Annotated in this window: 101 protein-coding genes and 18 pseudogenes (2 of these 119 running past the window's edge); 75 read left to right on the forward strand and 44 right to left on the reverse strand. The window is 63.8% G+C overall.

All coding sequences use genetic code 11. The features are described from left to right. Positions 1–52, forward strand: partial view of an ABC-F family ATPase gene (locus ACFQDL_RS16810; RefSeq protein ID WP_379910046.1) — the final stretch only. 1,538 nt of this gene lie to the left of the window's left edge; the window shows 52 of its 1,590 coding nt (coding positions 1,539–1,590); the start codon falls outside the window, past its left edge; the stop codon is at positions 50–52. Between the two features lie 100 nt (positions 53–152). Here ACFQDL_RS16810 and ACFQDL_RS16815 read toward each other — a convergent pair whose 3' ends face one another. Further along, complete coding sequence (locus tag ACFQDL_RS16815; RefSeq protein WP_379910047.1) at positions 153–1,322, reverse strand: acetylornithine transaminase; 1,170 nt, start codon at positions 1,320–1,322, stop codon at positions 153–155. 387 nt (positions 1,323–1,709) lie between these two features. On the opposite strand from ACFQDL_RS16815, the gene ACFQDL_RS16820 reads away from it, so the two are divergent. From ACFQDL_RS16820 to ACFQDL_RS16850, 7 genes are all read left to right on the forward strand, one after another. After that, positions 1,710–2,720 carry a catalase family peroxidase gene (locus ACFQDL_RS16820; RefSeq protein WP_379910048.1) on the forward strand — a complete coding sequence of 337 codons (1,011 nt, stop codon included), beginning with the start codon at positions 1,710–1,712 and terminating at the stop codon, positions 2,718–2,720. 43 nt (positions 2,721–2,763) lie between these two features. Beyond that, positions 2,764–3,342, forward strand: a complete 579-nt coding sequence (locus ACFQDL_RS16825) for an HD domain-containing protein (protein WP_379910049.1) — start codon at positions 2,764–2,766, stop codon at positions 3,340–3,342. A gap of 82 nt (positions 3,343–3,424) precedes the next feature. Continuing rightward, positions 3,425–3,649, forward strand: coding sequence for a hypothetical protein (locus ACFQDL_RS16830; protein ID WP_379910050.1), 225 nt, complete (start codon positions 3,425–3,427; stop codon positions 3,647–3,649). Positions 3,650–3,689: 40 nt separating this feature from the next. Beyond that, on the forward strand, positions 3,690–4,238 hold the full coding sequence (locus ACFQDL_RS16835) for a transglutaminase-like domain-containing protein (protein ID WP_379910051.1): 549 nt from the start codon (positions 3,690–3,692) through the stop codon (positions 4,236–4,238). Positions 4,239–4,416: 178 nt separating this feature from the next. Further along, on the forward strand, positions 4,417–5,163 hold the full coding sequence (locus tag ACFQDL_RS16840; RefSeq protein ID WP_379910052.1) for an NYN domain-containing protein: 747 nt from the start codon (positions 4,417–4,419) through the stop codon (positions 5,161–5,163). A 24-nt stretch (positions 5,164–5,187) separates the two neighbouring features. Further along, entirely contained in the window at positions 5,188–5,355 is a 168-nt protein-coding gene (locus tag ACFQDL_RS16845) for an OST-HTH/LOTUS domain-containing protein (protein WP_379913134.1), read from the forward strand. A gap of 31 nt (positions 5,356–5,386) precedes the next feature. Beyond that, positions 5,387–6,265 (forward strand): alpha/beta fold hydrolase, encoded by an 879-nt coding sequence (locus ACFQDL_RS16850; protein ID WP_379910053.1) that lies wholly within the window; start codon positions 5,387–5,389, stop codon positions 6,263–6,265. 187 nt (positions 6,266–6,452) lie between these two features. On the opposite strand, the gene ACFQDL_RS16855 is transcribed toward ACFQDL_RS16850, so the two are convergent. From ACFQDL_RS16855 to ACFQDL_RS16880, 6 genes are all read right to left on the reverse strand, one after another. Beyond that, positions 6,453–7,610 carry a methyl-accepting chemotaxis protein gene (locus tag ACFQDL_RS16855; protein WP_379910054.1) on the reverse strand — a complete coding sequence of 386 codons (1,158 nt, stop codon included), beginning with the start codon at positions 7,608–7,610 and terminating at the stop codon, positions 6,453–6,455. 29 nt (positions 7,611–7,639) lie between these two features. Then, positions 7,640–8,419 (reverse strand): cache domain-containing protein, encoded by a 780-nt coding sequence (locus ACFQDL_RS16860; protein ID WP_379910055.1) that lies wholly within the window; start codon positions 8,417–8,419, stop codon positions 7,640–7,642. A gap of 342 nt (positions 8,420–8,761) precedes the next feature. After that, positions 8,762–8,968 carry a hypothetical protein gene (locus ACFQDL_RS16865; RefSeq protein ID WP_379910056.1) on the reverse strand — a complete coding sequence of 69 codons (207 nt, stop codon included), beginning with the start codon at positions 8,966–8,968 and terminating at the stop codon, positions 8,762–8,764. Then, positions 8,952–9,737, reverse strand: coding sequence for an EAL domain-containing protein (locus ACFQDL_RS16870; protein ID WP_379910057.1), 786 nt, complete (start codon positions 9,735–9,737; stop codon positions 8,952–8,954). The genes ACFQDL_RS16865 and ACFQDL_RS16870 overlap by 17 nt, the downstream gene beginning before the upstream one ends. A gap of 2 nt (positions 9,738–9,739) precedes the next feature. Continuing rightward, positions 9,740–10,222: a hemerythrin domain-containing protein gene (locus ACFQDL_RS16875; protein ID WP_379910058.1), complete on the reverse strand. Its 483-nt coding sequence runs from the start codon at positions 10,220–10,222 to the stop codon at positions 9,740–9,742. After that, on the reverse strand, positions 10,219–11,343 hold the full coding sequence (locus ACFQDL_RS16880; RefSeq protein WP_379910059.1) for a methyl-accepting chemotaxis protein: 1,125 nt from the start codon (positions 11,341–11,343) through the stop codon (positions 10,219–10,221). Before ACFQDL_RS16880 ends, ACFQDL_RS16875 begins: the two co-directional genes overlap by 4 nt. Before the next feature lie 573 nt (positions 11,344–11,916). Between ACFQDL_RS16880 and ACFQDL_RS16885 the strand changes: the two genes are divergently transcribed. The 3 genes and pseudogenes from ACFQDL_RS16885 (at position 11,917) to ACFQDL_RS16895 (ending at position 14,579) form a co-directional block, all read left to right on the forward strand. Next, positions 11,917–12,552, forward strand: coding sequence for a CHRD domain-containing protein (locus ACFQDL_RS16885; protein WP_379910060.1), 636 nt, complete (start codon positions 11,917–11,919; stop codon positions 12,550–12,552). Between the two features lie 145 nt (positions 12,553–12,697). Beyond that, positions 12,698–13,785: pseudogene (locus ACFQDL_RS16890) on the forward strand (AMP-binding protein). Next, entirely contained in the window at positions 13,782–14,579 is a 798-nt protein-coding gene (locus tag ACFQDL_RS16895; protein ID WP_379910061.1) for an AMP-binding enzyme, read from the forward strand. Before ACFQDL_RS16890 ends, ACFQDL_RS16895 begins: the two are co-directional and overlap by 4 nt. 87 nt (positions 14,580–14,666) lie before the next feature. Here the strand turns inward: ACFQDL_RS16895 and ligD (ACFQDL_RS16900) are convergent. From ligD (ACFQDL_RS16900) to ACFQDL_RS16910, 3 genes and pseudogenes are all read right to left on the reverse strand, one after another. Continuing rightward, positions 14,667–15,658, reverse strand: a pseudogene (gene ligD, locus ACFQDL_RS16900) (non-homologous end-joining DNA ligase). Then, the gene (gene ligD / locus ACFQDL_RS16905) at positions 15,565–16,566 is read right to left on the reverse strand and encodes a non-homologous end-joining DNA ligase (RefSeq protein WP_379910062.1); all 1,002 of its coding nucleotides are present in this window, start codon (positions 16,564–16,566) and stop codon (positions 15,565–15,567) included. Before ligD (ACFQDL_RS16905) ends, ligD (ACFQDL_RS16900) begins: the two are co-directional and overlap by 94 nt. After that, positions 16,563–17,149: pseudogene (locus tag ACFQDL_RS16910) on the reverse strand (DNA polymerase ligase N-terminal domain-containing protein). The gene ligD (ACFQDL_RS16905) and the pseudogene ACFQDL_RS16910 overlap by 4 nt, the downstream one beginning before the upstream one ends. Positions 17,150–17,357: 208 nt before the next feature. Between ACFQDL_RS16910 and nhaA the strand changes: the two are divergent. The 3 genes from nhaA to ACFQDL_RS16925 all read left to right on the forward strand — a co-directional run bounded on the left by nhaA (position 17,358) and on the right by ACFQDL_RS16925 (position 20,598). Then, positions 17,358–18,695: a Na+/H+ antiporter NhaA gene (gene nhaA, locus ACFQDL_RS16915; RefSeq protein WP_379910063.1), complete on the forward strand. Its 1,338-nt coding sequence runs from the start codon at positions 17,358–17,360 to the stop codon at positions 18,693–18,695. After that, positions 18,692–19,012, forward strand: coding sequence for a hypothetical protein (locus ACFQDL_RS16920; protein ID WP_379910064.1), 321 nt, complete (start codon positions 18,692–18,694; stop codon positions 19,010–19,012). Before nhaA ends, ACFQDL_RS16920 begins: the two co-directional genes overlap by 4 nt. Positions 19,013–19,116: 104 nt before the next feature. Continuing rightward, positions 19,117–20,598, forward strand: a complete 1,482-nt coding sequence (locus ACFQDL_RS16925; protein WP_379910065.1) for a C13 family peptidase — start codon at positions 19,117–19,119, stop codon at positions 20,596–20,598. A gap of 1 nt (position 20,599) precedes the next feature. Here ACFQDL_RS16925 and ACFQDL_RS16930 read toward each other — a convergent pair whose 3' ends face one another. Next, positions 20,600–21,502 (reverse strand): LysR family transcriptional regulator, encoded by a 903-nt coding sequence (locus ACFQDL_RS16930; RefSeq protein WP_379910066.1) that lies wholly within the window; start codon positions 21,500–21,502, stop codon positions 20,600–20,602. A gap of 155 nt (positions 21,503–21,657) precedes the next feature. On the opposite strand from ACFQDL_RS16930, the gene ACFQDL_RS16935 reads away from it, so the two are divergent. The 13 genes and pseudogenes from ACFQDL_RS16935 to ACFQDL_RS16995 all read left to right on the forward strand — a co-directional run bounded on the left by ACFQDL_RS16935 (position 21,658) and on the right by ACFQDL_RS16995 (position 36,150). Next, positions 21,658–23,415, forward strand: coding sequence for an acyl-CoA dehydrogenase family protein (locus ACFQDL_RS16935; RefSeq protein ID WP_379910067.1), 1,758 nt, complete (start codon positions 21,658–21,660; stop codon positions 23,413–23,415). Beyond that, positions 23,415–24,596: a CaiB/BaiF CoA transferase family protein gene (locus tag ACFQDL_RS16940; protein WP_379910068.1), complete on the forward strand. Its 1,182-nt coding sequence runs from the start codon at positions 23,415–23,417 to the stop codon at positions 24,594–24,596. Before ACFQDL_RS16935 ends, ACFQDL_RS16940 begins: the two co-directional genes overlap by 1 nt. A 133-nt stretch (positions 24,597–24,729) precedes the next feature. Continuing rightward, the gene (locus ACFQDL_RS16945; protein WP_379910069.1) at positions 24,730–25,767 is read left to right on the forward strand and encodes a TAXI family TRAP transporter solute-binding subunit; all 1,038 of its coding nucleotides are present in this window, start codon (positions 24,730–24,732) and stop codon (positions 25,765–25,767) included. An 88-nt stretch (positions 25,768–25,855) separates the two neighbouring features. Further along, positions 25,856–27,832 carry a TRAP transporter permease gene (locus ACFQDL_RS16950; RefSeq protein WP_379910070.1) on the forward strand — a complete coding sequence of 659 codons (1,977 nt, stop codon included), beginning with the start codon at positions 25,856–25,858 and terminating at the stop codon, positions 27,830–27,832. A gap of 369 nt (positions 27,833–28,201) precedes the next feature. Further along, the gene (locus ACFQDL_RS16955; RefSeq protein WP_379910071.1) at positions 28,202–28,831 is read left to right on the forward strand and encodes an enoyl-CoA hydratase-related protein; all 630 of its coding nucleotides are present in this window, start codon (positions 28,202–28,204) and stop codon (positions 28,829–28,831) included. Between the two features lies 1 nt (position 28,832). Beyond that, positions 28,833–30,371 (forward strand): 3-hydroxyacyl-CoA dehydrogenase, encoded by a 1,539-nt coding sequence (locus tag ACFQDL_RS16960; protein WP_379910072.1) that lies wholly within the window; start codon positions 28,833–28,835, stop codon positions 30,369–30,371. Beyond that, positions 30,364–31,564: pseudogene (locus tag ACFQDL_RS16965) on the forward strand (3-oxoadipyl-CoA thiolase). The gene ACFQDL_RS16960 and the pseudogene ACFQDL_RS16965 overlap by 8 nt, the downstream one beginning before the upstream one ends. Positions 31,565–31,626: 62 nt before the next feature. Further along, positions 31,627–32,589, forward strand: coding sequence for a hypothetical protein (locus ACFQDL_RS16970; protein ID WP_379910073.1), 963 nt, complete (start codon positions 31,627–31,629; stop codon positions 32,587–32,589). A gap of 18 nt (positions 32,590–32,607) precedes the next feature. Beyond that, positions 32,608–33,522, forward strand: a complete 915-nt coding sequence (locus tag ACFQDL_RS16975) for an EamA family transporter (RefSeq protein ID WP_379910074.1) — start codon at positions 32,608–32,610, stop codon at positions 33,520–33,522. Between the two features lie 242 nt (positions 33,523–33,764). Then, positions 33,765–34,463, forward strand: coding sequence for a helix-turn-helix transcriptional regulator (locus ACFQDL_RS16980; protein ID WP_379910075.1), 699 nt, complete (start codon positions 33,765–33,767; stop codon positions 34,461–34,463). A 36-nt stretch (positions 34,464–34,499) separates the two neighbouring features. Beyond that, complete coding sequence (locus tag ACFQDL_RS16985; RefSeq protein WP_379910076.1) at positions 34,500–35,135, forward strand: glutathione S-transferase family protein; 636 nt, start codon at positions 34,500–34,502, stop codon at positions 35,133–35,135. 232 nt (positions 35,136–35,367) lie between these two features. Continuing rightward, the gene (locus tag ACFQDL_RS16990) at positions 35,368–35,769 is read left to right on the forward strand and encodes a DCC1-like thiol-disulfide oxidoreductase family protein (RefSeq protein WP_379910077.1); all 402 of its coding nucleotides are present in this window, start codon (positions 35,368–35,370) and stop codon (positions 35,767–35,769) included. Positions 35,770–35,784: 15 nt separating this feature from the next. Beyond that, complete coding sequence (locus ACFQDL_RS16995; RefSeq protein WP_379910078.1) at positions 35,785–36,150, forward strand: DUF2784 domain-containing protein; 366 nt, start codon at positions 35,785–35,787, stop codon at positions 36,148–36,150. Between the two features lie 224 nt (positions 36,151–36,374). Here the strand turns inward: ACFQDL_RS16995 and ACFQDL_RS17000 are convergent, their stop codons facing one another. After that, positions 36,375–37,634, reverse strand: coding sequence for a uracil-xanthine permease family protein (locus ACFQDL_RS17000; RefSeq protein WP_379910079.1), 1,260 nt, complete (start codon positions 37,632–37,634; stop codon positions 36,375–36,377). A gap of 792 nt (positions 37,635–38,426) precedes the next feature. Between ACFQDL_RS17000 and rarD the strand changes: the two genes are divergently transcribed. Together rarD and trpB are read left to right on the forward strand one after the other, a co-directional pair. Further along, the gene (gene rarD / locus ACFQDL_RS17005; protein WP_379910080.1) at positions 38,427–39,317 is read left to right on the forward strand and encodes an EamA family transporter RarD; all 891 of its coding nucleotides are present in this window, start codon (positions 38,427–38,429) and stop codon (positions 39,315–39,317) included. Between the two features lie 111 nt (positions 39,318–39,428). Next, a complete protein-coding gene (gene trpB / locus ACFQDL_RS17010) occupies positions 39,429–40,625 on the forward strand; it encodes a tryptophan synthase subunit beta (protein WP_379910081.1) in 1,197 nt (398 codons plus the stop codon). 322 nt (positions 40,626–40,947) lie between these two features. On the opposite strand, the pseudogene ACFQDL_RS17015 reads toward trpB, so the two are convergent. Further along, positions 40,948–43,816, reverse strand: a pseudogene (locus tag ACFQDL_RS17015) (valine--tRNA ligase). Between the two features lie 206 nt (positions 43,817–44,022). Here ACFQDL_RS17015 and ACFQDL_RS17020 point away from each other — a divergent pair. After that, a complete protein-coding gene (locus ACFQDL_RS17020; protein WP_379910082.1) occupies positions 44,023–45,111 on the forward strand; it encodes a PrnB family protein in 1,089 nt (362 codons plus the stop codon). A 28-nt stretch (positions 45,112–45,139) separates the two neighbouring features. Here ACFQDL_RS17020 and ACFQDL_RS17025 read toward each other — a convergent pair whose 3' ends face one another. Then, positions 45,140–46,333 (reverse strand): ABC transporter permease, encoded by a 1,194-nt coding sequence (locus ACFQDL_RS17025; RefSeq protein WP_379910083.1) that lies wholly within the window; start codon positions 46,331–46,333, stop codon positions 45,140–45,142. Positions 46,334–46,467: 134 nt separating this feature from the next. Between ACFQDL_RS17025 and ACFQDL_RS17030 the strand changes: the two genes are divergently transcribed. From ACFQDL_RS17030 to ACFQDL_RS17055, 6 genes are read left to right on the forward strand one after another with little or no spacing between them, the layout of a single operon-like run. Further along, the gene (locus ACFQDL_RS17030) at positions 46,468–46,734 is read left to right on the forward strand and encodes a hypothetical protein (protein WP_379910084.1); all 267 of its coding nucleotides are present in this window, start codon (positions 46,468–46,470) and stop codon (positions 46,732–46,734) included. A 53-nt stretch (positions 46,735–46,787) separates the two neighbouring features. Then, complete coding sequence (locus tag ACFQDL_RS17035; protein ID WP_379910085.1) at positions 46,788–47,612, forward strand: MlaE family ABC transporter permease; 825 nt, start codon at positions 46,788–46,790, stop codon at positions 47,610–47,612. Beyond that, positions 47,612–48,415 (forward strand): ABC transporter ATP-binding protein, encoded by an 804-nt coding sequence (locus ACFQDL_RS17040; protein ID WP_379913136.1) that lies wholly within the window; start codon positions 47,612–47,614, stop codon positions 48,413–48,415. The genes ACFQDL_RS17035 and ACFQDL_RS17040 overlap by 1 nt, the downstream gene beginning before the upstream one ends. Continuing rightward, positions 48,415–48,810 carry an MlaD family protein gene (locus ACFQDL_RS17045; protein ID WP_379910086.1) on the forward strand — a complete coding sequence of 132 codons (396 nt, stop codon included), beginning with the start codon at positions 48,415–48,417 and terminating at the stop codon, positions 48,808–48,810. The genes ACFQDL_RS17040 and ACFQDL_RS17045 overlap by 1 nt, the downstream gene beginning before the upstream one ends. Beyond that, entirely contained in the window at positions 48,807–49,331 is a 525-nt protein-coding gene (locus ACFQDL_RS17050) for a GumC domain-containing protein (RefSeq protein WP_379910087.1), read from the forward strand. The genes ACFQDL_RS17045 and ACFQDL_RS17050 overlap by 4 nt, the downstream gene beginning before the upstream one ends. Beyond that, positions 49,328–49,945, forward strand: a complete 618-nt coding sequence (locus tag ACFQDL_RS17055) for an ABC-type transport auxiliary lipoprotein family protein (RefSeq protein WP_379910088.1) — start codon at positions 49,328–49,330, stop codon at positions 49,943–49,945. The genes ACFQDL_RS17050 and ACFQDL_RS17055 overlap by 4 nt, the downstream gene beginning before the upstream one ends. On the opposite strand, the gene ACFQDL_RS17060 is transcribed toward ACFQDL_RS17055, so the two are convergent. The 6 genes and pseudogenes from ACFQDL_RS17060 to ACFQDL_RS32880 form a co-directional block, all read right to left on the reverse strand. Then, positions 49,939–51,150 (reverse strand): ABC transporter permease, encoded by a 1,212-nt coding sequence (locus tag ACFQDL_RS17060; RefSeq protein ID WP_379910089.1) that lies wholly within the window; start codon positions 51,148–51,150, stop codon positions 49,939–49,941. The two genes, ACFQDL_RS17055 and ACFQDL_RS17060, sit on opposite strands and share 7 nt — an antisense overlap. Beyond that, positions 51,137–51,280, reverse strand: a complete 144-nt coding sequence (locus tag ACFQDL_RS17065; RefSeq protein WP_379910090.1) for a hypothetical protein — start codon at positions 51,278–51,280, stop codon at positions 51,137–51,139. Before ACFQDL_RS17065 ends, ACFQDL_RS17060 begins: the two co-directional genes overlap by 14 nt. After that, positions 51,267–51,965 carry an ABC transporter ATP-binding protein gene (locus ACFQDL_RS17070; protein WP_379910091.1) on the reverse strand — a complete coding sequence of 233 codons (699 nt, stop codon included), beginning with the start codon at positions 51,963–51,965 and terminating at the stop codon, positions 51,267–51,269. Before ACFQDL_RS17070 ends, ACFQDL_RS17065 begins: the two co-directional genes overlap by 14 nt. Continuing rightward, positions 51,962–52,885 carry an efflux RND transporter periplasmic adaptor subunit gene (locus ACFQDL_RS17075; protein WP_379913138.1) on the reverse strand — a complete coding sequence of 308 codons (924 nt, stop codon included), beginning with the start codon at positions 52,883–52,885 and terminating at the stop codon, positions 51,962–51,964. Before ACFQDL_RS17075 ends, ACFQDL_RS17070 begins: the two co-directional genes overlap by 4 nt. Before the next feature lie 306 nt (positions 52,886–53,191). Beyond that, entirely contained in the window at positions 53,192–53,641 is a 450-nt protein-coding gene (locus ACFQDL_RS17080) for a DNA polymerase III subunit chi (RefSeq protein ID WP_465263966.1), read from the reverse strand. Next, positions 53,638–55,144 (reverse strand): annotated as a pseudogene (locus ACFQDL_RS32880) (leucyl aminopeptidase). Before ACFQDL_RS32880 ends, ACFQDL_RS17080 begins: the two are co-directional and overlap by 4 nt. A 248-nt stretch (positions 55,145–55,392) precedes the next feature. Between ACFQDL_RS32880 and lptF the strand changes: the two are divergent. The 3 genes from lptF to lptG are packed head-to-tail and all read left to right on the forward strand — an operon-like array spanning position 55,393 to position 57,559. Then, a complete protein-coding gene (gene lptF / locus ACFQDL_RS17100) occupies positions 55,393–56,235 on the forward strand; it encodes an LPS export ABC transporter permease LptF (RefSeq protein WP_379910094.1) in 843 nt (280 codons plus the stop codon). Then, positions 56,214–56,501, forward strand: a complete 288-nt coding sequence (locus ACFQDL_RS17105) for an LptF/LptG family permease (RefSeq protein ID WP_379913140.1) — start codon at positions 56,214–56,216, stop codon at positions 56,499–56,501. The genes lptF and ACFQDL_RS17105 overlap by 22 nt, the downstream gene beginning before the upstream one ends. Next, entirely contained in the window at positions 56,498–57,559 is a 1,062-nt protein-coding gene (gene lptG, locus ACFQDL_RS17110; RefSeq protein ID WP_379910095.1) for an LPS export ABC transporter permease LptG, read from the forward strand. The genes ACFQDL_RS17105 and lptG overlap by 4 nt, the downstream gene beginning before the upstream one ends. 122 nt (positions 57,560–57,681) lie before the next feature. Here lptG and ACFQDL_RS17115 read toward each other — a convergent pair whose 3' ends face one another. The 5 genes and pseudogenes from ACFQDL_RS17115 to gloA form a co-directional block, all read right to left on the reverse strand. Further along, a complete protein-coding gene (locus ACFQDL_RS17115; RefSeq protein WP_379910096.1) occupies positions 57,682–58,128 on the reverse strand; it encodes an RDD family protein in 447 nt (148 codons plus the stop codon). 93 nt (positions 58,129–58,221) lie between these two features. Next, a complete protein-coding gene (locus ACFQDL_RS17120; protein WP_379913498.1) occupies positions 58,222–58,455 on the reverse strand; it encodes a hypothetical protein in 234 nt (77 codons plus the stop codon). A 48-nt stretch (positions 58,456–58,503) separates the two neighbouring features. Beyond that, positions 58,504–58,809: pseudogene (locus ACFQDL_RS17125) on the reverse strand (hypothetical protein); the annotation flags it as partial. Between the two features lies 1 nt (position 58,810). Next, a pseudogene (locus ACFQDL_RS17130) lies at positions 58,811–59,086 on the reverse strand (hypothetical protein); the annotation flags it as partial. Between the two features lie 141 nt (positions 59,087–59,227). Beyond that, a complete protein-coding gene (gloA, locus tag ACFQDL_RS17135) occupies positions 59,228–59,620 on the reverse strand; it encodes a lactoylglutathione lyase (protein WP_379910097.1) in 393 nt (130 codons plus the stop codon). Positions 59,621–59,754: 134 nt separating this feature from the next. On the opposite strand from gloA, the gene ACFQDL_RS17140 reads away from it, so the two are divergent. Beyond that, positions 59,755–60,081, forward strand: a complete 327-nt coding sequence (locus tag ACFQDL_RS17140) for a phasin family protein (protein ID WP_379910098.1) — start codon at positions 59,755–59,757, stop codon at positions 60,079–60,081. 85 nt (positions 60,082–60,166) lie between these two features. Beyond that, entirely contained in the window at positions 60,167–60,691 is a 525-nt protein-coding gene (fldB, locus tag ACFQDL_RS17145; protein ID WP_379910099.1) for a flavodoxin FldB, read from the forward strand. Here the strand turns inward: fldB and ACFQDL_RS17150 are convergent. Continuing rightward, positions 60,658–61,908, reverse strand: coding sequence for an MFS transporter (locus tag ACFQDL_RS17150; RefSeq protein WP_379910100.1), 1,251 nt, complete (start codon positions 61,906–61,908; stop codon positions 60,658–60,660). The two genes, fldB and ACFQDL_RS17150, sit on opposite strands and share 34 nt — an antisense overlap. A gap of 206 nt (positions 61,909–62,114) precedes the next feature. On the opposite strand from ACFQDL_RS17150, the gene prfB reads away from it, so the two are divergent. From prfB to ACFQDL_RS17210, 12 genes and pseudogenes are all read left to right on the forward strand, one after another. Beyond that, positions 62,115–63,209 (forward strand): peptide chain release factor 2, encoded by a 1,095-nt coding sequence (gene prfB / locus ACFQDL_RS17155; RefSeq protein WP_379910101.1) that lies wholly within the window; start codon positions 62,115–62,117, stop codon positions 63,207–63,209. Positions 63,210–63,260: 51 nt separating this feature from the next. Further along, positions 63,261–64,763, forward strand: a complete 1,503-nt coding sequence (lysS, locus tag ACFQDL_RS17160; RefSeq protein WP_379910102.1) for a lysine--tRNA ligase — start codon at positions 63,261–63,263, stop codon at positions 64,761–64,763. A gap of 89 nt (positions 64,764–64,852) precedes the next feature. Beyond that, complete coding sequence (locus ACFQDL_RS17165) at positions 64,853–65,233, forward strand: hypothetical protein (protein ID WP_379910103.1); 381 nt, start codon at positions 64,853–64,855, stop codon at positions 65,231–65,233. 94 nt (positions 65,234–65,327) lie between these two features. Beyond that, positions 65,328–66,013, forward strand: a pseudogene (ung, locus tag ACFQDL_RS17170) (uracil-DNA glycosylase). Positions 66,014–66,161: 148 nt separating this feature from the next. Then, on the forward strand, positions 66,162–66,875 hold the full coding sequence (locus ACFQDL_RS17175) for a GntR family transcriptional regulator (RefSeq protein WP_379910104.1): 714 nt from the start codon (positions 66,162–66,164) through the stop codon (positions 66,873–66,875). Between the two features lie 463 nt (positions 66,876–67,338). Beyond that, positions 67,339–68,790, forward strand: coding sequence for an NCS1 family nucleobase:cation symporter-1 (locus ACFQDL_RS17180; RefSeq protein WP_379910105.1), 1,452 nt, complete (start codon positions 67,339–67,341; stop codon positions 68,788–68,790). Between the two features lie 277 nt (positions 68,791–69,067). After that, a complete protein-coding gene (locus ACFQDL_RS17185) occupies positions 69,068–69,814 on the forward strand; it encodes an aspartate/glutamate racemase family protein (RefSeq protein WP_379910106.1) in 747 nt (248 codons plus the stop codon). Positions 69,815–70,038: 224 nt separating this feature from the next. Beyond that, positions 70,039–71,447 (forward strand): annotated as a pseudogene (locus tag ACFQDL_RS17190) (amidase). 63 nt (positions 71,448–71,510) lie between these two features. Further along, complete coding sequence (locus ACFQDL_RS17195) at positions 71,511–72,515, forward strand: TRAP transporter substrate-binding protein (protein WP_379910107.1); 1,005 nt, start codon at positions 71,511–71,513, stop codon at positions 72,513–72,515. An 81-nt stretch (positions 72,516–72,596) separates the two neighbouring features. Next, positions 72,597–73,097: a TRAP transporter small permease gene (locus ACFQDL_RS17200; RefSeq protein ID WP_379910108.1), complete on the forward strand. Its 501-nt coding sequence runs from the start codon at positions 72,597–72,599 to the stop codon at positions 73,095–73,097. A gap of 3 nt (positions 73,098–73,100) precedes the next feature. After that, complete coding sequence (locus ACFQDL_RS17205; RefSeq protein WP_379910109.1) at positions 73,101–74,399, forward strand: TRAP transporter large permease; 1,299 nt, start codon at positions 73,101–73,103, stop codon at positions 74,397–74,399. Positions 74,400–74,549: 150 nt separating this feature from the next. After that, entirely contained in the window at positions 74,550–75,983 is a 1,434-nt protein-coding gene (locus ACFQDL_RS17210; RefSeq protein WP_379910110.1) for an NCS1 family nucleobase:cation symporter-1, read from the forward strand. A gap of 62 nt (positions 75,984–76,045) precedes the next feature. Here ACFQDL_RS17210 and ACFQDL_RS17215 read toward each other — a convergent pair whose 3' ends face one another. The 5 genes and pseudogenes from ACFQDL_RS17215 to gcl form a co-directional block, all read right to left on the reverse strand. Continuing rightward, on the reverse strand, positions 76,046–77,299 hold the full coding sequence (locus tag ACFQDL_RS17215) for a malic enzyme-like NAD(P)-binding protein (protein ID WP_379910111.1): 1,254 nt from the start codon (positions 77,297–77,299) through the stop codon (positions 76,046–76,048). Between the two features lie 116 nt (positions 77,300–77,415). Then, entirely contained in the window at positions 77,416–78,108 is a 693-nt protein-coding gene (locus tag ACFQDL_RS17220; RefSeq protein WP_379910112.1) for a GntR family transcriptional regulator, read from the reverse strand. Between the two features lie 288 nt (positions 78,109–78,396). Further along, a pseudogene (glxR, locus tag ACFQDL_RS17225) lies at positions 78,397–79,279 on the reverse strand (2-hydroxy-3-oxopropionate reductase). A 113-nt stretch (positions 79,280–79,392) separates the two neighbouring features. Continuing rightward, positions 79,393–80,175, reverse strand: coding sequence for a hydroxypyruvate isomerase (gene hyi / locus ACFQDL_RS17230; protein ID WP_379910113.1), 783 nt, complete (start codon positions 80,173–80,175; stop codon positions 79,393–79,395). Between the two features lie 115 nt (positions 80,176–80,290). Beyond that, a pseudogene (gene gcl / locus ACFQDL_RS17235) lies at positions 80,291–82,064 on the reverse strand (glyoxylate carboligase). 588 nt (positions 82,065–82,652) lie between these two features. On the opposite strand from gcl, the gene ACFQDL_RS17240 reads away from it, so the two are divergent. The 15 genes and pseudogenes from ACFQDL_RS17240 to ACFQDL_RS17310 all read left to right on the forward strand — a co-directional run bounded on the left by ACFQDL_RS17240 (position 82,653) and on the right by ACFQDL_RS17310 (position 95,989). Then, entirely contained in the window at positions 82,653–83,660 is a 1,008-nt protein-coding gene (locus ACFQDL_RS17240) for a TRAP transporter substrate-binding protein (protein WP_379910114.1), read from the forward strand. Continuing rightward, complete coding sequence (locus ACFQDL_RS17245) at positions 83,660–84,208, forward strand: TRAP transporter small permease (RefSeq protein ID WP_379910115.1); 549 nt, start codon at positions 83,660–83,662, stop codon at positions 84,206–84,208. Before ACFQDL_RS17240 ends, ACFQDL_RS17245 begins: the two co-directional genes overlap by 1 nt. Then, positions 84,208–85,488 (forward strand): TRAP transporter large permease, encoded by a 1,281-nt coding sequence (locus tag ACFQDL_RS17250; RefSeq protein WP_379910116.1) that lies wholly within the window; start codon positions 84,208–84,210, stop codon positions 85,486–85,488. Before ACFQDL_RS17245 ends, ACFQDL_RS17250 begins: the two co-directional genes overlap by 1 nt. Positions 85,489–85,560: 72 nt before the next feature. Beyond that, positions 85,561–86,289: a maleate cis-trans isomerase family protein gene (locus ACFQDL_RS17255; RefSeq protein ID WP_379910117.1), complete on the forward strand. Its 729-nt coding sequence runs from the start codon at positions 85,561–85,563 to the stop codon at positions 86,287–86,289. Between the two features lie 144 nt (positions 86,290–86,433). Next, positions 86,434–87,419: pseudogene (locus ACFQDL_RS17260) on the forward strand (bile acid:sodium symporter). A 223-nt stretch (positions 87,420–87,642) separates the two neighbouring features. Continuing rightward, entirely contained in the window at positions 87,643–89,076 is a 1,434-nt protein-coding gene (hydA, locus tag ACFQDL_RS17265; RefSeq protein ID WP_379910118.1) for a dihydropyrimidinase, read from the forward strand. A gap of 135 nt (positions 89,077–89,211) precedes the next feature. Further along, positions 89,212–90,411: a pyridoxal-phosphate-dependent aminotransferase family protein gene (locus ACFQDL_RS17270; RefSeq protein ID WP_379910119.1), complete on the forward strand. Its 1,200-nt coding sequence runs from the start codon at positions 89,212–89,214 to the stop codon at positions 90,409–90,411. Between the two features lie 169 nt (positions 90,412–90,580). Next, a complete protein-coding gene (locus tag ACFQDL_RS17275) occupies positions 90,581–91,618 on the forward strand; it encodes a TRAP transporter substrate-binding protein (protein ID WP_379910120.1) in 1,038 nt (345 codons plus the stop codon). Between the two features lie 191 nt (positions 91,619–91,809). Then, on the forward strand, positions 91,810–92,181 hold the full coding sequence (locus tag ACFQDL_RS17280; RefSeq protein ID WP_379910121.1) for a TRAP transporter small permease: 372 nt from the start codon (positions 91,810–91,812) through the stop codon (positions 92,179–92,181). A 53-nt stretch (positions 92,182–92,234) separates the two neighbouring features. Continuing rightward, entirely contained in the window at positions 92,235–92,453 is a 219-nt protein-coding gene (locus ACFQDL_RS17285) for a hypothetical protein (protein WP_379910122.1), read from the forward strand. Then, positions 92,450–93,742, forward strand: coding sequence for a TRAP transporter large permease (locus ACFQDL_RS17290; protein WP_379910123.1), 1,293 nt, complete (start codon positions 92,450–92,452; stop codon positions 93,740–93,742). The genes ACFQDL_RS17285 and ACFQDL_RS17290 overlap by 4 nt, the downstream gene beginning before the upstream one ends. Before the next feature lie 22 nt (positions 93,743–93,764). Beyond that, complete coding sequence (locus ACFQDL_RS17295; RefSeq protein ID WP_379910124.1) at positions 93,765–94,127, forward strand: hypothetical protein; 363 nt, start codon at positions 93,765–93,767, stop codon at positions 94,125–94,127. Further along, positions 94,043–94,458: pseudogene (locus ACFQDL_RS17300) on the forward strand (amidase family protein); the annotation flags it as partial. The gene ACFQDL_RS17295 and the pseudogene ACFQDL_RS17300, both read left to right, overlap by 85 nt. A gap of 89 nt (positions 94,459–94,547) precedes the next feature. Beyond that, positions 94,548–95,177 (forward strand): annotated as a pseudogene (locus ACFQDL_RS17305) (amidase family protein); the annotation flags it as partial. A 38-nt stretch (positions 95,178–95,215) separates the two neighbouring features. Next, positions 95,216–95,989 (forward strand): 2-keto-4-pentenoate hydratase, encoded by a 774-nt coding sequence (locus ACFQDL_RS17310; protein ID WP_379910125.1) that lies wholly within the window; start codon positions 95,216–95,218, stop codon positions 95,987–95,989. Between the two features lie 299 nt (positions 95,990–96,288). Here ACFQDL_RS17310 and ACFQDL_RS17315 read toward each other — a convergent pair whose 3' ends face one another. The 5 genes and pseudogenes from ACFQDL_RS17315 to ACFQDL_RS17335 all read right to left on the reverse strand — a co-directional run bounded on the left by ACFQDL_RS17315 (position 96,289) and on the right by ACFQDL_RS17335 (position 99,703). Beyond that, complete coding sequence (locus tag ACFQDL_RS17315; protein WP_379910126.1) at positions 96,289–96,978, reverse strand: GntR family transcriptional regulator; 690 nt, start codon at positions 96,976–96,978, stop codon at positions 96,289–96,291. A 203-nt stretch (positions 96,979–97,181) separates the two neighbouring features. Continuing rightward, a complete protein-coding gene (locus ACFQDL_RS17320; protein WP_379910127.1) occupies positions 97,182–97,304 on the reverse strand; it encodes a hypothetical protein in 123 nt (40 codons plus the stop codon). Continuing rightward, positions 97,304–97,834 (reverse strand): cytochrome d ubiquinol oxidase subunit II, encoded by a 531-nt coding sequence (locus ACFQDL_RS17325; RefSeq protein ID WP_379910128.1) that lies wholly within the window; start codon positions 97,832–97,834, stop codon positions 97,304–97,306. The genes ACFQDL_RS17320 and ACFQDL_RS17325 overlap by 1 nt, the downstream gene beginning before the upstream one ends. Continuing rightward, entirely contained in the window at positions 97,828–98,298 is a 471-nt protein-coding gene (locus tag ACFQDL_RS17330; RefSeq protein ID WP_379910129.1) for a cytochrome d ubiquinol oxidase subunit II, read from the reverse strand. Before ACFQDL_RS17330 ends, ACFQDL_RS17325 begins: the two co-directional genes overlap by 7 nt. Next, positions 98,298–99,703, reverse strand: a pseudogene (locus ACFQDL_RS17335) (cytochrome ubiquinol oxidase subunit I). Before ACFQDL_RS17335 ends, ACFQDL_RS17330 begins: the two are co-directional and overlap by 1 nt. A gap of 230 nt (positions 99,704–99,933) precedes the next feature. Here ACFQDL_RS17335 and ACFQDL_RS17340 point away from each other — a divergent pair. The 5 genes from ACFQDL_RS17340 to ACFQDL_RS17360 all read left to right on the forward strand — a co-directional run bounded on the left by ACFQDL_RS17340 (position 99,934) and on the right by ACFQDL_RS17360 (position 104,831). Further along, positions 99,934–101,850: a sensor histidine kinase gene (locus tag ACFQDL_RS17340; RefSeq protein WP_379910130.1), complete on the forward strand. Its 1,917-nt coding sequence runs from the start codon at positions 99,934–99,936 to the stop codon at positions 101,848–101,850. A gap of 389 nt (positions 101,851–102,239) precedes the next feature. Continuing rightward, complete coding sequence (locus ACFQDL_RS17345; RefSeq protein ID WP_379910131.1) at positions 102,240–103,592, forward strand: sigma-54-dependent transcriptional regulator; 1,353 nt, start codon at positions 102,240–102,242, stop codon at positions 103,590–103,592. A 38-nt stretch (positions 103,593–103,630) separates the two neighbouring features. Continuing rightward, positions 103,631–104,017 (forward strand): NINE protein, encoded by a 387-nt coding sequence (locus tag ACFQDL_RS17350; protein WP_379910132.1) that lies wholly within the window; start codon positions 103,631–103,633, stop codon positions 104,015–104,017. Positions 104,018–104,142: 125 nt separating this feature from the next. Next, complete coding sequence (locus ACFQDL_RS17355) at positions 104,143–104,517, forward strand: PH domain-containing protein (protein WP_379910133.1); 375 nt, start codon at positions 104,143–104,145, stop codon at positions 104,515–104,517. Beyond that, positions 104,517–104,831, forward strand: a complete 315-nt coding sequence (locus tag ACFQDL_RS17360) for a hypothetical protein (protein ID WP_379910134.1) — start codon at positions 104,517–104,519, stop codon at positions 104,829–104,831. The genes ACFQDL_RS17355 and ACFQDL_RS17360 overlap by 1 nt, the downstream gene beginning before the upstream one ends. A 211-nt stretch (positions 104,832–105,042) precedes the next feature. On the opposite strand, the gene ygfZ is transcribed toward ACFQDL_RS17360, so the two are convergent. The 7 genes and pseudogenes from ygfZ to rsgA form a co-directional block, all read right to left on the reverse strand. Continuing rightward, positions 105,043–105,492: a CAF17-like 4Fe-4S cluster assembly/insertion protein YgfZ gene (gene ygfZ, locus ACFQDL_RS17365; protein WP_379913142.1), complete on the reverse strand. Its 450-nt coding sequence runs from the start codon at positions 105,490–105,492 to the stop codon at positions 105,043–105,045. Then, a complete protein-coding gene (locus ACFQDL_RS17370) occupies positions 105,399–106,073 on the reverse strand; it encodes a YgfZ/GcvT domain-containing protein (RefSeq protein ID WP_379910135.1) in 675 nt (224 codons plus the stop codon). The genes ygfZ and ACFQDL_RS17370 overlap by 94 nt, the downstream gene beginning before the upstream one ends. Beyond that, positions 106,066–106,959, reverse strand: a complete 894-nt coding sequence (gene asd, locus ACFQDL_RS17375; RefSeq protein ID WP_379910136.1) for an archaetidylserine decarboxylase — start codon at positions 106,957–106,959, stop codon at positions 106,066–106,068. The genes ACFQDL_RS17370 and asd overlap by 8 nt, the downstream gene beginning before the upstream one ends. Before the next feature lie 26 nt (positions 106,960–106,985). Continuing rightward, a complete protein-coding gene (locus ACFQDL_RS17380) occupies positions 106,986–107,801 on the reverse strand; it encodes a sulfurtransferase (protein WP_379910137.1) in 816 nt (271 codons plus the stop codon). A gap of 114 nt (positions 107,802–107,915) precedes the next feature. Beyond that, positions 107,916–108,698: a hypothetical protein gene (locus tag ACFQDL_RS17385; RefSeq protein ID WP_379910138.1), complete on the reverse strand. Its 783-nt coding sequence runs from the start codon at positions 108,696–108,698 to the stop codon at positions 107,916–107,918. A gap of 44 nt (positions 108,699–108,742) precedes the next feature. Beyond that, positions 108,743–109,561 carry an HDOD domain-containing protein gene (locus tag ACFQDL_RS17390; protein WP_379910139.1) on the reverse strand — a complete coding sequence of 273 codons (819 nt, stop codon included), beginning with the start codon at positions 109,559–109,561 and terminating at the stop codon, positions 108,743–108,745. A gap of 15 nt (positions 109,562–109,576) precedes the next feature. After that, a pseudogene (gene rsgA, locus ACFQDL_RS17395) lies at positions 109,577–110,610 on the reverse strand (small ribosomal subunit biogenesis GTPase RsgA). A gap of 86 nt (positions 110,611–110,696) precedes the next feature. Between rsgA and orn the strand changes: the two are divergent. Then, positions 110,697–111,270 (forward strand): annotated as a pseudogene (orn, locus tag ACFQDL_RS17400) (oligoribonuclease). 222 nt (positions 111,271–111,492) lie between these two features. On the opposite strand, the gene queG reads toward orn, so the two are convergent. Beyond that, positions 111,493–112,617, reverse strand: coding sequence for a tRNA epoxyqueuosine(34) reductase QueG (queG, locus tag ACFQDL_RS17405; RefSeq protein WP_379910140.1), 1,125 nt, complete (start codon positions 112,615–112,617; stop codon positions 111,493–111,495). 186 nt (positions 112,618–112,803) lie between these two features. Here queG and ACFQDL_RS17410 point away from each other — a divergent pair, with 186 nt between their 5' ends. Then, on the forward strand, positions 112,804–113,379 hold the 5' end (the start) of the coding sequence (locus ACFQDL_RS17410) for an NAD(P)H-hydrate dehydratase (protein WP_379910141.1). Its footprint extends 960 nt past the window's final position; only the first 576 of its 1,536 coding nucleotides appear in the window; it begins with the start codon at positions 112,804–112,806; the stop codon falls past the right edge of the window.

Genomic DNA, 113,379 nt, shown 5'->3' on the forward strand with positions numbered 1-113,379 from the left:
CGACTTCCACGGTACCTACGAGGATTACCTGCGTAGCCAGGAAGCCGCCTGATCCCGGGACGGGCGTGGGAGCGGCGCCCCGCCGCGAAGATTGCTATCGGGTATTTTTTGTAGGTTGGGTCAAGCCGCGTAGCGGCGGACCCAACACCGCTTCATACCTGTCGTTCGAGCAGCCCGCCCAGAAGGGTCAGCATCCTGTCCACCTCGGCTTCGCTGACGTTCAGTGCCGGCATGAGCCGCAGTGTATGGGGCCTGGGTGCGTTGATCAGCAGACCTGCATCGAACGCCGCCCGAGCCAGCGCGGCAGCATCGACGGCGCCGGTCTCAAGCGCGACCAGCAGCCCTTCGCCCCGTACCTTACCCAGACCGAACCGTAGCGACAGCGCTTCGAGACCGGCGACGAGCTGCTCGCTGCGCGCCTGTACCCGGTCCATAAATCCCGGAGCGGTTACAGCATCGAGCACCGCCAGCGCGGCCGCGCAGACCAGCGGGTTGCCGTTGAAGGTGCCGCCCTGGTCGCCATACTCGAAGCAGCAGGCGGACGTCTTCGCCATCAGGGCGGCGATCGGTATGCCGCCGCCGAGCCCCTTGCCGAGGGTAACGACGTCCGGTTCGATGCCCTGGTGCTGATAGCAGAACAGGCTGCCCGTGCGGCCGATGCCGGTCTGCACTTCGTCGAGCATCAGCAGCAGGCCCTGCCTGTCGGCCAGCTGCCGCAGGCCCTGCAGGAAGGCGCTGCCCGCCGGGATTACGCCGGCCTCGCCCTGGATTGGCTCGAGCAGGATCGCCACGGTTTCGTCGTCGATGGAATGCTCAACGGCTGCCAGGTCGCCGTAGGGCACTTTGGTGAAGCCCGGTACCTTGGGATTGAACAGCGGTTCAAACGCCGGCTTGCCGGTGGCCGACATCGTCGCCAGGGTGCGGCCGTGGAAGCCGTTGTGGAAGGTGACGATCTTCCAGGCGCCGTTGCGGTGCTTCTGACCCCACTTTCTCGCCAGCTTGATCGCGCCTTCGTTGGCTTCGGCGCCGCTGTTGGCGAAGAACGTCTGGTCCAGCCCGCTCAGCGCGGCCAGCCGGTTCGCCAGTTTCACTGCGGGCGCGTTGTAGAAGGCCGGACCGGGGTTTATCAGGCGTCGGCTCTGGGCGCAGATGGCGTCGCTGACGACACCGGGGCAGTGACCGAGGGTGTTGACCGCCCAGCCCTGGACGAAGTCCAGCCAGACGTTGTCCCGGTCGTCGTACAGGTAGCTGCCTTCGCCGCGTACGAAGGTGGTCTCGGGCCGTGCGGCGATCTGCATCAGGGCGCTGTATGGGTTTTGCATCTTGTCTCCGGATTGATCGGGTGGATTACTTGGGTGACGCCGGCCGGCGTCTCCCCTTTCTGAATCCCCGATGTGCCCCCGGAGTGCGCGCCTGCGTGCCCCTGTACAAACGAAAAGGCCACCGGGGATACCGATGGCCTTCTGTCGACTCGTGCGCCTGTATCTACGGATCAGGCGGCTTTCGCGGTGTCAGACGGGCAGGGGCGATCCCACAGCGTGCTGTGAAGTCGTCGTGCCTGTCGTCGGAGCGAAACTGAAGTCGTCATGCCACGCAGTATTGCAGAGATCGCGGCCGCTGAAAACAGTCTTGAGTACACTCCGTCGGAGCGCGCCCGGGTGCGAAACCTATACTGAGCTGAGTATCCCACCGCAACGGAGGTGTCGAACATGAGCAGGAGAGGACGGACGGCCCTGGTGCTGGCGTCGGCAATGACCCTTGGGACGATGCCGGCCGGCGTCGGTCTGGCGGCGGAGGGCGACGTCGACCCGGTCCGGATGATCGAAGCGATGGAGGCCGCGTTCGGCGTCACGCCCGGCCATCGCCGGAATCATATCAAGGGGACCTGCGCTGTCGGCGAATTCGTCGGCCAGGCGTCGGCGCGCCGGTACAGCCGTTCGCCGCTCTTCAGCGGCGAGGCGATACCGGTAATCGGACGTTTTTCGCTCGGCGGCGGCAACCCCGGCGCCAGCGACGCCGACAAGGGCGTCAGGGGCATGGCATTGCAGTTCCAGCTGCCGGGCGGCGGCCTGCAGCAGATGGCGATGATCAATGTGCCGGTTTTCGGCGCGGCCGAGCCGAAAACCTTCCACGACATGCTGGTGGCACTGCAGCCGGATCCGGCGACCGGAAAACGCGATCCCGAACGTTTCCGGGCGTTTGTCGACAGCCATCCCGATTTTCACGGGCTGGCCGAATACAACAGCCGCCACAATCCTCCGCCGAGTTACGCCGACAGCCGCTACTTCAGTCTGCATGCCTTCCGCTTCGTCAACGGCGATGGGGAGAAAACCCTGGTGCGCTGGTACTTCCAGCCACGGGACGGGGTCAAGGAACTCAGCGATGCCGAACGTGAAGCCGCACCCGATGATTTTCTCGAGTCGGAATTGATCGGCCGAACCGAAAAGGCCCCTGTCGAGTGGGATATGGTTATCCGGATCGGGCAACCGGGCGATCCGGACACCGACCCCAGCAAGCCCTGGCCCGAAGACCGGGAAGAGGTCAAGGTCGGGGTCCTGACGCTGACCGACGCCATGCCGCAGGAACAGGGCCAATGCGGCCCGATCAACTTCGATCCGCTGGTGATAGCGGATGGCATTGAGGCGACGGACGACCCGGTATTGAAAGCCCGTTCCGCAGCGTACGCGATCTCGTTCGGCAAGCGCATTTCGGAGCAATAACCGGCCATCAGCGGGTACAGTCCGGGTATTTTCGGGAGACCAAATGGACAAGATCGAACAGATACTGAGCTTTATCGTCGAGATCGAAAAGCTCAAGGACGTACACCGCAAGACGCGGCCGGTGGGGCTGGAGCGCTACGAGAACTCGGCCGAGCACAGTTGGCATGTCTGCCTCACGGCACTGATGCTGAAGGACCATGCCAACGAACCGGTGGATATCGACCGCGTCATCAAAATGCTGTTGATCCACGACCTCGGCGAAATCGATGCGGGCGATACCATCATCTATCAAAGCGAGACCGCCGGGAACAAGGCTGCGGAGGCGGCGGGCGTCGCACGTATACTGGGGCTGCTGCCGGATGGCAAGGGTAACGAGTACCTGACGCTCTGGCACGAGTTCGAGGCCGGCGAAACGGCCGATTCCCGCTATGCCCGCGCCATCGACCGCGTGCCGCCGCTGCTGCACAACCTCCACAGCGACGGCCACAGCTGGCGCGAGAACCGGGTGCCGAAGGAGAAGGTCTTCGCGCTCAATGCCCGCATCGGCCAGGGCAGCCAGGCGCTCTGGGAGACAATCCGGGCGCGGCTGGAGGAGGCCGTCGACAGGGGCGTGCTGAAGTAGGGACCGGCTAACGCCACAGCAGTGACTGGGACTGCTAGGCTGTCAGGTACAGCGGTACGACACTTTCCGACCAGGAGGCTGCATGTGGTTGCGCACGAGTTGTGATCTGACGTTCGATATCGAGGTTCCGACACCCTTTGTGCTGATGCTGCGGCCGCGCAGCGGCGCCCAGCAATGGATCGCGCGGGAGGAATACAAGCTGGTCCCGAGCATACCGGCGTTCGAGTTCACCGATGACTTCGGCAATCTCTGTCAGCGCCTGATTGCCCCCCGGGGACCTTCGGTGTTCATACGGCCGCCGAGGTGATGACGGCGGACAGCATCGACCGGGCTCCGGGAGCCCCTTTGTGGAGATCCAGAACCTGCCCGACGAGACGCTCAAGTACCTGTTGCCGAGCCGATTCTGCGAGTCGGACCGTTTTGGTCAGATGGCGACCTCGATCACCGCCAATCAGTGGCTGGGCTACGACCAGGTCGCGGCCATCGAGGACTGGCTCAGGAAGCACATCAGCTATATTCCCGGTAGCAGCGACATACCTGTGTCGGCGGTGGAGGTCAATCTGCGGCAGTCCGGTGTCTGCCGGGACCTGTCCCATCTGGGCATCGCCCTGTGCCGCAGCCTCAGTATCCCCGCGCGGATGGTGGTGGGGTACCTGCATGGCCTGAAACCGATGGATATGCATGCCTGGTTCGAAGCTTATGTCGGCGGTCGCTGGTATACGTTCGATGCGACCCAGTCCCAGCTGGGAGCCGGATACGTGGCGATCGGTTATGGCCGGGATGCGGCGGACGTGGCGGTCTACAATCAGTTCGGCCCACCGGTCTATCCCAGTGTGCAGCGGGTGCAGGTGCAGTGCATCGATCCGGACGGTGCCGGTTCCGCGGCATTGCCCTGAGTCGCCACTGCCGGGCGCCCGGCCAGCCACGGGCCTGAACCCGCGGCCAACGGTTTTTCCAGCTACCCTGATTACAGTAAAAAGCGCACTTCCGGAGGCTGGTTTGTACCGGCATCGTCCAGAAGCCTCGAAATCACGGAGACCCGATGAAAGACCTGGATACCGAAAAAAGATCGCAGTGCTGATCGATGCCGAAAACGCCCAGTATTCGGTGCTCGGCGCGGTGCTGTCGGAACTGTCCAAGCACGGCCATATCGTCATCAAGAAGGCCTATGGCGACTGGAGTTCGACGCACCTGAAGAACTGGAAGCAGCCGCTCAACGAGCTGGCGATCAATCCGGTGCAGCAGTTCTCCTACACCCAGGGCAAGAACTCCTCCGACGCCGCAATGATCATCGATGCGATGGATCTGCTCTACTCGAACCGCTTCGATGCCTTCGCGCTGATCTCCAGCGACAGCGACTTTACCAAGCTGGCCTCGCGGCTGCGCGAATCCCAGATCTATGTCTTCGGCGTCGGCGAGCAGAAGACGCCGGTGGCGTTTCGCAACGCCTGTGACGACTTTATCTACACCGAGGTGCTGCGCGGCCTGGACGGCGACGAGGAGGAGGTTCCCTCCGCCGCAGAATCGCCGGTGCAGCCGTCCACCAAGCGCAAAACCCGGCAGGAACTGTGCAGTGATTCCCGTCTGGTCAAGATCCTCAGAAACGCCATCAACGAATATGCCGACGACGACGGCTGGGCGCCGCTCGGCAGTTGCGGCCAGCTGATAAAACGGCAGTTTCCGGATTTCGACTCGCGTACCTACGGCTACCCGACCCTCACCAAGCTGATCGAGGCGATGGAGCTGTTCGAGATCGACAAGCGGCAACTGGGCAGCAACAAGAAGATCCACGATATTTATGTGCGGGATCCGCGCAGATAGCGGGGGCGAGTCGGGGGCCAGCTGATCAAGCGGCGCTCTCGACAACAGGACGCCGACTTCGACTCACGTACCTACGGCTACCCGACCCTCACCAAGCTGATCGAGGCGATGGAGCTGTTCGAGATCGACAAGCGGCAACTGGGCAGCAACAAGAAGATCCACGATATCTACGTGCGGGATCCGCGCCGATAAGGCTTGCCGGGTCCCGATCAGGAGCTTGCTGATGCTTTTCCCGACCGATTTCGAGACGCTCGATATCCAGACCTCCGGTGCCCGCATCCATCTCGTGCACGGGGGCAAGGGGCCACCGCTGTTGCTGCTGCATGGTTATCCACAGACCCATGTGATCTGGCATGCGGCGGCACCGCGACTGGCCGAGCACTTTCATCTGATCTGTCCCGATCTGCGCGGCTACGGCGACAGCGAAAAGCCGCCGAGTGCAGACGACCATGCCCCCTATTCGAAGCGGGCGATGGCCCGGGACATGGTGGAAGTGATGGAGCAACTCGGTTACCGGCATTTCGCCGTCGCCGGCCATGACCGGGGAGCCCGGGTGGTGCACCGGATGGCGCTCGATCATCCGGATCGCATCGAACGTGCCTGTATCATGGACATCGCGCCGACCTACCATATGTTCAGGACCACGGATCAGTCGTTCGCCACCGGTTACTACCACTGGTTCTTCCTGATCCAGCCCGACGGACTGCCGGAAAAAATGATCGGCTCCGACCCCGGCTATTACCTGATCGAGAAGCTGAGACGCTGGAGCGCACCCGATGCGGTCTTCGATCCCGAGGCGGTGGCCGAGTATATCCGCTGCTACAGCGATCCGGCGACAATCCACGCGAGCTGCGAAGACTACCGGGCCGCTGCCACTATTGATCTGGAGCACGACGAAGCGGACATCGGGCGGATGATCGAGTGTCCGCTGCTGGTGCTCTGGGGCCGTCGCGGTTTTGTCGACAGGGCCTACGATGTACTGAAGGTATGGCGCCAGTATGCCAGGAATGTCGAGGGCAGGGCGCTGGACTGCGGTCATTTCCTGCCCGAGGAGGCACCCATCGCCATTGCCGGGGAGTTACTCGGCTTTGTCGGAACCTGACTGTAGGCTGCCAGAGACATGAATGCGTATCCTGGGCCTGAAAATTCGGCGGGATATTGCGAACCATTCCATTCGTCAACAAGGTGCCTGGCAATTGGCGACCGGGGATGGTGCCTTTTGTACCGGATGATCAGCCCGGTATTTTCATACCGGGCTGATCACCACCGCTTGCTGATGTGGTTGTCCCTCAGGTCCTGAAGCGCGACACCAGCTGTGTCAGCTGGCCGCTGAGGCCGGTCTGTTCACCGGAGTGATGCTCCACTTCGGTGGATATTTCCTGCAGATCGTTGGCCGATTCGCTGATTGCCAGAATATTCTTGTTGATATCCTCGGTCACCAGTTGCTGTTCTTCGGCGGCGCTGGCGGTCTGCATCGTCATGTCCCGGATCTGCTGTACCGCGGCTTCGATACTCTCGAAGGCCTTCATCGCTTCGCCGGACAGGGTGATGGCTTCGCCGGATTCGCTGAGACTGCGCTCCATGGTGATCGAAACGTCGCGTGTGCGGCTGACCAGCAGGTTGAGGATATTGTTGATTTCCTCGGTCGACTGCTGGGTACGGTTGGCCAGGGTCCGGACTTCGTCGGCGACCACCGCGAAGCCGCGCCCCTGCTCGCCGGCGCGTGCAGCCTCGATGGCGGCGTTCAGGGCCAGCAGATTGGTCTGGCCGGCGATGTCCTGGATGGTGGTGAGAATGTTGTTGATGTTCTCGGTTTCCCGCTCCAGGTCAAGGATGACCTCGTTCGAGTGACGGATGCTGTCGCCCAGCTGGCGCACACCCGTGGAGCTCCTGTCGACGATCTTCTTGCCGTTGCGTGTCGCTTCCAGTCCCTGCTCCGATACATCGGCGGTGTCGATGCAGTTGCGCGCAACTTCGTTGGCGGTGGAGGCCATTTCGGTCACCGCAGCGGCGATCTGCTCGAGCGAACCGCGCTGATGTCCGGTCGCACCGGCCATATTGCTGGCGCTGCTGTTGGTGCGGGCGGAGACCTGGTCCATGCGGGTCGCGGTATCCTTGATGGCGATCACCATCCGTTGCGTCGATTCGATGAACTGATTGAACCAGCGCGCCAGCTCGCCGGTTTCGTCGCGACTGCTCACGTCCAGGCGGGTGGTCAGGTCGCCTTCACCTTCGGCGATGGTTCTAAGGCGATCCTTGACCGAGTTGATCGGGTTGACGATGCGGTTGGCGATCACCAGGCTCAGGGCACCGAAAAGCAGTACCAGCACAGCGCTTACGATCAGCGTGGTCCGGGTGAGCTGGCGGGCGCTGGCGAAAATTTCGTCGCTCTGCATGAAGCCGACGAATTTCCAGCCGAGATCCGGCGATTCATAGACATTGGCCATATAGTCGACGCCGTCGATCCGGACTTCGATCAGGCCGGATTTCTGTGCCTGTATTGACTTGAAATGGGGGCGTCGAGGTCGGACAGCGACTTGAAGTTGTTGTCCGGGTTGCTGCCGTCGACCAGCACCTTGCCGTCGCCCTCGATGGCCATGATGAAGCCGGTCTCGCCGAAGCGGATCTCCTGCACCATGTCGGTCAGGGATTTCAGCGAGACGTCGATTGCCACCACGCCCTCGAACTCGCCGCGCGCGTTCTTGAACGCCTTCAGCATCGAGACATAGACGCTGTTGTCGCCCTCCCAGTAGTAGCCGTCGCGCCGGACCACCTCGTAGTTGCCGTTGCGGCCCATGTCGAACCAGGGACGTTTGCGCGGATCCCATTCGCCGTAAGAATAGGTGCCGGGCCACTCAAGGTAACCGCCGTGCCTGTCACCCATGTAGACGTAGCCCAGCATCGGGTTGTTGTTGCCGATGGCGCTGAACAGTTCGAACAGTCGCTGCTCGCGTCCGCCGCTGGCCATCGCCACTTCCGAGGGCTTGCGGCCTTCGCCGAAGTAGGTGCTGATCGCGCCCTTGTCGGTTTCGGCGAGGATCGGGTAGTCCGCCATCATCGACACCTGATCGCCGATCAGGTCGAAGAAGATGCCGAAGGAGTGGTCGACGATGGAGATATCGAGGCTGCTCGCGTCGAGGAAGCGTTTCTCGGCATCCTCGTTGACGTTACGCAGCGTCAGCGACGCCACGATGATCACCGGCAGCAGGGTGGTGCAGAGAAAGGCTGCAAGCAGCTTCGTTTTTATACTTGTCACAGCAAAGAACTCCGGAAGCGGAATATCGGATTTGGCGGGGCGCCTTTATGCCCGAATGCATCGACGGTTGCAACGGCAACGGCAACGGCAACGGTAGCGGCAGACAAACCGGCCGTTGGCAGGAAGGCGGCCAGCGCAGGCCGGGCGAGTTCAGCCGGAGGTGCGTGGCGACGGGGTGTTCGCGCGGTCTTCCCTGAGCGGCGGCGGGCGGCACGCCAATACTAACCCTAGAGCCGTTGCACGGGTCGGTATTGTCTGTAAGCGACGGCCACATAGCCGATTCACGCCATCGGTGCTGTTCCTGGGCCCGGGTGAACGCGGCCGGGGATTGCCCGGCCCGGTTCAGCTTTCAGGGTCGCCTTTATCCAGTTCGCCGAGCAAGCGGCCGAGATCGATCTGGCGCATTTCCCCGACCGCCAGTTCCCAGCGCCCTTCGTGGCAGAGGCCGCTGATCCCGGCGTTCTCGTAGGCCTCGAGCGCCGCCTGAATACAGGCATCACGGACAGACGCGGCGAGCCGGTGGTCCCGATCGTCAGACGGGTCGTTCATCGAGGGTCTCCTTTGGTTTCAGGGGCTGCAGCACGAGGCCGCCATTGCGTAGCGGGCGCAGTGGCTGCGGCCGGGAGAAGAGAAATCCCTGGATCAGGTCGACGCCTGCCCAACGGACGAAATCGGCCTGGGTTCGTCGCTCGACGCCTTCGGCGACGACCTGACTGCCGGTCGAGGCGGCCAGCTCGACAACCTGTCGATAGAAGCTGGCAGCCCAGATCTTTTCCGGTACGGCACTCATTAGACCCAAATCCAGCTTCAGAATATCGAAACCGCCGGCCTGCAGCCTCCCCAGATTCGAATAGCCGGCCCCGAAATCGTCCATCGCCACCAGGAAGCCGGCCTGGCGCAGGGCCTCGACCCGCTCCGGCACCAGTCGCTGCTCCAACGCGTCCTCGCTGATCTCCAGTACCAGGCGGCGGCGCCATTCTGGTGGCAAGGACTGCAACGTCGACTCCATCAGTTCGTCGAACAGCGCATCGGCCGCGAGAAGCTCGCCGGCCAGGTTGAACCAGAGTGAACCGTCCAGGTGCCACTGCGCATCGAGAGCCTGTACCGCTGCGACCTGGGCGATCGTGAAGTCCAGTAGCCTTCGAGGCTCGGCCTTCAGCCAGGCGAACAGCCTCTGCGGTGGCACTGCCTCGTCGCTGCCGGCAAGGCGGGCCCGGGTCAGTATCTCGCGTCCGTACAGCCCGTCCAGCGCACTGGACACCAGTCCCTGCTGGAACCAACACAGTTGCAGCCTGTGGCCGGCCAGTTGCAGCTGCATGTTCAGTCCCTCGCCCCGCCATAGCGCCTGTAGTAGCCGTCCTCGACCTCGAGCCGCTCCTGAATCTCCGCCAGTAGTCCAAGGATCGCCGTCTGTTGCTCCCCGTTCAGCACCGGAGCGTGGTGACTCAGTTTTTCCCGCTGCAGAAAGTCGGCCGTGGACTCCAGTACCCGGCGCAATCCTTCATAACCTTGGCGCAGGCGCCGCAGGTCCTCGCTGCCGCGACCCGAATGCGTCTGCACTGCAGGATCGAGACAGCAGGACTCGAGTTCCAGGTGCATCAGCACTGCCCGTCCGAGTCGGCGCAACCGGGCCTCGATCCGGTGCAGATGGCAGTCGGGAGCGCTGACGGACGTCCTGATTTGATCGATTTCGAGCCTGATATCCCGATGGTGCTGCAACAGTACCGCCGACCATTCGGCGGCGCGATGATCGGTATCCGAGAACGCGGCGGTCAGATGTTCGCACACCAGCGGACGGTTCATTGCGGCGTTTCCGGAATCTGCCCGACCAGCTCGAGCAGGATCGCCTCGACGCTCCGGTACTGTTCTTCCATACGGCGGGCCTGTTCGCGGGCCCCGTCGGTATCGCCGGCATCGGCCAGCATGATCGCCCGCTCGGCATGCTGATGGACGAGGTCATGGGGCTTTTCCAGCGCCAGGAAGCGGTGCTGCCCGGCGAACCGCTGCCGCACCTCGGGCGCGCCGTACCACTTGCCGATACCGCAGTCGCGGGACGACGGTATCGCCGCCCGTGCCTGGCCGGCCGGGTTGTTGACGTAGGCGATGACGTCGGTGCGCAGGAAGGTCTCGTCGATCATCGCGAGTTCCAGCCGGGCACGCCAGTTGGCGCACTCCAGTCCGGCCTGGGTCGCGCTGATCCGTTCCAGCTCCATGCCGAGACCGTCCAGCGTGCTGACGGTGCCGCTGGCGATGCCGTCGATGTTGCTGGATAGTGTCTGGTTGAGATCGGCCAGTTCGGACGATGCCGCCGCGAGCCGCTGCAGCAAGCCGTCTGCAGCCTTCGCCGAGGACGCCGTGGTCGCCGACAGGGCGCGGACTTCGCCGGCGACGATGGCGAAACCGCGGCCATGCTCGCCGGCGCGTGCCGCTTCGATGGCCGCATTGACGGAGAGCAGATTGGTCTGGGATGCGATCTTGCCGATCTCGCCGACTATCCCGGAGATCTGCTGCAGTTCGCCCGAAAGCGCCTCGAAGGTCGTGAATTGCTGGCCCTGAAGTTGCGTCACGCCGGTAAGCTCCGTTGCCAATTGCTCGATGCGTTCACCGGCGGCACGGGACACCGACACTGCCGCACCGATCGCCGTACTGGACCCGAGCAGATTCTCGTCGAGCCAGGCGAAGGACTTGCGCATCCGCCGCATGCGCAGCGACAACGCCTGCAACTCCGATTCGTAATGGACCCGGCCATTCTCGGATTCGGCCAGCGCCTGCCGCCACTTCTCGGCCTGTTGCCGCGCTTCCTCGGCCTGGCGCTGCGCGACGGCGAGTTCCGCCTGCAACCGCTGCAGTTCGGCCTCCCGCATCGACGCGACAGAGGACTTGTCGTTGATCATCCACTCCAGCAGGCCGGTGACGAAACTCATGCGCGCTCCTTGTCGAAAAGCACTTGGCAACAGCCGCCATGCTATATCAAGATGTAAATTAAATACATATTAATATCCCATCGGTCCGTGCCGGCGGCCGGCACCGCAGGCACATGGCGTTGATCCCAATAAGCTGTCGTGGCAGGGCCGGGTCACGTAAGCCGGCGTTACGCAAATAACTGCTCCTGCATGTCCGGAGCGCCGGACCGCCGCCCATAGGCCGGCCAGGGTCTAGATCCCTGTTACGATGGCCTGTTGCCCACATCCCTGTGCCCGGCTTGGCCCATACTCTGCCCCCCGGGGAGTCCGGGAGCAGGCCACCAGCTCATACAGGGTGCTGCTTGTCCGCGCAGGCCGCAGTAACCGGGGCGCACGTCGCATGGCTTCAGCTCGGTGAACGACCTGTTCTTTTCTGTTATGGGATCATGTGAAAAGGCTCTAAGAATGGGAGCGCCATATCGGTGGCGGCAGGCTGACTCTTCTATCTTTAGTCATGCTGTATCGGCTTCTTACAAGCCGTTCTCAGTTCACATAGGTCCATGGAATCAGCTTGACGGACAAGGAGATGACTCAATGAAACGCTATTTATCGGCTACACCCATCTTGGCCCTGTTGTTCCTCGTATCCGGTGCCGTTTATGGTGGTGATCTGGAGTTCAAGGCCGAGCTGACCGGTTTCGAGGAGGTGCCCGTTGCGGTCGAAACGGATACGACGGGCGAAGCCAAGTTCGAGGTCGACGACGACATGACGGAAATGGAGTTCGAGCTCGAAATCGAAGATGCCTTCGGTATTCTGGGCGTAGCCGGAGCTCATATTCACTGCGCTCCCGCAGGCGTGAATGGTCCTGTCGTCGTGTTCCTGGCCGGTGCGGTACCGGGCGGCCTCGATGGCAAGGTGGAAATCAAGGCGACGGTCTCCGATGCCAACATTGTCGACCCGGCGTGCGGTGCTACGCTGGCGGAGTTGATCGACAGCATGGCGGCAGGCAATACCTACGTTAATGTCCACAGTATTGATAATCCGGGGGCGAGGTACGCGGGCAGATCGAACTCGATTGACGATCAGTTGCACCAGCCGATCGGGATCGATTCGGCACATTCACCGACCGCCGCCCCTGAGGCGGCGGTCCCGTTCGTCGAGCCCGGAGTCCAGTCCTTCTGTAAACAGTCCATTCCAAACTGTCATCTGGTTAATAAAACAAATCAATAGCTCAAAAAAATAAACTTAATAAATATATCGATCTGTCCGACACTGTTCCCGTCACTTGAACAACAACAAAAGGGACAGCACCATGAGCAAGCCACTTTGGCAACCGGACACCGCGCGGATCGAGCGCAGCCAGATTCACCGTTTCATGCAGCAGGCCGGCGAGCGGGCCGGGACGACGTTCGCCGGTTACGACGATCTCTATCGCTGGTCGGTCGGGCAGCCGGAGACGTTCTGGTCGCTGCTCTGGGACTTCGGCGAGGTGCGGGCCAGTTGGTGCGGTGAGCGGGTGCTGGTCGATGGCGACCGGATGCCGGGGGCGCGCTGGTTTCCGGAGGCGCGGCTGAATTATGCCGAGAACCTCCTGCGCTGCCGCGACGAGCGGCCGGCGCTGCTGTTGCGCAATGAGATGGGGGCGCGTGAAAGCCTGAGCCATGCCGAACTCTACAACCGGGTCGCGCAGCTCGCCGCCGGCCTGCGCCGGACCGGGGTGGGCGAGGGCGATGTGGTCGCGGGCTTCGTGCCCAACGTCATCGATACCGTCGTGGCGATGCTGGCGACGACGAGCCTTGGGGCGGTCTGGACCGCCTGTTCACCGGATTTCGGCACCCAGGGGTGCTCGACCGCTTCGGCCAGACCCGGCCGAAGGTGCTCTTCACCACCGACGGCTACTACTACAACGGCAAGACCTTCAACTCCCTCGAGCGCCTGGCCGGCATCGTGCCGCAACTGCCGGGGATCGAGCAGGTGGTGGTGATGCCCTATGTCGAGGCCGAGCCGGACCTCGGCCGGCTGCCGGGGGCCCTGATGCTGATCGACTTCATCGACCCAGACGCGCAGGCGATCGACTTCGTTCAGGTCCGCTTCGACAGCCCGCTGTTCATTCTCTATTCCTCCGGCACCACCGGCGTGCCGAAGTGCATTGTCCACAGCGTTGGCGGCACCCTGCTGCAGCACCTGAAGGAGCACCGGCTGCATACCGACCTCGGGCGCAACGACACGCTCTTCTACTACACGACCTGCGGCTGGATGATGTGGAACTGGATGGTCAGCGCCCTGGCCGGCGGCACGGCCCTGGTGCTGTTCGACGGTTCGCCGTTTGCGCCCGGGCCCGAGATGCTCTGGGATATCGTCGAGCAGGAAGGGGTGACAGTGTTCGGCACCAGCGCCGGTACCTGGCGGCCCAGGAGAAGGCCGGCATCCGCCCGCGGCAGAGCCACCGGCTCGACCGGTTGAAAACCCTGTTATCCACAGGCTCGGCGCTGACCCACGAGAGCTTCGAGTACGTCTACCGCGATATCAAGTCCGATCTGTGCCTGTCGTCGATCTCCGGCGGCACCGATATCCTTTCGTGCTTCGCGCTCGGCTGCCCGATCCTGCCGGTCCATGCCGGCGAGCTGCAATGCAGGGGCCTCGGCATGGCGGTGGAGATCCGCGACGACGACGGTCGGCCACTCGAGAGCGGCAGCGGCGAGCTGGTCTGCAGCAAGCCGTTCCCGGCGATGCCGATCGGCTTCTGGAACGACCCGGACGGTTCCAGGTACCGCGAGGCCTATTTCAGTACCTTCGACAACGTCTGGGCCCAGGGCGACTACGCCGAGCTGACCGCGCAGGGCGGCGTGGTGATCCACGGCCGCTCCGATGCGGTACTCAACCCCGGCGGGGTGCGCATCGGCACCGCCGAGATCTACCGCCAGGTCGAGAAGGTCGCGGCGGTGCAGGAGTCGGTCGCCATCGGCCAGAGCTGGCAGGACGACGTGCGCGTGATCCTGTTCGTGCGGCTCAAGCCCGGCAAACGGCTCGATGCGGCGCTGGAACAGGAGATCCGCGACACCGTCCGCGGCAACACCACGCCGCGCCACGTGCCGGCGAAGATCATCGAGGTGGCCGATATTCCCCGGACACTGACCGGCAAGGTGGTGGAACTGGCGATCCGCAGCGTCGTCGAGGGCCGGCCGGTGAAGAACCGGGATGCGCTGGCCAATCCCGAGGCGCTGGAGCTGTACCGGGATCTGCCGGCGTTGATGTAGGAGCCTCGCCCCGAGGCGAACAAATTTGGCGCTGAGGTCGTTCGCACCGGGGAAGTGCCCTTTGGGGGCGGCGCTCTATCGTTACCTTTACTTGCCGGTGCGCTCGAGCAGGCGGCGCGCGTCCGTCTTGCTGGCATCGATGTCCTGCCAGGGATCCCCGGTCTGGCCCAGCCGGCGAAAAATGTTCTCGATATCGTATCGGCGTGGCGACATGTCCGGTGACAGTGCCTCGTCCCAGCGCAGCGGGGTGGCGACAGGAGCGCCGGGCCTTGCCCGGACCGCATAGGGCGCGACGAAGGTCTGGCCCTGGGCGGTACGGAAGGTGTCGATCAGTACCCGGTCGCCACGTTCCGACTTGCGCTGTTCGACCGTGGCGATCTTCGGATGGGCATTGGCGATGTCGGCGGCGAAGTCCCTCATGAAATGCCGCAGCGGCTCGAAGTCGGCGCTGCGTCGCAGCGGAATCAGGATATGGAGCCCGCGCGACCCGGTCGTCTGGACGAAGCTGGCGACTTCCATCGCTTCCAGCGCATCACGGATTGCCGCCGCGACTTCCTGCACCTTCGAAAAATCCCCGTCGGACGGATCGAGATCGAAAACCAGCCGGTCCGGCCGGTTCGGGCGGTCCGCGCGGGACACCCCAGGTGCGGCGTGATGCAGCCCTGATCCGCCAGGTAGACCAGCGCCGCGGCCGAATGCGCCAGCAGGTGGCGGACCTTGCCGTCTTCCTTCGGCAGATCGACGCGCTCGATCCAGTCGGGAAAATAGTCGGGTGTGTTTTTCTGGAAGAATCCTTCCTTTGCAATGCCGTCGGGAAAGCGCTGCATCGTCACCGGACGCTCGCGGTAATGCGGTAATGCGTATTCGGCGATGCGGGCGTAGTAGCGGGCCAGCTCTCCTTTCGTTATCCCGTCGTCGGGAAAGAGCACCTTGTCGGCCTTCGACACCTCGATCTGATGCCCGTCGACATCGAAGCGTTCGGACGTCATGACGGCGTCTCCCGCACCACCTCCTCGGCCGCCTTGTCGCGGCGCAGGCCGAGAAAGCGGGGGTGGCGCAGTTTGCCGCCTTGGGTCCATTCGGTGAAGCCGATCTCGGCCACCAGGTCCGGCCGTACCCAGAGGGCGTCTGCCTCGTCGGGCGTGAGCTCGAAGGGCGAGCTGTCGCGCCGCCTGCGGTCGAGGCGCTTGCGAAAATCCTGCAGAAAGGCGTCGTCGAAACCGGTGCCGACCTTGCCGGCATAGCGCAGCGCGCCGTCCTCGTAGTAGCCGAGCAGCAGGGCCCCGAACCCCTCTCGCTCGCCCTGGGGCCGCGTAAAGCCGCCGATGACGAACTCCTGACCGCTCGAACACTTGAACTTCAGCCAGTCGCGCGAGCGGCCGTGGTGGTAGGGTGCATCGGCACGCTTGGCGATGATGCCCTCCCAGCCCTTTTCACAGGCGGTCCTGTAACAGGCTTCACCATTCTCGTTGCGGTGTGGCGTGTAGCGCAGCGGATCGTCGAAGCCTATGGTTTCCCGCAACAGCCGCTTGCGCTCGCGCAGCGGCATGGCTTCGATGTTGCGGCCGGAAACGCGCAGCAGATCGAACAGGTAGAGGTAGACCCTGACGCCCGAGGCGCGGGCCTTTTCGGCATCTCTGATTTGCATGCGCTGTTGTAGCCGGGAAAAACTCGTCACCGCACCGTCGAATGCCACCACTTCCCCGTCCACCACGAAATCCCGCGCCGGCTGGCACGCAATGGCTTCGGCAAGTTCGGGGTAGGTAGCCGAAACCTCCTTCCGGTTCCGCGTCATCAGGCGAACGCGATCCTGATCGCGGAGGGCGAGAAGGCGCTCGCCGTCCAGTTTGCGCTCGTAGAGCCAGTCCGGATCGGAGAACCGGTCTTCCGTCAGCACCGCCAGCATCGGTTCGCACCCGTCCCTCTGCGCCGCCGTTTTCACGTCCTCGCGTTCGGAATCCGGGAGCGGTACCTTGCGGGCACTCATCCGTCCTGTTCCCCGTCTTCGGCGATCTCGTCGAGATTCCTTCCGGAGGCAACGGAGTCCGGTTCGGTCGAGACCGGGTTGCGGCGTGCGTCGGCCTCGCCATCGTCCATCTTGATCAGCAGCCACTGACCCTTGTCCCTGTCGATGCGCTGCAACGCATAACCGCCGGCGATCTTCTTACCGTCGAGCCGCACCAGGACATGGCCGTCTTGGAGCGCCTGATTCATGGAACGGGGGCTGTCGTCTTTTTCGGTGATGTTGCTGTAGTCGCCGCGGTCCCAGATCAGCACCGTGCCGGCGCCGTAATGGCCTTTAGGGATCACCCCTCGAAGTCGGCGTAATCCAGCGGGTGGTCTTCGGTCTCGATCGCCAGGCGCTTGACCGACGGGTCGGTCGAAGGGCCCTTGGGCACGGCCCAACTTTTCAGTACGCCATCGACCTCGAGACGGAAGTCGTAGTGCAGCGAGCTGGCATCGTGCTTCTGGATCACGAAGAGGGGGACCGCGCCGGAAGGTCTCGAGGACCCCTTCGGCTCGCCGCTTTTGGCCAGGTCGCGTTTGCGTCGATACGCTTCGGTCGTCATCGTGGACCACCTCCGTTCTTTGACCTTAACAAGGCATCGGCGTCGGGTCCAATCGCGAGGCCTGAGCCGAGCAGGGCGCCAGTTGTCCAACACAGTACCGGGCACCCGGGGCGGCGAACCGGTGGCAGGACCCCGGGCGGCGGTCTATTCTGCCGACCATTGCCTCGCGACAATACCGGGCCGGCACCCGGCAGGAGGAAGACAGATCATGGATCCCGGAGCACGGCGGCCGGAGTTTCCCGACGAGCCGATCGAAACGATCATGCAGCCGCTGCAGAAGTTCGTCTCGACGGAGGTGTCGGGCGGACTGCTGTTGCTGGTGGCGGCGACGGTTGCGCTGCTCCTCGCAAACACCGGGCCGGGACCCTGGATGGAGGGGCTCTGGACAACCGATGTCGGCCTGGTGGTTGCCGGCCGGGAGTGGTCGTACCCGCTGCGCCACTGGATCAACGATGGCCTGTTGACGATCTTCTTTTTCGTTGTCGGCCTGGAGATCAAGCGCGAACTCGTGGATGGTGAACTCAGCACGCCTGCTGCGGCTGCGCTGCCGTTTGCGGCGGCGCTCGGAGGGATGGCGGTGCCGGCGGCGATCTATTGGGTGCTTGCGCCAGGCGGCGAGGCGACGCAGGGTTGGGGCATCGTCATGGCCTCGGATATCGCTTTCGTGATCGGCTGCCTGGCGCTGCTCGGGTCGCGCGTGCCCGCGGCGCTGCGGATATTTCTGCTGGCGCTCGCCATCATCGACGATATCGGCGCGGTGGTCGTCATCGCGGTCGGCTATTCGCACGGCCTTGAATGGCTGCCCTTCCTGATCGCCCTGGCAGTGCTGCTTGGCGTTTATGTCATGCGTATCATCGGAGTGCGCGCGGTCATGGCGTTCTGGCTTGCGGGCATCCTGGCCTGGGCCGCGATGCACGAATCCGGATTGCATCCGACCCTGACCGGTGTGGCGCTGGGGCTGCTGACACCGGTGGGGCCCTGGGTCAGCCCGTCGCGGCTGAAGAGGTTCATCGACTGGTCAGGCCCCTTCGTCAGGAGGGCGCAGCGCCAGGAGGCCCGCGAAGTCCCGAAGCCCATCGGTCAGCAACTCAAGAAGGCGGCACGGGAAAGCGTCCCGCCGCAGCAGCGACTGGAGGACGCGGTGCATCCCTGGTCGGCCTTTCTGATCCTGCCGCTCTTTGCGCTGGCCAATGCCGGGACTCAGCTGCCGGCCACGCTGAACTTCGAGCCGGTGACGCTGGCGGTGATCGCGGGTCTGGCGCTCGGCAAGCCGCTGGGCATCCTAGGCTTTGCCTGGGCGGCGGTACGGCTGGGTCTGGCGGACAAGCCGGAGGAGGTCGGCTGGTCGATGCTGGCGGGCGCGGGGATGCTCGCCGGCATCGGCTTCACGATGTCGATCTTCATCGGCGGGCTCGCCTTCGACGGCACCCTGCTGGCCGATGCCAAGCTGGGGGTGCTGCTGGCCTCGCTGCTGTCCGGTGCCGTGGGCCTGGCCTGGCTCTGGATCGTCTTGCCGAAACGCTCGGGTGAAGGAGATCCGACATGAGCGCATCACTCCTCTCTGAACCGTTGGCCGGGTTGCTTGCGCTGCTGGTGCTGGCACTGTGCTGGCCCCTTTCCCAGGCGCTGCGGCATGAAAAAATGCGTCCGCTCGCGGGCTATCTTCTGTTCGTCTCGCTGTTTGGCCTGGTGTCCGCTCTGAGCTTCAGGGTGCTGCTTTGGCTGGCCGTGCTGTTGCTGCCACCTGCCGCGCTGGAGGGCATGGCGGCGCCGGTTATCCTGGCACTCCTGTCGATGGTGCCCGGCCTGATCGCGGCACGTTGGATCGTGCGCCGTCCACAGCAGCGGCGGATGCCGAAATGACACTTGGCCGCTTGTGAGCCGGTACCGCCGGGAATCGTGGTGCGGGCGCCGTTCCCACCGATTCGGGTAGAATGGCGGTATCAACCTGACGAAACAGACTCCCGATGACTGTCGACGAACTGACCGAAGCTCCACACCCGCCTGAACAACGCCCCTCCGCGATTGCAGGACTGGTCGGCAACCTGGCAGCGGGCCTGCGACTTGTCACGGGACTGCGGGTAGGCGATGTGACTGTCTCCCTCGGCCAGCTCGTGATGCTGGTGCTGCTGCTCGGGGTCGTGGAGTTTACCGGTGCCTGGCTGACGACCGAACCGCCGGCGCTGTTCGACCCCTACGGCCTTAACTTCCTCGGCGCCCTGCTGCTGTTCAACCTGTTGATACTGCTGCTGGCCGGCTGGCTCGGCGGTGGCGACAGCGGCCGCTTCGGCCGGCTGCTGACCGGCTGGCTCGGCGCTTCGGTCTGGATCTCAGCGGCCTCCTGGCTGCTCTGGGGGCTGCAGCCGCGGTTCGGCGTATCGGCGGACGGCGCCTGGACGATCTTCTACCTGCTGCTGATATGGCAGGGACTGGTGGTCGCGCGGCTGCTGCGGCGCTTTCTCGGCACGGCGGCATTGCGCTCATTGCTGCTCGGTGCCGGCTATGGCCTGGCGTTGCTGGCCAGTCTGTGGCTGTTTCCTCGCTCGGCGCTGTTCTACACCGATTATCCGGACGAGGCCGGCGGTCCGGAGAAGATGGCGCTGGATCTCGATGTCGAGCGCATCTTCTACGCCCAGCCCGAACTGATGGCATCGAGCTTCGAAGCGCTGGCGCCGCAGCGGCCCGGCGTCGAGGATCTCTATCTGCTGGCCCTCGGCGGTTACGGCCTCGAGGACGTCTTCCTCAACGAGGTCGAATATGTCCGCGACCAGTTCGACCGCCGCTATGGCACCGCCGGGCGTTCGCTGATCCTGGCCAACAATCCGGCCAGCGTCGACCGCTACCCGCTGGCCAGCAGGCCCAACCTCGAAGAGAGCCTGGCCCATATCGCTGACCGGATGGATACCGACGAGGACGTGCTGTTCCTGTTTATGACCTCCCACGGCAGCGCCGATCACCGCTTCTCGCTGGAGTTCGGTCCGGTCAGGCTCAACGACCTGACGCCGCAGCAGATCCGCCGGGCTCTCGACGGGGCCGGCATCCGCTGGCGCGTGATACTGGTCTCGAGCTGCTATTCCGGCGGGTTCATCGAGCCGCTCGCTGACCCGCGTACGCTGGTGATCACCGCGGCGGCGGCGGATCGCACCTCCTTCGGCTGCGGCGTCGACAGCGATTTCACCTACTTCGGCACCGCCTATTTCAAGCAGGCACTGCCCGAGGAGCCGCGTTTCATCCAGGCATTCGAGCTCGCCAACGACTGGGTCAGCGCCCGGGAAAACACCGAGGGACTGGAACCGTCACAGCCGCAGATCTACGTCGGCGAGGCGATCGCCGCCAAGCTGGCCTCGGTCTATGCGGAGCCTGCGTTGCAGGCGGGGATCGGCGGCGTTGCGGTACCGTCAGAGGCGTGTGCCGACAGCAGCAGATCAGTCCTGTGCGCCGTCGAGTGAGTCACGAAAACAGCTCGCCGCCGAAGCGGGTGCGGATGCAGTCGAGCAGGAAATCCTTGCCCAGGCTCTTGGAGTCCCGCAGCCAGATGCAGCAGGAGGTGTAGCGGGTATCGACCTCGGCCAGCGGCACGAACCTGACGTTCTTCATCCCCGATAGCTCCAGCGACTGGGGCACAAGGGAAATGCCCATGCCGTAGGAGGTCAGGGCCACCACCGTCTGCCAGTGCGAGGCCTCGTGCTTGACGCTGAACTCGACGTTCTTGGAACGGAAGATGTTGCGAAAGTGCTGGTAGTAGTGGGGCGCCAGGGCGCTGTTGAGCATGATCAGCGGCTCGTGCTCGATATCGTGCAGGTGGATCTGCTTGCGCTGGGCCAATGGGTGCTCGTCGGGCAGGCAGCAGACGAACTCGTCGACGCCGATCGGCAGCGAGTCGACTTCCGGCGGCAGCGGGATCGAGTTGATGAAACCGATGTCGATGCGACCGCGGCAAACCGATTCCAACTGGTCGAGTGAATACTGCTCGAACAGCTGGATGCCGACACCCGGGTAGAGGTCTTTGAATTCCGACAGCAGCGGCGGCAGGCCGCGGTAGATCATCGCCGGCGTCGAGCCGATGCGTACCACCTCGTATTCGGATTCGGCGGCGCGCCGGATCATCTCCTGCGCGTCGTCGAGCTGCCCGAGCAGCAGCCGCGCCTGGCGCTGGAACAGCTTGCCGGCCCGGGTCAGGGCGACATGCTTGCTGTCGCGCTCGAGCAGTTGCACGCCGAGCGATTCCTCCAGCTGTCTCAGGCTGTTGCTCAGCGGCGGCTGGGAGATGTGCAGGCGCTGCGCGGCATTGCCGAAATGCAGCTCCTCGGACAGCACCAGGAAGTAGCGTAGCTGCCTCAGTGTCAGTGCCATGGCGATCTTCGTCCCGACGGGAATCTGTTGGCGGATCAGCCGAGTATAGCAATCATTCAGAAAAGTGTATCGTTCACAATTTATATAGTATTGGGCGCCATCTCCGGGCTTTTGTAACCTCGAAACAACAAAACCAATAACGGTCGGAGGTGGTTATGCCCTACAACATTCATCGCAACATACCCGACAGCCGGGGCCACAATGCCTATGCGGCGGACCCGGAGTTCGCCCGCCTGCTGCGGCTCTACGCCAGCGACGAACTGGTCCAGCATGTCGAGCCGCGCCTTGACGAGCTCGGGGCCCTGGTCGGCGATGAACTGGAGCAGCTGGCGCTGACCGCCGACAAGCATCCACCGACTCTCAAACTGCGGGCGCGCAACGGTAGCGAATCCCAGCAGATCGACAAGCACCCGTCCTACCGGCGGCTCGAAGAGTATGCTCTGAGCGAGTTCGGCCTGGCAGCGATGTCGCACCGCGCCGGTGTCTTCGGCTGGCCCGACAGCCTGCCGCCGATCGTCAAGTACGGCCTTACCTATCTCTTCGTCCAGGCGGAGTTCGGCCTGATGTGCCCGGTCAGCATGACCGATTCTCTGACCCGGACGCTGCGCAAGTTCGGCGAGCCGGAACTGATCGAGCGTTTCATCGGTCCGCTGACGTCGCAGAACTTCGACGAGCTGTACCAGGGCGCGATGTTCATGACCGAGCAGGACGCCGGCTCCGACGTCGGCGCCATTACTACCGAGGCGCGATTCGAGGACGGGACCTGGCGTCTTTACGGCGACAAGTGGTTCTGTTCGAACCCGGATGCGGAGCTGGCGATGGTGCTGGCGCGCCCGGCCGGCGCCGAGCCCGGCACCCGCGGCCTGACGCTGTTCCTGCTGCCGCGCCGGCTGGCCGACGGCAGCCTCAACCGCTACCGCATCGTCCGCCTCAAGGACAAGCTCGGCACCCGTTCGATGGCGAGCGGCGAGATCGTGCTCGAAGGTGCCGAGGCCTATGTCGTCGGCGAACAGGGCCGGGGCTTCAAGCACATGACCGACATGATCAACATGTCGCGGCTCTCCAATGGCGTGCGTTCGGCCGGCATGATGCGCCGGTCGCTGAACGAGGCGCTGTTCGTCGCCCGTCACCGCAGCGCCTTCGGCAAGCGCCTGATCGAGCTGCCGCTGATGGGGCGCCAGCTGGTGAAGTTGATGGTCAGCGCCGAGCAGGGCCGCAGCATGGTGTTCCATACCGCCGACTGCCTGAAGCGCGCCGACGGCGGCGATGCCGATGCCGCCAAGCTGCTGCGCATCCTGACGCCGCTGATCAAGTTCCGTACCACCCGCGACGCCCGCAAGGTGGCCGGCGACGGCATGGAGGTGCGCGGCGGCTGCGGCTATATCGAGGAGTGGTCCGATGCCCGGGTGCTGCGCGATTCCCACCTCGGCTCGATCTGGGAGGGCACCAGCAACATCGTCGCGCTCGACGTGTTCCGCGCCATCCGCCGCGAAGGCACTCTGCCGGTGCTGCAGCGCTATCTGCACGGGCTGCTCGACGACGCCGGTCTGCCGGAGCCCTCGGCGGGCCTGATCGGGACCCTGATCGACGAGGTCGCCGACCGTGCCCGCCAGCAGGCGGAGGGCGGGGCCGACGAAAGCGACGTGCGCCAGATCGCCAGCGCGCTTTACAACATCGCCTCGGCCGTCTTCCTGGCCTGGGAGGCGTCTAAGATGGGCGATAACTGGCGGCGCCTGGCCCTGGCCCATCTGGTCATCGGCCACAAGCTGCTGCCGCGCGATCCGCTCGGTGCGAGCCGTCCGGCCGATGGCGCCCTGATCCAGGCGCTGCTGGACGAGCAAGGTCTCGGTCTCGAGCAGGCGCTCGACCTCTGTCCCGCCAGCCGGCGACAGGCCGAGCAGGAGGTGGTCTGATGGGCAGTGCACTGGACGGTATCCGCGTCATCGACCTGAGCCGGGTACTCGGCGGTCCCTACTGCACCCAGCTGCTGGGCGACCATGGTGCCGACGTGATCAAGATCGAGCCGCCGGCGGGCGATGAAACCCGCGGCTGGGGGCCTCCCTTCGTCAACGGCGCGGCTTCCTACTTCCAGGGGCTGAACCGCAACAAGCGCGGCCTGGCACTGGACCTGCGGCGCGAAGAGGGCCGGGAGCTGCTGCTGAAGCTGCTCGAGGATGCCGACGTGCTGGTGGAAAATTTCAAGACCGGTACGCTGGAGAAGTGGGGCATCGGATACGACCGCCTGCACCGGCTCTTCCCGCGCCTGATCCACTGCCGCATCAGCGGCTTCGGCGCCGACGGTCCGCTCGGCGGCCTGCCGGGTTACGATGCGGTGGCCCAGGCGATGGGTGGGCTGATGAGCGTCAACGGTGAGGAGGGCGGCGATCCGCTGCGGGTCGGCCTGCCGTTGGTGGACATGGTCACCGGCCTCAATGCGGTCGCCGGCATCACCCTGGCGCTGCACGAGCGCAGCCGCAGCGGCGAGGGGCAGTTCGTCGAGGCGGCGCTGTTCGATTCGGCGCTGGCGCTGATGCACCCGCACTTCCCGAACGTGTTCGCCGGCGGGGCGGAGCCGAAGCGTACCGGCAATGCCCATCCGAACATCGCACCCTACGAGGTCTATGCCACCGCGACCCAGAAGATCTTTCTGGCGGTGGGCAACAACGCCCAGTTCGCCAAGCTCTGCACGGTGCTGGAGTGTCCGCAGATCCTCGAGGATGCGCGCTTTCGCGACAACAGCGACCGGCTAGGACACCGCGCCGAGCTGCGTGCCGCGCTCGAGGCGATATTGCGGCGGTATAACGGCAGCGAGATCGCCGAGCGGCTGATCCGTGCCGGGGTGCCCTGCGGGCCGGTGCTGAGTGCCGGCGAGGTGCTGCGCCATCCCCATACGGCCCATCGCGGCATGCTGGTCGAGATGGGGGCATACAAGGGTACCGGCACGGCGGTCAAGCTGGGGCGCACACCGGCCAGCTACCGCAGCGCGCCGCCGGGCTTCGCCCAGCACTCGGCCGAGATCCTCGAGGGGCTCGGCCTCGACGAAAACCAGATCTGGGCGTTGCGCGAAAGCGGCGTCGCACCGGAATCGATCTGAAAACCAAGCATCATCTATAACAACAAGAGGACACAGAAATGATTGCCATCAAATCCATCAGGTTCCGCGGTCTCGTCCTGTCGCTGCTGCTCGGGGCCGCCGCCGGCGCCCGGCCCAGGAGTTGCCGAAAAGCATGACCTGGACCTCCTACGATGTCGGCTCGGCCGGCTATGCCGAGGCCTCCGCCATCGCCGATGCCTTCGGCAAGGAGTACGGCACCCGGGTACGGATCCGGCCCTCCGGTTCGCCGATCGGCCGCCTGCAGTCGCTGCTGACCGGCCAGACCGAGTACGGTTTCCTCGCCACCGAGGCTTTCTTCTCGTCCGAGGGCACCTACGACTTCGCCGACCGCCGCTGGGGGCCGCAGAACCTGCGCACCCTGGGCGGGCGGCCGTCGACGACCGGCCTCGTCACCGCGGCGGACGCCAACATCCGCAGCATCGAGGACGTGCGCGGCAAGAGGGTCGCCTATGTGGTCGGCAACCCCTCGCTCAACGTCAAGTGTGATGCGGTGCTCGCGTTCGGTAGCCTGTCGCGTGAGGATGTCGAGATCCGCATGTTCCCGACCTACGCGGCGGCGATGAGCTCACTGTCGCAGAACCAGGCCGATGCCGCCTGCACCACCCCGACCACCAGCCAGCTGTACGAACTGGCGGAGTCGCCGCGGGGCATTCACTGGGTCGATATTCCGGCCGACGACCAGGAGGGCTGGGCCCGGGTCAAGCAGGTGGCGCCCTTCTTCAAGGCCTACGAGGAAACCATCGGTGCCGGCCTGTCCGAGGAGCAGCCGGTGAACATGCTGGCCTGGCGCTATCCGGTGCTGGTAACCCTGGCGGATCGTAGCGCCGAGGAAGTCTACAGCTTCATCAAGGCGCTCGACGAAACCTACGGCCTCTACAACAAGGCGACCTCGGCGATGTCGCGCTGGTCCCTCGACGGTGCCGGCACGCCGCCGATCGATGTGCCCTTCCATGAAGGCGCGATTCGCTACCTTAAGGAGAAGGGCATCTGGACCGAGGCGCACCAGGCCTGGAACGACGCCCGTCTGGCACGCCTCGAGGCGCTGCGCAATGCCTGGAGCAGGGCTCTGGCCGAGGCCGATGGCAAGAGTGACGAGGCGTTCGCCGCCATCTGGGAGCGTTATCGCGCCGAGGCGGTCGCCTCCCATTGATTGAAAGGTCCGCTCCCGGCGTGCCGGGAGCGCTGCACAGTCGAGCCCGGATTACCCGGCCGCACAATAACAATGGAGCGATTGAACCATGTCTTCAACGCCTGACGTCACCACCGGGCAGGAGTCCCCGGTCAGCCGCAACGGGAGGATGCAGGGGATCGCCTACGGGGCGCTCCTGTGCCTCGGCGCGGCGGGCCTCCTGCTCACGATCAACCAGACCTTCAACCTCGGGGTGCTGGGATTCCAGCCCCTGGGCAACGCTTTCCTCTATTACCTGATCGGCCTTTTCCTGGCCGCCGCCTTCCTCTGCTTCCCGGCCCGTGGTCTTTCCGACCGGCCGGTGCCCTGGTACGACTGGCTGCTGGCGCTGGCGGCACTGAGCGCTTCGGTCTACCTCGGCATCAACGGGCTGCGGATCATCCAGGAGGGCTGGGAATACAGCGCGCCGACCGTCGCGACGATCGCCTCCGGCGTGATGCTGATGCTGGTCCTGGAAGGGGTGCGGCGCTGCGGTGGCGGGCTGCTGCTGGCGGTGGCGCTGTTTTTCGGCGCCTATCCGCTGTTCGCCGAGCATATGCCGGGCATGCTCTGGGGTACCGGTTATGGTTTCAGCGACCTGATCCGCGCGCATGTCATCGGCATGGAGAGCATCATCGGCATCCCGATGCAGGTAGTCGCCAACCTGGTGATCGGTTTCGTGGTGTTCGGCACCGCCCTGACCGTGACCGGCGGCGGCCGCTTCTTCATGGAGCTGGCGATCGCGCTGATGGGGCGCAGCCGCGGCGGCCCGGCCAAGGTCGCGGTGCTGTCGAGCGCCATCATGGGCAGCCTGTCCGGCAGCGTCATCTCCAATATCCTCACCACCGGCACCATCACCATCCCGACGATGAAGAAGTCGGGCTATCCGGCCCACTATGCCGCCGCGATCGAGGCCTGCGCCTCCACCGGAGGCACCCTGATGCCGCCGGTGATGGGGGCTGTCGCCTTTATCATGGCGTCCTTCCTCGGCGTCGCCTATGCCGAGGTGATGATCGCGGCCTTCCTGCCGGCGGTGCTGTTCTACCTGGCGCTGCTGTTCCAGGTCGACAACTTCGCCGCCCGCAAGGGACTCGAGGGGTTGCCGGCGTCCCAGATTCCGAAGCTGGGCACGACCCTCAAGGACGGCTGGCCCTACCTCTTCAGCCTCGGCATGCTGATCTACATGCTGCTTTTCATGCGCCTGGAGTCCTTCGCGCCCTATTACGCCACTCTGGTGCTGCTGGCGATCGCCGCCTTCCGCCGCCGTTCACGGCTGAACCTCAAGCGCGGGCTGCAGCTGCTGTACGAGCTGTCGAGCGGCGTCGCCAACCTGGTGGCGATCCTGGCCGGCATCAGCCTGGTGGTTGGCGGCCTGTCCTATACCGGCGTGGCCGGCGCCTTCACCCGGGAGCTGCTGCAGTATGCCGGTGGCAGCGTTCCGCTGATGCTGGCGGCGGGGGCGATCACCAGCTTCATTCTCGGCATGGGCATGACCGTCAGCGCCTGCTACATCTTCCTGTCGATCCTGCTGGCGCCGGCGCTGGTGGAGGCCGGGCTGAATCCGCTGGCGAGCCACCTCTTTATCCTTTACTGGGGGATGCTGTCCTATATCACGCCACCGGTATCGCTCGCCGCGATCACCGCCGCCGGCATCGCCGGCGCCAAACCGGGAAAGACCGGCATTTTCGCGATGCGGCTCGGCAGCATCCTGTTCGTACTGCCCTTCCTGTTCGTCATCAACCCGGCGCTGGTGCTGCAGGGCGACCTCGGCCAGGTGCTGCTCGCCGCCGGCACCGCGGTGATGGCGATGTGGCTCGCCGCCTCGGCGCTGGAAGGCTATCTCTACCGCGTCGGCTGCCTCGGCTGGTCGCTGCGGGCGCTGACGGCGTTCGCCAGCATGGCGCTGATCTACCCCGAGCCGTTCAGCGACCTGGCCGGCGTCGGGCTGGTGGCGCTGATCTATCTGGGGAGCTGGCTCCATGCGCTGCGGCACGGAAACCCGGGCGCAGGCCTCGGCGGGCGTCTCGTACCGGGCCGGAAGGCCTGAGTCTGGAGAACGGCGCAGTTCGCTTCGCTCAGTGCGCCCTACGGACCATCACAGCTTCGTAAGGTGCCGGTCAGCGGAGCGCACCGCACCATCCTTGGTGACGCGTAACCTGTAACAGGCGACAGGCGCCGTCACCGGGCCCGGTGTGAATCCCAATATCCAATAACCGATCCGGTCGACGGCGCAGCCGTCGGCTGCGGATCCGTGCAAGCTGCAAACGGAAACCACCATGAACGAAATCATCGTCGAAGAGCGGGGCGAGGGCGTCGTGCTGCTCCAGCTCAACCGGCCGGCGCGCAAAAATGCGCTGAATCAGTTCCTCAAGCAGGGGCTGGCACAGGTGTTCGAAACCCTGGGGCGCGCCCGGATGTGCGCTGCATCGTCATCACCGGCGGCACCGACGTATTCGCCGCCGGCGCCGACCTGCAGGAGATGGCCGAGCAGGGCGCGGTCGAGATGCTGCGCAACAGCAGCCATCCCTATTGGCAGGCGATCGCGCGCTGTCCGACGCCGGTGATCGCCGCGGTCAACGGCTTCGCACTGGGCGGCGGCTGCGAACTGGCGATGCATGCCGACATCATCGTCGCCGGCGAGAGCGCCCGCTTCGGCCAGCCCGAGGTGCGCGTCGGCATCATGCCCGGCGCCGGCGGAACCCAGCGCCTGACCCGGGTCCTGGGCAAGTACAAGGCCATGCAGATGCTGCTCACCGGACGCCCGATCGATGCTACGGAAGCGGCACGGCTCGGGCTGGTCAGCGAAGTGGTGCCGGATCCCGAGGTGCTGTCGACGGCGCTGGCGATGGCTGCCGAGATCGCCGCCATGCCGCCGCTCGCGGTGCAGCAGATCAAGGAGGTGGTGCTGGCCGGCCAGGATGCCTCGCTGGACAGCGCCCTGATGCTGGAGCGCAAGGCGTTCCAGCTGCTGTTCGACTCCCATGACCAGAAAGAGGGGATGTGCGCCTTCATCGAAAAGCGCCGCCCCCGTTACGAGGGCTGCTGAGATGACATTCGATCCGAATAGCCCCCGGCTGCGGCTGGGTATCGTCGGCTGCGGCGCCATGGGCCGCGGTATCGCCCAGATCGCGGCGGCCGCGGGCCTCGAGGTGCTGCTGTGCGACAGCCGCGACGGTGCGGCGGAAGAGGCGCACGCCTTCGTCGTGCAGATGCTGGAGCGCGCGGTCGCCAAAGGGCGGCTGCAGCAGCCGGCGCTCGAACGGGCCCGGCTCCGGGTCGTGCCGGGCCTCGAGGCGCTGGCCGACTGCGACCTGGTCGTCGAGGCGATCGTCGAGCAGCTGGAGGCCAAGCAGGCCCTGTTCACCCGGCTCGAGGGCCTGGTGCGGGACGCATGCGTGCTGGCGACCAATACCTCGTCGCTGTCGGTGACCGTCATCGGTGCCGGCTGCCGGCGGCCGCAGCGCCTGATCGGCTTCCATTTCTTCAACCCTGTGCCGCTGATGAAGCTGGTCGAGGTGGTGCCCGGCGTGCGCACCGACCCGGCGGTGGTCGAGGCGATGCTGGGTCTGGGGTGGCGCCTCGGTCATGTCGCGGTACGGGCCAGCGACACGCCGGGCTTCCTCGTCAACCATGCCGGGCGCGGTTTCGGCACCGAGGCCGGCCGCATCCTCTCGGAAGGGATCGCCGATTTTCACGACATCGACCGGCTGATGACCGACAGCGCGGGCTTTCGGCTCGGCCCCTTCGAGCTGATGGATCTGATCGGTCTCGATGTCACCCAGGCGGTGATGGAGTCGATCCATGACCAGTTCTACCAGGAGCCGCGCTTTCGCCCGAGCCTGATCACGCGCCAGCTGCGCGATGGCGGACTCCTCGGACGCAAGAGCGGCCAGGGGTTCTACCGCTATGACGACGGGCAACAGCAGACACTGCCTGAGACGCCGGTGCCCGAGCTGGCATCGCTGCCGGCCCGGCCGGTCTGGATCAGTGCCCGCCATCCGGAGGCATCTGCGCCGTTGCGAGCCCTGCTGAAGCGGACCGGCGCGCGGCAGGAAAGCGGCGCGCGCCCGTCGGCGCAGGCCCTCTGCCTGGTCACGCCGCTGTGCCGGGACTGCACCGGGGCGGTGCTGGACGAGCAGCTCGATCCGGCCCGGACCCTGGCCGTCGATACGCTGCTGGGTCTCGAGGGCCGGCGCACCCTGATGCTCAATCCGGCGACCGCGCCCGAGTACCGGCAGCTGGCGCAGGCTTTGCTCGCGCAGGACGGCGTGCCGGTCACCCTGATCAACGACAGCCCCGGCTTCGTAGCGCCGCGTATCCTGGCCGTGATCGTCAATATCGCCTGCGAGATCGCCCAGCAACGGATCGCCGCGCCCGCCGATATCGACCGGGCCGTGGAGCTCGGCCTCGGTTATCCACAGGGGCCGCTGGCGCTGGGCGACCGTCTCGGGGCCGCCCGGCTGCTCGACCTGCTGGAGGGGCTTCATCGCTTCTACGGCGATCCCCGCTACCGCCCCAGTGCCTGGCTGCAACGCCGTGCCCGGCTGGGCCTTTCACTCAAAACAGAGGAATCTCGCCATGCTTGACGCCTATATCTACGACGGCATCCGCACCCCTTCGGCCGCCACGCCGGCGCGCTCTCGCCGGTGCGCCCCGACGACCTGCTGGGGCTGGTAATCGCCCGGCTGATTGAGCGCAACGCTTTCGATCCTGCACTGTACGAGGATGTTATCGCCGGCTGCACCAACCAGGCCGGCGAGGACGCGCGCAACGTCGCGCGCATGGCCTCCCTGGTATCGGGGATGCCGATTGAGGTCGCCGGCCAGACAGTCAACCGCCTCTGCGGCAGCGGCTTGGCGGCGGTGATCGACGCCGCACGGGCCATCCGCTGCGGCGAAGGCGGGCTCTTCATCGCCGGCGGTGTCGAGAGCATGAGCCGCGCGCCCTGGTGCTGGGCAAGGCCGAGACGGGCTTCAGCCGCAGCACCGAGCTGTACGACTCGACCATCGGCGCCCGTTTCCCGAACCCGGCGGTGCTGCGCGACTTCGGCAGCGACAGCATGCCGCAGACCGCCGACAACGTCGCGCGGGAGCTGGAAATCGGGCGCGAGGCCTGCGACCGCTTCGCGCAGGCATCACAGGAGCGGTACGGCAGGGCGCTGGAGGACGGCTTCTTCGCCGGCGAGATCGTGAGCGTGCCGGTGCCGCAGGGTCGCAGGCAGCCGCCGCTCGAGGTCGATCGCGACGAGCATCCGCGCCCCGGCACCACGCTCGAGAGCCTGGCGCGACTGCGTCCGCTCGAGGAGGGCGGGGTGGTCACCGCCGGCAACGCCTCCGGCATCAACGACGGCGCCGCCGCCCTGGTGCTCGGCAGCCTCGAGGCCGGCAAGCGGGCGGGGGTGGCGCCGCGCGGACGCCTGCTGGCCGCGGCCGTCGCCGGTGTCGAGCCGCGGCTGATGGGGCTCGGACCGGTGCCGGCGGTGCGCAAGGTGCTGGAGCGCGCCGGCCTGATGATGGCCGACATGGACGTCATCGAGCTCAACGAGGCCTTCGCGGCCCAGGTGCTTGGCTGCACCAGGCTGCTCGAGCTGGACCCGGCCGACAGCCGCATCAATCCGAACGGCGGCGCCATCGCCATCGGCCATCCGCTCGGCGCCTCCGGCGCCCGCATCGCCCTGACCGCGTTGCGCCAGCTCGAAGCCAGCGGCGGCCGCCATGCGCTGGTGTCGATGTGCATCGGGCTGGGGCAGGGTATCGCCGCCATTGTTGAGCGGGTCTGATCCCGGCGAGGGCGGATTGGGTGTAGACTGAATGCCCTTTTCGCCCAGCCCCGGAATACCCGATGTACACTGCCGCCGTCCAGACCTTTTTCCGTGAGCTCTTCGTCGAGATCCGCACCGTTTCGCTGACGCTGTTCAAGATCATGATCCCGGTGATCCTGGTCGTGAAGCTGCTGGAGGAGGTCGGCGGCGTCGAGCTGCTGGGTCTCCTGCTCGGTCCGCTGATGGGGCTGCTCGGCCTGCCCGAGAGCATGGGGCTGGTCTGGGCGGCGACGATGGCCAGCAATATCTATGCGGGGATGCTGGTGTTCTTCACCCAGCCGCAGCCGGAGGCACTGACGGTCGCGCAGGTCACGGTGCTGGCCGGGCTGATGCTGATGGCCCACGGGCTGCCGATCGAGGCCCGCATCGCCCAGAAAGCGGGCGTCCGGCTCGGCGCCACCCTGCTGGTCCGGATCGGCGGCGGCCTGCTGTTCGGCTGGCTGTTGTACCTGGTCTACGGCCAGGGCGGCTGGCTGCAGCAGCCCAACGAACTGATCTGGCGCCCGGAAGCTGTGGATACCAGCCTCTCCGGCTGGCTGCTGATGCAGGCCAAAAGCCTGCTGATGGTGCAACTGGTGATCGTGCTGCTGCTGACGGCGCTGAAGATCCTGCGGCTGCTCGGTATCGAGCGCCTGATGTTCTGGTTGCTGCAGCCGTTGCTGAGGCTGCTCGGCATCGGCCGCCAGGCCACCACCATCACCATCGTCGGCGTCACCCTGGGGCTCTCGTTCGGCGGCGGCCTGCTGATCAAGGAGGCCCAGGCGGGCCACCTCACGAAGCGCGATATCTTCGCCTCGATGGCCTTTCTCGGCCTCTGCCACAGCCTGATCGAGGATACGCTGCTGGTGATGCTCCTCGGCGCCCACCTGTCCGGCATCCTCTGGGCGCGCCTCGTCTTTGCCCTGCTGGTCATAGCCCTGATGACGCGCTGGATGGACCGGCGCAGCGAGGCCTTTCATCAGCGGTTTCTGGTTTATCGGTGATATACAGGGAGTATTCGATTGAGTCTGAGACACTGGGGGCTGGCGCTGCTGATCGTGCTGGCCTGGGGCGTCAATTTCGTCGTCATCCGCTTCGGCCTGGACGAGCTGCCGCCGATGCTGCTGGGCGCGTTACGGTTCGCCCTGGTCGCCTTTCCGGCGGTTCTGTTCGTCAAACCGCCGAAGCTGCCGCTGAAGTGGCTGCTGGCCTACGGCGGCACCATCAGCCTGGGCCAGTTCGCACTGCTGTTCAGCGCCATGTACGTAGGTATGCCGGCGGGTCTGGCATCGCTGGTGCTGCAGTCGCAGATGCTGTTCACGATGATCTTCGCGCTGGTGCTGCTCGGCGAACGCTGGCATCTGCCGCAGCTGGTCTCGCTGATCGTCGCCTCGGGTGGGCTGGCGTTGCTGGCGACCACCACACCGGCCGACGATATGACGCTGGCCGGCTTCCTGCTGACCATCGCCGCGGCGGCGAGCTGGGGGCTGGGCAATATCGTCAACCGCCGAATCGGCCAGTTGGGCGGCGTGGACCTGATGAGCCTGGTGGTCTGGGGCGCACTGGTGCCGCCGATCCCGTTCCTGCTGCTCTCGCTGTGGCTCGAGGGGCCGGACCTGATCCTTAACAGCCTCGGCCAGATGGGGCCGAAGTCGGCGGGAGCGCTGCTGTATCTGGCGTGCATCGCCACGCTTTTCGGCTACGGCAGCTGGGCCTTCCTGATGCGCCACTACGCGGCATCCAGGGTGGCGCCGCTGACGCTGCTGGTACCGGTGGTGGGACTGGTCACCGCCTGGCTGGTGCTCGGTGAGCAGTTGAGTCCGGTGCAGCTGGCGGGTATCGCACTGATTCTGGCGGGACTGCTCATCAATGTATTCGGCGACCGCATGCGCTTGCGCAAGCGGCTCATATCGCCTCAGGCCGCGGAACTGGAGTGATGCCGCTTCCGGTGCAGGGTATCGACGTTGACCGGAGCCGGCGCAGGGTGCCGGTGACCACCATGGACGGCGGAAGGCCGCCCCGCGGAAATGCTGTAAACGCAGGAGCGGTTTACAGTAATGCGAAGCGCACCGCACCACTGCTTCTCGGCATAAGGCCGAAGTCTCGTAGATGGAAATAGGTATACTGTCCCCGGAATTCCCCGGAATTCCGGAATTCCCACAACCTGCAGCCGAGCCCCATGTCCCGCACCGAACGTCTTTTAGACATTCTGCAGATCCTCCGCCGCCACCGTCGGCCGGTGAGGGGCGCCGTACTGGCGGAGGAAACCGGGGTTTCGCTGCGCACGCTCTATCGGGATATCGCCACGCTCCAGTCGATGGGGGCGGAGATCGATGGCGAGCCCGGGCTGGGCTATGTGCTGAAGCCGGGCTTCCTGTTGCCGCCGCTGATGTTCTCGCCCGAGGAGATCGAGGCCCTGGCGCTGGGGCTCAACTGGGCCGGGCATCGCACCGATGGGCCCATGGGGCAGGCGGCGCGGGACGCCATGGCCAAGCTTGGCGCGGTATTGCCACCGGAGCTCCGCCAGCGCTTCGAGGACGATGCCCTGGTGGTTGTTCCCTGCCGGCCGCAGCCGCCGCGGGAGGACCTGCCGCTGATCCGTCGAGCCCTGAACGAGGAGTGCAAGCTGTCCCTCGACTATGCCGATCAGAAAGGGGCGAGGACCGAGCGGGTGGTCTGGCCGGTGACCGTCGGTTTCTTCGATTCCACCCAGGTGCTGGCGGCCTGGTGTGAACTGCGCAATGACTACCGCCACTTTCGTGTCGACCGTATCCGGGAAGCCCGGGTGCTTTCCGAGAAGACGCCCAAACGCCGCTACCAGATGATGAAGGAATGGCGGAAAACACTGCTGACAAAAACTGACAGTGGTGAGCGTTAAAGTCTCCTGACACCCACCAAGTGGAAGGAGACCCGCATGAGCAAGGAATTGATTTTCTATACCACTCCCCAATCTCGTGGCGCCATCGTGCACTGGATGCTCGAGGAAATCGGCCAGCCGTATTCGGTCCGGGTAGTGGAGTACGGCACCAGCATGAAAGCGCCCGAATACCTGGCCGTCAATCCCATGGGCAAGGTGCCCGCCATCCAGCACGGTGATGTGGTCGTGACCGAGGCTGCGGCTATCTGCGCCTATCTGGCCGATGCATTCCCGGAGGCCGGCCTGGCGCCGGCACTGGACAACCGTGGCGAGTATTATCGCTGGCTGTTCTTCGCCGCCGCCTGCGGCGAACCGGCCATGTCCGATTATGCCACTGGTTGGAAAGCCGATACTGCCGACCTGCAGCGGCGTTTCGGCTACGGCTCGTTCGAGTTGACCTTTGACACCCTGGCGGGCTGGCTGGCCGGGCGATCCCATGTGGCCGGTGACCGGTTCAGCGCGGCGGACGTCTATGTGGCTTCACTGCTCAACTTCGGGCTGGGCTTCGACCTCATTCCACGAAAACCGGAATTTGAAGCCTATGTCGCCCCGTTGCTGGAGCGTGCCGCCAAGAAGCGGGCTGATGCCATAATCCAGGAACTGATGACAAAGGACGCCCCGGCGACCGCGTAGCGACGCAGGGCCACTGTCTCAGTGGCTCTGTTCCCGGCGGGCCTGGTGGACGGGGCAGTCCAGCAGGCGATCGTTGACCCCGCCGGAGGCCTGCATTAAGGCGTACAGATGCGATATTGCGGGCTGGTTTTGCGTTTTGCCTGCACGGCGTTGTCTAACTTCATGTCCGTTCTATGCCGATAGCCGACTACCGCTGCATACTACAATCCTGACCGGCCGCTCGACATACCCCATGCCTGAACTCCTGCTGATCTACGATAAACAGTGCCCCTTCTGCGATCGCTACGCCCGGCTGGTGCGGATTCGCGCGTCGGTGGGGGAGTTGCGGCTGGTGGACGCGCGCGAGGGCGGGGCGGTGATGGACGAGGTGACGGCGGCGGGGCTCGATATCGACCGGGGGATGGTGCTGAAGATGGGGACGCGGCTCTACTACGGCGCCGACGCGATGCAGGTGCTGGCGCTGCTGAGTACCCGGTCGGGTTGCTTCAACCGGTTCAATTACGGGCTGTTTCGCTCGAAGCGGGTATCGGCGCTGCTGTATCCGCTGCTGCGGGCCTGCCGCAACCTGGCGCTGAAGCTGATGGGCAGGACCCGGATCGACAATCTCCACCTGACGGACGATGGCCGCTTCTGAGCAATGGAGGTTCCGATGCTCTATAGCCTGGCAGCGACTGCGGTGCTGGTCCTGCATCTGCTGTTTATCCTGTTCGTGCTGGCGGGCGGTCTGCTGCTGTTGTGGCACCGCGCGCTGGTGCTGCTGCACCTGCCGGCGGTGGTCTGGGCGGCGTTACTGGAGCTGAACGGCTGGATCTGCCCGTTGACGCCTTTGGAAAACCGGCTGCGGGCCGCGGCGGGGCAGGGCGGTTACGACGGCGGCTTTATCGAGCATTACCTGCTGGCGGTGGTTTATCCACAGGGGCTGACGCCGGAGATCCAGCAGGGGCTGGGGATACTGGTGCTGGTGGTGAATGTTGCGGTTTATGGCCGGGTGTTTCTGGGGCGAAAGCGGCGTTGATTCGGCCGAAACCAAAAGCATTCGCACCGGGGCGGCGCTCCTACGATTATCGCCAAGCGCCAAGCGCCAAGCGCCAAACGCCAAACGCCTGACGCGTAACAAAAAAGGCCCGCAGAAAAACGGGCCAGTGGGAGTTGATCGCTCGGACTCGGCTTTCGCCGCCGAGGAGGCAGCGGCGACTTTCTCGCCCGGGGCGATTTCCTGAACTTCTTTGTAGTGTTGCCTCAGCTGCTCATTTTCAGCTCGATCTGGCGGCGTTCGCGTTCCTCGTCGGCCAGCGTCTTCTTCGGTAGCAGCAGGTTGAGCGTGAAGGAGACGAAGGCGGCGATGACGATCGGCGAGCCGCCGGCGACCAGCTGGAACATGTCCGGAAACTTCCCGATCGAGTCCGGTACGGCGTAGATGCCCATGCTCAGCGCCAGCGACAGGCTGACGATGGTGACGTTGCGCGACGACATCTCGTCCTTGGTGATCAGCTTGATGCCGGTCATGGTGATCATGCCGAAGACGATGATGGTGGCGCCGCCGAGTACCGGGTAGGGGATGGTGGTCATCAGGGCACCGAATTTCGGAATGAAGCCGGCGACGAGCATGAACAGGGCCGCCAGTGCCAGGACGTAACGGCTGATCACCTTGGTCATCGCGACGATGCCGACGTTCTGGCTGAAGGAGGCGGTCGGCAGGGCGCCGAAAATCGATCCCACCGTGGTGCAGAAGCCGTTGCCGAGCAGGCCGCCGAACAGCTCCCTGTCGCTCAGTTCGCGATTCATGCCGCCGACGGTGGTGGCCGACAGGTCGCCGATGGTCTGCACCGAGTTGATCACGCAGATGATCACCATCGAGATGATGGCGGCGCTGTGGAATTCCATGCCGAACGCCAGTGGCTTGGGAGCGGTGAACCAGTGGGCCTCGCCGATGGCGCTGAAATCGACCATGCCGTAGAACATCGCCAGCAGGTAACCGACACCGATACCGCAGATGATCGACGCCAGCTGCAGGAAGCCGCGGGCGAACTGCGAGACCAGCAGCACCACCACCAGGGTGACGATGGCGACGGTCCAGTTCTGCACCGAACCGTGACTTTCGCTACCGACGCCGCCGGCCATGTAGTTGATGGCGATATCGTAGAGCGAGAGACCGATCACCAGCACCACGGTGCCGGCGACGACCGGCGGGAAGAGGTTGCGGATGCGTTTGATGAAGAGGCCAACGATCATCATCGCCAGACCTCCGATCACCTGGGCGCCGAGTATGCCGGCGATGCCGTACTGGGCCCCGACGGCAGTCAGGGTCGGGACATAGGCGAAGCCGACGCCGAAGATGGTGGGCAGTTTCGCGCCCATCCTGCCGATGGCGTAGAGCTGCAGCAGTGTCGACAGCGCCGAGGCGAGCAGTGCGACCTGGATCAGCGCCATCTTCTCGTCGAGGGACGCGTCCACTGCGCCGACGACGATGATCGGTACCGTCACCGTCCCCATGATCATCGCCAGGATGTGCTGCAGGGAAAGGGGCAGTGCCTTGAGGAAGGGGGCCGGCCATGGAAGTCGAATACGGATTTGCTCTGGATGTTTCTGTTCATCGGATAGATCCCTGAAGTGGCAAGCGATAGGAGAAGCCTGTCCCGTCAGTCCGGGCGGCGCTGCACAAATCTCTGGCGTTTCTGGTCCTGTCTGATGCTGTTCTCTGTTGTATTTATCATTGCGGTCCTCTGCGATCGGGCCTGCCGTGATGTCCCGGCGGCTAATCGTCGTTGTTATTAACCTGGCGGCCAAATAGGTTGCCTACCTATTTGCCGATCACCCCACAAAAACAGGCGCAAGTGCGCGGACGTGCCGGTTTTTGTGGGGTTCGCATTGGCCTGCGGCCAATGATGAAGCATCCCTGCTTCCTGTATTAACCCTCCGGGTTAATACCCAATCAATATCAACAGGTGTCCTCTCCTGTTGGGCGGTCTGCGTCCGGCGCGGGCCGCCGCTGCGTCCGGCACCAGTGCCCGGTTGCCTCTCTCCGGGTCTGGTCGATCCTGTTGTGAACTGCAGTGGGCTGTATTGTATACATTTATGATGATGAAATATCAAATATATAATTATGTATTTGTACACTTTCGTCGCTTCGGTTGCGGCTCCGGTATTTTGTCGCGACAGCACAACAGACTGTTCCGGGAATGCGATGGTCGGGCCAGGCCGCGGAGCAGCGGTGGCCGCACAATCGGTGATACAATTGCGCACCGATTCGGGTGATCCCCGAAGCATATCGAACCCATATCCGAGATACCCATGGACCAGACTGCCAAAAGCGGCGCACTCTTCGCCATCACGGCCTATACGCTCTGGGGTATCGCCCCCGTCTACTTCAAGCTGATGCAGAGCATCCCGGCCACCGAGATACTGGCGCATCGGGTGATCTGGTCTTTCCTGCTCACACTGGGACTGATCTGGCTGCTGAAAAAGCGTGCCGTGCTGATGTCTGTGCTGCGTTCGCGCCGGGCCCGCTGGGCGCTGTTGGCCTCGACCACCCTGATCGGCGTCAATTGGGGCATCTTTATCTGGGCGGTCAACAGCAACTACATGCTGAGCGCGAGCCTTGGCTACTACATCAACCCGCTGATCAATATCCTGCTCGGGATGCTGTTCTTCCGCGAGCGGCTCGATCGGGTGCGAACGATCGCTGCCGTGCTCTGCGTCGCGGCGGTTTTGTTCGAGCTGGTGCAGTTCGGGCGCCTGCCCTGGATCGCGCTGGTGCTGGCCACCAGCTTCGGCCTCTACGGCCTGGTGCGCAAGAAGCTTGGCGCCGACAGTTTCAGTGGCATGGCGCTGGAAACCGGCCTGATGCTGCCGCTGGCGCTCGGTTATCTGCTCTGGAGCGCCAGCCCGACCACCGATCTGGCAGCGAACCCGACCTGGACCAATGCACTGCTGTTCCTGGCCGGTCCGGTGACCATGGTGCCGCTGCTGTGCTTCGCCGCGGCGGCCAACCGCATCAGCCTGACGGCGCTGGGCTTTTTCCAGTACATAGGCCCGAGTGGCATGTTCCTGCTGGCGGTGTTCGTCTACGGCGAGCCGCTCAGTCCGGGGAAGCTGGTGACCTTCGGGCTGATCTGGACGGCGCTGGCGATCCTCGCCGTCGATTCGCTCGTCAAGCTGCGCAGGGCGGTGCCGGTCGCCTGAGGCGGCCGGCCCAACATGCTACGCCAGGCTGCCATTCAAGGTCGTTCTTGTATCCCTACGGATTTGAATTTATTGTGACAGACCGCTTTTGATATCTGAGGGAGATCGCGCATGGGTTATCTCAAGAACTATCCCAGCAAGGACGGCTATTTCGGCGACTTCGGCGGCGCCTTCCTGCCGCCGGAGCTGGAACCGCATTTCGCCGAAATCAACCGGGCCTACCTGGCCCTGGGCCGCTCCGCCGACTTCCTCAACGAGCTGCGCTACATCCGCAAGCACTACCAGGGCCGCCCGACGCCGGTCTACTACGCCCATAACCTGAGCCGCGAAGCGGGCGCCCATATTTACCTCAAGCGCGAGGATCTCAACCATTCCGGCGCGCACAAGCTGAATCACTGCATGGCCGAGGCGCTGCTGGCCAAGCACATGGGCAAGACCAAGCTGATCGCCGAGACCGGCGCCGGCCAGCACGGCGTGGCGCTGGCCACCGCCGCCGCCTATTTCGGCATGGAGTGCGAGATCCATATGGGCGAGATCGACATCGCCAAGGAATCGCCCAACGTTACCCGGATGAAGCTGCTCGGCGCCGAGGTGGTGCCGGTCGGTTTCGGCGGCCGCAGCCTCAAGGAAGCCGTCGACTCGGCATTCCAGTCCTACCTCGGCCAGGCCGATACGGCGCTGTTCGCGATCGGCTCGGTGGTCGGCCCGCACCCCTTCCCGCTGATGGTGCGCGACTTCCAGTCGGTGGTCGGTTTCGAGGCGAAGGATCAGTTCCTCGAGCTCGTCGGCGAGCTGCCGGATCAGGTCGGCGCCTGCGTCGGCGGCGGCTCCAACGCCATGGGCCTGTTCAGCGCCTTCCTCGATGACGAAGGTGTCGGCCTCAACGGCGTCGAGCCGCTGGGCAAGGGCACCAGGCTCGGCGAGCACTCGGCCACCATGACCTTCGGCAAGCCGGGCATGATCCACGGTTTCAAATGCCTGTTGCTGACCGATGACGAGGGCAATCCGGCGCCGGTGCACTCGATCGCGTCGGGCCTCGACTACCCGGGTGTCGGCCCCGAGCACTCCTTCCTCAAGACCGCCGGCAAGGTGAACTACCATGCCGTCAGTGACGACGAAACGCTGGATGCCTTCTACCGGCTGTCGCGCATGGAGGGCATCATCCCGGCACTGGAAAGCGCCCACGCGGTGGCCTGGGCGATGAAGCATGGCCGCGAGAACCCGGGCCAGACCATCCTGATCAACCTCTCCGGCCGCGGCGACAAGGATATCGACTACGTCACCGAGAATTTCGGGTTCGGGGCGTAGGATGGGTCAAGCGCTGCACCGGGGCTGCTGTCCTATTGCCTCGAGGCCCGGGCATCGCGGACCCATCATATCGATCGTATTGCAGATCGATTGACTTCGGTGGGCACTGCTGTTGGGTCCGCACCTGCGTCGCTTGACCCAACCTACGAAAAGCCCACAAAAAAGCCCGCGCTCCTTCCGGAGCGCGGGCTTTTTGACATGGGGCAGAGTGGCCCTTGGATTCGCGGGCGCAGCGGGCTGGCTTTTCGCCTAACGCCTAACGCCTAACCCGCTGTCGGGTTTCGTGCCTGCGGCACTCTACCCGACCTACGATCTCCCACCCTCAGAGCGCTTCGATCTTCGCGTACTGCTCGGTCAGCTTGTCGAAGGCGGACTGGGCGTCGGCGATCTTCTCGCGCTCCTTGGCGACCACGGCTTCGGGGGCGTTGGCGACGAACTTCTCGTTCGACAGCTTGCCCTCGGTGCGCTTGATCTCGCCCTGCAGGCGGTCGAGTTCCTTCTGCAGACGGGCCAGTTCCGCATCCTTGTCGATCAGACCGGCCATCGGCACCAGCACTTCCATTTCGCCGACCAGCTGGGTCGCGGCCATTGGCGCTTCGTCACCCGGGTTGAGCCAGGTGATGGAGCTGAGCCTGGCCAGCTTCTTCAGGAAGGTGGCGTTCTGCTCGAGGCAGCGCTTGTCGTCGGCGCCGCCGTTGGCGAACAGCAGGTCCAGATCCTTCGACGGCGGGATCTTCATCTCGCCACGGATGTTGCGCACGCCGGTGATCACGCCCTTGAGCCACTCGATATCGGCTTCGGCCCGGGTATCGATCCTGCTCTCGTCGGCGACCGGGTAGGGCATCAGCATGAGGGTGTCGCCCTCGGTGCCGGCCAGGCCCTTGATCTGCTGCCAGATCTCCTCGGTGATGAACGGCATTATCGGGTGGGTCAGGCGCAGGATGGCTTCGAGCACGCGCACCAGGGTGCGGCGGGTGCCGCGCTTGGCTTCGGCGGATGCATTCTCGTCCCACAACACCGGCTTCGACAGTTCCAGGTACCAGTCGCAGTACTGGTTCCAGATGAAGTCATAGAGGCTCTGGGCGGCCAGGTCGAAGCGGTACTCGTCCATATGCCGGGTGACGGTCGCTTCGGTGCGCTGCAGGGCGCTGATGATCCAGCGGTCGGCCAGCGACAGCTCGACGTCGCCGCCCGTCTTTTCTGTAGAGAGCTGCCCGCAGTCCTCGCCTTCGGTGTTCATCAGCACGTAGCGGGCGGCGTTCCAGATCTTGTTGCAGAAGTTGCGGTAGCCTTCCAGGCGCTTCATATCCCAGTTGATGTCGCGCCCGGTCGAGGCCAGTGCCGCCAGGGTGAAGCGCAGGGCATCGGTGCCGTGGGCGGCGATGCCGTCCGGGAACTGCTTCTCGGTGCGCTTGCCGATCTTCTCGGCGAGCTGCGGCTGCATCATGTTGCCGCAGCGCTTCTCGAGCAGGTCCGGCAGGCTGATGCCGTCGATCATGTCGAGCGGGTCCAGCACGTTGCCCTTGGATTTCGACATCTTGTCGCCGTTCTCGTCGCGGATCAGGCCGGTGACGTAGACGTTCCTGAACGGCACCGGGCTTGCCGTCTTCATCCTTCATGAAATGCATGGTCATCATGATCATGCGCGCCACCCAGAAGAAGATGATGTCGAAGCCGGTGACCAGGGTGTCGGTCGGGTGGAAGGTCTGCAGGCGGGAGGTAGCCTCCGGCCAGCCGAGGGTGCCGAAGGTCCAGAGCGCGGAGCTGAACCAGGTGTCGAGGACGTCGTCGTCCTGGCGCAGTTCGAGCTCGAGGTCCAGGCCATACTTCTCGCGTGCCGCTTCCGCCGAGACCGCGACATAGACGTTGCCGGCGTCGTCGTACCAGGCCGGGATGCGATGGCCCCACCAGAGCTGACGGGAGATGCACCAGTCCTGGATATCACGCATCCAGGCGAAGTACATGTTCTCGTACTGCTTGGGCACGAACTTGATATCGCCGTTCTCGACCGCCTCAATGGCGGGCTTGGCCAGGGTCTTGGCATCGCAGAACCACTGGTCGGTCAGCATCGGCTCGATCACCACGCCGCCACGGTCGCCGTAGGGCACGGTCATGGCGTTTTCCTCGATCTTCTCGAGCAGCCCTTTGGCCTCGAAGTCGGCGATGATCTGCCTGCGCGCGGCGAAGCGCTCCATGCCGCGGTACTGTTTCGGCAGCCTGGGGTCGATGGCGGCGTTGACGCTGCCGTCGGAGTTGAACACCTGGGCTTCCTCGCGGATATCGGCGTTCAGCGTCAGCACGTTGATCATCGGCAGGTTCTGGCGCTTGCCGACTTCGTTGTCGTTGAAATCGTGGGCCGGGGTGATCTTGACGCAGCCGGTACCCTTTTCCATGTTGGCATATTCGTCGGCGACGATCGGGATACGGCGGCCCACCAGCGGCAGCTCGACGAACTTGCCGATCAGATCCTGGTAACGCTCGTCTTCCGGGTTCACCGCCACGCCGGTATCGCCGAGCATGGTTTCCGGACGGGTGGTGCCGACAACGATATGGTCCTTGCCGTCCTTCGTCTTGACGCCGTCCGCCAGCGGATAACGCAGGTACCACATCTTGCCCTGGACTTCGCGGTTCTCGACCTCGAGATCGGAGATCGCGGTGTGCAGTTTCGGATCCCAGTTGACCAGGCGCTTGCCGCGGTAGATCAGGCCTTCGTCGTGCAGGCGGACGAAGACTTCCTGCACCGCGTGGTAGAAGCCGGAGTCCATGGTGAAACGTTCGGTATCCCAGTCCACCGAGTTGCCGAGGCGGCGCATCTGGCCGGTGATGGTGCCGCCGGACTGCTCCTTCCACTCCCAGACCTTCTCGATAAAGGCATCGCGGCCGAGGTCGTAGCGGCTCTCGCCGGTTTCGGCCGCCAGCTTGCGCTCGACCACCATCTGGGTGGCGATGCCGGCGTGGTCGGTACCGACCTGCCAGAGGGTGTTGCGGCCCTGCATGCGGCGATAGCGGATCAGCGCGTCCATGATGGTGTGCTGGAAGGCGTGCCCCATGTGCAGGCTGCCGGTAACGTTGGGCGGCGGGATCATGATGCTGTAGGCATCGCCCTGACCGGACGGGGCGAAGTAGTTGCGCTCTTCCCAGGTCTGGTACCAGGATTTCTCGATTTCGTGCGGCTGGTAAGTCTTGTCCATTGGAATCGGTGTCTCTGGAATTCTCGGGCACCTCTGGACAGGTCGCGAAGCGCCTCGGCTCTCCGGAACTTGTACACAGGTTCCCTGCGTCTGATCGAATCGCCCGATTATACAGACTGACCCCCTTTCAAGGTAGGGCACCGGCACCCTTCGAAGAGAAGCCGACTAGACTTGCAGTACTGATTCGAAGGAAGCGGAGGTGAACGATGAGCGAGTGCCTGCGTACCCGCGGTTTTCTGCCCTGCGAGGATCCCGATACCGAGATGCGTGTCGGGGCGTCCTTTGCGATGCTGGACGAGCTGGCGCAGGAACTGCCGAGCCTGCTGATGGAGCCGGACTGCCGCAGCTACCTGGCCGGTCAGATGATTCCCGACTGGCCCTACGAGACGATCCCGAACCGGCTGGTACCCCAGGCCCGGCTGTACTATCTGCGGCTGGGCTTTCTCGCCTCGGGCTATATCAACCAGATCGGCCAGCCTGCCTGTCACCGGCTGCCGGCCAATATCGCGCGGCCGCTGGCGCGCATCTGCCACCTGCTGCACCGTCCGCCGATCCTCAGTTACGACGGCTACGTACTCTACAACTGGAAACGGTTCGACCGCAGCCAGCCGATCGGGCTCGGCAATATCGATACGCTGCAGAACTTCGTCCATCTCTACGACGAGCACTGGTTCATCCTGGTGCACGTCGAGATAGAGGCCGTGGCGTCGCGCATTCTCGATGCCATTCTGGAGCTCGAGGAGACGGAGGGCTTCGGTGACGAAACCCGCGTCAATGCCGCCCTGACGCAGATTGCCGATGCCCTCGATCAGTTGAGCGCGGTGCTGAAACGGATGCCGGAAAAGATGTCGGACGACCTTTTCTACAGCAAGGTGCATCCCTATATCGGCCGCTTTCAGGACGTCGAATTCGAGGATGTCGATAGCGCCCGGCTGGATTACCAGGGCGAACCCGGGGCCCAGAGCACGATCATGCCGACCCTGACCGGTCTGATGAAGGTCCCGCACGAGCTCAACCGGCTGACCCGCCACTTGCACGACATGCGCGAATACATGCCGGAGGCTCATCGCCGCTGGGTCGAGTATGTCGACACACTGCCGGATCTCAAGCCGCTGGCCGATGCCGAGTGCTGGAACCGGGTGCTGGAGGGGATGGCGAGCTTTCGCGAGGTGCATTACCACTGGGCCATCAAGTACATCGCAAGACGCAGCCCCGACCCCCACGACACCGGCGGCTCGCCCTATCTCAAGCCGCTGAAATTCCTGATCGACGAGACAAGGGCGCATATGAAATAAATTTTGGTGACGGGTTACGCGTAACCCGTCACTCCTGCTGCAACGCTTCGACAGGGTCGAGGCCTGCAGCGCGCCAGGCCGGCGAGATGCCGGCGAACAGGCCGACGACGGCCGCGAGCAGCAGTGCCAGCAGCAGGTAGAAGGGGCTCAGGCTGATCGGCAGCGCCGGGATCGCCAGCGCCAGCACGCCGAGCAGCAGGCCCATCAGAGCAAGGCCCGCCAGGCCGCCGGCCAGTGCCAGCAACAGCGCCTCGCCGAGAAACAGCAGCAGGACCTGGCGTTTGGTCGCGCCCAGCGCCCGCAGCAGGCCGATTTCGGATGCCCGTTCCTGCACCGTCGTGACCATGATGGTGACGATGCCGATGGCGCCGACCAGCAGCGAGATGCCGCCGATGGCGCCGATGGCGACGGTCAGCAGGCCGAGGATGCGGTCGAGGGTCGACAGCATCTCGTCCTGGGTGGTGATGGTGAAATCCTCGACACCATGGCGCTGGATCAGCCGCTGGCGGATGTGTTCGGCCATCGCCCGGGCGTCGATACCGGCACGATAGGTGACGTCGATCTCCATCAGCCCGGTGCGGTTGAACAGTGCCAGCGCCCGGTCGATTGGGATATAGACGATATCGTCGAGATCGAACCCCAGCATCTGCCCCTTGGGCGCCATCACGCCGATCACGCGGTAGCGCTCGCCGCCGACCCGGATAAAGCGCCCGAGGGCGCTGGTCTCGCCGAACAGTTCCCGCTTGACCTTGGCGCCCAGCACCGCAAAGGGCTGCGAATTGCCGCTGATGACCGGCAGGAAGCGTCCCTGTGCCACGTCGAAACGCCAGGCCGCGGCCATCTCGCCGTTGCCGCCGATAATGTCGGTATGGCGGACGCGGCGGCCGAACTCGATGGCACCGGCGCCCTGGACCACCGGTACCACGGTCTCGACGAAAGGCAGCGGTCTCAGGCTCTCGGCGTCGGCGACCGACAGCGGCCGGGTGCTTGACAGCAGCGCCCCCATGCCGCCGGTCTGGGTCTTGCCCGGGTTGATGGCGACAATGCGGGTGCCGAACTGGGAAAAGTTGTCGAGCACATAGATCTGCAGACCGGTGCCGATGGTCGTCAGCAGGCTCACCGCAGCGATGCCGACCGCGATCCCCAGAATGGTGAGAAAGGTGCGCAGCCGGGCGGTCAGCAGTGCGCTGCCGACCAGGCGGATCGTATCGAGGGTGCGCATCAGCGTGCGTGCCCCTGGCAGGGGGCGATCGTTTCATTGCAGGGCTCCTGGTGGGCGGCAGGTATCGCGGGCTGGTTGCATGGCCGCGCTGGTGCTAAGAATAGACGAAGCGAAGCAGCCAGATGAGGGCTGGGATGACGGCGAGCAGTGATCGGCCGCAGGCAGCGATGGAGTCCGGGCGCATCGAGCGCGACGACGGAGGCTTCCGGCTGTCGGGAGCCTGGACACTGGATCATTACGCGAGGCTGCGGCTTCAGCTTCGAAGGCTGCCAAGGCCGACCCGCGATCAGGCTGTCGATATCGATGGCATCAGCGACCTGGACACTGCGGGGGCGCTCTGCTGCTGGAGCTGCTGGGGCCAGAACGGCTGCTGCAGGTCGCTGGCAGCGGCGCGCGGCTGACGGACGAGCGACGGGCCCTGCTGCGGGCGCTGGCCGGCGCCAGCGAGCGGATCGTGCAACACGCAGAGGCCGCCGCCCCGGGCCCTGTCCAACTGCTGGCCATGCTGGGGCGGCGCGTCGAGCTGAGCCTGCTGCATGTCTGGCAATTGAGTGGCTTTGTCGGTCTGGTGCTGGTCACGCTGCTGCAGGTCTTGCCGCGGCCTGGTCGCTGGAGGCTTACAGCGCTGGTGCAGCAGGTTCAGCTCACCGGGCTGGAGGCGGTGCCGATCGTCGCCCTGCTGACCTTTCTTGTCGGGGCCGTGGTGGCCTTTCTCGGCGCCACAGTGCTGTCCGATTTCGGCGCCAGTATCTATACCATCGACCTGGTGGCCTATTCGTTCCTGCGCGAGTTCGGTGTGCTGCTGGCCGCGATACTGCTGGCCGGACGTACCGCCAGCGCCTTTACGGCGCAGATCGGCTCGATGAAGGCCAACGAAGAGCTCGATGCCCTGCGTACCCTGGGGCTGAATCCGATCGAGCTGCTGGTGCTGCCGCGGGTACTGGCGTTGCTGCTGACCCTGCCGCTGCTGAGCTTCGTGGCGGTGATCGCGGGCCTTACCGGCGGCGGACTGGTCACCCTGCTGTCGCTCGAGATACCGCTGAACCAGTTTCTCGGCGTGCTGGCGGACGTACCGGTTCGCCATTACCTGATCGGCCTCGTCAAGGCGCCACTGTTCGCTTTTCTGATCGCGGTGATCGGCTGTCTCGAGGGCTTCAAGGTCAGCGGGAGCGCCGAGTCCGTGGGCTATCACACCACCTCGAGCGTGGTTCAGTCGATCTTTGCCGTGATCCTGTTCGATGCGGTCGCGGCGCTATTCTTCATGGAGCTGGGGTGGTGATGGACGGACAGGCGACGTCCCCGATCGAGGTTACCGGTTTGTGCAACCGCTTCGGGAAGCTCAAGGTGCACGAAGACCTGGACCTGAGTCTGCGGGAGAAAGAGATTCTCGGTGTCGTCGGCGGCTCCGGCAGCGGCAAGTCGGTGCTGCTGCGCTCGATCGTGGGGCTGATCAGGCCCAGTGCCGGGGAGGTGCGGATATTCGGGCAGAACCTGCCAGAACTTGCCGAGCGCGAGCGGACAAAGCTGATGCAGCGCCTTGGGGTGCTGTTTCAGGGCGGTGCGCTGTTCAGCTCATTGAAGGTGCGGGAGAATGTGGCCCTGCCGCTGATCGAACATGCCGGTCTTGGCCGGGCCGACGCCGAGGCGTTGGCCGATCTCAAGCTGGCCCTGGTCGGATTGCGACCCGAGGCCGGAGAGCTCTATCCGGCAGCGCTTTCCGGCGGCATGGTCAAACGTGCAGCTCTGGCCCGGGCACTGGCGCTGGATCCGGCGATTCTGTTTCTGGATGAGCCGACGGCGGGGCTCGATCCGATCAGTGCCGATGGCTTCGACCGGCTGCTGCTGACACTGCGGGATGCGCTTGGACTCACGGTACTGCTGGTCACCCACGACCTGGATACGCTCTGGAGTACCTGTGACCGCGTGGCGGTGCTGGCCAACCGCAAGGTACTGACGACCGGCCCGCCGGAACGGGTGGCCGCATTCGACGATGACTGGATTCAGGCCTATTTCAACGGGCCGCGCGGCCGTGCCGCCCGGCACCTGGGCGGCATGGAAGACGAGAAGCCGGGAGCGGATTGATGGAGACAAGGGCGCACCATGTGATCATCGGGCTCTTCACCCTGCTGGGATTGGGGCTGGCGCTCGCGTTCGGTCTCTGGCTGGCGAAGTCCGGCAACGACAGGGATACTCTACGTTACCGGGTGGTGTTCAGCGAGCCGGTGAGCGGCCTCACCGAGGGCAGCCTGGTGCAGTACAACGGCCTGCGGGTCGGCGAGGTGAGCCGGCTTCAGCTCGACCCGCAGGACCCGCGCCGGGTCTGGGCTGACATCGAGGTGTCGCAAAGCACGCCTGTCAATCAGGGTACCCGGGCCCGGCAGGCAATCGCCAATATTACCGGCGCCGCCAATATTCTGCTCAGCAGCGGTGCGCTGGACGCGCCGCCATTGGCAGGCGAGGGGGCGAGCCGCCGGTGATTGTGGCCGATCCTTCACCCTTCGGTGCCCTGCTCGGGAGCAGTGAGGCGCTGCTTGCGGGCGTCGGCGAACTGGTCGAGCGCGGCACCGAACTGCTGTCTCGGGACAATATCGACCGTATCGGCCGCATCCTCGAGGACCTGGAGCAGCTTTCGCAAACGCTGGCGGCATCGCGGACCTCTGTTGTCGAAACACTGTCGACAATGAACGCGACCTTAGACGAAACCCGAGGTGTGGTTGCGCAGACGCGGGAGGCCCTGGCCCGGGAAGGTGTGCCGATGCTGGCCAGCGGTCGCCGGGCGATGGCGTCACTGGAACGGAGCAGTCAGCAGCTGGAGCGGCTGCTGGCACGGCATGAGCAACGGCTGGACGCAGGGCTTGGCAGCGTCGGCGAGATCGCGCCGTTGATGCAGGATCTGCAGCGCGGAGTGGCCACTCTGAATCGCATTCTGCAACGACTGGAAGAGGATCCGGCGGGCTACCTCCGGGGAAGGCCTCCGCTTGGGGAGTTCGAACCATGAGTCTCAAGCTGGTTTCAGGCCTGCTGGCGATACTGTTGCTGGGGGCCTGTACTGTATTGCCGGGTGCCGGTCCGGTGCGGGTCTACTCGCTTGCGCCGCCGCCTGCACCGGCGCTGGCGGCACCGAAGCGGGTCGACGGATTGAGAGTGTTGCGGCCGCAGGCGAACGACTTGCTCGAGAGCCGTCACATGCTGGTCAGGCCCGAGGGACAACCCTTCAGTTACTACAAGAATGTGCGCTGGAGCGCACGGGTGCCGCAGCTGTGGCGGGATTATCTGGTGGAGGCGTTACGACGCGATGGCCGTTTCAGCCGGGTCAGCAGTGACGAGGTGCGCCTGCAGGCCAGCTATGAGCTGGTCAGCCGTCTGAATGCCTTCCAGACCGAATACCGGGATGGTAAGCCGGTGGTGACGATCGGTATCTATCTGCAACTGGTCGACAGCGACTCCGGACGCATTGTCGCCGAGCGGTCGCTGAGCCGGGAGCAGCCTGCGGCCGCCGCCGGGCTGGACGCCGTAATCGAGGCCTATGACGCGGCGGCCGGCGGGATTGCGGCTGCGATCGCGGACTGGCTGGCGGTCGCTGCAGCTGGCAGAGTGCGGTCTGCTCAGTGAGCCTGCCCCTGCAGCGCCAGTACCGGTGGCAGCTTTGCCGCCCGCGACGCCGGCAGCCAGGCAAACAGCAACGCAGTGCCGATGGCAATGGCAAAGGCCGATCCCAGTGCCCAGAGCGAGACGACGAAGGGCAGCAGCGGCCATAACCAGTGGCCCAGCGCCAGTGCGCCGTAACCGGAGACTGCGCCGAGCAGGGTGCCGATCAGCGCCAGCTGCAGCGCTTCGCTGACGAACAGCAGTCTTACGGTGGTGGCGCTGGCACCAAGCGCTTTCAGCAGGCCGATTTCGCGGGTGCGCTGGCTGACGCTGATCAGGGTGATGTTCATGATCAGGATGCCGGCGACCAGCAGGCTGATCGCGGCGATGGCGCCGACACCCAGGGTCAGCAGTTGCAGGATGTCGTCGAAGGCGCCGAGCAGCGCGTCCTGGGTGATCAGGGTGACGTCACGCTCGCCGCCGTGGCGTTCCTGCATCAGTGCCAGTATCTCCTCGCGTGCGCCGGTCAATAGGCTGCCCGGACGCACCTGCAGAAAGACCCGGAACATGCCTTCGATATTGAACACCTGTTGTGCCGACGCCACCGGGATCAGGATCGCCTCGCTCATTTCCATCCCCAGGGACTCGCCGCGGTCATCGAGGATGCCGATGACGCGAAAACGCCGGTCGCCAATGCGCAACCATTCGCCGAGCGCCCTGTCCTGGCCGAACAGCTCGCGACGGGCATCGGTGCCGAGCACGCAGACCGACTCGGCGCGGGCGAGCGGCATGGGCGGTAGCGGCTGGCCCTGCAGCACTTCCAGTTCGCGGATAGCGAAGAACACCGAACTGGTGCCGACAGTGAGCAACTCGCGACTACGGCCGCTGACATGGGTCTGGGCATTGCCCACGATCAGCGGCGCGACGCGCGAGATGGAACCCAGGCGGTTCAGGGCTTCGACGTCATCGAGGGTAATGTCGCGGGTGCCTTCCCCGGTCAGGGGCGGGATGCCGCCGGTGGTTTCCTTGCGCCCGGGCAGCATGATCAGCACATCGCTGCCGAGCAGCGAGAACTCGTTGAGCACGAACTGACGGGCCCCTTCGCCGAGCCCGGTCAGCAGCAGCACCGCGGCCACGCCTACAGCCATGGCCAGCAGACTCATGGCGCTGCGAAAACGCTGGCGCAGCAGCAGGCGAAAGTTGAACTGCAACAGGTCAGCGGTGCGCATGATCACCTCCTGCCATTGGCCGGTTGGCGGCCACCCTACTGGCATCGATAGCCAGCAGACTCATGGCGCTGCGAAAACGCTGGCGCAGCAGCAGGCGAAAGTTGAACTGCAAGAGGTCAGCGGTGCGCATCGGCGACCTCTCTTGCGGCACTGTCTTCGGTGATGCGTCCGTCCTCCATGCGCAGCTTGCGGCCGGCGCGGCGGCCGATATTGGGGTCGTGGGTGACGACCAGCAGGGTTATCCCGGAGCCGTTGAGCTCCTCCAGCAACTCGATCACCTCTGTACCCGAATGGCTGTCGAGGTTGCCGGTCGGCTCGTCCGCCAGCAGCAGCGCGGGCCTTCGGATCACGGCGCGGGCGATGGCGACGCGCTGGCGCTGGCCGCCGGAGAGCTGGCGCGGCAGGTGGCCGGCGCGGTCCGCGAGGCCCAGTCGTTCGGTGACCTCATCGACCAGCGGGCGGCGCTCGGGCGGCGCCATGCCGGCAAGGATCAGCGGCAGTTCGATGTTTTCCCGCGCGCTGAGGCGTTCGATCAGGTGGTAGGCCTGGAAAACGAAGCCGATGCGCCGGTTGCGTTCGGCGGCGCGGGCTTCCTCGCCGAGGGCCGTCATTTCGCGGCCGTCGAGGAAGTAGCGGCCGCTGTCGGGTGTATCGAGCAGTCCGATGATGTTCAGCAGCGTCGACTTGCCCGACCCGGACGGGCCCATCACCGAGAGGTACTCGCCGGCATCGACCTCGAGGTCGACGGCATCGAGGGCCTTCACCGGCTGGTCGCCAAGCTGATAGGTGCGGCACAGTTGCTCGAGCCGGATCATTCTGGCGCGACCCGCGCGCCGGCGACAGCGCCTTCGCGATCGAGGGTGTGGAGAATGCGCTGTCCTGGCTTCAGGCCTCCGGTGACTTCTGTCCAGGTCCAGTTGGCGAGGCCCGTGCTGACGGGCTGATCGACCAGGGTTCCGGTGTCGGGGGCGTAACGCAGTACCCGGGTGCCCTCGAGCAGGGTCTCGGTCGGAATCCGGGGCGCGTCATCCCGGCTGTCGAGGATCACCTCTATATCGGCGCTGTAGCCGACCAGGAGATTGGCATCCACGGGCGCCGGTGTGAACAGCACGTCGACATCGACGGTGCGGGCCTGCTTTTCCAGTTCCGAGACAAAGGGGGCGATACGGTTCAGCTGGCCTTCGAATACCCTTCCGCGGAAGGCATCTAGGGTGATGCGGGCCTTCTGGCCGACCCTGAGCCGCGCCGCTTCGATCTCGTCGATAGGTGCGCGGACATACAGGCAGCTGTCGTCGATCAGATCCACCGCCGGTGGCGTCGGAATGCCGGGCGGGGAGGGGGTCACGAACTCACCGGGCTCGCCGTTGATCTCGGCGACGATGCCGGCGAAGGGCGCGCGCAACCGGGTATCGTCGAGCATCACCTGCTCCAGTTTCAGCGAGGCGCTGGCCTGGTCGGTCATGGCGTTGGCCTGTTCGCAGCCCAGTCTTGACAGCCGGGCCTCGGTCTCGCGCTGATCCAGCAGCTCGTCCGAGGCCAGCCTGCGCGCCGCCAGCGATTCGGTGCGGTGGTATTCGCGGGCGGCAAGTTCCGCCGTGTCGCAGGCCCGGCGCTCTTCGATCCGGCGCGCCCGCAGGGTGGCCTCCGCCTGCTCGACCCGCACTTTGCGATCCTCGTTCCAGAGTTCCAGCAGGATCTGTTCCGGCTTGACCCGGTCGCCTTCCTCGACCAGCAGCCGTTCGACCCGCCCCCTGAGGCATCGACAGCCGCGAGCGCTGGCAGGCGCGGATGGTGCCGGCGCGGCTGTTGGCGGCGATCAGTTCCACGGTGCCGGTACCGACTTCAACCAGCGCCACCGGTATCGGCTCTTCGCGTTGCCACCAGTACAGGCCCCCGGCGATCAGCAGTGCCAGCGGGATCAGCAGCAGGCTTTTTTCATCTCGGCGTTACGCTCCCTGTTCGGTGCCTCTCAGTATAGGGAGGCTTCAATCAAAGCAGGAAAAGGCTGCAGTCGCGTTGATGGGGGGCAGGGGGATGTTGGTTACGCGTTACGTGTCACGCGTAACCTACCCCCGCATATCGGTGCGGTGCATCTCCAGGCCATGCTGCTGGCACAGGCGCCAGTTGTGGCGGCTGGCTTCGAGCAGGTCCGGCTGCTGTACCACGATCTCGACGATGCGCTGGAATGCCAGCGCAGCGGGGGCAGTTCGAGGCCGAGATTGACGTAGACGTCGCGGTGTTCAGGCAACTGGTCGCCCCAGCCGATGGTGATCGGCGCGTCCGGAGCCTTGCCCTCCAGGACGTGTGGCACGAAGCTGTCCGGGCGCCAGGACCAGAGCTGGTCGTCGAGGCGGCCGGCGCGGATCTCGTCGGGGACATGCACGAAGACCCTGAGCCCCAGCCCCAGGATCTTTTCGCTCAGACGGCAGAGAAACTGCTGGCGGCTGTCCTCGTCGGCGGCCGCCAGGATATAGAAGTCCGTCCGACTCAATGGGCGTGCTCGCTCTCTTCGACCTGGTCCAGCAGGTACTGGCTCAGCAGCGGTACGCAGCGACCCGAGGCGCCTTTTTCCTTGCCCTTGTTGTTCCAGGCCACGCCGGCGATATCCAGGTGTGCCCAGCGATACTTCCTGGTAAAGCGCGACAGGAAGCAGGCGGCGGTGATGGTGCCAGCCGGTGGGCCGCCGATATTGGCGATATCGGCGAAGTTCGAGTCCAGCTGCTCCTGGTACTCGTCCCAGAGCGGCAGACGCCAGGCGCGGTCCGAGGCGAATTCGCCGGCCTGCAGCAGTTCGTCGGCGAGGGCATCGTCGTTGGCCAGCAGGCCCGAGGCGTGGTTGCCCAGGGCGACGATGCAGGCACCGGTCAGGGTGGCGATATCGACGATGGTCTTCGGCTTGAAGCGTTCGGCGTAGGTCAGGGCGTCGCAGAGCACCAGGCGGCCTTCGGCATCGGTGTTCAGCACTTCGACGGTCTGGCCGGACATCGTCGTGATGATGTCGCCCGGCTTGGTGGCACGACCGCTGGGCATGTTCTCGGCGGCGGCGATGATGCCGACGACATTGATCGGTAGTGCCATCTCGGCCACGGCATTGAGGGCGCCGAGTACGCTCGCGGCACCGCACATGTCGAATTTCATCTCGTCCATCGCGGCGCCGGGCTTGAGGCTGATGCCGCCGGTATCGAAGGTGATGCCCTTGCCGACCAGCACGTAGGGCTGGTCGTCGGCTTTCGCTGCCGCGGTACTCCATGACGATCAGCTTCGACGGCTGGTCGCTGCCATGGCCGACCGAGAGCAGCGAGTGCATGCCGAGCTTTTCCATCTCGGCCTCGTCCAGCACCTGGGTACTGATGCTGTCGTACTCGTCGCCAAGGCGGACCGCCTGCTGGGCGAGATAGGTCGGGGTGCAGATGTTGCCCGGCAGGTTGCCGACATCGCGTGCGACCGAGACGCCGTTGGCGATGGCGACACCGTCGACCAGGGCGTGCTCGCCGATCTCGACATCGTCTTCCGGCAGCAGAACGTGGATGTGGGCCAGCTGCAGCGGGTCGGCTTTCTTGCTCTTGGTCTCGTCGTACTGATACAGCTCGGCGGTACCCCATTCGACCAGCTGGCGCGTCTGGCGGTAGAGGTCGTCCTGTGCGGTACAGGGCACATCCAGCGCGAACAGTGCACTGCCGGCGCGAATGCCCTTGATGGTGGCGAACGCCGCCTTGATCACCTTGCGGTAGTTGCGGTCGTTGCGGTCATCGGCCTTGCCGAGGCCCAGTAGCAGCACCCGCTTGGCTGCGACGTTGGGGATTCGGTGCAGCAGCAGGCTCTCGGCGACCTTGCCCTGAATATCGCCGCCGCCGAGGATGTCGGACAGGTAGCCGTTGCTGGCGCTGTCCAGGGTGCGCGCAGCGGGTGTCAGGGCGCCGTCGGCCTCGATGCCGACGATCAGCAATTCCGTTTCCAGCGCTTCGATGGCGCCGCTTACTATCTCGAAATCCATGATAGCTCCGTACAAGACTTTAAAAGCAGATTTAGGGATAATGCCGCATCCCGAGTGCAATGCACTATAAACTATTCGGGAGCCTCTGAATAAGTCCCGGTGACCTCGCCGCCCCGGGCCTTTTGTCGTGCAGGCTCCAAATACAGAATCAGGAAATCGCTGACGTTCATGACAGCGGTGGCCGGCGGTAACGAGACCCCCGGCCCCGGGACGCTTTCACGGATTCCAAACCGACAGGGTAGTGCGACTTGATCGTTTTTCGATACCTGACCCGCGAGGTACTGACCAGCACGGCCGCCGTCAGCGGTATTCTGCTGATGATCATCGTCAGCGGGCGTTTTATCAAATACCTCGGCGATGCCGCCGCCGGCAAACTGGCGCCGGAGCTGCTGACGCAGATGCTGCTGTTTCGCCTGCCGGGCTTTCTCGAGCTGATTCTGCCGCTCGGCCTTTTCCTCGGCATACTGCTGTCCTTCGGCCGACTCTATCTCGAGAGCGAAATGGTGGTCCTGCGTGCCTGCGGCGTCAGTCACAGGCGGCTGGTGCTCTATGCCCTGGGGCCTGCGCTCTTCGTCGCGCTGCTGGTCGGGTTTCTCGGGCTTTACCTGTCGCCCCTGGGCGCCGCGATGACCGACCGCGTCTATGAGCGCCAGGACAGTATCAGCGAGTTCGACACCCTGGTGCCGGGACGCTTCCAGCCGCTGCCGGGCGGCAACCGGGTCTCCTATACCGAAGGTCAGGCCGGCGACTCGGGCGGCCTCGAGAAGCTGTTCATCTCCGACAGCACCGGGGGCGGCCGTCCGGTGGTGGTGCTGGCCGATCGCGGCTACCGTTATGACAACGCCAATCGCAACCGCTACCTGGTGCTGCAGGACGGCGTCCGTTACGAGGGCATACCCGGCGAGGCCGACTACCGTCGAATCGATTACCGCGAGTACGGCGTGCGCCTGCCGGAGCCGAGCGGCGACAGCCGTCGCGACAAGCTCGAGTCGATGGCGACCCTGGCGTTGCTGGACGACGCGCGACCCGGCGCCGGGCGCAGCTTCACTGGCGACTGTCGCTGCCGGTACTGGCGCTGGTGGTGGCGCTGATCGCGGTGCCGATGAGCCGTACCAATCCGCGGCAGGGGCGTTTCGCCAAGCTGATTCCGTCCATCCTGCTGTATCTGCTCTACCTGACCCTGCTGGGGGCCGCGCGCAGTGGTGTCGAGGACGCCGAGACGCCGGTGGCGGCCCTCTGGCTGGTGCATGGCCTCTTCCTGGCGCTGGCACTGAATCTGATATTTGCAGAACGTTTCTGGGAGCAGCTCTACCATCGTCTGCCGTCCCTGCGCCGACTCAAGGGGAAGCATTCATGACCCGGCTCGATCTCTATATTGCCAGGCATGTGCTGGGCGCGATCCTGGTGGTCATGCTGATCGTGGTCGGGCTCGACCTGCTGTTCTCGCTGGTGGACGAGCTCGATTCGCTGAATGACCGATACGACATGCTGGAAGCGCTGATTTATCTGGGCATGACGGCGCCGCGCCGCATCTACGAGTTTCTGCCGCTGAGCTGCCTGGTCGGCTGCCTGATCGGTCTGGGGATGCTCGCATCCCATAGCGAACTGACCGTGATGCGGGCCGCCGGCGTTTCGACCGGGCGTATCGTGGCGGCCGTGATGAAGCCGGTGCTGGTACTGGTGGTTGGCGCGCTGCTGCTGGGCGAGTACGTAGTGCCCCATACCGAGCAGATCGCCCAGAGCCGGCGTGCGCTGGTGCAGTCCGGCGGCGAGGCCCTGAAATCGCGCCATGGCGTCTGGCATCGCGAGGGGGACGCCTTTATCCATATCAACGCGGTGCAGCCGGACGGCATCATTTTCGGTGTCACCCGCTATCGCATCGACGGTGACCGGGATCTGACATCGGCGAGCTATGCCCGGCGTGGCGAGTACCGTAACGGTGCCTGGCAGCTGGAAGAGGTGCGCGAGACGCTGTTCCACGGCGACCGCACCGAAGTGGTTACCCGTGACGGCGAGGTCTGGCAGTCGGGTCTTACGCCGACGCTGCTATCGGTCATCGTGGTCGAGCCGGTGGACCTGTCGATCACCGGCCTGCGGGCCTTTTCTGCCTATCTGGCGGAGCAGGGACTCAGCAGTGTCGATTACGAGCTGGCCTTCTGGAACAAGCTGCTGCAGCCGCTTGGCATCCTGGCACTGGTGCTGATCGGCATCTCGTTCATATTCGGGCCATTGCGCAGCGTGACCGTGGGACAGCGCCTGATCGTCGGCATCATGGTCGGACTGGTGTTCAAGTTCGCCCAGGACATGCTGGGCCCGGCCAGCAGCGTTTACGGTTTCACGCCGCTGCTGGCGGTGCTGCTACCGATCCTGGTGTGCCTGGCGGTCGGTGCCTGGATGCTGAAAAGAGCGAAGTAGGGTGGTAATGAGCGAAGCGAATTCCACCGGTGGGGGCGGACACGCTCTGCAGCCTGTTTCGATTGGCCTCGCCGGTGCCTGATGTCTTCGGTGGAATTCGCACCTTCGGTGCTCATTCCACCTTACGGCTTTTTCTTCTCGAGCTGCACGACCCGGGTATCGGAGAGCCGGTCGCCCCAACTGAGTTTTTCGTCGCCGATCAGGATCCAGAAGTAGCCGAGGCCGCACAGCAGCAGCGACGGGATCGCAACCATGTAGCGGGTCAGCGCCTGGGTCCAGTTGATATGGCCGCCGGCGACGGTCTGCACCCGCAGCTGCCAGGCCAGCATCCCCAGCGTCTGGCCGGAACGGGTCCAGAAGTAGGCGAAGAACAGGTAGGTGGCGACGAAGAGTACCGTGCGCCACAGCGGGCCATCGACCGCCTCGCCGCCGTTGAGCGTCACGGCGATGGCACCGAGCACCATCCAGAGCGCAATGACGAGCAGAGTGTCGTACAGCATCGCCAGCAGTCGGCGTGCAAGACTTGCCGGTCGCAGTACGCGCGGGCTCTCGGGGTAGGGAATATGCATAGTCACGTCATGAGTTAACAGAAAACAGTCAACAGCAGGGAGGTCTCAGAGTACGACCCTCACTGTCTTCTGTTAACTGTCCTCTGTCTCCTCTTACTTGAACGGCTTGACGTACTTCTCGAGGTATTCGGAGGCCAGGGCTTGCGCGGCTTTGGTCTGATCCGGGTCGAGCTTCATCAGCAGGCGCTTTTCGATTGCCGAGGCGGTGGCGTTCCCCAGCTGAGCCGAGTTGTGCATCCAGGCGTAGGCGATGACATTGGTATCGGCGCTGGTGTCGCGGCCATGATCGTTGGAGTAGAGCGTGCCGAGGAAGAACATGGCGTCCATGTGGCCTTGTTCGGCAGCCCGGCGGTACCAGCGCTCGGCTTCCTCGAAATTCTGCTCGACCCCGGTACCGAAGTTGTAGCAACGGCCGATGTTGTGCTGCGCCGCGACCAGACCCTGTTCGGCAGCCCGGCGATACCAGGTGTAGGCTTCCAGGGGTTGCGCTCGACACCGTAACCGAATTCGTACATTTCGCCGAGGCGGTTCTGGGCCCGGGCATCTCCTTCCTGGCCTGTGGCTCGATACGCTCGAGCTCCTTGCGGTACTCGATGTCCTGCAGACGGCGAAGGCTGTTGACGCTCTCGAGGTGACCCTGGTTGGCGCCGCGCTTGTACAGGGCCGCCGCCTTCTCGATATCCTGGTTCAGGCCCCAGCCGTTTTCGTACATCTGACCGAGCATGTTGAGGGCGTCAGGGTTGCCCTCCTTGCTCAGTTGCTCCAGCTCGTCCAGGGCTTCGTCGTAGTCCTGGCTCTCGAAGGCCCGGGTCGCCTTACCGAGATCGGCTGCCAGCAGCGGGGTGTTGTGCAGGCTCAATAACAGGCCTGCAGCCGCCAGAAGTGCTCTTTTGCTCATCGGAAATGGTGCTCCCTTGCGTCGCGGTTGGGAAACTCTGGATTCGAAATCGGGGCCCATTATAGCGACGCACCGGCACCGGGGAAACGGAGTGGGCCGAACCGGGATCAAAAGAAGTTAAGGTTGTTCTAATGTGAGGCGGAGCCGGGGATGGGGGGATCGAATGATGACGGGCCGCCCAGGCCGCCCGTCGGAGCAGGACTAGTCGCCGCGGGAGGCGTCGAGCAGCTCGATCATGTAGCCATCGGGATCCTTGACGAAGGCCAGCACGCTGTTGCCGTGTTTCATCGGGCCCGCCTCCCGCACGACCTGGCCACCCTTGGTCTTGATGATGTCGCAGGCTTCGTAGACATCGTCGACCTCGATGGCAATGTGGCCGTAGGCATTGCCCAGGTCATAGCTTCCCGTATCCCAGTTGTGGGTCAGTTCCAGCACGGTATTTTCGGATTCGTCGCCATAACCGAGAAAGGCCAGGGTAAAGCGGCCGTCAGGATAGTCCTTGCGCCGCAGCACGCGCATGCCCAGCAGTTCGGTATAGAAGGAGATCGACTTCTGCAGGTCGGAGACTCGCAACATGGTGTGTAGAATACGCATAACCACTTCTCCAAAAACATTGGCGCCGGTTCCCCGCGCCTTGCCCAAATCCGGTTCGAGTGCTGTATTATAGGGGCTTATTGATTAATTTACGGCAATCGAAAACCGATATCGCCTGACAGAGGGTGAGTCCCATGTTTCAAGAGTTCTCCAAACAGTTCGGCAGCTCCATGGATCCGTTCAAGGATCTGGTCAATATTCAGACCAAGATGCTCGAGGAACTGACCCGCCAGCAGATGGAATGCACCAAGTCCTGCATCGAGGCGACGATTCAGCAGACCAAGGAAATGCAGAAGTGCCAGAATGCCAATGACCTTCTGGAACTGCAGAAAGCCTATGCCAGGGAGCTCGAAGAGACGCTGCGTTGCGCGGGCGAACAGAATTTGAAGGCGCTGAACGACGCCCGCGCGGCGATCGAGAAGGTCACCCAGGAACAGTTCGACGCCTTTGACAGGAAGTAATCCTGGCCAAGTCTTTTGTGCGGAGCAGCGCTGATGGTCGCTGCTCTCCCCTCCCATTTTGTCTTTTTCCTGCCAGTAGCATCAGATGCCCGCGCCCATTGGATTATTCTTCGGTTCGACCACCGGCAATACCGCCGAGGTGGCAGAACGCATCGCCGCCCTGATCGGACCCGGCCAGGTCGACCTTTTCGATGTCGCCGACAATGGCCTGGCGGGCATCGACGACTACCGCCTGCTGATCTTCGGTATCCCGACCTGGGATTTTGGCGAGCAGCAGGAAGACTGGCTCGATATCTGGCACGAGCTCGACAGCCTGGAGCTGCCTGGCGTCCGTTTTGCGCTCTTCGGCCTGGGCGATCAAATCGGTTATGCGGAATGGTATCTCGACGCGATGGGGATGCTGCATGACCGGTTGCGTGACGCCGGTGCAGAGCCGGTGGGCTACTGGCCCCGCGAGGGCTACGACTTCGAGGCGTCGAAGGCGCTGACAGCCGACGGCAGCCGGTTTGTCGGGCTGGCGCTGGACGAGGACAGCCAGCGTGCCGAAACCGATGCCCGGATCGAGGCCTGGGTGCCTCAGGTGCTGGAAGCCTTCGGCCTATCCGGCTGACGGCGGACTGCGTTCAGTCGGGCTGCGCTCAGCCAGTACCAGAGCAGTCCTGCCGCCGGTATGGCGGCTGCCAGCGCAAAGGCGACACGGTAAGCCGCGGCCGGATAGTGGCCGGCACTGTCCGCTTCCCAGAGTTCGACGATACCGCCGAGTCCCCACTGGATCAGGAACGCCGAGACGAAGATGCCCAGGTTCAGACTGGTGCTGACCCGGCCGCTCTGGTGTCTCGGAAACTGCTGGGCGAGGCTCGCGAACATCAGCGAACCCGAAGTGCTGAAAAAGCCCAGTAGCGCCCAGAGAATCGCGTTGGGCGCGCCTCCGTCGAACTGCAGCAATATCATCAGCGAGACAAAGATCAGTATGCCGGCCAGACTCAGGTTGCGGGGCGGCAGCCCCAGGTGCTGCAGCCGGTCGGCGATCAGCCCCATCAGCAGGAAACCGGAAATCACGCCGCAGGCCATGACGAACAGCAGATCGGCGGCCTCGGTCGGTGACCGCTGCATCACTTCGCGCAGCCAGTCGCCGGCCCAGAGCGACTGTACGGCGATAAAGGTCGAGCTGCACAGCAGGCTGGCCGGCGCCACGCAATAGAAACGCGGATCCCGCACGATGCCGAGCACTGTTCTGAGCGGGTGTTCCGGTGTGCCCGTCGTCGCCTCGACGGCCCTTTTCGGGACCAGAAACCAGAGCAGCAGCGATGCCAGCATGCAGAGGCCGGCCATGGCGATGAAAAGCCCGCGCCAGTCGGTGATGCCCAGGGCCAGCTCCACCGGTGTGGTGGCCAGCATCGCCCCGATGCCTCCGCTGGAAAGCTGAATGCCGTTGACCAGCGGCAAACGGGCCGTCGGGAGCCAGAGCACATAGGCCTTGAAGGCACCCATCAGGCAGGCCGAAACGCCGATGCCGATCAATCCGCGGCCGATCAGCAGACCTGTCGCCGTTTCGGCGGTGGCGAAGACCAGGCTGCCGGCCGCGGCGATGAGCAGCAGGGCCGCGGTCAGTTTGCGCACCTCGATCCGGTCCAGCATCACCCCCAGTGGCAGCTGGCAGGCGGCGAAAGTGAGAAAGTAGAAGCTCGATATCAGCCCCAGGGTCGAGGCGTCGAGGCCGAGTTCGTCCACCAGTGCCGGCGATACCACGGCACCTATGACACGGAACAGGTACGACAGCATGTAGCCGAAGGCGAAGGGTATGATCAGTCGCAGCAGGGTGGTCATGGAAGCAGGATTCCGGAAAGGCGGGCGGTCAGTGCCTGTTTGGAGAGTGACAGCGACCAGGCCAGGATCGGCGCATGGCGATAAGGGATATGGAACGGCTTCCCTGTCGTCACTTGTCGCCTTCCCCTTAAGCTATCATTTAAAGCCGTTGGCGGATCGGTTAAAATACCGCCCTTTTTCTAATCTGCGAGTATCGAACGCAAGCGATGGAAATTAATCCGATCATCAACGCCCTCAAGGATATCGGCGAGCGTGCCGCTACCCTGCGCGTTTATCTCGATTATGACGGCAAGAAAGAGCGTCTGGAAGAGGTGGAGCGCGAACTGGAATCCCCGTCCGTCTGGGACGATCCCGACAACGCCCAGAAACTGGGTCGGGAGCGGGCGCAGCTCGAGGAAGTCGTGCGCACGCTGGAGGAGCTCGATAGCGGCTCGGCCGATGCGCGCGAGCTGCTCGATATGGCCGTCGAGGAGGATGATGCGGATACCGTCGCCGAAGTCGAGAAGGAAGTCGCAGCACTGACCTCGCGTCTGGAGAATCTCGAGTTCCGTCGCATGTTCTCCGGTGAAGCCGACGGCAACAATGCCTTCGTCGATATCCAGGCCGGCTCCGGCGGTACCGAGGCGCAGGACTGGGCCAACATCATGCTGCGCATGTATCTGCGCTGGGGTGAGGACAAGGGCTTCAAGACCGAGCTGATCGAGGTGTCCGAAGGCGAAGTCGCCGGCATCAAGAGTGCGACCATCCGCTTCGAGGGCGAGTATGCCTTCGGCTGGCTGCGTACCGAAACCGGCGTTCACCGACTGGTGCGCAAGTCGCCGTTCGATTCCGGCGGCCGTCGTCATACCTCCTTCGCCTCTGTCTTCGTGTCGCCCGAGATCGACGACAACGTCGAGATTGAAATCAATCCGGCGGACCTGCGTATCGATGTCTACCGCGCCTCCGGCGCCGGTGGTCAGCACGTCAACCGAACCGAGTCGGCGGTGCGTATTACGCATGTCCCGACCAATACCGTCGTACAGTGCCAGAGCCAGCGGTCGCAGCACCAGAACAAGGACTTCTGTATGAAGCAGCTGCGCTCCAAGCTCTACGAGCTGGAGATGCTCAAGCGCAACGAGGCGGCACAGAAACTGGAAGACTCCAAGGCCGATATCGGCTGGGGCAGCCAGATCCGTTCCTACGTGCTCGACGACAGCCGCATCAAGGATCTGCGTACCAACGTCCAGACCTCGAACTGCGACCGGGTCCTGGACGGCGACTTGGACATGTTCATCGAAGCCAGCCTCAAGGCCGGCCTCTGAGCGTCCGATCCCGCTTCCGGAATTTAACGACTGACTGATAAAGGTTCACCGATGTCCGAGAACATCCAGCCGCAAGACGAAAACCGCCTGATCGCGGAGCGGCGCGAGAAACTCAAGGCGCTGCGCGAGCAGGGCAACGCCTTCCCGAACAGCTTCCGCCGCGACAGCTATGCCGCCGATCTGCAGCAGGCCCACGGCGACAAGAGCAAGGAAGAGCTGGCCGAGGCCGGCATCCAGGCGGCGGTTGCCGGGCGCGTGATGCTCAACCGCGGCGCCTTTGTGGTGTTGCAGGACATGAGTGGCCGCATCCAGCTGTACGTCAACAAGGGCGCCCGCAATTTCGCCAAGTCGCTGGACCTGGGGGATATCATCGCGGTGCGCGGTGAGCTGCACAAGTCCGGCAAGGGCGACCTTTACGTCGACATGCAGGAATTCGAGCTTCTGACCAAGAGCCTGAGGCCGCTGCCCGACAAGCACAAGGGGCTGCAGGACACCGAGATGCGCTACCGCCAGCGCTATGTCGATCTGATCACCAACGAGCCCTCGCGCAAGGTGTTCGAGGTACGTTCCGGCATCGTCGCGGCGATTCGCCGCTACCTCAGTGAGCGCCGTTTCCTCGAGGTCGAGACACCGATGCTGCAGGCGATCCCGGGCGGTGCCAGCGCGCGGCCGTTCGTCACCCACCACAATGCCCTCGATATCGGCATGTATCTGCGCATCGCGCCGGAGCTCTACCTCAAGCGGCTGGTGGTCGGCGGCTTCGAGCGGGTGTTCGAGATCAACCGCAACTTCCGCAACGAAGGGCTGTCGACCCGGCATAACCCCGAGTTCACGATGATCGAGTTCTATCAGGCCTACGCCGACTACCGCGACCTGATGGACCTGACCGAGGATATGCTGCGCACAGTGGCGCAGGAAGTGCTGGGCACCAGCACCATCGTCAACACCGTGCGCAACGAAGAGGGCGAGGTGCTCGAAACCTTCGAATACGACCTGGCCAAGCCGTTCCAGCGCCTGTCGGTGTTCGATTCCATCCTACACTACAATCCGGACATCACTGCCGAAGCCCTGGCCGACGAGCATGCCGCACGCCAGATCGCCGAGCGCCTCGACATCGAACTGAAGGATGGCTGGGGACTGGGCAAGGTGCAGATCGAGATCTTCGAGAAGACCGTCGAGCACCGTCTCGATCAGCCCACCTTCATTACCGAGTATCCGACCGAAGTCAGCCCGCTGGCGCGTCGCAGCGACGACAATCCCTTCGTCACCGACCGCTTCGAGTTCTTCGTCGGCGGCCGCGAACTGGCCAACGGCTTCTCCGAGCTCAACGATGCCGAGGACCAGGCCGAGCGCTTCCGCGCGCAGGTGGCCGAGAAGGAAGCCGGCGACGATGAGGCGATGCATTACGATGCCGACTTCATCAATGCGCTGGAATACGGGCTGCCGCCGACCGCCGGCGAGGGCATCGGCATCGACCGGCTGGTGATGCTGTTCACCGATTCGCCGTCGATCCGCGACGTCATTCTGTTCCCGGCCATGCGGCCACGCGTCTGAGCCGGGACAATCTGCAGCAGGGCGCGCACTGGCGATCCCTGCTGTTTCCGTCATCGTCGCGCCGGGTACCGGGCAAGCGCTACCTCAACATGGCGCTGCGCTGCCTGCACCTGGTCGGTATCGCGGGACTGGCCGGTCATTTCCTCTACCGGTTGCCGCCCGAACAGTGGCTGGGCTTTCTCTGGCTCGGCTTTGGCGCGGGGCTGGCGATGGTGTTGATGGAGCTCTATCGCGACGGCGTCTGGCTGCTGCAGCTGCGCGGCCAGGCGATCCTGCTGAAACTGCTGCTGCTCGGGCTGGTCATTCCCTGGCCCGGGTTGATGGCGCCGGTGTTCGTACTGATCATTCTGATCTCGGGTTTCTTCGCCCATGCACCGGGCAAGATCCGGTACTATTCGCTCTACCACGGTCGGGTGATCAAGGCGCTGCGCGATGCCGACGGCTCGATCAAGGATTCAGGGCAGCCCTGAAGAACAAGGACGGAGCCGGTGCGATTCGCGTCGCGCGGCCACAGTCTGCGTTGTCCCGTTATTCTGCGAAGAACGATCGAAAAGGAGATAAAGGATGGTACTGGAGCAGGCCCCGAGCTGGCAGCCGGCGCTGGTCGCCGAGTTCGAGCAGCCCTATATGCAGGAACTGAAGCAGTTTCTGCGTACCGAGAAGGACCGGCAGAAAGTCATCTACCCCCGTTCGGATCACTGGTTTCACGCCCTCGAGGCGACGCCGCTGGAGCAGGTGCGGGTGGTGATTCTCGGCCAGGACCCCTACCATCAGCCTGACCAGGCCCACGGGCTCTGCTTTTCGGTATGCCCCGGCATCAGGGTGCCGCCGTCGCTGCAGAACATCTACAAGGAACTGAAGTCCGATCTCGGCGTCGAGCCGGTACGCCACGGTTTTCTCGAGAGCTGGGCGCGGCAGGGTGTGCTGCTGCTCAACAGCGTGCTGACGGTGGAGCAGAGCCTGGCCGGGTCGCACCAGGGTAGGGGTGGGAGCAGTTCACCGACCGCGTGATTCATGCGGTCAACGACAGCTGCGAGCACGTGGTTTTCCTGCTCTGGGGCAGTTATGCCCAGAAGAAGGGCGCCTTTATCGACCGCAGCCGTCACCTGGTTTTGCAGGCGCCGCACCCGTCGCCGCTGGCGGCGCACCGCGGCTTTTTCGGCTGCCGCCATTTCAGTCAGGCGAATACCTATCTCGAGGCCCATGGTCGCGGTGCGATCGACTGGCAGCTGCCGGCCGATCCGGTATGAGGGTGCCGGTGATCGTTAACATCGGCGTATAATGTTTGTCCGATGCCCCGCTTTTGGGCATCGTTAAGGGCGGGGCGCAACAGAATGTCGCCCCCGTCTTTGGACGATTCTGTCCATAACCCTGTTATGCAGAACCTGAAGTCGAATCATGACAACCAACGACAAGGCTAGAACCGCCAAGCCCGGCGCAGACGAGGTTTACGACCGGATCTGGAGCGCCATCATGGAGCGCAAGCTGCAGCCAGGCACCCGTCTCAAGGAGGAGGATCTCTGCGAGGTGTTCCAGACCAGCCGTGGCGGCATCCGCAAGGTATTGCAGCGCCTGGCCCATCACAACCTCGTCAACCTGGTGCCCAACAGCGGTGCCTACGTCGCCAAGGCGACGGTCAAGGAAGCGCGGGAGGTGTTCCAGGCGCGGCGGCTGATCGAGACCGAACTGGTGCGAGAACTGACGCAGACCTTCACGCCGGCGAAGAAACAGGCGCTGGAGGATCATGTCGCGCTGGAAGAGCAGGCGCACAGGGATGGTGACCTCAACCGGCGCATCCGCCTGTCGGGCGAGTTCCATCTGAAGATCGGCGAACTCGCCGACAAGCCGGTACTGACGCACTTCCTGCGCGAGATCGTTTCCCGCACATCGCTGATCATCGCCCAGTATCAGCTGGCCAGCGCCCGTCATGCCGAGCAGACGGCCAGGCATCCCTGCTGCGAGCACCGCGGGCTGATCGACGCTTTCGAGCAGCGGAACGCCGACAGAGCGGTCGAACTGATGATGGAGCATCTTTGCCACCTCGAGGATCAACTGGACCTGGCCTCCGGCATCAATGGCGCCATTGACCTCAAGTCGATCTTCGCCGGCTAGGGCGGGGGCCAACCCGGCCCTGTCCTGAAAATACCTCAGGACACTTGTTGACTCTATTGTTAACAAATTTCTAGTGTCGCCCTTGTATTCCGTCGCCCGTTTAGCACCCTGCTGCCCCGATACCCTGATGTTTCGGGCATTCTCAAGACCCATGCCTGCGCATGGGTCCCCAGTTGCTCGCCTGCCGATTGGCCTCCCCAGCTGAATTTCGCTGCATCATATCCGTATTTGTTGAAATTATTGTAAACAATAATGTTTGCAAAAATGTCTCGATATGGACTATTTTTGGGGTGTCATTCAGCCCGGTGCAACCCATATCGGGAACCGAGCGGGTCCCGAGATGCAGGACGCTCAGGGCAGGTGAGGCGACAGATGGAATGAGTTTGTGAACGTTATTGTTCGCAATGAAAGAGCTCGGTGGCATCCTCAGGATGACCGGACATAACAATAAACGGTGGAAACCATGGGCGAAAATCTAACAATTAAAAAAATCGACACCAGTCTTCACAACGAGGATCTGGCGCCGATTCCGGCGGAGAAACGAACCTGGGGCTGGTTCGAAATCTTCAACGTCTGGTCCAACGACATTCAAAGCCTGTTCGGCTATACGCTGGCGGCCTCCCTCTTTATCACGTACGGCCTCAGCGGTTGGGCGGTTTTTGCCGCCATTATCCTGGCCGGTTTCATCGTCATGGGATTGGTGAACCTTTCGGGCAGACCGAGTGTCCGCTATGGCATTCCCTATCCGGTCATGGCCCGCGCCAGCATGGGCGTGCGCGGAGCCAACTTTCCGGCAGTGATCCGCGGCATCGTGGCGATCTTCTGGTATGGCGTGCAGACCTACTTCGCGTCGACGGCCATTGCATTGCTGATCAATACGCTCTTCGCGGTCGAAAGCACCGCGACTTTCCTCGGCATGACCGGAGTCGACTGGCTCTCCTTCGTGCTGGTCTGGTGTTTTCAGATCTACCTGTTCTGGCGCGGCATGGAGTGGATCACCCGCTTCCTCAACTGGGCAGGTCCCTTCGTCTATCTGGTCATGTTCGCGCTGATGGCGGTGATCTGGTACAAGGCGGGCGGCGGTCTTTTGGATGCCGTGGGCACCATATTCAGCGGCGCATCCGATTACGAAGGCAGCAGCTTCTCCGCCTTCGTCGCCATCGTCGGTACCATGATCGCCTATTTTGCCGCGGTGGTGATCAATTTCGGCGACTTCTCCCGCTTCGTGCGCAATGAAGCCGAGATGAAGAAGGGCAACCTGCTCGGGCTGCCGGTCAGCCTGGCGGTATTCTCCTTTATCGCCCTGTTCGTGACGGCGGGTACCGTGGTGCTGTTCGGCGAAGCCCTGACCAACCCGACCGATATCATCGCGAGGGTCGACAACACCTTTCTGACTGTCGTCGCCGCCATCACCTTCTTCGCCGCCACCATCGGCATCAACCTGGTGGCCAACTTCGTGCCGCCGGCCTACGACATCGCCAATCTGGCACCGAGCAAGATCGACTTCCGCATGGGCGGTCTGATCACCGCGGTGATCGCCTTCTTCATCGGTGGTCTCTGGGTTTCGGTGGTCAGCCAGATCGGCATCGCGGGTTTCGTCGATACCCTGGGTGCCGTGCTGGCGCCGGTATACGGCATCATGATCGTCGACTACTACCTGATCAAGGGCGGCAATCTCGATATCCAGGACCTGTTCTCGGCCGATCCCGGGGGCAAGTACTACTATGATGGTGGCTGGAACAGAAAGGCGATCATCGGCTTCAGCGCGGCAGCGATCTTCTCCGTCGCCACTGTCTGGGTACCCGCCCTGGCTGCGCTGGCGGGTTATGGCTGGGTGATCGGCGCGATACTCGGTGGTCTGATCCACTGGGGGCTGATGCGCGGCTCTGCCGTGCCGGCTGCGCAACAGGTCTGAATTCGGCGCCCGGCACGGCGATGGCCGGGCCGCTGCAAACCCCCGTTATTCCTGCTCCAGGGCCCATACTTTGTATGGGCCTTTTTTCGTGGCGCGCCAGGGATGGCGCTGTTCCGGTACGCAGCAGATCGATTGCGCAAAACCGAAAGTGATGGTGAAAGGCCGCCCCCGAGCTCCGGGACGGGCGATGGCGGGCTGTAATGTTGTGATCGATAATATTGAATTATGAATTCAAAAGTGTCAGTATCGGTAAAAAACACCCGTACAAGGGCCGCTTATGAAAATACTGCTTCTCAATCCAAACACCTCCGATGTCCTCACCGATCAGCTGGCCGAGGTGGCACGAAAGTATGCTGCCGCCGGCACCGAGATCGTTCCGGCCACCGGGACCTTCGGCGTTCCCTATATTGCCAACCGCGCCGAGGCGGTCATCGGCGCCAACGCGGCGCTGGAGATCCTGGCGCAGCAACACCGCAACGTCGATGGCGCCATCCTGGCCGCGTTCGGCGATCCGGGGCTCGGCGCTGCCCGTGAGCTGTTCGACATTCCGATTGTCGGGCTGGCAGAGGCGGGCATGCTCACCGCCTGCATGGTCGGCAAGAAATTCGCCATCGTGACTTTCTCGACCGCGCTGGGGGCCTGGTATCGGGAGTGTGTCGAATGGAATCAGCTGCAGGACCGCTGTTGCGCGATCCGCATGCTGGACCAGTCGTTCAAGTCGATCGGTTCGGTGCGCGACGAGAAGGAAGCGCTGCTGGCGGAACTGGCCAACAGGGCCGTAGAGGAGGATGGCGCCGATGTCATCGTGCTTGCCGGCGCGCCGTTGTCCGGGTTGGCGGACCGCATCCGGGATCGCGTACCGGTGCCGATGATCGACTGCTGTGCCGCGGCGATCAAGCAGATCGAAGGGCTGGTGACGATGCAGCTCAAGGCACCGGAGGTGGGTACCTTCCGACGCCCTGGCGCCAAGGATACCCGTGGTTTGAACGACCTGCTGGCGGCGCGTATCGAGCACCGTGACTAGGAGCCTGTCGGACTTAACACTGATCTACTGCGGAAAAGCCGATTTTGGCCATTTTTTGAGCGCTTCCTTGTTAAATAGAACCACTATTCGCCGCAGAATCGCTCAAAAACTGACTCAAAACGGACTTTCCCTCGCTACGATCGGCTAAGTCAGACAGGCTCCTAGGACTGGGCAAAACACAACGGGAGTGAAGCATGAACGATCTGGCGAACAATCTTGCGCAGATGAATCTGACGACCCTTTGCCGGGCGGTGGCCGGGGGCGAAATCAGTCTGAGCGAGGTGGCGGGGGCTTTCACCGCCATCGCAACTGAGCGCAACCCCGATCTCAACGCCGTGGTTCGCTTCGATGCCGCCTGGCTGCAGCGGCAGGCGCGAGAGCTCGAGGCACGGGTCGCGGCCGGCGAACGGCTGCCGCTGCTTGGCGTGCCCTTTACCGTCAAGGACACGATCTGGGTCGAAGGCCGTACCGCAACCCAGGGCTCTGAGCTGTTCGCGGACTTCGTCGCGCCCCGGGATGCGGTGTCCGTTGCCCGGCTGCGCCAGGCCGGCGCGCTGATCCTGGGTCACAGCAACAGTTCGGAGTTCGCCTGCAAGGGCGTGACCACCAACAAGCTCTACGGTCCGACCCGCAACCCCTGGAATGCGACGATGACGCCGGGCGGTTCGTCAGGGGCGCGGCGGCGGCGGTTTCGGCCGGCCTCGGGCCTTTCGCGCTGTGCACCGACGGCGGCGGCTCCACCCGGCGTCCGGCGGCGCATAGCGGCGTGGTCGGCTTCAAACCCTCCTGCGGGCTGATTCCGCACCCGACCGGTTTCCAGGAGCCGCTGTTCGGTAATGGCGTGATCGGCCTGATGACGCGCCGGATCGACGATCTGGCGCCGGTCCTGTCGGTGCTGGCCGGTGCCCATCGCTACGACGCCGATACCCCCGAGGGAGGTGCTGCGTCACTCGGGCACTGCACGGACGTAAAGGGTGTCCGTGTCGCCTTCAGCCCGCGTTTCGGCCTGACTGTGCCAGTCGATCCCGAAGTCGCGGCGGCGACCCGGGCGGTGGCGGACGCTCTGGAGAGTGCCGGTGCCATCGTCGAGGAGCGCGACCCGGTCTGGCCGCAAGGTGCCGGTGAGGACGCCTTTTCCACGCTACAGTTCGCCGGACTGGCCGCGCTCTATGGCGACGCCTTCCGGCAGGATGCGCTGAGGTTCGACCCCGATATCGCGGCGCAGATCGAAAAAGGCCTGTCCCTGAACGGCGCCGAAGTGGCCGCGGCCTACTTCCACCGTGCCGAACTGTACCGGGCCATGGCGGACCTGTTCGCGGCCAGCGATGCGGTGCTGACGCCGACGACGCCCTGTACCGCCTGGCCGTTTAGCGAACTGGGGCCGGCGACGATCGACGGTGTCCCGGTGTCCCCGCGTGGGCATGCGGTCTTCACGCCGATCGTCAATCACACCTTTCATGCGGCGGTCTCGGTCCCCTGCGGCCTGGCCTCCAACGGCCTGCCGATGGGCGCCCAGATCATCGTGCCGCGCTTTCAGGATGCCCGCGCACTGGCACTGGGGCGTGTCGTGGAACAGGCCTTCGGCGATCCGTTCGCCGTGCCCCGGTGGCCCATGGATCGAAGGGCCGGATAACGAAACGGGATGGCACCTGCCATCCGAACAACTGCACCAATCCAAACTCTGTTGGAGTGAGCAATGAAAACAACAATCAAGAAGCTACTGGTTTCAGCCGTCATGACCGCCGGCCTGGTCGCTGGTACCTCGAGCGCCGATACCATCCGTCTCAGCACCACGGTGTCCGACTCGTCGAACTGGGTCAAGGCGGCGAACAAGTTCAAGGAGCTTGTCGAAGCGCGCAGCGAGGGCGAGCACAAGGTTGAAGTGTACGCCAATGGCACCCTGGTCAGCGGTAACGACCGGGTCGAGCTGGAGATGGCCCAGGCGGGCGCGGTCGATATCATCATGAAATCGACACCCTGGCTGAGCCAGTTGAACCCGGATTTCATCGTCGTCTCCATGCCCTGGATTTTCCCCGATACCGATGCGGCGATGGCCGTCATGGACGGGCCCGTGGGCGACAAGCTGTCCGCGAAGCTGGAATCCCAGGGCATTCGGGCGCTGGCCTGGGGCTCCGGCAGCTTCTTTCAGCTCTATACCAATCCCGGCCCGATCGAGACCGTGGATGATATCGCCGGTGTGAAAATCCGTACCCCGGGGCTGGAGCTCTATCTCAATTCCTGGTCGTCCATTGGCTCCGTACCGGTGGCCATGAGCTTTGCCGAAGTGTTCAGCGCCCTGCAGGCCGGCGCCATCGATGGCGGTATCTCGCCGATTCCGCTGATCTACTCGTCCCGTTTCTACGAGGTCAGCAAGAACATTTCGATGGTCAACTTCTCGTTCGAGGCGATCGGCATGCTGGCGAGCAATGTCTTCTGGGCACGGCTGTCCGATGACGACAAGGCCCTGGTCGCCCAGGCGGCCAAGGACGCGATGATCCATCAGCGTGAAGTCGCGGCCAGCGAGGAGACCGAACTGGCCAGGGTCATGGAGGCGTCGGGTGTCAGCATCCATACGCCGTCCGAGGAAGCGCTTGCCGGATTCAAGGCCAAAGTGGCGCCGGTCTATGCTGAGTTCAAGGAGAAAGTCGGTGCCGAGCTGGTCAGCGAGGTTGAAGCTCAAGTCAAGGCTCTGAGTCACTAGGACCGCTCCCGCAACTGCCGCGGCCGGGCATCGGTCCGGCAGTCGCGGGCTCAGCCGGTTTGCGCTCGAAGGAGACGGATAATGAAATATGTCGCTGCAAAAGCCACAAGCTGGCTCGACAGGCTGGAAAAATTCACGGTTGTCACGTTCTGCGGCTCCATCGTAATCCTGATATTCATGGGGGTACTGTCCCGGTACTTCTTCCATTATTCGATCGCCTGGTCCGAGGAGCTGGCCCGGTTTCTGTTTCTTTTGGGGGCGCTGTTCGGTGCGGCCTCGGCGTGCAAAACCGGCCAGCATGGTGGTATTCCGCTGCTGGTAGACAAGTTTCCCCCGGCGCTGCAGCGGGTCACGGAGGTCTTTGTCGGCATCTGCATGCTGGTCTTTATCGGCTACCTCGCCTGGCAGAGTTACGGCACGACCATGCGAGCCCTGGCCAGCGGCCAGACCAGCATGACGACGGGCATCTCGATCTGGGTGATCAACCTGGGCATGTTCCTGGCGTTTTGCCTGGCATTTGTGCGCACCGTTCAGGGGCTGATTATCGGTGCCTATCGTATCGACAAGCCGATAGTGGAATAAATTATGGAACTGCTTACCAATCCTGCCGTTATCGGACTGATGGTGTTCTTTGGCTTTCTGGCACTGAACGTCCCGGTATTCGTCGCCATAGGGCTTGCCGGCCTGATGGCTTTCGTGGTGTTCGAAATTGCGCCCCTGAGCGTGATTCCCTACGTGTTCTCCGGATCCCTTGATTCGTTTCCGCTGCTGGCAACGCCGCTGTTCATCATCGCCGGCAACTTCATCACCCGCACCGGTATCGCCACCAAGCTGGTGCGCCTTGCGGAGCTGGTGCTGGGACCGGTGCCCGGCGGTCTGGCACTGACGGTGCTGGTAACCGGGGCGGTGCTCGGTTCCATGTCCGGCTCCAATATCGCCACGGTGGCGGCGCTCAGCTTCCTGGTGCAGCCGATGGTCGAGCGCGGTTACGATCGTGGCTTCGCGGTCGCCGTGGTCGCGGCGGGCTGTACCTTCGGTGTGGTGATTCCCCCGAGCATAGGCTTTATCATCTACGGCGTTATCACCGAATCCTCCATTCCGAAGCTGTTCGCGGCCGGTATCGGCCCGGGTCTGACGATGCTGCTGATTCTGGGCGGCTATGTGCTCTACGTCTCGAAGAAGCGGGGTTACAAGGGTGCAGACCTGGAAAATCGTAGCTGGTCGACGTTTTTCGAGGCCTTCAAGGATGCGTTCTGGGGGCTGATGGCACCTGTCATCATTCTCGGTGGTATCTACTCGGGGGTCTTTACCGCGACCGAAGCGGCGGCCGTCGCCGTGGTCTACCTGTTCGTGATCGACCGGTTGGTGTACAAGCAGATCTCCTTTGCGCAGCTGCCGGACGTGATCTTCGAGTCGGGGCGCACCATCGGCGTGATCGTGCTGATCATTGCGACTTCGGCCGTTTACGGCTGGGTGATGCAGACCCAGGGCCTGGCCACCATGCTCAACAGCTTCATACTGGATACCAGTGGCGGCAACGCGATCGTGATCCTGCTGTTCTTCAATCTGGTGTTGCTGGTGGCGGGTGCCTTCCTGGAACCCATTGCGGCGATGTATCTGCTGGTGCCGCTGTTCAAACCGACGCTGGAAGCGATCGGCTTCGACCTGGTGCATTTCGGCGCGGTACTGACGGTGAACCTGTCGATGGCGCACCTGACACCGCCGGTCGGGGTGGGGCTGTTCCTGGCGTCGCAGCTGGGCAAGGTGCCCTTCGCCACGGCTGCCCGTTATGCCATTCCGTTCGTGCTCTGCGAGGTGGTGGTGATCCTGCTGGTCACCTACGTGAAGCCGATCGCGATGTTCCTGCCTTCGCTGCTGGGCTGAAGCGTCCGGCAGTGCGGACCTTTGCGGTCCGATCGACGCCCCCGGCTGCGGCCGGGGGCGTCGCCATTTTCAGCGTCTGCGTGTTCCGCCCTGCTGGGTCGGTCGGGGCGAGGCTATACTTCATGGAGGTCATGATCGCCGGCCCTGACGATGAAGGAAAACCTCGAGATTCGACAGATCGATCCGAGTCTGCATAATGCGGATCTGGCGCCGATCCCGGTCGACAAACGCCGTTGGGGCTGGTTCGAGATATTCAATGTCTGGGCCAACGACGTCCAGAGCCTCTTCGGCTATACCCTGGCCGCATCGTTGTTTATCACCTATGGCCTCAATGGCTGGGCCGTGTTTGCCGCCATTATTCTGGCCGGTGTTTTCGTCATGCTGCTGGTCAACCTGTCCGGCAACCCCAGCGTTCGTTACGGCATTCCCTATCCGGTGATGGCACGCGCCAGCATGGGCGTGCGCGGGGCCAATTTCCCGGCGATGATTCGCGGTATCGTGGCGATCTTCTGGTATGGCGTGCAGACCTACTTCGCCTCGACCGCCATCGCGTTGCTGATCAATGCCCTCTTCGGTATTGAAGAAAGCCGGACGCTGCTGGGTATGACGGCGGTGGACTGGTTGTCCTTCGTGCTGGTCTGGCTGTTTCAGATCTTTCTGTTCTGGCAGGGCATCGGGTGGATCACGCGTTTTTTGAACTGGGCGGGCCCCTTTGTCTATCTGGTGATGATTGCCCTGATGATCGTGATCTGGGTGCAGGCGGGCGGCGGACTGCTCGATGCCGTCGGTACCATCTTCAGCGGCTCCTCGAGCTATACGGGCAGTGACTTCTCGGCGTTTATGGCGATTATGGGCACGATGATCGCCTATTTCGCCGCGGTAGTGATCAATTTCGGCGACTTCTCACGCTTTGTCCGCAACCATGCCCAGATGCGTCTGGGTAACCTTCTGGGGTTGCCGTTCAATCTGGCGCTGTTTTCATTTATCGCGCTTTTTGTCACGGCCGGTACGCTGGTGCTCTTTGGCGAGACCCTAACCAACCCTGCCGATATTGTCGAGCGTGTCGACCACAAGCTGTTGACGGTGGTGGCGGCAATTACGTTCTTTGCGGCGACAGTTGGCATCAACCTGGTGGCCAACTTCATTCCGCCTGCCTATGACCTTGCCAACCTGATGCCGAGCCGGATCAGCTTTCGTATCGGCGGACTGATTACGGCAGTGATTGCGTTCTTTATCGGCGGCCTCTGGGTGTCGCTGGTGAGTCAGATAGGCATTGCCGGCTTCGTCAACACGCTGGGCGCAGTGCTGGCACCGGTGTATGGCATCATGATGGCGGACTACTACATTATCCAGCGTCGCCATCTGGATATTCAGGCGCTGTTTTCGGCAAAGCCCGGGAGCCGCTATTACTTCAACGGTGGCTGGAATCTGAGAGCGGTCTGCGCCTTTGTTCTGGGCAGTCTCTTCTCCGTCGCATCGGTCTGGCTGCCGGCGCTGGAGGTTCTGTCGGGCTATTCCTGGGTGATGGGCGCCGTTATCGGCGGGGTGTTGCATCTGCTGTTTATGAGCGTGGCACGTAGCTGATTCATGCCCTCCGGCGAGTCCGGCCGACAGCGGTACAGTCGGCCGGGCAGGCAGGAGCAAACCTATATGGACTTCAGCGGATAGTGTGCGGGGTAGGGCAACTGAGCGACGCCGGAGTCGATGGCGGCGCGGGCCACGGCATCGGATACGATCGTCAGCAGGCGCGGGTCGGTGGCCTTGGGCAGAATGTAGTCGTGGCCGAATTCGAGGCTGTCGATCTCGTAGGTGGCCAGCACTGCGGCCGGTACAGCTTCGCGCGCCAGCTCGGCAATGGCGCGGGCCGCCGCCATCTTCATCTCTTCGTTGATCGTGCTGGCCCGCACATCCAGGGCGCCGCGGAAGATATAGGGAAAGCCGAGGACGTTGTTGACCTGGTTCGGATAATCGGAGCGACCGGTGGCGACGATGACGTCCGGGCGGGTTTCGCGCGCCAGTTCCGGACGGATCTCCGGATCCGGGTTGGCGCAGGCGAAGACCACCGGGTTGTCGGCCATCTTTTCCAGCTGCAGCGGCGAGAGCATGTCCGGGCCCGAGAGGCCGACGAAGACATCGGCGCCGTCGATGGCATCGTCCAGGGTGCGGGCCGGCGTATCGATGACGAAGGCCGCCTTCTCGGCGGTGAGGTCGTCGCGATCGCTGTGGATCACGCCCTTGCGGTCGAGCATGAAGATGTTCTCGCCGCAGGCGCCGAAGCTCTGCAGCAGGTTCATGCAGGCGGTCGCGGCGGCGCCGGCGCCGAGGCAGACGATGCGGGCTTCGGCCAGCGACTTGCCGGCGATCTCGAGGGCGTTCAGCATGCCGGCGGCGGTGACGATGGCGGTGCCGTGCTGATCGTCATGGAACACCGGAATATTGCAACGCTCGATCAGCGCCCGTTCGATTTCGAAGCATTCCGGCGCCTTGATGTCCTCGAGATTGATGCCGCCGAAGCTGTCGGCGATGGCGGCAACGGTATCGATGAAGGCGGCAGGTTCGGCGAGATCCACCTCGAGGTCGATCGAGTCGATGGCGGCGAAGCGCTTGAACAGCAGCGACTTGCCTTCCATCACCGGCTTGCTGGCCAGCGCGCCGAGGTTGCCGAGGCCGAGGATGGCGCTGCCATTCGAGATCACGGCCACCAGGTTGCCCTTGGCGGTGTAGCGGTAGGCATTGGCCGGATCCCTGGCGATTTCACGTACGGGCTCGGCGACGCCGGGGCTGTAGGCCAGGGCCAGGTCGCGGGCGGATTCGGCGGGTTTGGTCAGGCAGACGCCGATCTTGCCGGGCTGCGGGAGCTCGTGATAATCGAGCGCCTGTTGCTTGAGGGTGTCACTCATGGTTGTGCTTCCGAAGGGTTGGCGCCTGGAGCGGCGCGCAGGGAGTTAGAGTTAACAGCTATGAGGTAACAGTTAACAGTGCCCAGGGGGCGCTTGCTTGCGGTGAAACCAGCTGGTTACCGGTTACTGTTTTCTATCTTTTGAATCTCTTTGATGGCGTCGCCGGTCTTGCAGACATGCTCAAAGAGGATCCGGCCGGCGAGCAGGCTGTCGCGGGCACGAAGAGCCTCGAGGAGCGCACGGTGCTCGAGAACGGACTGGTCCCAGTGTGCATGGGAGAGGGTGGTCAGGTAACGTCCCCGACGGGTCTTGCCGCTGAGCCGTCCATGCAGCTGTTGCAGTTCACGGTTGCCGCATAGGTCGATGACCCACTGGTGTATTCGCTGGTTGAGGTCAAAGTATTCCTGGGGCCGGCCGGCGTTGTAATGAACTTCCATCTCGAGCTGCAGTTGCTCCAGCAGGGCCAGATCCTCTTCGCTGATCCGGGTGGCCGTCATCTCCGCGGCCTGACGCTCGAGTCCGCTTAGCACTTCGACCAGTTCGATCAGTTCGGCGGTGGTGACCGTCGCAACGCGGGATCCTCGATGCGGCTCGATGATGATCAGTCCTTCGCTCTGCAGTACCTTAAGTGCCTCGCGCAGTGGCGTGCGCGAGATATCGAGCAGACTGCACAGTTCGATCTCGTCGACGCGGCTTCCCTCGGGCAGTGTTTCTTCTGTGATCATCCGCCGCAGATGCTCGGCGACTTCCTCGTGAAGCAGACGCCGTTTCATGCTGGCGGGGCCTGAAAACCGAATGGGTTTGTTCATGTCCAGTTTTCCTCTGTTCACGCGGACGTTTTCGGCTCGCCCGGTGGGCGGCGCGTTATAGTAATTTAAATAATTAAATATAAAAAATTATTTATTTTATCCGGTTTTCGATGTCATGGGGTTTACGGGTGCGGGTCCGGGCTAACCGACTGCCAAAAGTCTTTCGCCCGCAGAGCGAGTGCCCACAGAACAATGTCCTGGTTGTGGGAGCCCGGTCCTCTGGGCGAATGTTCCCAGCCCTGGCCAATTCGCCCGCAGAGCGGGCTCCCACAAGGATTTAATGAGACATCACTCCTCGCGGATGCTGTGATTGGACATGTGTTCGAGGCCCTTGATCATGCCGGAATGATCCCAGCCGGCACCGCCTAGCGCGACACAGGTGCTGAATATCTGCTGGGTGGTGGCGGTGTTGGGCAGGTTCAGCGCCAGCTCGCGGGCGCCGGTCAGCGCCAGGTTGAGGTCCTTCTGGTGCAGCGCGATGCGAAAGCCGGGGTTGAAGGTGCCCTTGACCATGCGCTCGCCATGGACCTCGAGGATCTTCGACGAGGCGAAGCCGCCCATCAGGGCTTCGCGCACGCGGGCAGGATCTGCGCCGGCCTTGGACGCAAACAGCAGCGCTTCGGACACCGCCTCGATGTTCAGCGCGACGATGATCTGGTTGGCCACCTTGGCGGTCTGGCCATCGCCGTTACCGCCGACCAGGGTGATGTTCTGGCCCATGACCTCGAACAGCGGCCGGGCGCGGGCGAAGGTTTCCTCGCTGCCGCCGACCATGATCGACAGGGTACCGGCCCTGCGCCCACTTCGCCGCCGGAGACCGGAGCGTCGAGGTATTCGCCGCCGCGTTCGTTGATGCGCCTGGCGAAGTCCTTGGTGGCCAGGGCGAGATCGAACTCATGTCGATAACGACCTTGCCGGCGCCAACGCCTTCGGCGACGCCGTTGTCACCGAACAGCACCTCTTCGACCTGGGGGGTATCGGGGACCATCAGGATGATGAATTCGGCCGCTTCTGCGACCGCTTTCGGGGTCGGGCAGCCTTCGGCGCCTTCGAGCTCGGCCGGGACCGGGCTGCGCTGGGTGGATAGGTACAGCTGGTGGCCGGCGTTCTGCAGGTTCTGCGCCATGGGCAGGCCCATGATGCCGGTGCCGATAAAGCCGATATTGGCCATTGTTTTGCCTCCGTAACGGGTAGCTCCACCGTAGGAGCGCCGCCCCGGTGCGAATCTTTTGGCAGAGTGCCATCGAAATTCGCTGCGAGGCGCAGCTCCTACGGGTGTGTGGTTCAAACGATGTTGTGGTCTTTCATCCAGCCAAGACCGGCTTCGGTGCTGGTGGCCGGCTTGTATTCGCAGCCGATCCAGCCGTCGTAGCCGAGCTGGTCGAGGAAGCCGAAGATGAAGCGGTAGTTCAGCTCGCCGGTCCCCGGTTCGTGACGGCCCGGGTTGTCGGCCAGCTGCACATGCTGGATGGCATCGATATTGGCCTCCAGCGTGGGGCAGATGTCGCCCTCCATGATCTGCATGTGGTAGATGTCGTACTGCAGTGCCAGATTGCCGCTGCCGACCTTGTCGCGAATGCGCAGTGCCTGCTGGGTGGTGTTGAGGAAGAAGCCCGGAATGTCGCGGGTATTGATCGCCTCCATCACCAGGCGGATGCCGGCCTGCTTGAGCTTCTCCGCGGCGTACTTCAGGTTCTCGACCAGGGTCTCTTCGGCGACTGTGTCGCTGACGTCCGCAGGCTTAATACCGGCCAGGCAGTTGACCTGCCCGTTGCCGAGCACGCGGGCGTACTCGATCGCCTGGTCGACGCCGGCGCGGAACTCCTCGATGCGGTCCGGATGGCAGGCGATGCCGCGCTCGCCGCCGGCCCAGTCGCCGGCCGGCAGGTTGAACAGCACCTGGGTCAGGCCGTTGGCATCCAGTTTTGCCTTGATTTCGTCCGGCGCGTAGTCGTACGGGAACAGGTACTCGACACCCGCGAAGCCGGCTTTCGCCGCGGCGTCGAAGCGGTCGAGAAAGTCGTGCTCGGTAAAGAGCATTGATAGGTTGGCGCAAAAGCGGGGCATGTCACTCTCCTTCGAAAATGTATCCGGCCATGTAGGGTGCTGGTGAGCAGAGCGAACCGCACCGATGGTGTCGATGCGCTTCGCTGTCGCTTAGCGGCACCCTACGATCCTGTTTTCAATCGAGCAGCGAGATCGCCGTCGGGGCGTCTTCGCCGCGCTCGGCCAGGTCCTCGAACTCGTTGATGGCGTTGATCTCGGTACCCATCGAGATATTGGTCACCTTCTCGAGGATGATCTCGACCACGACCGGCACCCTGTGGATCTGCATCAGCTCCTGGCCTGGTTCAGCGCCGGCAGGATCTGGTCCGGCTCGCGCACGCGGATCGCCTTGCAGCCCAGCCCCTCGACGACGGCGACGTGGTCGACACCGTAGCCTTCGAGTTCCGGCGCGTTCTGGTTGTCGAACGCCAGCTGCACGCAGTAGTCCATGTCGAAGCCGCGCTGCGCCTGGCGGATCAGCCCCAGGTAGGAGTTGTTCACCAGCACGTGGATGTACGGCAGGTTGAACTGGGCGCCAACCGCCAGCTCCTCGATCATGAACTGGAAGTCGTAGTCGCCCGAGAGCGCCACCACCGGACGGGCGGGATCGGCTTTGGCGACGCCCAGCGCGGCCGGGATGGTCCAGCCCAGGGGCCGGCCTGACCGCAGTTGATCCAGTGGCGCGGCTTGTAGACGTGGAGGAACTGTGCCGCGGCGATCTGCGACAGTCCGATGGTGCTGACATAGCAGGTGTCCTTGCCGAAGGCCTTGTTCATCTCTTCGTAGACGCGCTGCGGCTTGACCGGGACGTTGTCGAAGTGGGTCTTGCGCTGCAGGGTGCGCTTGCGCGTCTGGCACTCCTCGAGCCACTGGCGGCGATCCGCCAGCTTGCCGGCGGCCTGCCACTCGCGGGCGACCTCGACGAACAGCTCGAGGGCGCTGCCGGCATCGGAGACGATGCCATAGTCGGGCATGAAGACGCGGCCGATCTGGGTCGGCTCGATGTCGACGTGGATAAATTTGCGGTTCTCGGTGTAGACCTCGACGGTACCGGTGTGGCGGTTGGCCCAGCGGTTGCCGATGCCGAGCACCAGGTCCGAGGCCAGCATCGTGGCGTTGCCGTAGCGGTGCGAGGTCTGCAGGCCGACCATGCCGACCATCTGCGGATGGTCGTCGGGGATGGTGCCCCAGCCCATCAGGGTCGGGATCACCGGGATGCCGGTCAGTTCGGCGAACTCGACCAGCTTGTCGGAGGCGTCGGCGTTGATGATGCCGCCGCCGGCGACCAGCAGCGGGCGCTCGGCGGCGTTGAGCATCTGCAGCGCCTTCTCGACCTGCCTGCGGGTGGCGGCCGGCTTGACCACCGGCAGCGGCTCGTAGGTGTCGATGTCGAACTCGATCTCGGCCATCTGCACATCGAAGGGCAGGTCAATGAGGACCGGCCCCGGGCGACCGGAGCGCATCTCCTGGAACGCCTTCTGAAACACCCAGGGCACCTGGGCGGGTTCGAGCACGGTGGTGGCCCACTTGGTGACGGGCTGGGCGATGCTGGCGATGTCGACGGCCTGGAAGTCCTCCTTGTGCAGCCGGGCGCGCGGTGCCTGGCCGGTGATGCAGAGGATCGGGATGGAGTCGGCGGACGCCGAGTAGAGACCGGTGATCATGTCGGTGCCGGCCGGTCCCGAGGTACCGATGCAGACACCGATATTGCCGGGGTTGGCGCGGGTGTAGCCCTCGGCCATGTGGGAAGCGCCCTCGACGTGGCGCGCCAGCACATGGTCGATGCCGCCGAGTGATTTCATCGCGGCATACAGGGGGTTGATCGCGGCGCCCGGCAGGCCGAAGGCGGTGTCGATGCCTTCACGCTTGAGCACTTCAACGGCGGCTTCTATAGCTCTCATCCTGGCCATTGGTCATCTCTCTTTTGGGTATTGAATAATATAATTATGAATTATTGATTCGAGATATTTTAGTAATCAGGCTGTTGCTATGTCAACCTGAAGGCGCTGCGTTGCGAGGTGGTGGAGGCTGTTTGGGTTCGGTGTACGTTTTTTATTGCTTATAAAACATATGGTTACACTGTATTTCGAGAAAAATAATAAATAATTATGAATTCAAAAGTTGATTTCCGTTAGTGCTGGCGGTAGCTTTTGTCACGACTGACAGCGCAAAGCGTCCGGGCTTCGAGCTAGGTCTGGGCAAGTCCTGGCACGGCTGTCGGCGCATCGAGAAGCCTGCAGTCCGGGGGCGCCTGTGGCAATGCGGGCCGGACCGGAATGCGGCTTCTTGATCGGCTTGCGTCACTCCCTTGATCCGTACTCAGTCTGGCTGGCGGATTATTTTTCCGGCGACGGCAGGGGGTGTTGCCAATGATTCATTATGCGTGTATAGGTAATTCATAATTCAAAAATGCAAGATAGTTGAAGGGCTGCAGGCAGGATCGCTGCAACAGGCATGCGATCGGTCGTGCGGCTACACCGAGAAGGAGAGGAGAGGCAATGCAACAGAATAAGATGTCATCCCTGGCAAAGAACTGCGTCAAGACCGCGCTGGCCGCGGCACTGAGCGCGGCGGTGTTCTCGGGCAGCGTGGCGGCCGATAACCTGCGTCTGGCCGGCAACTTCCCGACCACTCACTCCAGCAGTATTGCGATGGAGCAGTTCAAGGAGCGCCTGCCCGAACTTTCGGGCGGCGAACTCACCGTGGACGTCTTCCCGGCCATGCAGCTCGGCGGCGCCAAGGAGAATATCGACCAGGTACGCTCAGGGGTGTTGGAGATGACCTGGGTGGGTGCCTCCTACCTTTCCCGGATCGTGCCGGAACTCGAGGCCGTCAGCCTTCCGTTCGTCTATGCCAACCGCGACGAGGCCTTCAAGGTGGTCGATGGCCCGGTCGGCGATATGCTTAACGAAAAACTGGCCGAAAAAGGCTTTATCGCGCTGGGCTTCATGGAGCTCGGCTCGCGCCACGTCACCAACAGCCAGCATCCGATCAAGACTCTGGCCGACTTCGACGGCCTGAAGATCCGGCTGCAGCCGAACGAGACCCATCTGGCCACCTTCCGTGCGCTGGGCGCCAGCCCTGTCTCGATGGGGATCAATGAGGTGTATTCGGCGCTGCAGCAGGGAGTGATCGACGGCCAGGAAAACCCCTACAGTGTGATAGAAAGCCGCAAGCTCAACGAGGTGCAGACCTATCTGACCGATACCTCGCACTTCTTCGACTTTATCGTTGTGGTGGCCAACAAGCGCAAGTTCGAGAAGCTGGAGCCGTCGGAGCAGCAAGCGGTGCGTGATGCCATGGCGGAAGCTGTGACCTGGCAGCGTGCCAAGGCCGCCGAAGAGGATAGCGCGGCGCGGGAAAAGCTGGCGGCGAACATGCAGCTGGTCGAAGTGACGCCTGAACTGCGTCAACAGATGCGCGAGCGGACCGCGCCTGTGATCGAAAGTCTGAAGGAGCGCATCGGTGCGGATCTGATCGATGCGGTACTGGCGGAAGCGAAGTAATGAACGAACGGGTTCTTGACGGAACCTCCATGGCCGGCGAGGAGGCTCCCGTAGCCTCCCCGCTGGTCAGGCGGTACCAACAGATGCTCAGGGCAGTCGATGGCCTGTCCTACGGCGCCATAGCCCTGATGATGACGCTGATGACCGGGTTGGTGACGGCCCAGGTGGTGCTGCGTTATTTCTTTGGCGACTCCATTGACTGGGCCGACGAGGTGTCCAGGCTGGCGTTCGTCTGGTCGATCTTTCTGGCGCTGCCCCATGGCATCAAGAAGGGCATCCATGTCGGCATCGATATCCTGATCAACCGCTTCGGTTCGCGCATGCGCGAAAACCTGATGCGGCTGATGCTGGCGCTGAGCGCAATGCTGATGCTGATCGTCATGTGGAATGCCGGGATGGTGGCTCGCGAAGCCTGGGGCGAGATGATGCCGACGGTCGACCTCAGTGTATCGGTCTTCTATGTCGCCGTGATCATCTCGATGGCCCATTGCTTCCTGCACCTGCTGTTCCTTGTCTGGCAGGGCTCCGATGTCTGGGGGAACGACTGATGGTTCTGGTATCCATAGGTATCTTTTTCATCCTGGCGCTGCTGGGCATGCCGCTGGCGTTCGCGCTGGGCTTTTCGGCACTCGGCGCTTTCGCCTTTGGTGGCATCGAGATGGCGGTCATGCCGCAGAGCATGATGCATGCAGTCGATTCATTCCCGCTGATGGCCATTCCGCTGTTCATGCTGGCCGGAGAGTTCATGGTCGGCGGCCAGATCATGCAGCGTGTGATCGACTTTGCCAACGCCGTGGTGGGTCGGGTACAGGGCGGTCTGGCCCATGTCACCATCCTCTCGGGGCTGGGGCTGGCATCCGTGACCGGTGCGGCCGTGGCCGGCGCCAGCGCCCTGGGCACCACCATGATGCCCTCGCTGCGCAAGCATTACGACAACGGGTTCGGCTCTTCGGTGGTGGCTTCGGCATCGAACCTCGGACCGATCATTCCGCCCAGTGCCGCGATGATCGTCTATGCGCTGATGGCCGGCTCCAGCGTTTCGGTCGGTGGCCTCTTCATGGCCGGCGTGGTACCGGGCATTCTGCTGACCGTCGGCATGATGGCGCTCTGTACCTGGATTTCGTACAAGCGCGGCTACGAGCCGACCGGCGAGCCGTTCTGCTGGCGTAACGTGCTCACGCAAAGCCGTCGGGCCGGGGCCATTCTGCTGATGCCGGTGCTGGTCATCGGTGGCATCGTCGGCGGTGTCTTCACCGCGACCGAAGGTGCCGCGATCGCGGTGGTCTATTCGCTGCTGGTAGGCATGTTCGTGACCGGCAAGCTGAAGCTGTCGGCGATTCCGGGCTGCATGTACCGCGCGGCACTGACGTCGGCGGTGGTCGGGGCGCTGATCGCCTTTGCCAAGCCGGTGACCTTCGTGTTCACGCTGGATCTGCTGCCGCTGCACCTGTCCCAGTTCATCCAGGGGTTTACCTCCGATCCGATGGTGTTCCTGGCGCTGGTGATGACGATGCTGCTGCTGGTGGGCATGTTCCTGGAATCCAACGCCGCCTATATCATGCTGGCGCCGCTGTTCGCGCCCATCGCCATGGCGTACGGCATCGACCCGCTGTACTTCGGTTTCCTCTTTGTGCTCAACCTGGTGGTGGGCATGATGACACCGCCGGTCGGCGTCCTGCTGTTCGTCATGTGCGGCATATCGCGGATTTCGATAGGCGAGCTGCTGAAATCGGTATGGCCCTTTATCGCGTTGCAGTATGCCGTCCTGGCGCTGTGCTGGATATTTCCCGACATTGTCACGGCACTGCCCCGCGCACTGGGGTATTGATCGCCGCGATCGTTTCCGGGCCCCGGACTTCGGGGCCCCCGTTTTTCCGACCTGAAAACAAGGACAAGAAAGATGATACAACGTACGCTGTTGGGCGTTATGACGCCTTCGTCAAACACCACCCTGGAGCCGCTGACGGCGGAAATACTGCATGAGCTTGCGGATGTCAGTGCCCATTTCGGGCGCCTGAAGGTGACCGAGATTTCGTTGCGGGACCAGGCGCTCAGCCAGTTCGACACCGGTCCCTTTCTGGAGGCGGCCCGCCTGCTGGCGGACGCCCGGGTGCAGTCGATCACCTGGAGCGGCACCTCGTCCGGCTGGCGCGGTTTTCAGGACGATATCGCGTTGTGCGAGCTGATCCGCGGGGAAACCGGCATCGAAACGACCACCTCGGTGCTAGCGCTGAACGAGATCTTCGAAAAAACGAAGGTCAGGCATTTCGGCCTGGTGACGCCCTATCTGAGCGATGTCCAGGAGAAAATCGTCGAGAACTACCGGGAAGCCGGCTTCCAGTGCGTTGCCGAGCGCCATCTGGGGGACAGGGGCAACTTCTCCTTCTCGGAGTATGACGAGGACTGCATTGCCGAAATGGTGCGGGCCGTCGCCGCCGAACGGAAGCTAGATGCGATCACCATCTTCTGCACCAACCTGCGTGGCAGCCGCGTCGCAGCGGAGCTGGAGAAGGAGCTGAATATCCCGATCTACGACTCCATCGCGACCGGCGTCTGGAAGGGTATGAAGCTTGCCGGTGCCGATCCCTCCCGTGTCAGGGGCTGGGGATCGCTGTTTGAGATCAAGTGAACCATGGTAGGATGGGTGAAGCGGCGTAACCTGCTGAAATTAAAAAGTTATCACAGGGCTTGCTCGCCGCGTAACCCATCATTTGTGTCGGACTGCTCGTGCCATCCGAAGCTTTGATGATGGGTTACACCGCCAGATACCCCGGTGCTGGCCGTTCATGAAATCACTTGGCGGTTTCACCCATCCTACACGCTTGCAGCTTATGAAAGGAGTCCGATCATCGTCTGGTTTCTGCCGCTGGGACTCTGTCTGGCGATTGGCATCGCCTTGCTGCTGCCGCAGCCGGGGCTCTGGCTCGATGACCTGGGTGTGCTGCCGCTGCTGGTCGCGCTGATCTTCCTGATCAACGGTCTGCAGACCCGGCTGGCCAGCCTGCGCTTCGAGCCGCGTTTCGGTCGCACCTTTGTTGCCGCCGTGGCGATCAACCTGTTGCTGTCGCCGTTGCTCGGCTGGCTGATCGTGCGCTGCAGCGTTGTCGACGGCAGCCTCGGGCTCGGATTACTGGTGATCGCGCTGGTGCCGCCGACGCTGTCGTCCTGCATCGTGCTCACCCGGGTCGCCGGGGGCGAACGCTCTGGGCGCTGTTCATGACCCTGGGGCTGAATTTTCTCGGTATTCTGACGATTCCACTGCTGCTCGGTGCTCTGGTCGGCAGTTCGGTCGAACTCGCGCCCTGGCCGTTGCTGCTCAAGCTGCTGCAGATCGTGCTGCTGCCGTTCCTGCTCGGCCTGCTGATCCGGCCGTTGCTCGGCGCTCTGGTCGCTGTGCCCTGGCTCGGCGTCGTGCCGACACTGGTGGTGATCCTCAGTGTCTACGTCACCCTGTCGGCCAGCGAAGCATCCCTCTACCAGTTGTCGTTGCACTCGCTGCTCTATCTGGCGTTGCTGGTGCTGGGGCTGCATGCCGCCCTGCTGCTGCTCGGTGCGGCGGCATCCAGCCTGCTGGCGCTGGCGCCTGACGAGCGCAATGCCCTGCTGTTGACCGCATCGCAGAAAACGCTGCCGGTTGCCGTCAGTGTGCTGGTGGGGCTCGGTTCCTCGACCGGGGTGGCGGTGATCAGCTGCATTCTCTACCACTTCCTGCAGCTGCTGTTCGATTCGCTGCTGGCGCCACGCCTACGTTTCCGCTGAGGCGCTCCCTCTCTCCCTTGTTTCCTCTTCTGGCAGGCCCTTCGGGGCCTGTCGTGCTTTATGGCGCATAAAAACAAGCGGTTATAAGAGGGCGGAAAATAATAGATAAATTATTATTGCATTCATAATTATATCGAGAGTAGGATGAAGTCATGCTTGAGGACCCGGACAGGGCAGAACGGGCCCGCCCTCCGGAGAACCGCTATTGAATGAGGATGCAAAGATGTCTGATCACCCCCAGCCCCAGTTCGACCTCGTTATCCGCAACGGTCAGGTGGTGACCGCCGCCGATAGTTCCCGCTGCGATATTGGCATCCGCGACGGACGTATCGTCGCGCTGGGCGAGAACCTGGCGGCCGGTCGCGACGAGATCGACGCCGATGGCAAGCTGGTGCTGCCCGGCGGCATCGACGCACACTGCCATCTCGACCAACCCATGCCCGAGGGCATGAAAATGTCGGATGATTTCACCAGCGGCACCCGCTCCGCGGCCTGTGGCGGTACCACCACGGTGATTCCGTTCGCGGCCCAGGAGAAAGGGCAGTCGTTGCGGGAGGCCGTGCGCGACTATCACCAGCGTGCCGAGGGCAAGGCGCTGGTCGACTATGCCTTTCATCTGATCGTCACCGATCCCACCGACAAGGTGCTGAAGGAAGAATTGCCGGAGTTGATCCGCGAGGGCTGCACCTCCTTCAAGATCTACATGACCTATGACGACCTCAAGCTCGATGACGGCCAGATCCTCGATGTGCTGGCGGTGGCGCGAGACGAAGGTGCCATGGCGATGGTCCACGCCGAAAACTCGGACTGTATCAGCTGGCTGACCAAGCGCCTGCTGGCTGCGGGTCATACCGCGCCGCGCTTCCATGCCGAGTCCCGGCCGATGCTGGTGGAACGCGAAGCGACCCATCGCGTGATCGCGCTGTCGGAGCTGGTGGATGTGCCGATCCTGATCGTGCATGTATCCGGCAGCGAAGCGGTCGAACAGATTCGCTGGGCACGGGGGCAGGGGCTGAGCATCTATGCCGAAACCTGTCCGCAGTATCTGTTCCTGACCGCCGAGGACCTGGGCCTGGACGGCTACGAGGGTGCCAAGTGCGTCTGCAGTCCGCCGCCGCGTGACAAGTCGAACCAGCAGGTGATCTGGGACGGTCTCAGCGACGGCCTGTTCAGCATCTTCTCGTCCGACCATGCGCCGTTCAACTACGACGATCCCCTGGGCAAGAAGCCGGGCGGCCAGGAAGTGGACTTCCACTATATCCCCAACGGTATTCCGGGTCTCGAGACCCGCCTGCCGCTGCTGTTCTCCGAGGGCGTCAACAAGGGGCGCATCAGCGTCAACCGCTTCGTCGAGCTGACGTCCACCAACCCGGCCAAGCTGTACGGCCTCTACCCGCAGAAGGGCAGTATCGCCGTCGGCGCCGATGCCGATCTGGTGATCTGGGATGCCGGGCGCGAAGTGACGATCCGCAACGAGCAGTTGCATCACGATACCGATTACACCCCCTACGAGGGCATGCAGATCAGGGGCTGGCCGGAGCTGACCCTGTCCCGCGGCGAGATCGTCTGGGGCGAAGGCAAGCCGAGCGAGGCCATCGGCCGTGGCCGCTTCCTGCCCTGCGGCAGGCCCGAAATGGCTAAGCCGCGGGTGCGCTGAGGCGTAAAGCCGACCGCGGCTGTTCCTCTACGAAACATTAACTGAAACGGGCAATGCAGGTTGGAACTACTGGGCTGCGCCGGCAGGGGCCGGCGCCGAAGAGTTCCGGATTCAATAAAAACAAGGAGATTGCGAATGACCTACCGAAGTGGCCGCCACTTTTTGCAGATACCCGGACCCAGCAATGTGCCTGACCGGATCCTGCGGGCAATGGATCAGCCGACCATGGACCACCGTGGACCGGAGTTTGCCGAGCTGGGCAAGACCGTGCTGTACGGCATGAAGAGGATCTTCAAGACCGAGAACCCGGTGATTATCTATCCGGGGTCCGGCACCGGAGCCTGGGAAGCGGCACTGGTGAACACCCTGAGTGCCGGCGACCGGGTGCTGATGTGCGAAACCGGCCAGTTTGCGACGCTGTGGCACGGGATGGCGAACAAGCTCGGACTGGAGACCGAGCTCATCGAAGGCGACTGGCGTCACGGCGCCGATGCCGACGCCATTGGGCGCCGCCTGAGCGAAGATGCCGGCCACGAGATCAAGGCGGTCTGCGTGGTGCATCACGAAACCTCCACCGGCGTCACCAGCGATATCGCCGCCGTGCGCCGCGCCATCGACAGCACCGGTCACCCGGCGCTGCTGCTGGTCGATACCATCTCCGGCCTCGGTTCGGTGGATTTTCGCACCGACGAGTGGGGCGTGGATGTCGCAATCACCTGTTCCCAGAAGGGACTGATGATGCCGCCGGGGCTGGGATTCAATGCCGTCAGCGCCAAGGCGCTGGAGGCCTCGAAAACGGCCGGTCTGCCCCGTTCCTACTGGGGCTGGGACGAGATGCTGCAGCACAATGCCAAGGGCTATTTCCCCTATTCGCCGGCCACCAACATGCTCTACGGCCTGAAGGAGGCGATCGTGATGCTGCTGGAAGAGGGGCTGGACAACGTCTTCGCCCGTCATGCCCGCTTCAGCGAAGCCACCCGTCGTGCCGTGCGTGCCTGGGGCCTCGAAGTCGTCAGCCTGGTGCCATCCGAGCACAGCAACGTGCTGACGGCGGTGCTGATGCCCGAAGGCGAGAGCGCGGATCGCCTGCGCGAAGTCATCCTGGAGCATTTCGACATGTCGCTGGGGACCGGCCTCAACAAGCTGCAGGATCGCGTCTTCCGCATCGGCCATCTGGGCGATTTCAACGACCTGACGCTGCTGGGCACCCTTGCCGGTGTCGAGATGGGGCTGGCCTGCGCCGGTGTGCCTCACAACAAGGGCGGGGTACAGGCCGCGATCGACTACCTGGCCGAAAGCGCTGTGGCGGTCCGTACCGAGGAGCGCGCCGCCTGACGGGAAAGGCCCGGCTTTACAGGGCGATGGCCCGCCCGGCCGGGATGATCGAGCGAATCGAATTGTGAACAGGGCGGCAGGTTGTGCCTGTCGCCATCCCTTGCCGCCAACGGCAAAACCTGAAGTCAGCCAACCGGGCTGCTCGACTATAAAAATAAGGAGTTTCGCCATGAAAAAAACACTACTGGCCGCCGTTCTGGGTGCCTCAATCGTCGCCGCACCGGCGATGGCCGAGGATGTCGTCAAGCTGAGGGTCGTGGGCCAGCCACTGGCGACCGGCCTGATTCAGAAAAACAAGGAACAGCCGTTCTTCGAGACCCTGCAGGAGAAGACCGGCCTGCCGGTCGAGGTCAACTACAAGCCACTCGATACCACCGGCATCAAGGATGTCGAGGAGCTGCGGGTACTGAAATCCGGCATGTTCGATCTGGTGTCGCTGCGCATGTCCCAGGTCTCCCGTGACGAGCCGACCATCCTCGGTCTCGACCTGGTGGGCCTGAGCCCGGACTACAAGTCCGGCCGCGAGGTGGCGGAAAAATTCAGCGAGGTGGTCGACAAGCGACTGCAGGAGCGCTTCAACACCAAGCTGCTGGGGGTCTGGCCCTTCGGTCCGCAGGTGCTGTTCTGCAAGCATCCAATCGCCAGTCTTTCCGACGTCAAGGGCCTGAAGGTGCGGGTCTATGACCAGAACCTGGCACAGTTCGTCGAGTCGGTCGGGGGCATTCCGGTGCCGCTGGGCTTCGGTGACGTACACCAGTCCCTGGCACTGGGGGTCGTCGACTGCGCCATCACCGGCCCAAGCTCGGCGAACTCCGCGGGCTGGCCGGAGGTGACCACCCATGTGTTGCCGCTGGCCTTCCAGATGGCGCTGAACGGGTACGGCATCAACCTCAAGACCTGGAACAAGTTCACGCCGGAGCAGCAGGAAAAACTGCAGGGTGCCTTCGACGAGCTGGTGGACGATATCTGGGCCTACTCGGAGGAGCTGTTCGAGGATGCCAAGCGCTGTAACGTCGGCGGTCAGCCGTGCGACACCGGCACATCCTACGACCTGACCGAAGTGGCCGTCAGCGACCAGGATCTGGCACTGCTGCGCAACGGGGTCAAGGAGATCTCCTATCCGACCTGGGCGGAAGTCTGCAACAAGACCAATCCCCAGTGCGCCGACGACTGGAAAAAGGTACTCGGTGAGTCCGTCGGGCTCTAACGCCTGAGCCGTGCAAACGGGCAGGGACGACAGCCGTCGTTCCTGCCCGCCTTATCCAACCGTTACAGCCAGCCTTGGCTTGTACACAGAAATTGCAGCCGCATTTTTCGCTGATGCCTACGGATGGCTTGTATGCAGCGGTCCGGCGTGCCGGAAATGCAGGAGCAATTTTCTGCCAGAGAGGTATCTCCATGAAACGTATCGAGATGCTTGCCAGTATGCTGTTCGGGGGCATCTTCCTGCTGCTCTCCGTACTGGTCTCGGTCGAGACGATTCTGCGCAAGTTTTTCAGCATGTCCCTGCAGGGCGCGGACGAACTCGGGGGTTATGCCCTGGCCGTCGGCGGTACCCTGGCCTTCTCGCTGGCCCTGCTGGGCCGTACCCATATCCGTATCGACCTGTTCCATGAAATGCTGCCGCGCAAGCTGCAGGGCCTGATGAACTGGTTGTCCGCCACGATGATGGCGCTGTTTGCCGGCCTGCTGTGCTGGATCACCTGGAAGGTCATCGTGGAAACCCTCGATTACGGCAGCACGGCCGCGACCCCTGGGCCACGCCGCTGATCTATCCGCAGGGCGTCTGGTTCGCCAGTCTGGCCACCTTTGCGCTGGTGGCGGTGGGCTTCGCACTGCGGGCGACCTGGCTGCTGCTGCGGGGACGCAGCGACGAACTGAATATCGAGTTCCATCCACGCGGCGTTTCGGAAGAGGTGAAAGAGGAGCTCGAGGACTTCGAGCAGCGTTCCCATTCCGAGGGGGAGGATTCCAACTCTCAGGCACAACGAAGCGAGGACCGTGACGGCAACCAGATCGCGGCCGGGGGAATTGCAAAATGAGTCTATCCATCGTTTTTATCGCCTTTTTCGCCATGCTCGGGCTGCTGCTGCTGGGTCTCCCGATTGCCGTGACCATGGCGCTGTTCGGGGTTATCGGCGGCGTTTCCGTCTTCGGCTGGCCCTTCCTGGAGTCGACCGGCGCTGTCGTCTGGTCGGTGCAGAACGAGAACATTCTCACCGCCATTCCGTTGTTCATCCTGCTCGGCGAGCTAATGTTGCGCAGCGGCATCGCCGATCGCATGTATATCTCGATGGCCGCCTGGCTCGGGCGTTTGCCCGGCGGTCTGGTGCATACCAATATCGGTTGCTGTGCGCTCTTTGCCGCAACGTCCGGTTCTTCGGTGGCCACCGCCGCCACGATCGGTACCGTGGCGCTGCCGTCGCTGAGCGAGCGCAAGTATTCGATGAAGCAGGCGCTCGGCAGCCTCGCCGCCGGCGGCACCCTGGGGATTCTGATACCGCCCAGCGTCAATATGCTGATCTATGGCTCCCTGACCAGCAACTCCATCGGCAAGCTGTTCATGGCCGGCCTGTTGCCGGGGATCGCGCTGAGCCTGCTGTTCATGCTCTATATCGGCGTCACCAACCTGGGCGAGGGCGGCAAACGCGAAGAGAAGGTCTCGCTGCGCGACCGTATCCGGCTGTCGGCGAATCTGATACCGCCGGCGGTGATCTTCGGCATCGTCATGGGCAGCATCTATGCCGGTATTGCCACCGCGACCGAATCGGCGGCGCTCGGCGTGATGGTCGCGCTCTGGTTTGCCTGGCGCTCGAAGCGGCTGAATCTGGCCTTCCTGCAGAGCTGCTTTGTCCAGACCGCGCGTATCACCGGCATGATCCTGCTGATCATCACGGCGGCCTTCGTGCTCAATCTGACCATCAGTCTCACCGGCGTGGTCGACGACCTGACTGCCTGGGTGACCTCGCTCGGCCTCTCGACCACCGGGCTGTTGCTGATGCTGATCGTTTTCTACCTCTGCCTCGGGATGTTCATGGACGTGCTGTCGATGCAGGTGCTGACCATACCGATCACCTATCCGATTGTCGTGGCGCTGGGTGTCGACCCGATCTGGTACGGCGTCTTCGTGGTGTTGATGTGCGAGCTGGGCATGATCACGCCGCCGGTGGGCATGAACCTTTTCGTGGTCCAGAGCGTGCGCAAGGATGGTGGCACTATCCAGGAAGTCATGTGGGGTGTCCTGCCGTATATGCTGATAATGCTGGTGTTCGCGATGCTGCTGATGGCTTTCCCGCAGATCGCCCTCTGGCTGCCCAACATGATGCACTAATGCTTACAGATGGAGAGCTGCCATGTCTGCTGAACCCCGGTTGTACCACAGGGACCGCGAACTCTGGCGCCTGAGTGCGGCGCAGCTGGGCGACGCCTATCGCAGTGGCGCGCTCAGTCCGGTGCAGGTTCTGGAAGCGGTGCAACAGCGTATTGCCGAGAAGAATCCACAGCTCAATGCCCTGGTAACCCCGAATCCGGCGGTGACGGAAGAGGCACGGGCCAGCGCCCGGCGCTGGGCCGAGGGCGCGCCGCTGAGCCCCTCGACGGCGTGCCGGTCAGCGTCAAGGACAACATTCCGGTGCGCGGACTGCCGGCGACCTGGGGCTCGAAGCTGTTGCGGGATTTCGTGCCCGCCGTCGACGAGCTGCCGGTGGAGCGGCTGAGGGCTGCCGGCCTGCTGCTCCTTGGCAAGACCAACGTGCCCGAGTTCACGCTCGAGGGTTATACCGACAATCCCCTGTTCGGGGTAACCCGAAATCCCTGAACCCCGAGCTGACCCCCGGGGGCTCCAGTGGCGGGGCGGTGGCGGCCGTCGCTGCAGGCCTGGGTCCCCTGGCCATCGGTACCGACGGTGGCGGTTCGATCCGTCGCCCGGCGTCCCATACCGGGTTGGTGGGGCTGAAGCCCTCGATCGGTGCGGTGCCGCGCTGTAACGGGCTGCCATCGATACTGCTCGATTTCGAGGTCGTCGGCCCCATCGCGCGCACCGTTGCCGATGCCCGTCTGCTGTTCGATCTGCTGGCGGGGCCTGATCCGCGCGATCGCAAGTCACTGCTGGCCGGGGGGCCTGCGCCGAAACCAAGGGACTGCGCATCCTCTATGTGCGGGACTTTGGCGGCAATGCCCTGGACCCGCAGATTGCGGCGAGCGTCGCGGCGGCCGGGGTACAGCTGCGCAAGCTCGGCCACGAGGTGGTTGAGGGACCGTTGCCGTTCAGCCTCGATTTCGTCAACGAGTTCTGGCCGGTGCTGGGCCAGGTCGGCGTGGCGTCGCTGTTCGAACGTTATCCACAGGCCCGGGAGCGGGTCTCCGAACGCTTCATCGCGATGGCCGAGGCCGGAGCCGGCGTCGGTGCGCCGAGCTACCTGTGCGCGCTGGAATCGATCGACGCCTTCCGCCGGGAGGTCGGCGCCGCCTTTGGCGAGATCGACATCATCATGACGCCGTCGGCGGCGGCGCTGCCCTGGCCGGCCTCGACGCCCTATCCGGACCGTATCGACGGCCATGAGGTCGGTCCCCGGGGACACGCCGTCTATACCGGCTGGGTCAATGCCTGCGGTCATCCGGCGATCAACCTGCCGTCGACGCCGTCATGCGAAGGCCTGCCGATCGGCTTTCAGCTGGTCGGCCGATTCGGCGCCGACCGCCAGCTGCTGGAACTGGCGGCGCAGTTCGAGGCGGAGTCGCCCTGGCTGCAACGCTGGCCCGGTTGAGTACCCAATATTTTTCTGAAACTGAGGAAATATCAAGCATGCCATTGAGCGAATCCCAGGTGGAACAGGCCAGCGCGTTGCTGCTGAATGCCTATCGTACAGGGCGCCAGATAGAGGCGTTGCCCGCTGAGCTGGAGCCGCAGAGCTTCGAGGACTGCTATGCCATTCAGGATCGCGTCGCGGCGACGCAGTCGAACGGGCGCATCAGAGCCTGGAAGACCGGTGCGCCGAATCCACAGACGACGCCCTATGGAGCACCGATCTTCGAGCAGGTGGTGTTGCAGTCGCCGGCCAGCATACCGGCAGAGCAACTGCACATGATCGGCATCGAGGTCGAACTCTGTTACCGGCTGGATCGTGATCTGCCCGCACGTGAGCGGGCCTACAGCAGCGACGAGGTCGCCGGGGCGATCGAGGAGGTGCAGGTGGTGGTCGAGGTGGTCGATACCCGGTTGCGGCAGTGGCAGGACTGCGCCGAGCTGTGGAAGCTGGCCGATAACCAGATCAACGGTGCCCTGGTGCTGGGCAGCGGCACCTCGAACTGGCGTGACCTCGACCCTGCGCAGCTGACCGGTCAGCTGCTCGTCAACGGTGCGCTGCAGGTGGAGGGGACAGGCTGTCACTCGGTGGGCGACCCGTTCACCCTGGTGGACTGGCTGGCCAACCACCTGACCGGTCGCAACGGTGGCCTGCAGCGTGGCGACCTGGTCACCACCGGTACCTGGACCGGGATGGTGTTCGTCCAGCCGGGCGACGAGGTGATCGGTCGCTTCCCCGGCGTCGGCGAGGCCAGAATCCGTTTTCCGGCCTGAATGGTTACGCGTTACGCGATGGTGATTTCAACGCCTGACGTTGTCAGGCGTTATTTCTTCGACGATAGCCAGGTGTCGCCTGACGCCAAGGCGCCCTCCGGGCGCCTATGGTGGGTTACGGCGCCCGGCAAAGCTGCAGAGTCGGACATTGTGGCAGGGGGCGCCTAGCCCACCCTACAATCTACCCGTCACCCGTCACCCGTCACCCGTCACCCGTCACCCGTCACCCGTCACCCGTCACCCGTCACCCGTCACCCGTCACCCGTCACCCGTCACCCGTCACCCGTCACCCCCGACGGTTAGCCCGCCTTGCCGACCTTCAGCGCATCGACAGCGGAGTCGCCGGTGTGGCGGACATGCTCCAGCAGGATGGCGCCGGCTTTTGCGCTGTCGTGAGCGCGCAGCGCGTCCAGCAGGTCCTGGTGCTCCTGCACCGACTCCTCCCAGCGATGCTCGGTGCCGATCGCCATGTATCGGCCGCGACTGGCGCGCATCAGCAGTTGCTCGTGCAGAGTTCTGAGGGTTTCGTTGCCGGACATCGCGACGATCAGGCGATGGATATCCTGGTTCAGCTGGAAATAGTTGTGGCGGTCGCCGCTGCTGAAATACTTCTCCATGCGGGACTGCATCTGGGCCAGTTTCTTGAGATCGGAGTCTGTGGCGCGCTGGGCCGCGAGTTCGGCCGCTGTCCGTTCCAGGCCGCTGATCAGCTCGAACAGTTCGGCGAACTCCTCTTCGGTCAGCGTGGAGACGCGGGCGCCGCGGTTGGGCTCGATGGTGACCAGGCCTTCCGAGTGCAGGACCTTGAGGGCTTCGCGCAGCGGCGTGCGCGAGATCTCCAGCAGCTCGCAGAGTGCGCTCTCGTCGATCCGCTCGCCTTCCGGAAGCTCCCCCTCGATGATCATCGAACGCAGGTGTTCGGCGATTTCCTCGTGCAGCGAACGTCGCTTCATCGACGGTTTTTTGCGGGGCGAATAGCTACTGGCCATGATCTGTATCTCTTTTTATCGGTGCTTGTCCCGAAGTGGACGCGCGGCATGGGGGCTTGGGGTCGGCCGCACTGCCTGTGACCTGCCTTGCCTGCCGTGATAGCGAATACATAATTATAGCCGTTTCACCCGTGGATAACAGTGGTCGCGTGAAGGGTGCCGGTCCTGCAGTGGGTGAGGGTACCACAGGACCGGCTGGGTGCTCAGTTAAGCGCGGCGAAGAGCAGCTTGAGGAGGCCGCTGGCCAGCAGAAGGCCGCCAAGACCGGCGCCATACAGCAGCGCGAAGTTGCGCCAGCTCTGCGCAGTGGCGGGGCCGGTTTGCATCAGTAACCCTCCTCGAAATCCTCGACCTTGCCGCTGAAGATGCGATAGCCCCAGAGGGTATAGGCACAGATCAGCGGCACGAAGATCAGTACGCCGGGGAGCATGAACTCCAGGCTCGAGGCCGGCGACTGGGCCTGCCACAGCGTCAGCTGGCGTGGCACCAGGTAGGGGAAGAGTCCCACGACCAGACCGGCGAAGCCGAGCACGAACAGTGCCACGGCGAGAAAGAACGAGCGCTGTTCGTGACGATGACGGCCGAGGTCCCGGAGCAGTCTCTGGGCGACCCAGAGGCTCAGCAACGGCAGGGGACTCAGCAGCAGCAGGTTGAAGCCGCTGAACCAGCGCTCGCGGATTTCGGGTTCCGCGATCAGGGTCCAGATGCTGACCAGCACCATTGCCGCCATCACGACCACCACCAGTGTGCGTCCCAGCTTCGCCGCCCGGAAGCGGATGGCGCCCCGGCTTTTCATCGCCAGATAGCAGCAGGCGAGCAGCGCATAGCCGGCCATTACCGAAAAGGCGGTCAGCACGGCAAAGGGCGACAGCCAGTTGAGGCTCGAGGCCTCGATGGCGTCTGCATCGACCCCTGGACCACAGCGCCGAGCATCAGGCCCTGACAGAAGGCGGCGACGGTCGAGCCGATGGCAAAGGCCCGGTCCCACCAGTGCTTGGAGCGGTGGGCCTTGAAGCGGTACTCGAAGGCGACGCCACGGAAGATCAGTGCGATCAGCATGATCATGATCGGTACATAGAGCGTCGACAGGATGGCGCTGTAGGCAGCCGGGAAGGCGGCAAACAGCACAACACCGCCGAATACCAGCCAGGTCTCGTTCCCGTCCCAGACATGGGAGATCGACCGCATCATCTGATCGCGCTGCGATTCCTGCTCGAACCAGGGGTATAGGATGCCAAGGCCCAGGTCGAAGCCATCCAGCACCACGTACATCAGGATGGCGAAGCCCAGCAGCAGAAAGTAGAAAAATGCCAGTTCCATCAGTGTGCCTTCTCGAGCTGTTCGAACTGTTTCACCCAGGCCAGGCTGTAGCCCGGCGCCCTGTTGCCAATGACCTGTCCCTGCAGGATGGCGGCATCCGGCGCGCCCTTGCGGATCAGCTTGGCCATGAAATAGAGGTAGACGCCCAGCAGCAGACTGTAGGTGACGACGAAGAGCGTCAGCGAAAACAGCACCCGCTCGGCCGGCAGTGGCGACACCACTTCGGTGGTACGCACCAGACCGTTGACCAGCCAGGGCTGGCGGCCCACCTCGACGACGTACCAGCCGGCCACGGTGGCGATGACGCCTGCGGGCGTCAGCAGCGTACAGGCACGCAGCAACGGGCGATTGTCATAGAGTTCGCCCTTGCGGCGCAGCCAGAAAGCGTAGAGCGCGATCGCGATCATCAACACGCCGATACCGACCATCAGCCGGAAGCTGTAGAACACCACGGCCACCGGGGGCGGTCTTCGGGCGGGACCGACTTGAGCCCCGGCAGCTCGCCGTTGAGTTCGTGGTTGAGGATCAGGCTGGCGAGATGGGGAATGCCGATTTCGAAGTGGTTGCGCTCCTCTTCCGTGTCCGGTATCGCGAACAGCAGCAGCGGCGCGCCTTCCTCGACTGCGGGCCAGATGCCTTCCATTGCCGCCAGCTTGATCGGCTGGTGTTCCTTGACGTTGAGTCCGTGCAGGTCGCCGACGAAGGCCTGCAGCGGTGTCAGCGCGAGGGCGGACCAGAGTGCCATCGACAGCCCCTTGCGTGCCATCGGCTGGTGACGCTGCCTGAGCAGGTACCAGGCGCTGATGCCGGCAACGACGAAGGTACCGGTGATCAGCGCGGCCAGCAGCATGTGCACCAGGCGATAGGGCATCGAGGGGTTGAAGATCACCTCGCTCCAGCTGGCGACCTGGAAGACGCCGTCGACGATCTCGTAACCGGCCGGGGTCTGCATCCAGGAGTTGGCCACGATGATCCAGAACGCCGAAATCCAGGTGCCGAGTGCGACGACGCAGGTGGCGAAGAAGTGCAGCTTTTCGCCGACCCGCTGCCAGCCGAACAGCATCACGCCGAGAAAGCCGGCCTCGAGAAAGAAGGCGGTGAGCACCTCGTAGGCCATCAGCGGGCCCAGTACGGCACCGGTGATGCGGGAGAACTCGGAGAAGTTGGTCCCGAATTCATAGGACAGCACGATGCCGGATACCACGCCCATGCCGAAGGTGATGGCGAAGGGCTTGATCCAGAACTTGGCCAGCTGCAGATAGACCGGATTCCGGGTCTTCAGCCAGAGGCCTTCCCAGATGGCGATGAAGGTCGCCAGGCCGATGGTGATCGACGGAAACAGGATATGAAAACTGACCGTAAAGGCGAACTGCATTCGCGACAGCAGGGCGGCATCGAAATCCATGACGACGGCCTCAGCGCTGACGCAGGCGGCGAATCAGCGCCGGTGAACAGGCGATGCTCAGTACCGCGGCGAACATCATGAATTCGGACAGCAGGACGAACAGGTTCATAGGAGCCTCCCAGATTAGGTTTGTGATGTATTTAGCACTTTTCGTGCCAGGGCGAAGAGGCTTCGGAAAAGCCTTGATTTTGGTCAATTCACTGTGGAAAACTGCGACAGGTGTAAACGATGTGTACATTTTTATACGGATGGGTGTAAACGATGTTTACGGTGATGCGGTGATCGTTTTCGAACTGATGATGCTTGTCACCAGCGTCTGTGCGCTGCTGGTGTCGGGCTGGCTCTGGCTGCAGGCGCGGCGGCGCAGCAGTCTGCAGGCGCTGTCGGGCTTCGGCGTCATGATGGCGCTCTGGTGCGCAGGCCATGTGGCGATTCTGCAGGGCTGGGAGCGGCTGGGCATCCTGCTGATTCTGGCCAATCCGCTGATGCCGACGTTCTTTCTCCATTTTGCCACCCGTTTCGTTTATCCGGGGCGGGGACGGGCTCCGGGCTGGCTGCAGTGGCTGAGCCGTCATGTCGCGGCGCTTTACGCGATCGGCGCGGCCGTGATCCTGATCAGCTGGATAGGGCCCGGCGGGCGCACCGTGCCGCTCGGGTCCTTCGAAGCCTTTTTCGTCTTTCAGGGGCTGGGCTGGTTCAATATCGCCTACACGGTGGCGATAGGCATCCTGGCGCACCTGGTGCTGGTCTGGGGGCTGAGTGTCCACAAGGGGAACCTGCGCCGCTCGATCGTCGCGATGTTCGCGGCCGGCGGCTGGGGGTTGCTGCTGGCGACGAGTTTTATCTTTCCGTCGCTGGGGATCGACTGGTACCCCTATCCGATGCTGTTGCTGCCCAGCTACGTGGTGCTGCTGGTGTATGGCGTGGTGCGTTATCAGATTCTCGAGGCCAACACCTTCGCCCGGGAGGCGCTGCCCTGGCTGGTCCTGGCTTTGGTCCTGCTCGGCGTGATGGCGCTGGTCAGGGCGTTCGCCACAACGCTGGGGCTCGACGAGCTGTCGGCGGTACCCCTCGCAAAGCTCTGGCTCAGTGGCCTGATCGCCGTGGCGGCGGCGCTGTTGCTGCGCCGGCCGCTGAACAGTCTCTCGGGTCAACTGATCTATCCCGGTGTCCGGCTCAACGAGGCCCTGCTGGAGCGCTGGCTCAATCGCCTCAAGTCCGCCGGCAGCTGGGATGCCCTGCAGCGGCTGGCTTCGGAACTGATTACCCGGCAGATGGGACAGCCGGTACGTATCCAGCTGCAGCAGGAGGGCGAACCGGTGCCTCCGGCCCGGGAGGGCGCCCTGGGCATTCTCTGCCAGCATCGTGCCCGGGGCTGGCGTTTCCGGCTGGAGGGCTGGGATGATCTGAAACCGGGGGCGCGACTGACCGGCGAGGTATTCGGTTCGCTGCTGGCGACCAGCTGCGGGCTGCTCGAGCGCTCGCTGCAGCTGGCCGAGGCCGAGCGTCGCCGGCTGGCCAGTGAGCATCTGGTTGAGCTCGGGAGCCTGTCGGCGGTGATGGCCCATGAGCTGCGCAATCCGCTGAATGTAATTTCGATGGCAACGGCAGATCTGCCGGCGGAACGGCGCGCGCTGATTCAGGCTCAGCTCAAGCGCGCCGACCGGCAGATCTCGGACCTGCTGCTGTACTCCGGACGCATGGAACTGCAGCCCCAGCCTGTGGACCTGGGGGGCCTGTTGGGCAGCCTCGAGCCGCTTTTCGACTGGCAGCAGACCGGCTTCGAAACCGATCTGCCGGCGGGGCTGCAGCTGCGGGCCGATCCCCACCGGCTGCAGCAGGTGTTCACCAATCTGATCGACAATGCCCTGAGTTTCGTGCGCAACCAGCCCGGCAGCCTTATCCGCATCGATGCCGACGACAGCGGCCGGCATATTCGCATTCACAACAACGGTCCGGCGATCGAGCCCTCGCTTCACGACAGCCTGTTCCAGCCCTACGTCAGCCGCCGGGCGGGCGGTAGCGGTCTCGGGCTTGCGATTGTGCGACGTATCATGGATGCCCATGGAGGCTCGGTGCGGCTGCGCACGGATCTTGGCTGGCCGGTGACCTTTGAGCTGGTGTTTCCCGAAGGGGCAGGCACATGAATCAAGCTGATCGCCTTTGTCGTGCGGCGCATCATGGATGGCTATCCCGGGACGGCTCGGTGCGGCTGCGCACGGATCTTGGCTGGCCGGTGACCTTTGAGCTGGTGTTTCCCGAAGGGGCAGGCACATGAATCAAGCTGATCGCCTTTGTCGTGCGGCGCATCATGGATGGCTATCCCGGGACGGCTCGGTGCGGCTGCGCACGGATCTTGGCTGGCCGGTGACCTTTGAGCTGGTGTTTCCCGAAGGGGCAGGCACATGAATCAAGCTGATCGCCTTTGCCGTGCGGCGCATCATGGATGGCTATCCCGGGACGGCTCGGTGCAGCTGTGCACGGAATTTGGCTGGCCGGTGACCTTTGAACCCAACTTTCCCGAGGAACCTGAAGGATGAATCCGGCGAAAATCCTGTTGATAGACGACGAGCCGGCATTCCGGTCGCTGTGCGAACAGTGGCTGGCCCAGGCCGGCTACGAGGTGCGCAGCGGTGCCAGCCTCGACGAGGCGCGGGCGCTGCTCGGCCCGTTCGATCCGGACTTGCTGCTGCTGGATCTGGCGCTGCCGCCGCGTTTCGACCCGGCCGAGACCCTGGCCGCCGTGCCGGAATTCGCCAGCCGGCCGGTGATTATCCTCACCGGCCATGCCGACCGCGAGCGGGCGCTGCAGGCGATGGAGCAGGGGGCCTGGGATTTTCTGGCCAAGCCGCTGGATCCGGACATGCTGGCGGTGGTGGTCAAGCGCGCCGTGACCAAGCACCGGCTCAGCCGCGAGCTGCAGCAGCTGAGACAGGGGCAGGGCCCCGGATCGCCGCTGGAGCGGCTGATCGGCAGCTCTGCCTCGATGAGTGGCATCCGCGCGCTGGTGGAGCGGATCGCGCCGACCGACGCCCGGGTACTGGTGACAGGCCCGTCAGGTACCGGCAAGGAGGTGATTTCCCGGGTGCTGCATGATCTCAGCCTGCGAGCGGAGGGCCCCTTTATCTCGGTTCACTGCGGCGCCATCCCGGCGGACCTGCTCGAAAGCGAACTGTTCGGCTACGTGCGGGGCGCTTTTACCGGGGCGGACCGGGACCGGGAGGGGCTGCTGAAGCTGGCCGACGGCGGTACGCTGTTTCTCGACGAGATCGGTGAAATGCCGCTGGCCATGCAGGTCAAGCTGCTGCGGGTGCTGCAGGAGGGCACTTTCTACCCGGTCGGCGGTCGCAGCCTGCAGCAGATCGACGTGCGGGTGATTTCGGCCACCAATGCCAACCTGCCGGAACGGGTCGCCGGCGGCGAGTTCCGCGAGGATCTCTATTACCGCATCAAGGGGGTAACGATCGAAACCCGTCCGCTGGCCGAGCGCTGCGAGGATATCCCGCTGCTGGTGCGCCATTTTCTGGCACTGCAGGCCCGGGATAGCGGCCAGCCGATTCTGGCGCTCGAACCCGAGGTGCTGGATTGGCTGATCCACCGCCCCTGGCCGGGCAACGTGCGGGAACTGCGCAATACCCTCGAGAGCATCTGTGCGCTGAGCCGCGGCGGCCGGGTGACGCCGGAAGACGTCGCGCTGTTGCATCCGGGCGTGCAGAGCGGGGGCGCGGGGGATGCCGGCGCCTCCCTCGATGAACAGGTGCGGGCACTGGAGATCCGGCTGATTCGCCAGGCGCTGGCGCGTCACGAGGGTAACCGGACCCATGCCGCTGCCACTCTGGGGGTGTCGCGGCAGGGGCTTTTGAAGAAGATTGAACGTTACGGGCTCTGAATCCGGGGCTCAGGCATAACTTGTCGACAGGGACACAGATGAACGGACACAGCAAAGTTATAGGTTACCTGCTCTGGATTTTCGGTTTTATGGGGGCTCACCGCTTCTACTACGGCCGCCCGGTATCGGGGACCCTCTACTTTTTCACACTCGGGCTTTTCCTGATCGGCTGGATCGTCGACCTGTTTCTGATACCGTCGATGGACCGGGATGCGGACTTCAGTTTTCGGCAGGGTCCGACCGATTACACTATCGCCTGGATTCTGCTCACCTTTCTCGGCTTCTTCGGCGTGCACCGTTTCTACATGGGCAAGTGGCTGAGCGGCCTGCTGTATCTGCTCACCGGCGGTCTGTTCCTGATCGGTGTGATCTACGACTACTGGACCCTGAACGACCAGGTCAGTGAGCTGAACGGCGAGGCCTGAGGCTTCATGCCGGATTCAGTTCGGGTCTTCGAAAATGGGATGGCTGACGCCTGGCGGCGCAGGGGCGTTGATTCGCTTCCAGGCTTCTGCGAAGCTGCGCAAAACCAACGAGGGAAAAGGGACAGATGGACGCAACCTATTCGGAACATCCGGCGATGTTCAAAAACAACCCGCTGGGCTTTCTGCTGGCCATTCTGCTGATACCAGTCGGGATCGGCATCATCATCCTGCTGGTCTGGTACCTGAAGTGCAAATCGACGCTGCTGGAGCTCAGCGGCAGCGAGCTCGTGGTCGAGCGGGGGCTGCTGAGCAAGGATCGCACCGAGCTCGCGCTCTCGAGTATCCGGACCGTCAATGTCTACCAGTCCTTTTTCAACCGCATCTTCGGCGTCGGCAAGATCGCCATCTACACGGCCGGCGACGAGGCCGAAATCGAGGTTGCGGGTTTGCCGGATCCGCACCGGCTGCGGGAACTGATCAAGGCGCAGCAGGCTGCCTGATGGCCGGCGATCCGGATTCGAAGGACAAGCGCGAAGCGCGTACCGTACTGCTGGCGATTCTGGTGTTGCTGGTCATACTGGCCGCGGCGGCGCTGTTGCTGCTGCCGCAGCTGGCGCAGATTTCCAGCGAACATCTGGCGCCGGGGCTGGGCCTGAAGGATGCGGCGGTGATCTCGTTCTTCGTCACCGTCACCCTGATGGTGGTTTTCGCCATCGCCGCCGGCGACGGCTTCATCGGCGAGATCCAGTTCATGCTCGCCGGTTTTGCGTCGTTCTTTCTGGTGATCTGGCTGATGCTCGCCTGGATCTTCTGAGCGCACAGGTGGGATGGGTGGAGTCGCCCCCGAGGGGCTTGCCGGCTAGCCCCATCGCTTCTGGCGGCGTAACCCATCATGGCAATTTCGGACGGCGCCGGTGCCCTGAAGTCGATGATGGGGTACGCGACGCGCTGACTTCGACGTAACGTTTGAATACAGCGTGATGCGCCGCTCCACCCATCCTACCCACTACGTTACGCGTCACCTGTCACCTTTTCGAGCGAAACAGCTCCGGATCGAGCGGGTAGGGCAGGTCCAGCAGCTCCAGCGCGGGGCCGCTCTGGCCGCCGAGCAGGACCGGTCCGGTTTCGGCCAGGTCCTTGACGATCACCGCCAGCAGTTCGTATTCGCCGTCGCCGGATGGCGCTGCCAGCACGACCTGGCCGATATTCTCCTTGGCGGTGCTGTGCAGTGCGGTGCCGGGCTGCGGGCAGCTGTCGTTGGCGACACGGGCACGGTACATCGGGCGTTTGAGCTGGCCGCGGTGCTGCAGCCGGGTGACGATCTCCTGGCCGGTATAGCAGCCCTTGGTGAAGCTGACGCCGTGCAGCGCCTGCAGGTTGGTCATCTGGGGAATGAAGGCCTCGACGGTCTCGGGGCGCAGGTCCGGGATGCCGGCACGGATCTCGCCCAGTTCCCACTGCTCGGTGGTACCCAGGGCGCAATCTCGACCAGCTCCGGCAGTCGCGCGAGCGCCTGCTCTTCAGGCAGCCAGATTTCGAAGCGCTTGCCCGGTACCCGCACCGCCAGCATGCCTTCGCTGGCGTAAATGCCGTCGACTTCGCTCGGTACCTGGCCAAGCAGTTTCTCGACCAGCACCGCGGCGCCCGGCCCGCTACAGCCCAGTCCCACCACCTCGTCGCTGAGGTCGATGGACTGTGCCTTGGAGAAGATCATGTATTTTTTCAGCAGTGCCAGCGAGGCCGGCAGCAGGGCACGGTGACCGCGCAGCCAGAAGCCGTCTTGAACCCGCATCAGCCGGAGCAGGCTGTGCATATGGCCCTTGATATTGCAGTGGGCGCCGAGGCGGCTGCCAAGGGCGCTGACATCCTGCAGGTCGCAGCTCAGCTGGCCCTGCAGAAATTTTTCCGCGTCGGGTCCCGTGATGCTGATCAGCCCCTGGTGAACCAGCGGCGTAATGCGGGTTTCGGATTCGCGATCATCGACGCGAACGATGCGGTCACCCTGATCGTTCAGGGTTGCGCCCAGGGCGCGGATTTTCTCCAGCCAGTCACTCATCTGCGTTCTTCTCTTGTTGGGCAGGCGGCGGGGTGCGGCTGCCGATACGCTGTCCCAGTCGCAGGGCGCTTTCCGCGCCAAGTTCCCGACTCCATGTCAGGGCATCGGGGCCGAACAGCAGTACCACCGTCGAGCCGAGTTTGAAGCGCCCCATCTCCTCACCACGGGCAATCCGGATATCGCTGTCTGGCCGGGCGTCGTAGCGGGTCCTGACCGGGGCGCGGGGGACAGGCGTCACCTGGCCGGACCAGACTGTCTCGATGCCGGCAACGATCATCGCACCGACCAGTACCATGGCCATGGGACCGTGGTCGGTATCGAAGATGGCGACGAGGCGCTCGTTGCGTGCAAACAGCTCGTCGACATGGGCGGCGGTGGTCTGGTTGACCGAGTAGAGATCGCCCGGTATGTAGACCGTTTCGCGCAGCTTGCCGTCGACCGGCATATGGACCCGGTGATAATCCCGTGGTGATAGATAGATGGTGGCGAAAGAGCCGTTTTTAAAGGGGGCGGCGAGTTCCATGTCCCCGCCCAGCAGGGTGCTGAGGCCGTAGCCGCGTCCCTTGGCCTGGAAGATGCGGCCGTGATCGATAGGCCCGAGCTGGCTGATGGCGCCGTCGGCGGGGCTGACGATGGCATCGGGGTCCGGATCGACGGGACGGGCATCGGCCTTGAGCTTGCGGGTGAAGAAGGCGTTGAAGTTTTCGTAGGCGCGCAGGTCCTCGACTTCGGCTTCCTGCATGTTGACGCCATAGCGGTTGGCGAACCAGCGGATGAAGGTATTCTTGACCCAGGGGTCGCGGCATTCGGCCAGCCGACCCGCGAGGCGCGAAAGGCAGTGCTGCGGCGCCAGCTGCTGCAGCAGTATGAACAGCTTGTCTTTCAAGGTTTAAACGTCCTTATGAGCGATGATCAGGTTTCGACCGGGGTGTCGTCGCGGTTGCCCCACTCGAACCAGGAGCCGTCGTAACAGCGTACCCGGTCGAAGCCGAGGTGGCGTGCGACCAGATAGGTCAGGCCGGAGCGGCGATGTGTCTGACAATGGGTGATGACCTCCTGTTCCGGGCGGATGCCGCGGGCCTCGAGTTGCGCCAGCAGTTCGGCATCCGGTCGCAGCCGGGTATCGTCGGGGCTGATCAGGGTGTCTGTCCATTCATACCAGATTGCGCCGGGGATATGCCCGCCCTTTTTCGCATTGACCACCTTTTCGCCCCGGTATTCGGCTTGCGTACGGGCATCCCAGATACAGAGGTCCGGGGACCCCAGGCGTTCGAGGATATAGGCGACGTCGGCCAGGTAACGGGGATCGATCCGGGCCTCGAAGCGGCTCGGCTCCGGGCTGTTGCTGCCGCTCTCTATCGCAAGGCCGGCCTGCCGCCAGGCATTGAGCTGGCCGTTGAGGAAGGAGCAGCGCTGGTGGCCGACGCAGTGCAGGGTCCAGATCATGCGTCCGGCCAGCGGGCCCATCTGGTCGTCGTAGACGACGACCTGGCGTTCGGGGGTCAGCCCGAGCTCTGAAAACAGCGACGAGAGCTGAGCGGCACTCGGCAGCTTGTTGGGCACCGGCGCGCTGCCGCACAGCAGCCGGGCCGGGTCGACATGGACGGCATGGGGAACATGTCCCTGGCGGTAGGTTTCCGCCTTCGACAGGTCGAGAATCAGCAGGGACGGATCATCCAGCCGGCGGGCCAGTTCATCCGCCTCGATCACGAGTGGTAGCTGCGTCATCGTTGCCTCCGTAAAGTCTGGGGACTGGCGATCATACTATCAACCCTGCCATTAAACACAGTGTTCTGAGCTGCAGCGTCGAGGTCGCCGAATGCACGGGGTTTGCCGGCGCTTTCAGGCATTGCGGGTCAGCATCCGCCGCAGCCCCTGGCTGGCGGCGCCGCACAGGTCGCGAAAATGGTCGCGGTGAAAGGCCGTGACGGGACCGTTGTGGCCGAGATCGCCGTAGATCACGGCGACCGGACGCTCCTTCATGAAAACCGACATCAGCAGACCGTCCTGTCCTGTCAGCACCGTCCGGTACTCGGCCGGCAGCAGCGGCACCAGTTTCGCCCGGTTTTCGTCGTTGATCCAGACGCAGGTCGGGCGCTGGCACAGCTGACGCATCAGCGGGGCGTCTGCGAGCTCCGCCTGGCACTGCGCCAGCGGATCCAGGGCGTCGATGCCGATCACCTGGGCGGTCTTGAGTTTCTTGTCCACAGGCTGCACCACCTGCAGCGTCAGCCGTTCGATGCCAAGCCCCTGCGACAGGCCGAGCAGCAGGGCCTGAAGGATGTGGGCCGGCCGGGTGTGCAGTTCGTAGCCGCTGCGCAGCCGCTCGAGGGTCTGACGATAGGCCCGGGCATCGGCGAACTCCGGTGCGGCGGGTGCCACAGTTGCGTCCACCGGTTCCGGCAGCGGCGGCGGTTCGGGGAAGCGGTCCGCGTAAAGTGCCAGTTCGCGTGGGCCGGGCATTTCCGCCAGCAGGGTCCGCTCCGGTAGCATCAGCATCTCGGTGGCCGGCGCCAGGGTGCCGGGCAGGTGGTACTGCTGCGCCGACAGCGCGCAGTTGCGGTGAATCTGTGCCGCGGCCTCGGACAGCTCGATGTCGAGATAATCGCCGATGATGGCGTACATGCGCCGGGTGCGGGTTCCGGTCCAGCTGCGGTTGAGCGTCAGTGTCAGCCAGTTGGCGAGCTTGACCGGAAAAAGTGCTGCTGCACCAGATGGCTCAGTTCCCTGAGATCCTCGCGACCGAGGCCCGGGTCGCTCAGCGTGCGCTGGTGCAGCTTGTCCAGAGTGCGCAGCGACGGCGAGGTGTCGTGGTCCAGCGCGGCGATCACCAGCGGCGGCAACTGCCAGGCATGGGCAAGGCCCAGCGATATCTGCTGGGTGGTGCAGCCCAGGGTCTCGATTTCGGCCTGCACCGGCTCCAGGCCGTCGTCGATCACGCGGCACTGGATACGGTGCATGTGCAGTGGCGCATGCAGCCAGAGGCTCCAGAAACCGACGCCATAGCAGAGCGCCGCGGCCCAGCCCTTTTCCGCATAGGTGGCATGGCGCTTGCGCAGCCACTGGGCGCACTGGGTGGCGGCATGATGGCTGTTGGCAATGGCCCGGAAGTACTGCAGGTGGGCAACGCGAGCCGGATGCAGGCGCAGCCCGCGGCAGCGCGCGGCCAGCTGTCCGAGGCGATCCAGTCCCAGGGAGCCGATGGCATGATCGATGCCGGTGACATCCGATCCCTTGGCGGCATGCAGCTTCTGAGCCTCGCAGATGACCTGCAGGCAGAGAACCGGGTCCGACTTGATGATCGGCGTCACGCTCATCAGGGTGCTGTGTTCCGAATCGACTTCCTGGCGCAGGCGCTCGAGCGTCGACAGCCGGGTCGGCAGCGGTCGTGGCGCCAGGTAGCCGGTCCAGGCTTCGGCGCCGCTCAGCTCTGCATTATCGGCGCGGCTGCGGGCGCGGGTGTCGGGTTGCTTGTCCTCGGTGGTCATGGCTGGGCCTGGCTGTCAGTGGGCGCTGTTCTCGGCCAGAAGCGACTGACGGATGTGCTGGTAGCTTCTGACGCGGGATTCGCTGATTTCATGCTGCTCGATCGCGGCCTTGATGGCGCAGCCCGGTTCCTGCTCGTGGCGGCAGTCGCGGAAGCGGCAGTGCCCGAGATAGGGGCGGAACTCGCGGAATCCCTCGATCAGCCGTTCCGGCTCGAGGTGCCAGAGGCCGAACTCGCGAATCCCCGGCGAGTCGATGAGATCGCCGCCGTCGGGAAAATGGAACAGCCGGGCCGTGGTGGTGGTGTGACGGCCCTTGCGGGTCTGGGCCGAAAGCTCGCCGACCCTCAGGTCGACGCCGGGCAGCAGCGCATTGATCAGCGACGACTTGCCGACGCCGGACTGGCCGACGAAGACGCTGATCCTTTCGTTGAGCAACTGCTTGAGTTCGTCGAGGCCGTGGGAGTCGGCGGTCGAGGCGCGCAGCACCCGGTAGCCGATGCGCTCGTACCGGGCCAGCATGCCGAGAATCTGCTCGCGGTTGTCGTCGTCGAGCAGGTCGGTCTTGTTGAGCAGGATGACCGGCTCGATGCCGCTCAGTTCCGCCGCCACCAGGTAGCGGTCGATGAGGTTGGCATAGGGTGTCGGTTCCACCGCGACGGTGACGACGATAAAGTCGATGTTGGCGGCAATGGGCCTCAGTTCGCCCTGGGGGTTTGGGCGCATCAGCTCCGAGTGGCGCGGCAACTGGGCGACGACGACGCCGCCTTCACTGGCGGGACGCCAGATAACGCGATCGCCGGTCACGAGCTGGCCCATATTGGTACGCATGTGGCACCGGTGCAGGCTGCCGGCGGTTTCGCCGTCCAGCGCCTCGACATCGACCTGGCGGCCGAAGTGGGAGATGATCAGCCCATGCTGTTCCCGGCCCAGTTCGCCGCCCTCGAGCTGCTCGTCGACCACCTCGTCGCGGCGCTGGGCCCGGGCGGTGCGCTCCTGCTGGATTTTTCCACGCGCCAGGCCTGGCGGCGGGTCAGTTTACGCTTGGACATCGAGCTCACTTAGGTATTAAGACGAGACCTAAGGTATTCTATTCCCGAGCAAATTAGTAGTGGACTCCAGTGGAGGGCGGTTCCCAATGAGCAATAACGACGACGCGGGCGCAGATAACAGTGCCCGCCGCAACAACCTGATCTGGATTGACCTGGAAATGACCGGCCTGGATCCGGATCGAGACCTCATTATCGAGATCGCCACCATCGTCACCGATGCCCAGCTCAATATTATCGAGGAGGGGCCGATGCTGGCCGTTCACCAGTCCGATGCGGCACTCGACGCGATGGACGAGTGGTGTACCCGTCAGCACGGCCAGTCGGGCCTGACGCAGCGGGTGCGCGAGAGCGGTGTCGACGAGCGGGAAGCCGAGCGCCAGACCCTCGAGTTCCTGAAACGTCATGTCGACAAGGGCTTCGCCGATGTGCGGCAACAGCATCTGCCAGGACCGGCGCTTCCTCTATCGTTACATGCCCGAACTCGAAGCCTGGTTTCACTACCGCAACCTCGATGTCAGCACCCTGAAGGAGCTGGCGCGACGCTGGAAGCCCGAGGTTCTGAAAGGCGTGAAAAAGCAGGGTTCACACCTGGCGCTCGACGATATCCGCGACTCGATCAACGAGTTGCGTCATTACCGCGAGCATTTCATCCAGCCATAAGGCGAAAGACTTGCCGTCCCAACCGGATCCACGAATAGAGGATGGGCTCAGCGATGCATTGGCACGGCTTTTCCGGTCCCGGTGCGGTTCGGGCATTGCGTAGCCCGTCAAATCGATCATAGTGCAGATCGATTGGCATCGGTTGGCAGAGCGTAAAAGGCGAAGAGGTAAGGCGTGACGGGTGATGGATGGCGCAGACATTCCCTGTAACACGTCACTCAATCATTCCGGCAACTTGCGCGCCCGCGGGTGTTCAACGATCGGCAGCGGCACCGCATTCGGACCGGTGCGCAGGCGCTCGAGCGCCCAGTCGATGTGCTCGCGCACCAGCGCGGTGGCGGTCTCGCGCCGTGCCTCGAGTGCCCGCTCTACCCTCGGACCGCCCGAGCCGTTGCCCAGCGCCACCGCGAGGTTGCGCTGCCAGCCCTCGTAACCGGTGCGGCGGATCGCCGAGCCTTCGGTGTTGCGCAGAAACGCCTCCTCGCTCCATTCGAACAGTTCTAGCAGGTCGATATCGTCGAGTCGGTGCCGGGGCTGGAAGTCGGCTTCGCCACTGTGGCGGGCAAACCGGTTCCAGGGGCAGATCAGCTGACAGTCATCGCAGCCGAAGATGCGGTTGCCGATCAGGGGGCGCAGTTCCGGCTCGATGCTGCCCCTGTATTCGATCGTCAGGTAGGAAATGCAGCGTCGTGCATCGAGTACGCCGGGGGCCGGGAAAGCCCCGGTCGGACAGATATCGAGGCAGGCGGTGCAGCGGCCGCAGTGCTCCTCTTCGTAGGGTTCGTCCAGGGGCAGCGGCAGGTCGACGAAGAGTTCGCCCAGCAGGAACCAGGAGCCGGCTTCACGGTTGAGAATCAGGCTGTGCTTGCCCTGCCAGCCAATGCCGGCCTCGCGCGCCAGCGGGCGCTCCAGCACCGGTGCGCTGTCGACGAAGGCGCGGTAACCCAGGGCGTCGCAGGCCTGTTCGATGCGCTGACCGAGCCGGGTCAGGCGCTTGCGCATCGTCTTGTGGTAGTCGCGACCCAGGGTATAGCGGGCGATATAGGCCTTGTCCCGCTGTTTCAGGATGCCCAGTGTCTTTACATCCGGGGGCAGATAGTCCATCCGTACCGAGATGATGCGACGGGTGCCCGGCACCAGCAGCGTGGGGTCGAGGCGTTTGTCGAAATGGTTCTCGAGGTAACCCATCTCGCCCTGATAGCCCCGCGCCAGCCACTCGCGCAGGTGCTCGCCTTCACTGGAGAGGTCGGTTCCGGTGATGCCGCACTGCTGGAAGCCGAGCTCGGCGGCCCATTGCTTGATCTGGCAGGCGAGGTCTTCGAGTTGTGATGCCGAAAGGGTGTTCATGCTTTTCAACGGTGTGGCTTCGAGATGCGTGCGGGCAAGGGACTGCGCCGGGACGATCCTCTATAATGATCGCAAATTTATAGCGAGCTAACAGTTGACAGTATTGAGTCAACAGTGGGCACTGGACTGCTTTTACTGTTGAATGTTTTCTGTTCGCTGTCTACTCACCACTTTCAAGGGGTGCCCATGCCTGTCGTTAGAGCGGAGTTGCCGGCCACATTATACACGGCAGAACAGACGCGTGCGTTGGACCGCACCGCGATCGAACAATACGGTCTGCCCGGATTCAAGCTGATGCAGCGGGCCGGCCATGCTGCCTTTGCCACGCTGCAGAAGCGTTGGTCCGGCGCGAAGTCGGTCACCGTGCTGTGCGGCGCCGGCAACAACGGCGGTGATGGCTTTGTCGTCGCGGGCCTGGCGCATCAGCATGGGCTGAGGGTGCAGATGCTCTGCATTGGCGACGAGCCGTTCGAGCAGCGGCTGAGGGGCGAGGCACTGGATGCCTGGCGCTGGTGCAGGGGGCTCGGGGTAGACGCCGAATATTACCGCGCCGATAGCGAGCTGCGTGGTGAGGTGCTGGTCGATGCGATGCTGGGTACCGGTCTAAGCGGTCCTGTGCATGGTCTGTACGAACGTGCCATCCAGCAGTGCAACCGCAGCGTCCAGCCGGTGCTGGCCGTGGATATACCGTCCGGGATCTGCAGTGATACCGGGCAGGTGCTCGGCGTGGCGGTACGCGCCGACCTGACCATCACCTTTATC

Source organism: Marinobacterium aestuariivivens (assembly GCF_042661465.1).
GTDB lineage: Bacteria > Pseudomonadota > Gammaproteobacteria > Pseudomonadales > Balneatricaceae > Marinobacterium_A > Marinobacterium_A aestuariivivens.

Coding starts and splice junctions, on each gene's coding strand:
- ACFQDL_RS16815 (WP_379910047.1), bottom strand. CDS start 1,322: ATGCAAAACCCATACAGCGCCCTGATGCAGATCGCCGCACGGCCCGAG.
- ACFQDL_RS16820 (WP_379910048.1), top strand. CDS start 1,710: ATGAGCAGGAGAGGACGGACGGCCCTGGTGCTGGCGTCGGCAATGACC.
- ACFQDL_RS16825 (WP_379910049.1), top strand. CDS start 2,764: ATGGACAAGATCGAACAGATACTGAGCTTTATCGTCGAGATCGAAAAG.
- ACFQDL_RS16830 (WP_379910050.1), top strand. CDS start 3,425: ATGTGGTTGCGCACGAGTTGTGATCTGACGTTCGATATCGAGGTTCCG.
- ACFQDL_RS16850 (WP_379910053.1), top strand. CDS start 5,387: ATGCTTTTCCCGACCGATTTCGAGACGCTCGATATCCAGACCTCCGGT.
- ACFQDL_RS16855 (WP_379910054.1), bottom strand. CDS start 7,610: ATGGCCAATGTCTATGAATCGCCGGATCTCGGCTGGAAATTCGTCGGC.
- ACFQDL_RS16865 (WP_379910056.1), bottom strand. CDS start 8,968: ATGAACGACCCGTCTGACGATCGGGACCACCGGCTCGCCGCGTCTGTC.
- ACFQDL_RS16870 (WP_379910057.1), bottom strand. CDS start 9,737: ATGCAGCTGCAACTGGCCGGCCACAGGCTGCAACTGTGTTGGTTCCAG.
- ACFQDL_RS16875 (WP_379910058.1), bottom strand. CDS start 10,222: ATGAACCGTCCGCTGGTGTGCGAACATCTGACCGCCGCGTTCTCGGAT.
- ACFQDL_RS16880 (WP_379910059.1), bottom strand. CDS start 11,343: ATGAGTTTCGTCACCGGCCTGCTGGAGTGGATGATCAACGACAAGTCC.
- ACFQDL_RS16885 (WP_379910060.1), top strand. CDS start 11,917: ATGAAACGCTATTTATCGGCTACACCCATCTTGGCCCTGTTGTTCCTC.
- ligD (WP_379910062.1), bottom strand. CDS start 16,566: ATGAGTGCCCGCAAGGTACCGCTCCCGGATTCCGAACGCGAGGACGTG.
- nhaA (WP_379910063.1), top strand. CDS start 17,358: ATGGATCCCGGAGCACGGCGGCCGGAGTTTCCCGACGAGCCGATCGAA.
- ACFQDL_RS16920 (WP_379910064.1), top strand. CDS start 18,692: ATGAGCGCATCACTCCTCTCTGAACCGTTGGCCGGGTTGCTTGCGCTG.
- ACFQDL_RS16925 (WP_379910065.1), top strand. CDS start 19,117: ATGACTGTCGACGAACTGACCGAAGCTCCACACCCGCCTGAACAACGC.
- ACFQDL_RS16930 (WP_379910066.1), bottom strand. CDS start 21,502: ATGGCACTGACACTGAGGCAGCTACGCTACTTCCTGGTGCTGTCCGAG.
- ACFQDL_RS16935 (WP_379910067.1), top strand. CDS start 21,658: ATGCCCTACAACATTCATCGCAACATACCCGACAGCCGGGGCCACAAT.
- ACFQDL_RS16940 (WP_379910068.1), top strand. CDS start 23,415: ATGGGCAGTGCACTGGACGGTATCCGCGTCATCGACCTGAGCCGGGTA.
- ACFQDL_RS16945 (WP_379910069.1), top strand. CDS start 24,730: ATGACCTGGACCTCCTACGATGTCGGCTCGGCCGGCTATGCCGAGGCC.
- ACFQDL_RS16950 (WP_379910070.1), top strand. CDS start 25,856: ATGTCTTCAACGCCTGACGTCACCACCGGGCAGGAGTCCCCGGTCAGC.
- ACFQDL_RS16960 (WP_379910072.1), top strand. CDS start 28,833: ATGACATTCGATCCGAATAGCCCCCGGCTGCGGCTGGGTATCGTCGGC.
- ACFQDL_RS16970 (WP_379910073.1), top strand. CDS start 31,627: ATGTACACTGCCGCCGTCCAGACCTTTTTCCGTGAGCTCTTCGTCGAG.
- ACFQDL_RS16980 (WP_379910075.1), top strand. CDS start 33,765: ATGTCCCGCACCGAACGTCTTTTAGACATTCTGCAGATCCTCCGCCGC.
- ACFQDL_RS16985 (WP_379910076.1), top strand. CDS start 34,500: ATGAGCAAGGAATTGATTTTCTATACCACTCCCCAATCTCGTGGCGCC.
- ACFQDL_RS16990 (WP_379910077.1), top strand. CDS start 35,368: ATGCCTGAACTCCTGCTGATCTACGATAAACAGTGCCCCTTCTGCGAT.
- ACFQDL_RS16995 (WP_379910078.1), top strand. CDS start 35,785: ATGCTCTATAGCCTGGCAGCGACTGCGGTGCTGGTCCTGCATCTGCTG.
- ACFQDL_RS17000 (WP_379910079.1), bottom strand. CDS start 37,634: ATGATCATGGGGACGGTGACGGTACCGATCATCGTCGTCGGCGCAGTG.
- rarD (WP_379910080.1), top strand. CDS start 38,427: ATGGACCAGACTGCCAAAAGCGGCGCACTCTTCGCCATCACGGCCTAT.
- trpB (WP_379910081.1), top strand. CDS start 39,429: ATGGGTTATCTCAAGAACTATCCCAGCAAGGACGGCTATTTCGGCGAC.
- ACFQDL_RS17020 (WP_379910082.1), top strand. CDS start 44,023: ATGAGCGAGTGCCTGCGTACCCGCGGTTTTCTGCCCTGCGAGGATCCC.
- ACFQDL_RS17025 (WP_379910083.1), bottom strand. CDS start 46,333: ATGCGCACCCTCGATACGATCCGCCTGGTCGGCAGCGCACTGCTGACC.
- ACFQDL_RS17030 (WP_379910084.1), top strand. CDS start 46,468: ATGACGGCGAGCAGTGATCGGCCGCAGGCAGCGATGGAGTCCGGGCGC.
- ACFQDL_RS17040 (WP_379913136.1), top strand. CDS start 47,612: ATGGACGGACAGGCGACGTCCCCGATCGAGGTTACCGGTTTGTGCAAC.
- ACFQDL_RS17045 (WP_379910086.1), top strand. CDS start 48,415: ATGGAGACAAGGGCGCACCATGTGATCATCGGGCTCTTCACCCTGCTG.
- ACFQDL_RS17055 (WP_379910088.1), top strand. CDS start 49,328: ATGAGTCTCAAGCTGGTTTCAGGCCTGCTGGCGATACTGTTGCTGGGG.
- ACFQDL_RS17060 (WP_379910089.1), bottom strand. CDS start 51,150: ATGCGCACCGCTGACCTGTTGCAGTTCAACTTTCGCCTGCTGCTGCGC.
- ACFQDL_RS17065 (WP_379910090.1), bottom strand. CDS start 51,280: ATGCGCACCGCTGACCTCTTGCAGTTCAACTTTCGCCTGCTGCTGCGC.
- ACFQDL_RS17070 (WP_379910091.1), bottom strand. CDS start 51,965: ATGATCCGGCTCGAGCAACTGTGCCGCACCTATCAGCTTGGCGACCAG.
- lptG (WP_379910095.1), top strand. CDS start 56,498: ATGACCCGGCTCGATCTCTATATTGCCAGGCATGTGCTGGGCGCGATC.
- ACFQDL_RS17115 (WP_379910096.1), bottom strand. CDS start 58,128: ATGCATATTCCCTACCCCGAGAGCCCGCGCGTACTGCGACCGGCAAGT.
- ACFQDL_RS17120 (WP_379913498.1), bottom strand. CDS start 58,455: ATGGACGCCATGTTCTTCCTCGGCACGCTCTACTCCAACGATCATGGC.
- gloA (WP_379910097.1), bottom strand. CDS start 59,620: ATGCGTATTCTACACACCATGTTGCGAGTCTCCGACCTGCAGAAGTCG.
- ACFQDL_RS17140 (WP_379910098.1), top strand. CDS start 59,755: ATGTTTCAAGAGTTCTCCAAACAGTTCGGCAGCTCCATGGATCCGTTC.
- fldB (WP_379910099.1), top strand. CDS start 60,167: ATGCCCGCGCCCATTGGATTATTCTTCGGTTCGACCACCGGCAATACC.
- ACFQDL_RS17150 (WP_379910100.1), bottom strand. CDS start 61,908: ATGACCACCCTGCTGCGACTGATCATACCCTTCGCCTTCGGCTACATG.
- prfB (WP_379910101.1), top strand. CDS start 62,115: ATGGAAATTAATCCGATCATCAACGCCCTCAAGGATATCGGCGAGCGT.
- lysS (WP_379910102.1), top strand. CDS start 63,261: ATGTCCGAGAACATCCAGCCGCAAGACGAAAACCGCCTGATCGCGGAG.
- ACFQDL_RS17165 (WP_379910103.1), top strand. CDS start 64,853: ATGGCGCTGCGCTGCCTGCACCTGGTCGGTATCGCGGGACTGGCCGGT.
- ACFQDL_RS17175 (WP_379910104.1), top strand. CDS start 66,162: ATGACAACCAACGACAAGGCTAGAACCGCCAAGCCCGGCGCAGACGAG.
- ACFQDL_RS17180 (WP_379910105.1), top strand. CDS start 67,339: ATGGGCGAAAATCTAACAATTAAAAAAATCGACACCAGTCTTCACAAC.
- ACFQDL_RS17185 (WP_379910106.1), top strand. CDS start 69,068: ATGAAAATACTGCTTCTCAATCCAAACACCTCCGATGTCCTCACCGAT.
- ACFQDL_RS17195 (WP_379910107.1), top strand. CDS start 71,511: ATGAAAACAACAATCAAGAAGCTACTGGTTTCAGCCGTCATGACCGCC.
- ACFQDL_RS17200 (WP_379910108.1), top strand. CDS start 72,597: ATGAAATATGTCGCTGCAAAAGCCACAAGCTGGCTCGACAGGCTGGAA.
- ACFQDL_RS17205 (WP_379910109.1), top strand. CDS start 73,101: ATGGAACTGCTTACCAATCCTGCCGTTATCGGACTGATGGTGTTCTTT.
- ACFQDL_RS17210 (WP_379910110.1), top strand. CDS start 74,550: ATGAAGGAAAACCTCGAGATTCGACAGATCGATCCGAGTCTGCATAAT.
- ACFQDL_RS17215 (WP_379910111.1), bottom strand. CDS start 77,299: ATGAGTGACACCCTCAAGCAACAGGCGCTCGATTATCACGAGCTCCCG.
- ACFQDL_RS17220 (WP_379910112.1), bottom strand. CDS start 78,108: ATGAACAAACCCATTCGGTTTTCAGGCCCCGCCAGCATGAAACGGCGT.
- hyi (WP_379910113.1), bottom strand. CDS start 80,175: ATGCCCCGCTTTTGCGCCAACCTATCAATGCTCTTTACCGAGCACGAC.
- ACFQDL_RS17240 (WP_379910114.1), top strand. CDS start 82,653: ATGCAACAGAATAAGATGTCATCCCTGGCAAAGAACTGCGTCAAGACC.
- ACFQDL_RS17245 (WP_379910115.1), top strand. CDS start 83,660: ATGAACGAACGGGTTCTTGACGGAACCTCCATGGCCGGCGAGGAGGCT.
- ACFQDL_RS17250 (WP_379910116.1), top strand. CDS start 84,208: ATGGTTCTGGTATCCATAGGTATCTTTTTCATCCTGGCGCTGCTGGGC.
- ACFQDL_RS17255 (WP_379910117.1), top strand. CDS start 85,561: ATGATACAACGTACGCTGTTGGGCGTTATGACGCCTTCGTCAAACACC.
- hydA (WP_379910118.1), top strand. CDS start 87,643: ATGTCTGATCACCCCCAGCCCCAGTTCGACCTCGTTATCCGCAACGGT.
- ACFQDL_RS17270 (WP_379910119.1), top strand. CDS start 89,212: ATGACCTACCGAAGTGGCCGCCACTTTTTGCAGATACCCGGACCCAGC.
- ACFQDL_RS17275 (WP_379910120.1), top strand. CDS start 90,581: ATGAAAAAAACACTACTGGCCGCCGTTCTGGGTGCCTCAATCGTCGCC.
- ACFQDL_RS17280 (WP_379910121.1), top strand. CDS start 91,810: ATGAAACGTATCGAGATGCTTGCCAGTATGCTGTTCGGGGGCATCTTC.
- ACFQDL_RS17290 (WP_379910123.1), top strand. CDS start 92,450: ATGAGTCTATCCATCGTTTTTATCGCCTTTTTCGCCATGCTCGGGCTG.
- ACFQDL_RS17295 (WP_379910124.1), top strand. CDS start 93,765: ATGTCTGCTGAACCCCGGTTGTACCACAGGGACCGCGAACTCTGGCGC.
- ACFQDL_RS17310 (WP_379910125.1), top strand. CDS start 95,216: ATGCCATTGAGCGAATCCCAGGTGGAACAGGCCAGCGCGTTGCTGCTG.
- ACFQDL_RS17315 (WP_379910126.1), bottom strand. CDS start 96,978: ATGGCCAGTAGCTATTCGCCCCGCAAAAAACCGTCGATGAAGCGACGT.
- ACFQDL_RS17320 (WP_379910127.1), bottom strand. CDS start 97,304: ATGCAAACCGGCCCCGCCACTGCGCAGAGCTGGCGCAACTTCGCGCTG.
- ACFQDL_RS17330 (WP_379910129.1), bottom strand. CDS start 98,298: ATGGAACTGGCATTTTTCTACTTTCTGCTGCTGGGCTTCGCCATCCTG.
- ACFQDL_RS17345 (WP_379910131.1), top strand. CDS start 102,240: ATGAATCCGGCGAAAATCCTGTTGATAGACGACGAGCCGGCATTCCGG.
- ACFQDL_RS17350 (WP_379910132.1), top strand. CDS start 103,631: ATGAACGGACACAGCAAAGTTATAGGTTACCTGCTCTGGATTTTCGGT.
- ACFQDL_RS17355 (WP_379910133.1), top strand. CDS start 104,143: ATGGACGCAACCTATTCGGAACATCCGGCGATGTTCAAAAACAACCCG.
- ACFQDL_RS17360 (WP_379910134.1), top strand. CDS start 104,517: ATGGCCGGCGATCCGGATTCGAAGGACAAGCGCGAAGCGCGTACCGTA.
- ACFQDL_RS17370 (WP_379910135.1), bottom strand. CDS start 106,073: ATGAGTGACTGGCTGGAGAAAATCCGCGCCCTGGGCGCAACCCTGAAC.
- ACFQDL_RS17380 (WP_379910137.1), bottom strand. CDS start 107,801: ATGACGCAGCTACCACTCGTGATCGAGGCGGATGAACTGGCCCGCCGG.
- ACFQDL_RS17385 (WP_379910138.1), bottom strand. CDS start 108,698: ATGTACGCCATCATCGGCGATTATCTCGACATCGAGCTGTCCGAGGCC.
- ACFQDL_RS17390 (WP_379910139.1), bottom strand. CDS start 109,561: ATGACCACCGAGGACAAGCAACCCGACACCCGCGCCCGCAGCCGCGCC.
- queG (WP_379910140.1), bottom strand. CDS start 112,617: ATGAACACCCTTTCGGCATCACAACTCGAAGACCTCGCCTGCCAGATC.